We start from the raw sequence: 99,082 nt of genomic DNA on the forward strand, positions 1-99,082 counted from the left end.
TCGGGTGTCACACCGCAAATCTGATGTCGCCCAAACCGGCCTCTTCCCGGCTAAAGCCGGTCCTACTATCGGCGTGCACTTAGTGGGACCGGCTTCAGCCGGGAAGGCGTCGGTTGTCACACCGCAAATCTGATGGTGCTCAAACCGGCCTCTTCCCGGCTGAAGCCGGTCCCACTGACACACCGCGCGCACTTAGTGGGACCGGCTTTAGCCGGGAAGGCGTCGGTTGTCACACCGCAAATCTCATGTCGCTCAAACCGGCCTCTTCCCTGCTGAAGCCGGTCCCATTAGGGCATTCCGAATTCCGGCCTGCGTGCCCGCGCCTCTACTGCTGAATGCTATACCCCCGCCCTGCATAACAACTGGCCATCGCTTGACGGTACACACCGAGCACTTCCGGTGCTGGCTGATACGCTGCGCCTGCCGGGTCGAAATTGCTTTGCTGCACGGCGTAGCGGTAGCAGTCGTAGCGGTCCTGTTCGATTTCCTGTTGCGGCTTGCCCTCAGGCGGGTAGGCGACAACATCGTAGGGATTCGCTGCCTGCTGAACGGGCTGCGGCTGCTGAGGTGAATACACCGGCTCGACGTTCTGCGGCGGCTCGGCGACTACGTATTCCTGGGTGTTCTGCTCGTAGGTGTAATAGGTCCCGGCGGCGACGAAAAACAGCGCGCTGCCGAGCCAGACCTGTTGCGCGTAGTCGGGCAGGTAACGGACGCGAACGCCCCGTGGAGGCTGGACGACCACATAACGCGGGCCCTGTGGGCGATACCAGTAACCGCCTGAGTAGAAGTAATCCCCGCCGCGATAAGGCACCCGCGAGTAACCACCCGGCATGCGATCGATCTCGTAACCCGGCCGATAGCGCGGACCCGATCCCCAGCCGTCGCCATGACCACCGGGGCGGCCGGCCTGCCAGTTGCCGTTATCGGGACGACGGTCGCCGTCGCGCCAGCGGTTGTCTCGGGGCTGGTCGCGGTAGAAGCCCTGACGCGGCTCCTGGGTCTGAACCACCGTGTCCGGCCGTCCCTGAATCGGCAGACCGCCTTGACGGTCCTGCAACTGACGCTGCTGTTGTTGCTGCTCTTGCTGGCGTCGTTGCTGATCCTGCTGTTGCTGGCGTTGCTGCTGCTGCTGGCGCTGATCGTCACGCTGCTGATTGCGCTCGCGATCCTGCTGCTGGCGCTGCTGATTGGCGCGCTCCTGCTGGTTCTGCTGAATCTGGCGCTGTTGCTGCACCTGTTCCTGCTGGCGCTGCTGTTGTTGCTGATTCTGCTGTTGCTGGCGTTGTTGCTGCTGCTCACGCTGCTGGTTGTCGTTGAAGCCGCGCTGGTTCTCCTGCTGCTGGCGCTGCATCTCGAACCCACGTTGCTGCTGTTGGCGCTGCTGCTGCTCGTTACGCTGCTGTTGCTGCTGTTGATTATTGTCGTCGGCCAACACCTGAGCACTGATGCTCAAGGCCAAGAGACTGACACCTGCCAAACGCCAGATGCGCGTGTTCATGCTTTCCTCACTACGGCGCGGATACCTATGGGATAGGACTGCGAGTCGGGTGCGCCGTTCGCCGCACTCTATCAGCGTGGCAGATGAAACTATAGAAGCGCTTGCTGCGGTGCTGGCCAAAAGCCGGGCACAAAAAAAGAGGGCTCGATGGCCCTCTCTGGAATACTTCGTCCTGGCTCGACGCTTGTGGCATCGGCTCACCTCGCATCGTCTTCTGGACAGTGCGTAGCCCGGTGGCCTGATCAACCCTGTCGGGCTGGAGGCCGCGGCTGGCCTGATTCGGCGGGCCGCGCTGGACGCTGTGTCCGGGCAGTGATTCTGGTTAAAAGAATAGGCCTTGGCGGACGACAGAGGATTGCGAATATTGCTGGTGAAAACACCACTTGCGCAATAATTCACTTCAGATGAATAATCTTGCGCAATCCATTCAATAAAGGCGCTTATCGTGAGCAAGCTCGATAGATATGACTTGAGTATTTTGGCCGAACTGCAAAAGGACGCGCGCATCTCCAATCAGGAACTGGCCGAGCGGATTGGCCTGTCGCCTTCACCCTGCTCGCGCCGCGTCAAACAGCTGGAAGACGACGGTTATATCGTGGGTCAGGTCGCGCTGCTGGACCGCAAGAAACTAGGCCTTAGCCTGACGGCTTATGTGCTGATCGGCATGGATCGCCACACGCCCGACCGCTTCGAGAATTTCGAGCAGCACATCCGCAACCTGCCGCAGGTGCTGGAATGCAGCCTGGTGACCGGCATCGACGCCGATTACCAACTGAAGGTCGTCGTCCCGGACATGGATCACTATCAGAAATTTCTGCTCGGCCATCTGACCCGCATCGACGGCGTGACCAGCGTGCGCTCCAGCTTCGTGCTCAATCAGGTACTGGCGAGCACCGAACTGCCGCTGGTGCATTTGCGCGGCTGAAGCGCGTCCGCACAGGTACAGGTTTTTGTGAGAGCGACCGGGGTGCCGATCTACCCTGCTCGCGAAGAGGCCCGTTAAGACGCTGAATAACTGCCGGTAGAGATGACGCCTTCGCGAGCAAGCTCACTCCCACAATGGAACTCAGCAGCATTCTAATTCGGGTCTTGCCGCAGTTCTTCAATCAAAGCTTCGCCGGCACTTCCCGCCACTGCCCCTGGTCCAGCCCTTCTAGGCTCCAGTCGCCGATCCGCACGCGCACCAGTCGCAACGTCGGCAGGCCGACTGCCGCGGTCATTCTGCGCACCTGGCGGTTTCGGCCTTCCTTGATCACCAGTTCCAGCCAGCTCGTCGGCACGCTTTTGCGAAACCGCACCGGCGGGTTGCGCGGCCACAGCTCCGGTTCGTCCAGTTGCCGAGCCTGTGCGGGCAGCGTCGGGCCGTCGTTCAGTTCGACGCCGTTGCGCAGCTTCTGCAGTTGCTCTTCCGTCGGCTCACCCTCCACCTGCACCCAATAGGTTTTCGCCAGCTTGTGCTTGGGGTCGGCGATGCGCGCCTGCAATTGGCCGTCGTTGGTCAGCAGCAGCAAGCCCTCGCTGTCGCGGTCCAGGCGCCCGGCCGGGTAGATGCCGGGGATGTCGATGAAATCCTTGAGCGTCGCCCGGCCTTCGCCATCACTGAACTGGGTCAGCACGTCGAAGGGTTTGTTGAACAGAATCAACCGCGGTTGGGCGGGCGGTGCTTTGGCGACACGCAGGGGCGCGCCCGTGCGATCAGGCGAAGGACGGCGGGAATCGGGACGTTGGTGGCGGGGCATGGGAAACCGGTAAAAAAATGACAGAAACAGAAAGGGCCACTTTAGTGGCCCTTTCGTTGAACGCCTAGCGTCTTAACGGAACGGCGGCTCGTCGAAACTGCGCAGTTTGCGCGAATGCAGCGAGTTGAGCTGCGTGCGCATCAGGTCCAGCGCGGCGATGCCGATCTTCAAATGCTGGGTGACCGCCCGCTCATAAAACGCGTTGGCCGAACCCGGCAGTTTGATTTCGCTGTGCAGCGGTTTGTCCGAGACGCAGAGCAAGGTCCCGTAAGGCACCCGCAGGCGATAACCCTGAGCGGCGATGGTGCCGCTTTCCATGTCCACCGCCACGGCGCGGGACAGGTTGATCAGCGGCCGTTCCTGGGCCCAGCGCAGTTCCCAGTTGCGATCGTCGTAGGTCAGGACCGTGCCGGTGCGCAGACGCTTCTTCAGATCGTCGCCGCGCTCGCCGGTGACCTGAGCCGCCGACTCCTGCAGCGCCAGTTGCACCTCGGCCAGCGCCGGGATCGGAATGTTCGGCGGCAGCACGCGATCAAGAATACCGTCGCGGCGCATGTAGGCGTGGGCGAGCACGTAGTCGCCGATGGTCTGCGACTGACGCAGGCCGCCGCAGTGCCCGATCATCAGCCAGCAGTGGGGACGCAATACCGCGAGGTGGTCGGTAATGTTCTTGGCATTGGACGGGCCGACGCCAATGTTGACCAATGTCACGCCATGGCCGTCTTCGGCGATCAGGTGATAGGCCGGCATCTGGTAGCGGTGCCAGACCACACCGGAGACGATGGCCTGGGCTTCGCCGTAATCCATGCTCTTGTCGACGACGACGTTGCCCGGCAGGACCATCTTCACGAAGCGCGGGTCGTCGCGCAGTTTTTCCAGGCCATGCACGATGAACTGGTCGACGTAGCGGTGGTAGTTGGTCAGCAGGATCCACGGCTGAACATGGCGCCAGTCGCTGCCGGTGTAATGCACCAGACGGCGCAGCGAGAAATCCACACGGGCGGCGTCGAACAACGCGAGCGGCAGCGGATCGGTGTTGGCCCAGTCGTACAGACCGTCAGCGATGCCATCGGTGGCCGCCGACAAATCCGTGCTCGGGAAAACGCGGGCCAGGGTCGCAGCGGTGACGCCGGTACCGGCCAGCTCATCGCCCTGCTCGACCACGTAGGGGTAAGGGATGTTCTGCTCGCTGACGCCCACTTCCACCGTCACGGTGAAGTCGTTCATCAACGGCACAAGTTGTTCGAGCAAATATTTGCGGAACGCCGCCGGGTGGGTGACGGTGACACTGTAAGTCCCCGGCAACTGAACCTTGGCGTAGGCGCGGGTGGTCAGCGGCACTTCGCCCTGGCAGTGGTAGGTCAGGCGCAACTCGGGGTAGCGAAACGTCAGACGCTCGGCAGCAGTAGGTTCGACGCGGTCTTTCAGGTAGCGCTTGAGCGCCTGGCTCAAGGCGGTGGTTGCCCGTGCGTGCAGCTCAGCGAGCCGGTCAACGGCGTGTTCGGCAGTTTCTACGACAATGAAAGCTTCGGTCACGATGCATATCCTTCTTATCTTGCAAGCGCATATCTTGCCTGCAACAGATGACGAAGGCACGATTTGCCTGCGGCCGACGCGGCAATGGACGCGTTATACCTGCGGCGATGACCGCGCGACCAGCGCCTGAACATCCACCCCGCGCGGCAAGGCGCCGTAGACGCGCCCCGGCCGTTCCAGGCGCCCGGCAATAAACCCGTCGCTGACCACGGCATTGCCCGCTTCCAGCAGCAGTTTTGCCTGCAGCGCCACGGCGATGTCTTCGGTCAGTTGACGGGCGCGGTACTGGATGTCGCCGGTGTCCTGAAACGCCTCCTTCAAGCCATGAATATGCGCGGCCAGTCGCCTGTCGCCATGACCGTCGCCCAGCTCATCGAACAAAGCATCCAGCACGCCGGGCTCTTTGGACAGCGCGCGCAGGACGTCCAGGCACTGCACGTTGCCGGAACCTTCCCACGTCGAATTGACCGGCGCCTCACGGTAAAGGCGCGGCAGGATGCTGTCCTCGACATAGCCTGCACCGCCCATGCATTCCGCCGCTTCGTTGATCATTGCCGGCGCGCGCTTGCAGATCCAGTACTTGCCCACCGCCGTTACGAGTCGTGCGAAACGGGCTTCGTGACCGTCATCCAGACGCTCCAGCGAGCGTCCCATGCGCAAGGTCAGTGCGAGGGCCGCTTCGCTTTCCAGCGCCAGATCGGCGAGCACGTTTTGCATCAGCGGCTGCTCGCTCAGCACACGACCGCTGACGCTGCGGTGGGCGCAATGGTGCGCGGCCTGGGTCAGGGCCTGACGCATCAGCGCGCTGGAACCGGTCATGCAATCAAAGCGCGTCATCGCCACCATTTCGATGATGGTCGGCACGCCGCGCCCCTCCTCGCCCACCATCCAGGCCAGGGCGCCACGGAATTCCACTTCGCTGGAGGCGTTGGACCAGTTGCCCAGTTTGTTCTTCAGCCGCTGTATGTAGAACGCGTTGCGGGTGTCGTCCGGGCGATGGCGTGGCAGCAGGAAACAGGTCAGGCCCTTGTCGGTCTGCGCCAGGGTGAGAAAGGCGTCGCACATGGGCGCCGAACAAAACCATTTGTGCCCGACCAATTCATAGGCCTGACCCGGTCCAGGCTGGCCGACCGGAAACGCACGGGTGGTGTTGGCGCGCACGTCGGTGCCGCCCTGCTTCTCGGTCATCGCCATGCCGATAGTCACCCCGGCCTTGTGGGCGATGCCGACGTTACGCGGGTCGTAGTGGGTGGCGAGGATCTTCGGCAGCCAGGTCTCGGCCAGGTCCGGTTGAAGACGCAGGGCCGGCACGCTGGCGAAGGTCATCGTCAGCGGACACCCGCTGCCCGCTTCCGCCTGGGTGTGCAAATAGCTCATCGCCGCGCGGGCAACATGGGCGCCTTCGCGGGGGTCGGTCCACGGCAGCGACGGGATGCCGTGTTCGACCGCTGCCTGCATCAGTTGGTGATACGCCGGATGAAACTCCACCAGATCGATTCGATGGCCGTAGCGATCATGGCTGGCGAACACCGGTTTGTTCTGATTGGCGAGGAAACCCGCTTCCATCAATGGGCCACCGGCCAGTGCGCCATAGGCATCGATTCGGTCCCGTGCCCAACCCGCGCCGAAGCGCTGCGACCACTCTTGCAGCGGCAGGTCGATGCGGTACAGGTTAGTGCCGTCCAGAGAAGGCGGCTGATTGGTGACTTCGTGGGTCTCGGCGAACTGATGCAGATTGATGCGCTGGTCCATGAGGCGACTCCGGTCCGGGCAGCACGCGGCGGTCGTGCAGATGACCTAGTGAATCACGCACCCCGCACCGGCGACAGCGCCATAAAAGACGAAATCACGGCGGTTTTGCCTTGTCGATGGCTGGCATCAGAGTTGATGCACATCCCGCGGGATGCACGGCCCATGTAGGAGTGACCGGGGTGGCGCTCCTACACCGTTTGCGCGGCGATCTTCACATCCAGGCTCAAGCGGAACTGGCTGCCGTTGCCCGGCTCGGATTGGTGGCTCAGGCGCCCGCCCTGCAATTCAATCAACTGTCGGCAAATCGCCAGACCGATGCCCAGCCCGCCGTATTCCCGCGTCGTCGAGCCATCCACCTGGAAGAAGTTGGCGTACAGCGTTTCTTCATCAAGACGGCTGAAGCCGATGCCGGTGTCGATGACGTCAATCACCAGCCGCACCTGCTCGGCGTCTGGGCGCTGGCCATTGACGCGGATTCTGATCGAACCGGTCTTGGTGAACTTGATCGCATTGTCCAGCAGGCACTCCAGGCACTGGCGCAACTTGATGCCGTCACCGTGCAGGCTGTCCGGCAGCGTCTCGTCCAGTTCCACACTGAACGCCAGCGCCTTGCTGCGGGCCAGCGGTTCGAAGCCACTGCGCAGCTGAAACAGCACATGACGCAGGCTGAATGGCTCGTTGCGCACGGTGATGCGGCCCGCTTGCAGTTCAGTCAGCGTGAGAATGCCGTTGACGATACCCATCATGTTTTGCGCCGAGTCGGCGGCGGTCTGGCGATACAGCTCGATCTCGCTGTCGGCCACGTCCATCTGCATCAACTCCAGCGAACCGATCACGCCGTTCATGGGGGTGCGCAGTTCATGGGTCAGCGTGGCGAGAAACTCATCCTTCAACCGGTTGCTCACCGCCAATTGCTGATTGAGGGCTTCGAGCCCCTGCTGCGATTGCGCCATGATCTGCGCCTCGCGCTCACGCATGGCATTGATGCGGTCGGCCAGCGCCAGCGACAGCAACGCCACCTCGATTACCGAACCGATCTGGCTGGCGTACATGGTCCAGAAGTTGTTGGGCAGATGCCCGAGGAGCATGGTCGCGTTGACCACTCCGCCGATCAGGAACGCCGACCAGCCGATAATGAAATACCGCGCGACCCGCCGCCCCTTGAACCACGCCGCCAGCCCGATCAGCAGCACCACCGGCGTGAACAGCAAGACCAGCCCCGTCACCAGCCGCAGCGCTACGCCGTAATCCATGCTCAACGCGAGCGCCATGATCACCGCAGCGCAGACCATCATCACCAGAAGCGGCACATCCAGCCAGCGACCCAGGCTCGGCGTCTGCAGGAATTTACGGGTGAACTGGCTGGCAAACAGGATCGCGGCAGCAATCAGGAAAGTGGTCGAGGTATTGGCCCACCACGGGTTGTCGGGCCAGAAATACTCGATCGCCGCGCCATTGACCGACACCTGATACAGGCCGAAGAAGGTGATGTAGAGGATGTAATGCAGGTACGCGGTGTCGCGCACGCTCAGGTAGATGAACAGGTTGTAGACCAGCATCACCGCCAGCACGCCGTAAATCATGCCGAGGATGTACAGGCGCGACGGCTGCTCTTCTATATACGCGTGGCTGGCCCACAGATTGAGCGGCGCCTGCACCGAGCCGTGACTGGCGACGCGCAGGTAAACGGCTTTGGTCTCGTGGGCGTTCAGGTTGAGATCGAAGACGTAGTTGTTCTGTTTAATCTGCCGACTGGCAAATGGCAGCATGTCGCCGGTCTGCCAGACCAGACTGGGGCGCGCGTCGCCGTTGCCGAGGTACAGATCGACGTGGTCCATCGGCGGGTAGGCGAGTTCGAGCAACCAGTCGGCGGACGCCAGCGGGTTGCCCGGTCGATAGGTCAGACGCACCTTTAGCCAGAACGCCGAGCGCGAATACCCGGCGTTGAGCGACGGACCGGAAAGCGGTTTGAAGCGTGCGGCGCCCTCGGGGGACGAGACTTGCTGAATGGTTGCATCGCCGGTGGGGTCTTCGAACACCTGGGTGTCGCGCCCCAATGCCAGGGTGCGGGTGTTTTCATCGAAGTCCACGGCGCTGGCGAACACAGGAAACAGGCAGAACAGCGCAATCAGCACCAGGCGCATGGGTCACCGCCTTGGCACTGATGACGGGCGCGGGCCGCCGTGGGGACGTGGAACGGCTTCGCAATTTTGCGAGCGACCGCTGTATGGGTCGAAAGGGTCAGCGGGCAACGCACTTGCATTTACTCTTTTGGCGGAACAGATGAAGCGCCACAGGATAGCGATTGATAGCTCGATGACACCATCTAAATCTGTGCATTGGGTGAGACGGGTTCGTTCACATGCAGGACTGGCTTTGGCCAGATTGCCAAGCAGTACAGGCTGATCGCAATGCACCTGGTGGGACCGGCTTTAGCCGGGAAGGCGTCGGATGTCTCACCGCAAAATTGATGGCGTACGCACTAGCCCTTCCCGGCTAAAGCCGGTCCTACTCACAGCAGGCGTCCTGCCGCAAAAATGATTGTGTTTGCACCGGCCCCTTCCCGGCTGAAGCCGGTCCCACTGGCAAAAAGTTTAGTGGTAAGCTCGCGCACCATGAATATCTATAGCTCCCGCCCTGTTGTCCTCTGTCTCTCCGGTCACGACCCCAGTGGCGGCGCCGGTTTGCAGGCGGATATCGAAGCCCTGCTTGCTCAGGGTTGCCACGCCGCTCCCGCTGTCACCGCCCTGACCGTTCAGGACACCGTGAACGTCACTGACTTTCGCGTGCTGGACCGCGAGTGGGTGCTGGCGCAAGCCAATGCCGTGCTCAACGATTCCACCGTCGCGGCAGTGAAGCTGGGGATGTTGGGTTCGCTGGAGATGGTCGACACCGTCGTTGAACTGCTGGCCGCGCATCCGCATCTGCCCATGGTCTGCGATCCGGTGTTGCGTGCCGGTGGCGGCGGTCGGTTGGGCAAGGACGAAGTGGGTTACGCCATGCGCGAGCGTCTGTTGCCACTGGCCACCATCGCCACGCCAAACCTGCCGGAAGCGCGCATCCTCGCCGAACTGCCTGAAGGCACCGCCGATGAATGTGCCGAAAAGCTGCTGCCGTTCTGCGAGCACTTGCTGATCACCGGCGGTCATGGCGATGAGCACGAAGTTCACAACCGTCTGTACATCCGCGGCGGTCAGTCACGCACTTTCACCTGTCAGCGTTTGCCGGGTAGCTATCACGGCTCCGGCTGCACACTGGCCAGCGCCCTGGCGGGAAGACTGGCCCAGGGCCAGGACCTGATTGGCGCGGTACAAATGGCGCTGGACTACACTTGGCGCACGCTGCGCGATGCCGAACAGCTGGGCCGGGGACAATTCGTTCCGCGCCGCCTGCCGCTGGATTTCTGCTCGTAACGCCACGAAAAAGAGGCACCCTGATGAGATTACGTGGCTTGTATGCCGTGACCGACAGCCAGCTGTTGGCCGGCAAATTCCTGTCTTACGTCGAAGCCGCCCTCGATGGCGGCGTGACCCTGCTGCAATACCGCGACAAATCCGGCGACGAGACCCGCCGCCTGCGCGAGGCCTCGGCGCTGCTCAAGCTGTGCGAGCGCTACAAGACCCGTCTGATCATCAACGACGACGCCGAAGTGGCCGCGCGCCTGGGCGTCGGCGTGCACCTTGGGCAAACCGACGGCTCGCTGCCTGACGCCCGCGCCCTGCTCGGTCACAAAGCCATTGTCGGCGCGACCTGCCACGCACAGCTGGAACTGGCCGACAAGGCCAAGACCGACGGCGCTTCGTATGTCGCCTTCGGACGCTTCTTCAATTCCCAGACCAAACCCGGCGCACCGACCTGCAGCCTCGACCTGCTCAGCCAGGCACGCAAACGCATCAAGCTGCCCATTGCGGTGATCGGCGGCATCACCCTGGAAAACGCCGCGCCGCTGGTGGCCCACGGCGCCGATCTGCTGGCCGTCGTGCACGGGCTGTTCGGCGCTGAAACCACTCAGGAAGTTACTCGCCGCGCCCGGGCTTTCAACGATTTGTTCAAACCCGCCTGATTCTGCATCAGGCCGGTTACGCACTCATTCATTCCGATTCAAACAGAGACCTCATCATGTCCCGTTCTGAAACCCTGTTCGCCAACGCCCAGAAACACATCCCCGGCGGCGTCAACTCGCCGGTCCGCGCGTTCAAAAGCGTCGGTGGCACGCCGCTGTTCTTCAAACACGCGGTCGGCGCCTACGTCACCGATGAAGACGACAAGCGTTACGTCGATTACGTTGGCTCGTGGGGCCCGATGATTCTGGGCCACAGTCATCCGGACGTGCTGGATGCCGTGCGCAAGCAGCTGGAACACGGTCTGTCGTACGGCGCACCGACCGCGATGGAAACCGAGATGGCCGATCTGGTCTGCTCGATCGTGCCGTCGATGGAAATGGTGCGCATGGTCAGCTCCGGCACCGAAGCGACCATGAGCGCGATCCGTCTGGCCCGCGGTTTCACTGGCCGGGACAGCATCATCAAGTTCGAAGGCTGCTACCACGGCCACTCCGACAGCCTGCTGGTGAAAGCCGGTTCCGGCGCGCTGACCCTGGGCGTGCCGAGCTCGCCCGGCGTACCGGCGGCTTTCGCCAAGCACACGCTGACGCTGCCGTTCAACGACATCGACGCGGTCAAAACGATGCTCGCTGACGTCGGCCAGGAAGTGGCGTGCATCATCGTCGAGCCGGTGGCGGGCAACATGAACTGCGTGCCGCCTGCGCCGGGCTTCCTGCAAGGCCTGCGCGAGGCCTGCGACGAGCACGGCGTAGTGCTGATTTTCGACGAAGTGATGACCGGTTTCCGCGTCGCCCTCGGCGGGGCCCAAGCCTATTACGGCGTGAAGCCGGACCTGAGCACCTTCGGCAAGATCATCGGCGGCGGCATGCCGGTCGGCTGTTTCGGCGGCAAACGCGAAATCATGTCGCACATCGCGCCGCTGGGCCCGGTGTATCAGGCCGGCACGCTGTCGGGAAACCCGCTGGCAATGGCGGCGGGACTGACCACCCTGCGTCTGATCAGCCGCCCGGGTTTCCACGATGAGTTGAGTGCGTTCACCACGCGCCTGCTGGAAGGCCTGCAACAGCGCGCCGACGCCGCCGGCATCCCGTTCGTGACCACTCAGGCGGGCGGCATGTTCGGCCTGTACTTCAGCGACGCCAAAGAAATCGTCACCTTCCAGGACGTGATGACCAGCGATGCCAATCGCTTCAAACAGTTCTTCCACCTGATGCTGGAAGGCGGCGTGTACCTGGCGCCGAGCGCGTTCGAAGCCGGCTTTACCTCGATCGCCCACGGCGACGCAGAGTTGCAGCAGACGCTGGACGCGGCGGAAAAGGCATTCGCCCAACTGAAATGACGGGTAGACAGGGCGCAACGGATTGCGCCCGCGTCTCTACAGCCTGCTCAACCTCCCTGAATTCAGGCCAATCAAGCCCGCGCAGCAGAAAATCAGTAAAGACTTTGTAAGGTTGCCCTCGCTTATTTCATAATGCGCAGCCAGCACGTTTCGCTGGACGGGCATGCCCGCACCTTTTTCAGAGGTAAGTCGACTTCCATGAATCGCACCGGCCGCACCCTTGCATTGGGCTGCCTGTTGCTTCTTCATCCCCTGCTGGCTAATGCAGGTGGCAACTCGTTGTTGATCCCGGCGGTGGGTCGTTGCACCCTCAATACCCAGCCAGACAACCTGCCAGCAGCGTTGTCCGCTTGTCAGCAGGCGGCTCAGGATGGGGATGCGCAGGCGCAATACGAGTTGGGGGAGTTCTACTACGAGGGCAAAAGTGCGCCACGTGACTTGACCCAGGCACTCAATTACTTCGAAAAAGCTTCGTTGCAGGGGCATGCCCAGGCGCAGTACCAACTGGGCTTGATGTTCTTTCGTGGCGAAGGGGTGCAGGCCAACAACATTCAGGCGTATATCGTGCTGAAGATGGCGGCGGTCAACGGTTCGGAAGATGCGCTGGATCAGGCGGACGAAGTGTCCGCGCAAATGAAGCGCGAAGATCTCGACGTGGCCACCCAAGTGCTCGGGCAGATCTTCCGCAAATACCTGCTGGAGCTGCAGACCGCTGAAGGACGCACGCCATTTGCGCCCTTCCCTGCCGACAGCGACAAGCCTTGATCTGAATTACTTGTCCGGCATGGGCATCGGAAACGGCATGACGTTGCCGGTGTGACGCGCCTCGGTGATCTTCGCTGTGCCCATCCGCTCCACTTCATCGATCCGCACGATCGAGTGCATCGGCACGAAGCTGCGCACTACGCCATCGAACTGCGCCTTGAGCTTCTCTTCGCTGGGGTCGACCACGACGGTGGTGCGCTCGCCGAAGACGAACTCTTCCACTTCCAGAAAACCCCACAGATCACTCTGATAGATCTGTTTGGCGTACATCTCGAACACCTGTCCCTGGTTGAGAAAAATCACCTTGTAGATTGGAGCTTCGCGTTTGGTCATAACAGGCAGGCAGTGATCAGCGTTTTGAAAAGGGCGCGAACTATAGCATGCCGCTGGTTAGACGACGCTAGGAAGCCGGGGCTCGCATCCCTATAATGCGCGGTTCTTTGAATCACCTGATGAACCCCCGCATGGCCAAGAAGCTTTACATCGAAACCCACGGCTGCCAGATGAACGAGTACGACAGCTCGCGCATGGTCGATCTGCTGGGCGAACATCAAGCACTGGAAGTCACCGCACGGGCGGAAGACGCTGACGTCATCCTGCTCAACACCTGCTCGATTCGCGAGCGGGCGCAGGATCGGGTGTACTCGCAGCTTGGCCGCTGGCGCGAATTGAAGCTGGCAAATCCGGAAATGGTCATCGCCGTCGGTGGCTGCGTGGCGAGTCAGGAAGGCGCGGCCATCCGCGATCGCGCGCCGTACGTCGACGTGGTGTTCGGCCCGCAGACCCTGCACCGTCTGCCGGAAATGATCGACGCGGCGCGCATCACCCGCCTGCCCCAGGTCGACGTCTCGTTCCCTGAAATCGAAAAATTCGATCACCTGCCCGAGCCCCGTGTCGATGGCCCTAGCGCTTACGTGTCGGTGATGGAAGGCTGCAGCAAGTACTGCACGTTCTGCGTGGTGCCTTATACCCGTGGCGAAGAAGTCAGCCGGCCGTTCGACGACGTTATCAACGAGGTGCTTCATCTGGCCGAGAACGGCGTGCGTGAAGTGACCCTGCTGGGCCAGAACGTCAACGGCTATCGCGGCACCACCCACGACGGGCGCCTCGCTGACCTGGCCGAACTGATCCGCGTGGTCGCCGCCATCGACGGCATCGACCGCATTCGCTACACCACTTCGCACCCGCTGGAGTTCTCCGACAGCCTGATTCAGGCCCACGCCGAAGTCCCGGAACTGGTGAAGCATCTGCACCTGCCCGTGCAATCAGGTTCAGACCGGATTCTCGCGGCCATGAAACGCAATCACACGGTGCTCGAGTACAAGTCACGCCTGCGCAAGCTGCGCGCGGCGGTACCGGACATCTGCATCAGCTCCGACTTCATCGTCGGCTTCCCGGGCGAAACCGAGAAGGATCACCTGCAAACCATGAAGCTGGTGGAAGACGTCGGCATGGATTTCTCCTACTCCTTCGTCTACAGCGCACGTCCCGGCACACCCGCGGCCGATTTGCCCGACGACACGTCGGAAGAGGTGAAGAAGGAGCGCCTCAAGCAGCTGCAGGACCTGATCAACCGCCAGGGCCTGGACATCAGCCGCAAGATGGCCGGCACCGTGCAGCGCATTCTGGTCACCGATTATTCGAAGAAGGACCCCGGCGAACTGCAGGGCCGTACCGAGAACAACCGGATCGTCAATTTCCGCTGCGACAACCCCCGGCTGATCGGCCAGTTCGCCGACGTCTACATCGACAGCGCCCAACCCCACTCGCTGCGCGGGTCGTTGTTGCAATAAGCCAAAGCGTCCCAATCTAATCGCCACGCATGATGTTTATGCGCAGGCCCTCGCGCTGAATCTGCTGTCGGACAGCCGCCATACGTCGGCTGCACCGGCGCACGATTCAGCTCGCAGGCCCGGCGGGCTGTCTGTTATCGGCTGCCCCGCCGGGCGTCTGCGCAGCTCATTTATCCATTCGTGAGTGAACCCTTCCTGACACTGCCTGCAGGGGTTATCCTTCACGTCACTTCACATTGCCGTCGGGCGGCCCAAAACCACTTTGAACGCACCTATCGAACCACATCGCTTCAGCCTCGAACCTATCGAGGCTCACCGCTTCGCCAATCTGTGCGGGCAATTCGACGAGCATTTGCGCTTGATCGAACAGCGCCTGGACATCGAGATCCGCAATCGCGGAGGCCAGTTCGAGATGATCGGCGAGCGCAAACAAACCACCTCGGCAGAGAACCTGCTGCGCCGGCTGTACCGGGAAACGAAAGCGACCGAACTGTCACCGGACATGGTTCATCTGTTCCTGCAGGAATCCGGCGTTGAAGAGCTGGATAACCACCCTGCTGCCGAAGTCGGCGTCGCTCTGCGTACCAAGAAAGGCATGATTCGCCCCCGTGGCTTGAATCAGCAGCGGTACGTGAAGGAAATCCTCGCCAACGACATCAACTTCGGCATCGGTCCGGCCGGTACCGGCAAGACTTATCTAGCCGTGGCCGCTGCGGTTGATGCCCTTGAGCGCGAGACCATCCGCCGCATCCTGCTGGTGCGTCCTGCCGTAGAAGCGGGCGAAAAGCTCGGCTTCCTGCCCGGCGACCTGTCCCAGAAAATCGACCCGTACCTGCGCCCGCTGTATGACGCGCTGTACGAAATGCTCGGCTTCGAATACGTCGCCAAGTTGATCGAGAAGCAGGTGATCGAAGTCGCGCCGTTGGCGTACATGCGCGGTCGCACCCTTAATAACAGCTTCATCATTCTCGACGAGAGTCAGAACACCACCGTCGAGCAGATGAAAATGTTCCTGACCCGTATCGGCTTCGGCTCCACCGCCGTGATCACCGGTGACGTCACCCAGATCGACTTGCCCAAAGGCACGAAATCCGGGTTGAACCACGTCATCGACGTGCTCAAGGACGTGCCGGGCATCAGCTTCACCCACTTCAAGCCCAAGGACGTCGTGCGCCATCCGTTGGTGCAGCGCATCGTCGAAGCCTACGAGCGCTACGAGGAACGCAACGACAATCCGGCCGCTCCCCAGGGTTCACGGGACACTCGCAGCGATGCTTGAGCTGGATCTGCAACGTGCGAGTCAGGCCAGCGCCCCGAGCGAAGCCCAGTTCCGCCTCTGGTGTGAAATGGGCCTGCGCCAGCGTTCGGCTGACTCGGAACTGACCATTCGCCTCGTCGACGAAGCCGAAGGCCGAGAGCTGAACAACACGTGGCGGCACAAGGATTACGCCACCAACGTGTTGTCATTTCCCGCCGACGTCCCCGACGAGATGCTGGACATCCCGCTGCTGGGCGATCTGGTCATCTGCGTGCCTGTCGTCACCCGTGAAGCCGCTGAACAGGGCAAGTCATCGGACGCTCATTGGGCGCATCTGGTGATTCATGGCTGTCTGCATCTGTTGGGCTACGATCACATCGATGACGACGAAGCCGAAGAGATGGAAGCGCTGGAACGGGAGTTGCTTGCAGAGCTTGGCTATCCGGATCCATACGCCGACGACGAATCCGTCGACAGTCCGCATTCCGACACACCCCATTTAGAAACATCAGCCAAGGACCACGAGTAAGGGCTATGAGCGAAGACCGATCGAGCAACGGGCAAAAGTCATGGTTGGGCAAACTGACCCAGGCATTTGCCCATGAGCCGAAAAACCGCCAGGAGCTATTGGAGCTGCTGCGCGAAGCCCATCAGAACAAGCTGCTGGACAGTGAAGCGCTGGCCATTGTCGAAGGCGCCATTCAGGTCGCTGACCTGCAGGTCCGCGACATCATGGTGCCGCGCTCGCAGATGATCAGCATCAAGGCCAGCCAGACCCCACGCGAATTCCTGCCTGCCGTGATCGATTCGGCGCACTCGCGCTACCCGGTCATCGGAGAAAGCCACGATGACGTGCTGGGCGTCTTGCTCGCCAAGGACCTGCTGCCGCTGATTCTCAAGGAAGACGGTGGCAGCGGTGACGTGAAAAGCCTGCTGCGCCCGGCGACCTTCGTCCCTGAATCCAAGCGCCTGAACGTGCTGTTGCGGGAATTCCGCGCCAACCACAATCACATGGCCATCGTCATCGACGAATACGGCGGCGTGGCGGGTTTGGTGACCATCGAAGACGTGCTCGAGCAAATCGTCGGCGACATCGAAGACGAGCACGACGTCGAGGAAGACAGCTACATCAAGCCGCTGCCCAGTGGCGACTTCCTGGTCAAGGCGCTGACCCCGATCGAGAGCTTCAACGAGTTCTTCGACAGCGGGTTCTCAGATGACGAATTCGACACCGTCGGCGGTCTGGTGATGAATGCGTTCGGGCATCTGCCCAAGCGTAATGAAATCACCGAAATCGGCGCGTACCGTTTCCGCATCCTGAATGCCGACAGCCGTCGTATTCACTTGCTGCGCCTGAGCCCGATCAACCGCTCGTAACGCCCTACCCGTTTTAAGGAATGTAAATGCGCTGGATCACCCGCCCCGGCTGGCCCGGTAACCTGCTGGCCATGGTGGCCGGCGCGTTGATTACCCTGGCCCTGGCACCCTTCGATATCTGGCCACTGGCGATTGTCGCGCTGGTGGTTTTCTATCTGGGTCTGCGCGACCTCACACCCCGTCAGGCCCTCTGGCGCGGTTGGTCCTACGGATTTGGCCTGTTCGGCGGCGGCACCAGCTGGATTTACGTCAGCATCCACACCTATGGCGAGGCGCCGGTCTGGCTGGCGGCTTTCCTGATGGTGCTGTTCTGCGCGGCGGTGGCGTTTTTCTTCGCCCTGCCGGCATGGATCTGGGCCCGCTGGATCCGCCGCAACGAAGCCCCGCTGGCGGATTCACTGGCCTTCGCGGCCTTGTGGTTCGGCCAGGAAATGTTTCGCGGCTGGTTCCTCACCGGTTTCCCCTGGCTCTATTCCGGCTACAGCCAACTCGACGGTCCTCTCAAAGGGCTCGCGCCATTGGGCGGCATGTGGCTGATCTCCTTTGTGCTCGCGCTGACTGCAGCGCTGCTGTGCAATCTGCCCCGTTTGCGGACACGCGCGCCGAAATTGGCGGCTGGCATTGTGTTGCTGCTGGCGCCGTGGATTGCCGGGCTGGCGCTGAAGCATCACGCCTGGACCGAGCCTTCGGGCAAGCCGCTCACCGTTGCGGCCATGCAGGGCAACGTCGAGCAGAGCATGAAGTGGGACCCGGCGGCGCTCAACGCGCAACTCGCGCTGTACCGGGGCATGACCTTCACCTCGAAAAAAGCGGACCTGATCATCTGGCCGGAAACCGCCGTGCCGGTGCTCAAGGAGTCGGTCGAAGGTTATCTGTCGGTGATGGGCAAGTTTGCGGCCGAGCGCGATTCGGCGTTGATCACCGGGGTACCGCTGCGAGAAAAAGGCACCCATGGGGAATACCGTTACTACAACGCCATTACCGTAACAGGCGAAGGCGATGGCACTTACCTGAAGCAGAAGCTGGTGCCGTTTGGTGAGTACGTGCCATTGCAGGACCTGCTGCGTGGGCTGATTACGTTTTTCAACCTGCCGATGTCTGACTTTGCGCGCGGCCCATCCGGGCAGTCGTTGTTGCAAGCCAAGGGTTACGAGATCGCGCCTTTCATTTGTTACGAAGTGGTGTACCCGGAGTTCGCCGCCGGGCTCTCGGCGCAAAGCGATCTGCTGCTGACGGTGAGCAACGACACCTGGTTCGGCACCTCGATCGGCCCGCTGCAGCATTTGCAAATGGCGCAAATGCGCGCACTGGAAGCCGGGCGCTGGATGATCCGCGCCACCAACAACGGCGTCAGCGCGCTGATCAACCCGTTTGGCGAAATCACCACCACCGTGCCGCAGTTCGAGCGCGCTGTGATGTACGGCGAAGTCACCCCGATGCAAAACCTCACGCCCTACCTGCACTGGCGCTCATGGCCGTTGATCCTGCTGTCGCTGCTGCTGATCGGCTGGGCGTTCTTTGCAGGCAGGATGGCGAAGGCGGTGTGAGCCGGTTGCCGGCTCTCTGCGGTAGAGGTCCCGGCGTCCTGACACAGCGCCGTCGTGCAGCGAACGCAACCTTGTGGGAGTGAGCTTGATCACGAAGACGGCACATCAGCGCCGAAGATCTAGCGGCTGCCCCGGCCTCTTCGCGAGCAAGCTCGCTCCCACATGGACAGTGCCTACCGCAACGCCGTGGGTCCTCCACGACGCCAAGGCAATTCTGTCACCGGTAAAACAAGCGATAGCCTACCAGTCCCGCTGCTTCATTGATCAATTGCCCGTTCTGCCACACCGCCCTCGCCTCCGGCGTCCAGCCACCGAACGGGCGGGCGTTGTCCACGCTCAGGAATCCGACCGGCGCCGGAACCACGTCAAATCCGGCCTTCTCGAAACTCCAGACCGAACGCGGCATGTGCCAGGCCTGGGTGACTACGACCACGCGCTTGATGCCCTGGGGCAACAAGATCGCGGCGGTCATGTTGGCGTTTTCCCAGGTCGTGCGGCTTTCGCCTTCCTGCCAACGGACATTCACGCCAAAGTCGTCGCGCAGGGAGTCAGCCATGATCGCCGCCTCGCTTGGCGGCTCGCCGTAATGCAGCCCGCCCGTTGTGAGGATCGGCAGGCCCGACGCCTTCGACAAACGCGCGGCGTACCTCATGCGCTCCAGCGCAACGCCTGTCGGGATGTCAGTGCCCCAGCTCGGGTCATTGCGTTCACGGCCAGAGCCCAGAATCACGATCGCATCTGCACGTTGAGCCAGCGTGGCCCACTCGCTCTGGGGCAGCGGCGGAATGCTCTCGATGCCCTTCGCCGACCACTCCACCACAATGGGCAGACTCATCGCGGTCATGCCGCCAACGCCGATGACGAACAGCACCCGCGCCAACACCGGCCGGCGATTTTTCAACCACCAGGCGAGCACCAACAACAGCAGGAAAAGGCCCGGAGGCAGTAGCAGGTTTTTGATGAAATAACGAAAGGGCATCGGGCATCTCCAAAGATGCCCGAAGCCTAGAAGCAATGACGCTAAGCAGCAATGCTCGATTGGCCGGGGTCAGCCCCCCGCAGAAGTTAACGCTTGAAATGTTTGGTGGAACTGTAGCGACTCAACTTTGCCGACACCTTGACTCGGCGCTGATCCTTGAGCCAGATGACATTGGCTTGAGGATGCGGCGCTCGCATCGACTCGGAAGGCTCCCGTGAGGTGCTGGAACTTCCCCTCGTGATGATCGAAGAATCTTCTTTGATAACGATTTCGGTCCTGCCCAGATAAGCCTCGATCAACTGAAACTCGGCGTGGCTCAATCCACGCAACTCAAGCTCGGCGGGGGATTCGTTTCGAAGCCGCACCGCCGTTTTTGCTGTGTCCAGAGCCAGGCCCAGACGATCGATCAAACGGTCATACACATCAGGTTGCTCTACTTCATGCTGCAGCTCTGCCATCCGCTCACCTCACTGAAGACAAACACTTACCCCCGTCAGTAAGCTTAGCGCCACTGCAAAAACCGGCGCGGTGCCGCGACCAACGGCGGATGCCGCAGATGCCGAGTCTTGAGCACGCAATCAGGGTTTCCCTCGGCTTGGTAGCCTCATGTATGCTACGGCGCTTCCTGTAAATCCACTTCCGCCCAACCGGGCATGGATGCATCGCAATGCGGACGGCCTCGTCTGGCATGCGAAGGCTTCCTGATCCGGTCACGCCGAGAAGCGGTCAAGGGTCACTCATTTCAGCCAAAAGTAGCCATGCACGAACTCTACCAGCCCCGCGAAATCGAAGCCGCCGCCCAGACCTTCTGGGACGAGCAAAAGTCTTTTGAAGTCAGTGAACAGCCAGGCAAGGACACCTTCTACTGCCTGTCGATGTTCCCTTACCCCAGCGGCAAGCTACACATGGGTCACGTGCGCAACTACACCATCGGCGACGTGATCGCCCGCTACCAGCGCATGCAAGGCAAAAACGTGCTGCAGCCGATGGGCTGGGACGCGTTCGGCATGCCGGCGGAAAACGCTGCGATGAAGAACAACGTCGCCCCCGCCAAGTGGACCTACGAAAACATCGCCTACATGAAGAACCAGCTCAAGAGCCTGGGTCTGGCGATCGACTGGTCCCGCGAAATCACCACCTGCAAACCCGATTACTACCGCTGGGAACAATGGCTGTTCACTCGCCTGTTCGAAAAAGGCGTGATCTACCGCAAGAACGGCACCGTGAACTGGGACCCGGTCGACCAGACCGTTCTGGCCAACGAGCAAGTCATCGACGGGCGCGGCTGGCGTTCGGGCGCGGTGATCGAAAAACGCGAAATTCCGATGTACTACTTCAAGATCACCGCCTACGCGGATGAGCTGTTGGAGAGCCTCGACGAGTTGCCGGGCTGGCCTGAACAGGTCAAGACCATGCAGCGCAACTGGATCGGCAAATCCCGCGGCATGGAAGTGCAGTTCCCGTACGACCAGGCGTCGATCGGCGAAGCCGGCACCCTGAAAGTCTTCACCACCCGCCCCGACACCCTGATGGGCGCGACCTACGTGGCCGTTGCCGCCGAGCACCCGCTGGCGACCCTGGCTGCGCAGAACAATCCCGAGCTGCAAGCGTTCATTAACGAATGCAAAAGCGGCAGCGTCGCTGAAGCGGACGTCGCCACCCAGGAAAAGAAAGGCCTGCCGACCTCGCTGTTCGTCGAGCACCCGCTGACCGGCGAGAAGCTGCCCGTGTGGGTCGCCAACTACGTGCTGATGCATTACGGCGACGGCGCGGTTATGGCCGTTCCTGCACACGACGAACGCGATTTCGAGTTCGCGACCAAGTACAGCCTGCCGATTAAAGCCGTTGTGCGCACCAGCGCGGGCGATGAAACCCCTGCGCCCTGGCAGGACGCATACGGCGAGCACGGTCAGTTGATCAACTCCGGCGAGTTCGACGGCCTGGATTTCGCGGGTGCTTTCGACGCGATGGAAGCTGCGCTGCTGAAGAAAGAACTCGGCAAGTCACGCACCCAGTTCCGCCTGCGCGACTGGGGCATCAGCCGCCAGCGCTACTGGGGCTGCCCGATCCCGATCATCCACTGCGACACCTGTGGCGACGTGCCTGTCCCGGAAGATCAACTGCCGGTCAAGCTGCCTGAAGACGTGGTACCGGACGGCGCGGGCTCACCACTGGCGCGCATGCCCGATTTCTACGAGTGCAGCTGCCCGACCTGCGGCGCGCCGGCCAAGCGCGAAACCGACACCATGGACACCTTCGTCGAGTCCTCGTGGTACTTCGCCCGCTACGCCTCGCCTCACTACGAGGGCGGCATGGTCGACCCGAAGGCCGCGAATCACTGGCTGCCGGTTGATCAATACATCGGCGGTATCGAACACGCGATCCTGCACCTGCTGTACGCGCGCTTCTTCCACAAACTGATGCGCGACGAAGGCCTGGTCAGCTCCAACGAGCCGTTCAAGAACCTGCTCACCCAAGGCATGGTCGTGGCCGAGACGTTCTATCGTCTGGAAGCCAACGGCAGCAAAACCTGGTTCAACCCGGCGGACGTCGAGTTTGAACGCGACAGCAAGGCCAAGATTATCGGCGCCAAACTGATTGCCGATGGCCAGCCGGTTGAAATCGGCGGCATCGAAAAGATGGCGAAATCGAAGAACAACGGCGTCGATCCTCAGTCGATGATCGACCAGTACGGCGCCGACACTTGCCGCCTGTTCATGATGTTCGCCTCGCCACCTGACATGAGCCTGGAATGGTCTGACTCCGGCGTGGAAGGCTCGCACCGCTTCCTCAAGCGCGTCTGGCGCCTGGCTCAGGCCCACGTGACGGCAGGCGCTGCAAGCGCACTCGACAAGAGCGCGCTGAACGACGACCAGAAGGCCATTCGCCGTTCGATTCACCTGGCCATCAAGCAGGCCGGTCAGGACGTTGGGCAGCATCACAAATTCAACACCGCTATCGCTCAGGTGATGACGCTGATGAACGTGCTGGAAAAAGCGCCACAGGCTTCGGCTCAGGACCGCGCGCTGTTGCAGGAAGGTCTGGAGACGGTCGCGCTGTTGCTGGCGCCGATCACCCCGCACATCAGCCACGAGCTGTGGGCGGCACTGGGCCACTCCGACCCGATCATCGACGCCGGCTGGCCGGTGGTCGATGACTCGGCACTGGTGCAGGACACGTTGCAGCTGGTGATTCAGGTCAACGGCAAACTGCGTGGTCATATCGAGATGCCGGCCAGCGCCACCCGCGAGGAAGTCGAGGCGGCCGCACGGATCAACGAAAACGTGCTGCGCTTCATCGACGGCCTGACCATCCGCAAAGTGATCGTGGTGCCGGGCAAACTGGTAAACATCGTCGCCAGCTGACGCAATCATCGGGCGCCTGTCTGCAAGCGCCGCATCAATTTCAAGAACCCGGGATGCCGGGTTCTAACGGATTCAAGGGAGCAACAAGATGATCAAACGCAATCTGCTGGTAATGGGACTCGCGGTTCTGCTGAGCGCCTGCGGTTTCCAGCTGCGCGGCACCGGCACCAACGCCCTGTCGATCAAGGAACTGGACGTGAGCGCGCGCGATGCTTACGGCGACGTCGTCACCCAGCTGCGTCAGACCCTGACCAGCAGCGGCGTGCACGTCTACACCGGCGCGCAGTACAAGCTGTTCATTGCCCGTGAAGACGAAACCCAGCGCACCGCGAGCTACGCAGGTTCCGGCCGCTCCGCCGAATACGAGCTGACCACCGTGCTGAAGTACGAAATTCACGGCAGCAAAGACGTCCTGCTGCTTGATGACTCCGTGCAGTCGCAGAAAGTCTTCGTCCATGACGGCAACAACCTGATCGGCTCTGACCAGGAAGCCGCGCAGATCCGTAAGGAAATGCAAAGCGACCTTGTGCAAAAAGTGCTGGCCCGTCTGCAGCAACTGACACCTCAGCGCCTTGACGAGCTGCAAGCCAAAGCCGACGCCGCCGCCCGCGCCCAGGCTGATGCCGAAGCTGCAGCTCAACGCATTCGCGACGAGACGCCACAGCAGTCGCCTATCGAAATCCCGTCCAAGTGACGGCATCGGGGCCGGTTCGCCGGCCCTGATCTTTTCTGACCCATGAAACTCGCCCCCGCCCAGCTTTCCAAACACCTGCAAGGCACCCTTGCGCCCGTCTACATCGTCAGCGGCGATGACCCGCTGCAGTGTCAGGAGGCCTGCGACGCCATTCGTGCGGCTGCGCGCCAGCAGGGCTATGACGAACGTCAGGTGTTCAGCGCCGATTCGAGCTTCGACTGGGGCACCCTGCTCCAGGCGGGCGCGAGCATGTCGCTGTTCGCCGAGCGCCGACTGTTGGAGTTACGCCTGCCGTCCGGTAAACCCGGCGACAAAGGCGCCGCCGCGCTGCTGGAATACTGCGGCCGTCCCGCCGAAGACACGCTGCTGCTGATCAGCCTGCCCAAGCTCGACGGCTCGGCGCAGAAAACCAAATGGGGCAAGGCGCTGGTTGAAGGGCCACAAACCCAGTTCGTGCAGATCTGGCCGGTGGACGCCAGTCAGCTGCCGCAATGGATTCGTCAGCGCCTGTCACAAGCCGGCCTGGCAGCAACGCCGGACGCCATCGAACTGATCGCTGCGCGGGTGGAAGGCAACTTGCTGGCCGCGGCGCAGGAAATCGAAAAGCTCAAGCTGATGGCCGAGGAAGGCCAGATCACGGTCGAAACCGTGCAGGCGGCGGTGGCTGACAGCGCGCGCTTCGATGTTTTCGGTCTGACTGACGCCATCCTCAACGGCGAAGCGGCCCATGCACTGCGAATGCTCGAAGGCCTGCGTGGCGAAGGCGTCGAACCTCCGGTCATTCTCTGGGCGCTGTCCCGCGAGCTGCGTGTGCTGGCCAATTTGGCGTTGCAGTTCAGTCAGGGCATTCCGCTGGACAAAGCCTTCAGTCAGGCGCGCCCGCCCATCTGGGACAAGCGCAAGCCGTTGATGAGCAAGGCCCTGCAACGCCACTCCGCGCGACGCTGGGGTCAGCTGTTGATGGACGCGCAACACATCGACGCGCAAATCAAAGGACAGGCCCAAGGCTCGGTCTGGAGCAGCCTGAGTCGACTGACGCTGCTGATGGCGGGACAACGGCTGGCATTGCCGGCGGAATAATCTGTAACCTTTCGATAGCTCAGGTTTATTGGACAGCGGCGCCGAAGTGGCCGAATATCCCCGCTGCTCCACCCCACCACTTGAGCGAGAACGCCATGAGCAAAGCCAAAAAGCGGCCGAACAAGGCCAAATCCATCATCGCCCAGCCACTGTTCCGCAGCCGTCAGGAACAACCCGGCAAAGGCAAAGGCAGCTACCGCCGCGAAGCCTTCCAGTCTAAAAGCTGGGAGGCTTCTTCCGTTATGGCGGCGTGAAAACTTCAGGTTACTGACTGACGCCCCACCAACAGGGCCGGCATGTTAAGGTCTGCACCTTCCGGTTTAGCCCTGTGGACCCCAGAATGCCCCCAAGCTTTCCCCGTCGCTGGCACCTTCGCCAGTTGATCGCCGCCTCCAGCCTCTTCGCGCTGGTTGCCTGTGCCGAACAGCCTACCGCTGCCGTTGCCACCCCTCTCCAGTCCGCGCCCGCGGCCCAAGTCGTCAAAAACCTGCCCACGCCTTCAGGCGCTGTTGCGCAACCCGACGACGGAAACTTTGAAATCCAGCCCGCGATGAACTTCAGCGAGTGGCAGAGCCAGTTCCGTGCGCTGGCGCTGAACGCGGGTGTGCGGCCCGATGTGTTCGATAGCGCGTTTGCCGGCGTCACGCCGGACATGAGCGTGGTCAAGGCCGATCGCAGCCAGCCGGAGTTCAGCCGCCCGGTGTGGGAATACCTCGATGGCGCCATGTCGGCTGTACGAGTGCGCAAGGGTCAAGCCCTGCTCAACCAATACGCCGACGCGCTGAGCGCCATCGAGCAGCGTTATGGCGTCGATCGCCAGGCACTGGTCGCCGTGTGGGGCATGGAGAGCAGCTTCGGCCAGTTCCAGGGCACGCAATCGGTGATTCGCTCACTGGCGACGCTGGCCTATGAAGGCCGCCGACCGCAGTTTGCCCAGGACCAGCTGATCGCCGCGCTGCAGATCATCCAGCACGGCGATATCGATGCGCCGAGCATGCTGGGCTCGTGGGCCGGCGCCATGGGCCAGACGCAGTTCATACCGACGACCTACAACACCCACGCGGTGGATTTCGACGGCGACGGTCGCCGTGACATCTGGAACTCCCCCACTGACGCCCTTGCCTCCACCGCACATTACCTGCAAAGCTCGGGCTGGCAGAAAGGCCAGCCGTGGGGCTTTGAGGTGCAACTGGCTCAGGGTTTCGACTACGCGCTGGCCGACGCTTCAACCCGTAAATCCATCAGCGAATGGCAACAGCTGGGGCTGAAGCTGCCAAACGGTTCAGGGTTGCCGGCCAATTTGCTGCAACAGCAGGCGGCCTTGCTGTTGCCCGCCGGCTACAAAGGCCCAGCCTTTCTGGTGATGGACAACTTCCGCGCCATCCTCAAGTACAACAACTCGTCGTCCTATGCACTGGCCATCGGGTTGCTGTCCGAGCGGTTCAGTGGCGGCGGTTATGTGCAGGGCAGCTGGCCGCGGGGTGATCGTCCGCTGAGCCGCTCCGAGCGTATCGAGTTGCAGACGCTGCTCTCGGCCCGACAGTACGACGCAGGCGCCCCGGACGGGATCATCGGCGCCAACACGCGTAAGGCGATTCGCAGTGCGCAGCAATCCTTTGGCTGGCCGGCGGACGGGTACCCGACGCAAGAGCTGCTGCAGCAGTTGCGCCAGCCGTAGATTCCGGCACAGCTAAACGCAACGCAAAAAAACGGGCCGGATATTTCTATCCGGCCCGTTTTGCTTTCTGCATCAACGACGCTGTGATCAGCCCGCCGTGAGCAGCGACTTGACCAGCTTGGCTTGTTCGTCCGCGTGGTACGAGGACCGAACCAGCGGGCCAGAGGCGACGTTCTTGAAGCCCATCTTGTAACCTTCTTCGGCGAACCAGTCGAAGACGTCCGGGTGGACGAAGCGCTGGACCGGCAAATGGTTGCGCGACGGTTGCAGGTACTGACCCAGGGTCAGCATGTCGATGTTGTGCTCGCGCATGCGCTGCATGACTTCGATGACTTCTTCGTCGGTCTCGCCCAGCCCCAGCATCAGCCCGGACTTGGTCGGGACGTGAGGGACCATTTCCTTGAAGCGCTTGAGCAAGGTCAGCGACCACTGGTAATCCGAACCCGGGCGCGCAGCCTTGTACAGACGCGGCACGGTTTCCAGGTTGTGGTTGAACACGTCTGGCGGCGTCGCGGCGGTGATTTCCAGCGCGATGTCCATGCGGCCACGGTAATCCGGGACCAGGGTTTCCAGTTGCACGTTTGGTGACAGCAGGCGGATCTCGCGAATGCAGTCGGCAAAGTGCTGGGCACCGCCGTCGCGCAGGTCGTCCCGGTCAACGGAAGTGATCACGACGTACTTGAGTTTCAGGTCGGCGATGGCGACAGCCAGGTTCTTCGGCTCATCGGTGTCCAGCGCTTTCGGGCGGCCATGACCGACGTCGCAGAACGGGCAGCGACGGGTGCAGATGTCGCCCATGATCATGAAGGTCGCGGTGCCGCCGGAGAAGCACTCGCCCAGGTTCGGGCAAGACGCCTCTTCGCACACGCTGTGCAGCTTGTGCTTGCGCAGCAGCGCTTTGATGCGGTCGACTTCCGGCGAGACCGGGATGCGCACGCGAATCCAGTCCGGCTTCTTCGGCAGATCGACCGTCGGAATGATCTTCACCGGGATACGCGCGACTTTTTCCGCGCCGCGCAGCTTCACGCCGGCCTCCACTTTCGGACGCGCCACACGCTCGGGCGTGGTCACGCTCACCGTCGGGATCAGGGTCTGTACGGCATTCTCTGTATTCACGACAGTGTCAGCTGCCTCATACGCAGTAGTCATATCAATCGATTCCGCCCGTTAGGGTCGTCTGCTCAGCGTAGTCGAGGTGTTTGACGAGCTGCGCACGCAGCCGGGCACTAACCTCGGCAAATTCAATCGGACCTGCCTGTTCGCGCAGCTGGGTCATCGCCAGCCCCGCATACCCGCAGGGATTAATCCGTTTAAAAGGGTCCAGATCCATATCGACGTTCAACGCAAGGCCATGAAACGAACAGCCGTTGCGGATGCGCAGCCCCAGCGAGGCAATCTTGGCGCCGTCGACATAAACCCCCGGTGCATCGGGCTTGGCTGCGGCGTCTACGCCGTAACTGGCCAGCAGATCGATCAGGCTGCGCTCGATCCGGGTGACCAGTTCGCGAACACCGAAGCCCAGACGGCGTACGTCCAGCAGCAAGTAAGCGACCAGTTGGCCGGGGCCATGATAAGTCACTTGGCCGCCGCGATCGACCTGCACCACCGGGATATCCCCCGGCAGCAGCAAATGCTCGGGCTTGCCGGACTGGCCCTGGGTGAAGACGGGCGGATGCTGCACAAGCCAGACCTCGTCGGCGGTTTCGCGGTCGCGGCCGTCGGTGAAGCGTTTCATGGCCTGCCAGGTGGGCTCGTAGTCGGTCAGCCCGAGTTCACGAAAGCCCAGAACCGCGCCCATCACAGCACCATGTGCACGAAGCCGGTGGCCCGCAATTCGCTATTGATGTCGTACAGCTGGTCTTGACCAGTGGCGATGATGTGCAGCTGAACGGTGGTGTATTTACCGTTGCTGCTCTGGCGCTCCGCCAGGGTCTTCATGTCGACGGTGGCGTGCTTCTCGAGGATCTCGATGACCCTGTCTTTGAAGCCCACGCCCGTGTCGCCGATGATCTTGATGGGATAGTCGGCGCAGGGAAATTCGATTTTTGGCGCTTTTACTTCGGTATCTGTCATGGCAGTAACGGCCTCGTAAGCCGGAAAACGGACAGGCCCCCGGCGCGTTCGGCGACGGGGGCGTACGGAGCAACGGTCAGTTTTTGATCAATCGTTGATCAGTTGAACAGACCGTAGAAGAACAGGCGGATGCTATCCCACAGGCGGCGGAAGATACCACCTTCGTCGACGGCATCCAGGGCGATCAGGTTGGCGCTGTGCACGACCTTGTCGTCCAGTTTGACCTCAACCTTGCCGATAACGTCGCCTTTGGCGATCGGTGCAACCAGTTGCGGGTTCATGGTCATGCTGGCAGCCAGCTTCTTCAGCTCGCCTTTTGGCATTGTCATGGTCAGGTCTTCAGCCAGGCCGGCTTTGACTTGACGCTCTGTGCCTTTCCAGACCGGCGCCTGAGCCAGTTCGGTGCCCTTCTGATAGAAGGTCTGGGTTTCGAAGAAGCGGAAACCGTAGGTCAGCAGCTTCTGGGTCTCGGCAGCACGAGCTTGCTCGCTGTTGGTGCCGAACACCACCGCAATCAGACGCATGCCATCACGAACGGCCGAGGACACCATGCAGTAGCCGGCTTCTTCGGTGTGACCGGTTTTCAGACCGTCAACGGTCTTGTCACGCCACAGCAGCAGGTTGCGGTTCGGCTGTTTGATGCCGTTCCAGAAGAACTCTTTCTGCGAGTAGATCGCGTAGTGAGCCGGGTCTTCGTGGATGATCGCGCGCGCCAGCAGGGCCATGTCATGGGCCGTGGCGTAGTGATCAGGGTTCGGCAGGCCGGTCGGGTTCATGAAGTGGCTGTTGACCATGCCCAGGTCGGCAGCGGTCTTGTTCATCAGGTCGGCGAAGGCGTCTTCGCTGCCGGCGATGTGCTCGGAAAGCGCAACGCTGGCGTCGTTACCCGACTGAATGATGATGCCGTGCAGCAAGTCGCTGACGGTGACCTGGCTGCCCACCTTGATGAACATCCGCGAACCGCCGGTGCGCCAGGCGTTTTCGCTGACGGTGACAGGGTCGTTTTCGCCGATCTGGCCGCGACGGATTTCCAGCGTGGCGATGTAGGCGGTCATCAGCTTGGTCAGACTGGCCGGCGGCAGGCGCTGGTCGCCATTGTTTTCGACCAGAACGTTGCCGCTGTTGGCGTCCATCAGCACATAAGCCTTGGCAGCCAGTTGCGGTGGCGATGGCGTCATCTGTTCTGCCGCAAACACGGCAGGCGCGGTGAATAGCGGGATTAGCAGGCAAAGGCGTTTTGCAAAGCTGGTGATGTTCATCCGTCTCTCGAAAATGCTAATGGGCAAACATGCCCTTGCGGGCAAAGCGGGTGCCGGGCTACCCCGGCAAACGGGCTCACATTCTACAGAACGTGCCGTGAAAAGCTGCTGACAACGACACACCCGGTCGGCACGTCGTCGGTCAGGCAGCGAAACTCGCCTCCGTTTCCAGGGCGGGTATCGCTGATAAAAGCGTTACTGGTCCGACGTGACGACGCTTGGCGAGCCGAGGTTGGCCGACCTTACGCTGTTTTGCAGTTGCTGGGCTTCACCCGGCGTGTCGACCGGTCCCATCCGCACGCGATAGAGCGTCTGTTGATTGCGTGCGATCGAACTCACGAACACCGGCGCCCGGACCATCCCGCTCAATTTCGACCTCAGGAGTTCCGCAGCGTCCGGGTTGGCGAAGGCTCCCACTTGGAGAAACAGCCCAGACGCTTGTCCGGAAGCGTTTTTTTTTGCGTCGATCGGCACGGGCGTGACCGGGGCGGCATGTTGCTGCGGCGGCGGTGTCCATTGTTCGATCGTACCCGCTGATGCGGTAATCACCGGAGCGCCCGGTTGCGGCTGACGCGCCGGAGGACTGCTGCTCGCCACCTGCGGCTGATCCAGCATCAGCGGCGCCGGTTTGCCGCGCTGCGCCCAATACTGAGAAGGGTCGATGCCTTCGACTTTTACCCGTGCTGTGCCGGTCTCGGCATAACCCAGCTTTTTGGCTGCGGCGTAGGACAGGTCGATGATGCGGTCGGAATAGAACGGGCCGCGGTCGTTGACCCGCAGGATCACCGTGCGGTTGTTGTCCAGATTGGTCACGCGAACATAGCTGGGCAGCGGCAGGGTCTTGTGGGCCGCGCTCATGCCGTACAGGTCATAGACCTCGCCGTTGGCGGTGTTCTGGCCGTGGAATTTGGTGCCGTACCAGGACGCCGTTCCCGTCTGGGAATAGGTCTTGGAATCGCTGAGCGGGAAATAGGTCTTGCCGAGCACGGTGTATGGGTTGGCCTTATAGGGGCCGGTGTGCAGGGTCGGAATGGCGTCGGGGATGCGCGAAACGTCAACGTCCCACCAAGGCGCGCCGTCTTTGTGCGCCCTGTTGATGTCCAGCCCGGGCTGCGAACGAATGATGTTGCCCTGCTGCCGCTGCGTCGTGGTCGTCGGGCGGCTGGTCGAGCAACTGACGATCAGCAAAGTCAGCGCCGTGAAGGCCATCAGTTTCAATGGTTGTTGCATCGGCAGTGGCCGCATTACTTGACGTCCCGGGCTTGAACAAGCATTTCAGACAGCTGATGCACGGCCATGGCGTACATCACGCTGCGGTTGTATCGCGTGATTGCGTAAAAATTCTTCAGACCCATCCAGTATTCAGGGCCTTTGTCACCATCGAGGCGAAACGCCGTGACCGGCATGTCGTCGCGCAGCGCATCATGACTCGCCCAGCCCAACGCTCGCAACTCCCCAACGTTTTTCACCGGATCGATGCCGGGGCTCAAGCCCTCGTCAACACGATCACCGCGCACGTCCGCGCGGCTGACAACCGGCTGACCGGCCACCCAGCCGTGACGCTGGAAGTAGCTGGCCACGCTGCCGATTGCATCGTCCGGGTCGTTCCAGATATTGATGTGGCCGTCGCCGTCGAAATCCACTGCATAGGCGCGAAAGCTGCTCGGCATGAACTGGGGCAGACCCATGGCGCCGGCGTAGGAGCCCTTGAGCGTCAGCGGATCGACCTGCTGTTCGCGGGACAGAAGCAGGAATTCACGGAGCTCCTTGCGGAAGAAATCAGCGCGCTGGGGATAGTCGAACGCCAGCGTCGACAATGCGTCCATCACCCGGTAATTCCCGGTGTTGCGGCCGAAAAACGTCTCGACGCCGATAATCGAAACGATGACCTGAGCGGGCACGCCATACTCCTGCTCGGCGCGCGCCAGGGCGGCCTCGTGCTGACGCCAGAAGTCGACGCCCCGGGCAACGCGCGCGTCGGTGAGAAACATCGGGCGATAGTCCTTCCACGGTTTCACACGCTCGGCAGGCTTCGAAATGGCATCGAGAATCGCCTGCTTGCGCTGCACATCGCGGAACACATCGATCAGTTGCTCGCCCGCAAAACCGTAATCGCGGGTCATTTCGCTGACGAACTGGGCGACTTGAGGAGAGCCGTCATAGTCACCGGCAAGTGATTCCTGCACTGAGCCGAAGATGCCCATCAGACCGACCAGCGGCGCATATCGAGCAGCCCAGCCACGCACTACTTGCATTGAGTTCTTCACCTTAATCAAACCTGAGCGATCCACTTGCGATGCGTGTGGATCGACATCAAAACACCAAACGCTGACAGCAGCGTCACCAGCGAAGTTCCGCCGTAGCTAATGAAGGGCAACGGCACGCCTACGACCGGCAGCAGACCGCTGACCATACCGATATTGACGAAAACGTAAACAAAAAAGGTCATGGTCAGGCTGCCCGCGAGCAGCTTGCCGTAGAGCGTCTGCGCCTGGGCGGTGATCACCAGCCCGCGGCCGATCAGCAACAGGTAGATCAGCAGCAGCGCGCAAATCCCCACCAGCCCGAATTCTTCGCCAAGCACCGCAATGATGAAGTCGGTGTGGCTTTCCGGGAGGAAGTCCAGGTGCGACTGCGTGCCCATGAGCCAGCCTTTGCCGAACACGCCGCCCGAACCGATCGCTGCCTTGGACTGAATGATGTTCCAGCCGGTGCCGAGGGGATCGCTCTCCGGGTCGAGGAAGGTCAGGATCCGCTGCTTCTGGTAATCGTGCATGAAGAAGAACCACATGCCGACCGCCACCGGTACCGCGGCCGCCACCACGCTGATGATCCAGCGCCAGCGCAGGCCGGCCATGAACAGCACGAAGGTGCCGGACGCCAGAATCAGCAGCGAGGTGCCGAGGTCCGGCTGACGAACGATCAGAATGAACGGCAGACCAATCAACCCGAGGCTCACCGCGACGTGCTTGAGGTGCGGCGGCAGCGTGCGTTTGGACAAGTACCAGGCGATGGTCGCCGGCATGATGATCTTCATGAATTCCGAGGGCTGAAAGCGAATGACTCCGGGAATGTTGATCCAGCGCGTGGCGCCCATGGCGTTGTGGCCCATGACGTCCACCGCCACCAGCAGCAAAACGCCGATCACGTAGGCGGCCGGCACCCAGCGGGCCATGAACCTGGGTTCGAGCTGGGCGATGACGAACATCGACACCAGACCGATACCGAAGGATGTCGCCTGCTTGATCAGCAGGTCCCAGCTCTTGCCGCTGGCCGAATAAAGGACAAACAGGCTGCCCGCCGCCAGCGTCAGCAGCAGGATCAGCAATGGGCCGTCGACGTGAATTTTCTGCAGAAACGTGGCGCGACGGCGCATCACATCTTCGCTGGACAAGATGCGGTCGAAATTACTCTTCACGGGCCGCGGTCTCCGGAGGCTGTGCATTGCTGGCGTATTCGGGTTTCAGGTGGCCCTGTGGATCAAGCAGCCAGGCGTCCATGACCTGCCGCACGACGGGCGCGGCAACGCCCGACCCGGACTCGCCGTTTTCGATCATCACCGCGACGACAATCTTCGGGCTGTCGGCCGGCGCGAAGCCGACAAACAAAGCGTGGTCGCGGTGGCGTTCCTGGACTTTCGAGCGGTCGTATTTCTCGCCCTGCCGAATGGCCACGACCTGAGCCGTACCACTCTTGCCGGCGATTCGGTATTGGGCACCGATGGCGGCTTTGCGCGCGGTACCGCGAGCGCCGTGCATCACTTGCTGCATGCCGTGGTTGACCTTGGCCCAGTCCGACGGATCACGCAGGACGATGTCCGGCATCGGGTTCTCGTCCACCGGCTTCTGCCCTTCGACGGTTTTTGCCAAGTGCGGACGGTTCCACTTGCCCTTGTTCGCCACTAAGGCGGTGGCCTGGGCCAACTGCAACGGCGTGGCCTGCATGTAGCCCTGGCCGATCCCCAAAATGAGTGTTTCGCCCGGGAACCACGCCTGCCGCCGGGTCACGCGCTTCCAGTCACGGGACGGCATCAGGCCGGGGGATTCTTCGAACATGTCCAACGACACCTTCTGGCCGATGCCGAACTTGTTCAGGTACGCCGACAGCCGATCGATCCCGACCTTGTGGGCCAGATCGTAAAAGTAGGTGTCGTTGGAGCGCATGATCGCCGTGTCCAGATCCACCCAGCCATCGCCGGTGCGGTTCCAGTTACGGTATTTGTGATCGTAGTTCGGCAGCATGTAGTAGCCGGGGTCGAAAACCCGTGTGCTGGCCGTGACCACGCCGGTGTCGAGACCGGCAATCGCCACCGCCGGCTTGATGGTAGAACCCGGCGGGTACAGACCCCGCAGAATACGGTTGAACAGCGGGCGGTCAACCGAGTCGCGCAGCTCGGAATAGGCCTTGAAGCTGATGCCGGTGACGAACAGGTTCGGGTCGAAGCTCGGCTGACTGACCATCGCCAGTACCTCGCCGGTGTTCGGATCAAGGGCCACCACCGCGCCGCGACGCCCGGCCAACGCGGCTTCGGCGGCTTCCTGCAACTGGATGTCGAGGCTCAGGACGATGTCCTTGCCGGGCACCGGATCGGTCCGTTTGAGCACGCGCAGTACGCGGCCGCGGGCATTGGTTTCGACTTCTTCGTAACCGACCTGACCGTGCAGCTCGGGCTCGTAGAAACGCTCGATCCCGGTTTTGCCCATGTGGTGGGTGCCGCTGTAGTTCACGGGATCGAGGCTTTTCAGCTCTTTCTCGTTGATCCGGCCCATGTAACCCACCGAGTGGGCGAAGTGCTCGCCCTGTGGGTAGTGGCGAACCAGCTGCGCCACCACTTCAACCCCCGGCAGGCGGAACTGGTTAACGGCGATACGGGCGATCTGCTCTTCGGTGAGTTCGAACAGGATGGGCACCGGCTCAAACGGCCGGCGACCCTGCTTCATGCGCTTTTCGAAGATGATCCGGTCGTCAGGCGTCAACTCAAGGACCTGGACGATGGTGTCCAGCACCTGGGTCCAGTCACCCGAGCGTTCGCGGGTCATGCTCAGGCTGAAACTGGGCCGGTTGTCGGCAATCACCACGCCGTTACGGTCGTAGATCAGCCCGCGGCTCGGCGGGATCGGCTGCACGTGAACGCGATTGTTCTCGGACAGCGTCGAGTGGTACTCGTACTGGATGACCTGCAGGAAATACAGCCGCGCGACCAGCACGCAGATCAGCACGACGACCGCGACTGCGCCGACCACGACTCGGCTGCGCACCAGGCGTGCGTCCTTTTCGTGGTCTTTCAGGCGAATCGGCTGAGACATTTAGGGCAGGTTCACAGTGAGGGCAGCGGCGCTACTTGTGATAAGGGTGACCGGACAGCACGGTCCAGGCACGATAAATCTGCTCGCCGATGAGAATGCGCACCAGCGGGTGCGGCAACGTCAGCGGCGACAACGACCAACGCTGCTCGGCCCGTGCACAGACTTCCGGCGCCAGCCCTTCCGGACCGCCGACCATCAGGTTGACCGTGCGCGAATCCAGACGCCAGCGATCGAGCTCGCCCGCCAGTTGCTCGGTGCTCCAGGGCTTGCCATGCACTTCAAGCGTGACGATCCGCTCGCCCGGCTGCACTTTCGCCAGCATGGCCTCGCCTTCCTGACGGATGAGGCGTGCCACGTCGGCGTTCTTGCCACGGGTGTTGAGCGGAATTTCCACCAGTTCCAGCGCCAGTTCGGATGGCAGACGCTTGGCATATTCATGCCAACCCTCTTCCACCCACTTGGGCATGCGGGAACCAACGGCGATCAGACGCAGACGCACAACGAAGCCTTAGGCCTGGTCTTTGTTCAGCTTGTCGAAATGCTCGTGAGCGTTTTCCGGGCTGTGGTGTGCAGCGCTGGCCGAGCGGCTCTGCTCGGCACCGGCCCACAGACGCTCGAGGTCGTAGAACTGGCGAGCGGAGGCGGTCATCATGTGGACGATGGCGATGTCCAGGTCCAGCAGCACCCAGTCGCTGTCGCCCTTGCCTTCTTCGCCCAGCGGCTTGAGGCCCTGTTTTTTGACTTCTTCGCGGACCTTGTCGAGCATCGCGTTGATCTGGCGATTGGAAGTACCGGTCGCGATGACCATGTAGTCGGTGATGCTTTGTTTGTCACGAACGTCCAGCACCTGGATATCCTGGGCCTTGACGTCGTCCAGGGCAGCCCTGATCACTTCGATGATTGGGTTTACAGCGCGTTTGTCAGTCATAAAAAACTCTTTCAACTCGTATGTTTGGGCGTTTCTTCGCGCACTTGGCTGCGTAGCAACACACCTTCAGTTCGACGCACGGTACAGCCCGTGCGTATCGATATAGGCCAGTACCGCGTCTGGCACCAGAAAACGTACCGACTTACCGCTGGCCAGCAGTTGACGGATCTGGGTGGCAGACACCGAAAGCGGCGTCTGCCAGACGAACGTAATCTTTCCGCCGGGCCCTTTGAGGGCCTTCGGATCACTGACGGCACGTCCCGCGAGCAGGTTTCGCATCGCATCCGGGGACTCGCTGTCGGCGTCCGGGCGTTGCAGCACCACGATATGGCAGTGCTCCAGCAACTCTTCCCACCGATGCCAGGAAGGCAGCCCGCAAAAGGCGTCCCAACCCAGCAATAAAAATAGCTGGTCATCGGCGGCGAGTTCCGCGCGCATCGATTCCAGCGTGTCGATCGTGTAAGACGGCTTGTCGCGCATCAGCTCGCGATCATCCACCGTCAATGGCGGCACACCGGCCACCGCGCACTGGACCATCGCCAGACGGTCCTGCGCTGAAACGCTCGGCGTGTCGCGATGAGGCGGTCGGGCGCTGGGCGTCAGACGCAGCTCATCGAGTTTCAGCAGCTCGGCGACTTCCAGTGCGCCACGCAAATGGCCAATGTGCACCGGGTCGAACGTGCCGCCGAGTATGCCGATGCGCTGGGGCACCCGTGCAGTGTTCAGCGGAACCGCAATCGGATCGGCCACTGCCTGGGCGCCGCTCACTGAAGCCTGACCGACGTCGGCCAAGTCAGACCGGCCCCTGCCCGCGCAATTGTGTGCCATCGCCGACGACGATGTATTTCTCGCAGGTCAGGCCTTCGAGCCCCACGGGACCACGCGCGTGAATCTTGTCGGTCGAAATGCCGATTTCCGCACCCAGGCCGTATTCGAAACCGTCGGCAAAACTGGTGGGCGCGTTGACCATCACCGAACTCGAGTCGACTTCAGCCATGAAGCGGCGAGTCTGGGCTTGCGAGTCGGAGATGATGGCGTCGCTGTGATGCGAGCCGTAGTGATTGATGTGTTCGATGGCCTGATCCAGACCGGTCACGAGGCGGATCGAGAGGATCGGCGCCAGGTACTCGGTGTGCCAGTCTTCTTCAGTAGCCGGCAAAACGTCGATCAGGTCGCGGGTGCGCTCGCAGCCGCGCAGCTCGACGCCTTTTTCGCGGAACTGGGCGGCCATGGGCGGCAGGAAATCTGCGGCGATGGTTTGATCGACCAGCAGGGTTTCCATCGCGCCGCAGATGCCATACCGGTAGGTCTTGGCGTTGAAGCTGATGCGCTGGGCGGCGGCCAGGTCGGCGTGGGCACTGACGTAGACGTGGCAGATGCCGTCCAGGTGTTTGATGACCGGGACTTTGGCGTCGCGGCTGACGCGTTCGATCAGGCCTTTGCCGCCACGGGGAACGATGACGTCCACGTACTCGGGCATGGTGATCAGCGCACCCACGGCGGCGCGGTCGGTGGTTTCGACGACTTGTACGACGGCGGCAGGCAAGCCGGCTTCGTCAAGGCCGCGCTGGATGCAGGCGGCGATGGCGCGGTTGGAGTGAATAGCTTCGGAGCCGCCGCGCAGGATGGTGGCGTTGCCGGATTTGAGGCAGAGGCTGGCGGCGTCGATGGTTACGTTGGGGCGCGACTCGTAGATGATGCCGACGACGCCGAGTGGCACGCGCATTTTGCCGACCTGGATGCCGGACGGCTGGAAGTTCATGTCGCGCAGGGTGCCGATGGGGTCTGGCAGGCTGGCGACCTGACGCAGACCGGCGATCATGCTGTCGATGCGGGCCGGGGTCAGGGAGAGGCGTTCGAGCAGAGCGGGTTCGAGTCCATTGGCGCGGCCAGCAGCGAGGTCTTGTTCGTTGGCGGCGGTCAGCTCGGCACGGGAAGCGTCCAGCGCGGCAGCGGTGGCTGCGAGGGCGCGGTTCTTCTGTGCGGTGCTGGCACGGCCGATCACGCGGGAGGCTTCGCGGGCGGCGCGACCCAGGCGGGTCATGTAGTCAAGAACGGACTCAGTCATGGTCTCGGGGGTCTTGGCAAATGGGAAAGCGGCGGATTATAGCTGTCGGGCGTGCTGAACGACAGCGGCGACGGGCGGATGGTCGGAATAAGGGGATTTTGTTGTTCTCAATGCGGTGGTTTGGTTGCTCCTTCGTCGCAATACCCTCCCTCCGATCCCGCTGCGTGGGCCCTGCGTTCAGCCTGCACCCAAGTCGCGTTTGGCGGTGTCTGGAATTTTTGCGTACGAAGATCAAGATCAAAAGCGCGTTGAGGCAGATCAAAAGCTTCCCGGCTGAAGCCGGTCCTACGGGGAGCGGCGCTGGTCCCACTGGCGGGATGCGATGCTTTTTAGTGGGACCGGCTTCAGCCGGGAAGGCGCCCGTGTAGGCAATGGGATTTTTGATCTGCCCCCGGTGCGTGCCTAGCCATTCAGCTCCAATTAAGGCCGATGTTGATATGATCGCGGTCCATTCTCTGACTGCCGTTGTTTATGCCTGACCAATCGCCACGCGCCCTGCCGGACAGTTTCTTTCATCGCGATGCTCAGACGCTTGCCCGGGATTTGCTGGGCAAGGTGATCCGCCACAAGGTCGACGGGTTGTGGTTGTCGGCGCGGATTATTGAGACGGAGGCGTATTACGTGGCCGAGAAAGGCAGTCATGCGTCCCTCGGTTACACAGAAAAACGTAAGGCTTTGTTTCTGGAAGGCGGGCACATTTATATGTATTACGCCCGTGGCGGGGATTCGCTGAACTTCAGTGCGGAAGGTCCGGGCAATGCCGTTTTGATCAAATCGGCCTATCCGTGGGTCGATGCGGTGTCCGATGAGAACGCCCTTGCCCGCATGCTCCTCAACAATCCCGACGCCAGCGGAAACGTGCGCACGCCAGAGCGGCTGTGTGCCGGGCAGACGCTGCTGTGCAAGGCGCTGGGCCTGAAAGTGCCGATGTGGGACGCCAAACGCTTCGATGAAGAGCAACTCTTTGTCGAGGACGTGGGTCAGCGACCGCCGCGCATTATCCAAACGACACGCCTCGGCATCCCCGCCGGACGCGACGAGCACCTGATGTACCGGTTCGTTGACGCCGCCTATGCCCGCTTCTGCACACGGAACCCGGTCAGACGCGGGCAAGTCGAAGGACGCGACTATATTTTCATCGAGCAAGGAAACTGAACCCATGGGCGCGTGGCTCGACAGCATCACCTCCTGGCTAAGCGCCAATCCCTCCTGGCTCGGCGCGGCGATTTTCATCGTCGCGTTCATCGAGTGCCTGGCGATTGCCGGCATCGTCGTCCCCGGCACCGTTGTGCTGTTCGCCATCGCCGCACTGGCCGGCAGCGGCATACTCCCATTGAGTGAAGCGCTGTTGCTGGGTTTCCTCGGCGGGATATTGGGTGATCTGGTCTCGTACTTCCTCGGCCGGCGCTTTCATCAGAAGATTCGTCAATTGCCCGGCCTGCGCAATCACCCGGAATGGATCGGCGGCGCCGAGACCTACTTCCAGCGCTACGGCATCGCCAGCCTGCTGGTCGGCCGCTTCATCGGCCCGCTGCGCCCGATGCTGCCGATGGTGGCCGGGATGTGCGACATGCCGTTCGTGCGCTTTGCCGGTGTGAGCTTGATTGCCGCTGCCGGCTGGTCAGTGGCCTACATCCTGCCGGGCTGGGCGACCGGTGCGGCCATCCGCCTGCCGCTGCCGGAAAACTTCTGGCCCCAGGCTGCCGTGGTGGGCGGCGGGCTCGCGCTGCTGCTGGGCATCAGCGTGCAGAGCAGCCTTCGGCAAAAGCCCTACGCGACCAAGGTCATCGCCCTGACCTGCTTCGTGCTGCTGGGAAGTGTTTTTCTGGGCTGGCCATACCTGGCCGATTTCGATCAGGGCATCATGACGGTGGTCCAGGCCAGCCGGAGCGCTGCGGCCGAGAACTTCGTGGTGATGGTGACGGGCCTGGGGGATTTCCGCACGCAGTTCTGCGCAGCCGCCCTGCTGACCATCCTGCTGGTCGTCACGCGGCAATGGCGCCATGCGATCTTCGCGGTCGGTACCACCCTGGGCGCGGCGCTGATCAACCAGAGCATGAAATACACCTTCGCCCGCGCCCGGCCTGACGTACTGACGGAGGCCCTGGGGACCTACAGCATGCCGAGCGGACATGCATCGGCCTCGTTTGCGCTGTTCATGACGCTGGCGGTGCTTGCCGGTCGCGGTCAGCCGGTGCGGCTGCGCCTGACGTGGCTGCTGCTGGGCGGGATTCCGGCGCTGGCGATCGCGATGTCACGAGTCTATCTGGGCGTGCATTGGCCGACGGATGTCACGGCGGGGATGCTGCTGGCGTTTTTCACCTGCGCGGCGAGCCTTGCGTTCGTGCAGAACAAAAAGCCGTTGGAGGCCCTGCCGATTAAAGTCTGGTGGCTGGTGCTACCGGCAATGGTGGCGCTTTTCGGCGGGTTCGGCCTGCACTCGTTCCCCCACGGTTTGATCCGCTACCAATACTGAAACAGCTCAGGCGCGGCCTGCCGGAAGAACGATCCGGTCCGCGCCGCGCAAAACAACAGCATTCAGGCCTGCATGTCGCCCTGCATTTCGTCGAGCAGGTCCTGAATCGCATCGAGCCGTTGTTCGGCGTCTTCGATTTCCAGCAGCTCGATCTTGTCTTCCTCCGCGAACGGCAAGAGGTACGCCAGCTGATTGGCCAGCGAGTGCTGACCGCTCGCGGTGAGGCCCATGTTCAGCGCGGCCACCATCGGGTGCTCGGCCAGCGCGGCGAGTAACGCGACCAGGTCGTCGTCCTCCTCTTGCAGCGGTTGTTCCTCGGGATCGTCGAGCCACTCGACCTCGCCGATCAGCAGGTTGTCGCGCTGAGTACTGTAGTCCTTCACCCGAAAGCGTCGGGCGCCCACCACCCGAATGCCGAGCAGGCCGTTGTCCTGCTTCTGGAAATCGGTCACCCGCGCTTCGCAGCCGATCATCGAGAAACCGTCCGGCACGTCGCCCGTCTCACTGCCCTCGGTGATGCAGACCACGCCAAAGCCTTCGCCCTGCTTCATGCAGCGGCTAATCATGTCGAGGTAGCGCGCCTCGAATAGCTGCAAATCGAGCACGCACCCCGGGAACAGCACGGCATTCAGTGGAAACAGCGGCAGCGTAAACAACGGCAACGACATAAACCTATCCTCAAGCAACCAGAGACACCGCCAACGGCAGGAACAAGGCCGTGGCGACACCCATCAGACTCATCGCCAACGCCGCGAAGGCGCCGCATTCCTCACTTTCCTGCAGGGCCGCCGACGTACCCACCGCGTGGGCCGTCAGCCCGAGGGCCATGCCTCGCGCTTCCGGGCTGGTGACCTGCGCCAGCGTCAGCAGGCCGGGGCCGAATATGCCGCCGATCACCCCGGTTATCAACACAAAGACTGCGGCCAGCGCCGCCACACCGCCAATCTGCTCGGCGACCAGCATGGCGATCGGCGAGGTCACGGACTTGGGCGCCATGGTCATCAGGATCATGTGATCGGCGCCGAGCATCCAGCCCAGCCCGACGCACAGCCCGGTGGCCAGCACTCCGCCCACCACCAGCGTAGTCAATACCGGCCAGAACAGCTGCCGGATGCGCCGCAGGTTCAGATAAAGCGGCACGGCCAGCGCAACCGTTGCCGGGCCCAACAGAATGCTGAGGATTTCGGTGCTTTTGCGGTACTCAACGTAGGACAGCCCGCAGCTCACCAGTACGCCTATCACCACCAGCATCGAAATCAGCACCGGTTGCAAAAACACCCAGCGGGTTTTCTCGTAGCCGGCCAGCACCAGTTGATACGCGCCCAGCGTGATGGCGATACCGAACAAGGGGTGATGAATCACCGACAGCCAGGCGCCGTGCCAGTCCAGACTCATGATGGCTCCCGGCGATTGGCCTGACGGTCGATGAGTTTCTGCATCAGCCAGCCGGCGAAGGTCAGCGACACCATCAGGGAAATCACCAGCGAGCCGACGATCGCCCAGAAGTCCTCGGCGATCTGGTCGGCATACACCATCACACCCACGGCGGGCGGCACCAGCAGCAGCGGCAGGTATCGCAGCAGACTGCTGGCCGCCAGGCTGATGGGTTCACTGACTTCGCCGCGGGTCATGAGGTAGATCATCAACAGCACCAGCCCGATGATCGGGCCGGGCAGGATCGACAGAAACAGGTGATTGAGCGCGGTTCCGATCAGTTGGAACAGCACAAGCCAGGTCAGGCCTCTTAGCAACATAAAAAACTCCAGCAGATTCGCGGCGACATTATAGGCACGCCACCCGCGCTGCCTATGGGGTGGTATTCGCCAGTTGAGACCACGTTGACCCGCGCAGTGGCGCGTGCTGATCTTCAATGCCAAGCAATAACACCGCCGACGTCACCTCGTCGACTGCGGTTCAAACTGTAGGAGTGAGCTTGCTCGCGATCTGACGCGAAGCGGCAGCAAACCTGCGAGCGCGTTGTGTCAGGGGGGCCTGCCCGTGAAGATCCCGCGCAAAAACAATCACCCACAAGGAGAGTAGCGATGCCCCGTGTACCCGTTGCAGAACTCAAGAGCTATGAAGGCAAGGACCTGGGATGCTCCGAGTGGCTGACCATTGATCAGGCACGCATCAATCTGTTCGCCGAAGCCACCGGCGACTTCCAGTTCATCCACGTCGATCCGGTGAAAGCGGCGCAAACCCCGTTCGGATCGACCATCGCCCATGGCTTTCTGTCGCTGTCGCTGATGCCCAAGCTGATGGAGTCCTTGATGGTCGTGCCCGAAGGCATGCAGATGGCGATCAACTATGGCCTGGACAGCGTGCGATTCATTCAGCCGGTGAAGGTGAACTCGCGCGTTCGTCTAAAAGTCACGCTGGCGCAGGTCAGCGAAAAGAAGCCCGGCCAATGGTTGCTCAAAGCCACGGCAACGCTTGAAATCGAAGGCCTGGACAAGCCTGCGTTCATTGCTGAACCGCTTTCGCTGTGCTTCGTGTAAGCCCCGCCGTCCCTCCATAACGCTTGCGCAAACCTTCCTGAAACATGAAACAGTCGTAACAGACTGTTTCATGAGCGTTCCTCGCTGCGGCATACTCGCTGCGGCTGTGTGAGCGACTCGATACACGTACGCGATCAGATCACGCCGAAACATCTTATTTTCGGGATTTACCATGCGCGCGTTTGCTCCTTTGGCCCTGACCTTCCTTCTTACCGCTTGCGGCGATGGCGAATCGCTGTTGCCCCCGGACGCTCGCCTGCCCGACGGCGGACGCTATCGTGGCGACGTGATCAACGGCGTGCTGCAAGGCAAGGGCCGGATCGATTATCCCAATGGCAGCTGGTACGCTGGGGAATTCAAGAACGGTCAGTGGAACGGCCAGGGTGAGTGGCACGCCAGCAACGGCGACGTGTACAAGGGCGGTTTCCAGGACGGGCTTTTCCATGGCCAGGGCTCGCTGACGACCAGCGCCGGCAGCTACGTCGGCGGCTACAAGCTGGGGCGGCGCGACGGCGAAGGCACGCTGAAAGAGCACGGCATGAGTTATCGCGGCGAGTTCAAGGCCGACCTGTACGACGGCGCCGGTCATCTGGAACTGGATGACGGCAGCGAGTATCAGGGCCAGTTCGCCCACGGCAAACCCAACGGCGAGGGCCAGCGCAGCGATTCGGCGGGCAACCAGTTCAGCGGCAAGTTCGTCGACGGGCAGCTTGAAGGCACGGGCAATTTCAACAGCGCCGATGGCGATCAATACGTTGGCGGCTTTCACAACAATCAGCTCAACGGTCGCGGTCGCTACGAAAACGCCGATGGCGATGTCTGGTCGGGGCAGTTCAAGGATGGCGCGTTCACCGGCAAGGGCGAGTTGATCGGCGCCGACGGCACGCGCTACCAAGGCGACTTCAAAAACTGGCGCTTCGCAGGCTCGGGCAGCCTGAAGCTCCCCGACGGCAGCGTGTACATCGGGCAGTTCGAGAACGACAACTATCAAGGCAGCGGCGTGCTGACCACCGCGGAAGGCGAAGTCCAAAGCGGCACCTGGTCGAACGGCCAGCGGGTGCGCGACGCCGCCGGCAAGCTGCTGCCGGATCCGCTGGAAATCGGCTTGCTCGCCCAGGGTGCCCTCGTCGAAAAGGCCCTCGCCGCCGTGCCCGCCTCCACGCCGGCCATCGAGCTTTACAGCCTCGTCGTGGGTGGCGATGGCAAGCAGAGCGTTTTTCTGCGCGAGGCCGATTACGTCAACAAGCTGCTCGCGACGCGCTTCGGTGCTTCGGGTCAGATCACCTTGGTGAACCACCGCGATCACATGGCCGATCGACCGCTGGCCACCCGCGAGACCATCAGCCGCGCCGTGCAAACGCTGGCCAAGCGCAGCGGCCCGGAAGACTTGATCTTCATTTACCTGACCAGCCACGGCACCCATGAACACGAGCTGGTGCTGGATCAGCCGCGTCTGGAGCTGTCCGACCTGCCCGCCAACGAGATGGCCGGCGTGCTGGCACCGCTGAAGAATCGCGACAAGGTGGTGGTGATTTCTGCGTGCTACTCGGGCGGTTTCATTCCGGCGATCAAGGACGAGCGGACGATGGTGATTACCGCTTCACGTGAAGATCGAGTGTCGTTTGGCTGCTCTGAGGAGGCCGATTTCACCTACTTCGGCGAGGCGCTGTTCGGCAAGGCACTGGTGGAAACCGACGATCTGGTGCAAGCGTTCAATGAGGCAAAAGACATCGTCGCCCAGCGTGAGACGGACGAAAGCTTCGAAGCCTCCGAGCCTCAGATGTGGGCGCCGAAAGGTGTGGTCGCCCATTGGCGGCAGCTGCGCAAGAGCCAGGCGGAGCGGGCGTTGAATACCGTTCGACGCTGAGTGCTGAGGCCCAAAAGCGGGGTCGCTTGAACATTTCATGTGTTTTTGTGAAACCCTCCCGCTTCGCTCGCAGTCTGTTCCGGTACAGCGCCTATGCTTGTGGCGTATCAAGGGAGAAAGATTATGTACTTGACGCCTCAGCACATTTTGCTTGCCGGAGCTACCGGATTGACTGGCGAGCACTTGCTCGACCGCCTGCTTAACGAACCCACTGTCACCCGCCTCCTCGCCCCCAGCCGTCGTCCTCTGGCTGAACATCCACGGCTGGAAAACCCGGTCGGCGATCTCCAGAGTTTGTTGCCCACCCTCGAAGGCCCTGTGGATATCGCCTTTTGCTGCCTGGGCACAACCATCAAACAGGCCGGTTCCCAGGAAGCGTTTCGGGCCGTGGATCTGGATATGGTCGTCGCGTTCGGCAAACGTGCGCGCGAGCTGGGCGCGCGTCATCTGCTGGTGATCAGCGCGGTGAATGCCGATCCGAAATCGAGCATCTTTTACAGCCGCGTCAAAGGCGAGATGGAAGAAGCGCTGAAGCTTCAGGGCTGGCCACAACTGACCATCGTCCAGCCGTCGTTGTTGATTGGCGAGCGGCAGGATCAGCGGTTTGTGGAACAGCTGGCCGCGCCGATTGCCAAGCTGATTCCCGGCAAATACGGCGGCATCGAAGCCTGCAACCTCGCCCGCGCGTTGTGGCGCCTGGCGCTGGAAGAGCAGGAGGGGGTGCGGGTGGTTGAATCAGATGATTTGCGGCGGTTGGGGAAATGACTGAGCACTGCTCAATCTGACAGCAAAAACTGTGTAGGCGTGAGCTTGCTCACGAACGCGGTTTGACAGTCACTCTTACAGGACATAGACCGCCGCGAGCAAGCTCGCTACCACATGGAATGCATTCGGCCCGGACACCGCAGCATATTGTAGGAGTGAGCTTGCTCGCGAACGCGTTTTGACAGTCACCGCTTTAGGGCAGGTCATACCGCAATCGCGAGCAAGCTCACTCCTACAGGGATCGCCGTTCTGAGTTACATCCCGCCCGTAGCCTGAAACCCAACACCCAGCGCGGTCAGGATCGACAGCGGCAGCAGCAGCGTGTCGAGCAGCGCGCTGCCGGGCAGGTCGAGCATCGGGTATTCCGGCGCCTCGGTGCCGAAGCGATCCTTCTCGCAGCAGCCGCCTTCGATGGCGTACAGATCCAGTCGCGTCCCGGCGTACACGACCGGCGCGCCGGGCTGATTGGCATCGAGGGTGCGCACGGTCGAGCAGCCTGTGGTCAGCAACAGACCCAGCGCAATGACGACGAGCTTATTCATCAGCGCCAAAGTGATGCTCGCCCCAGCGCGGCAGCATGTCCTGGGGAATGTTGAGCAGATTGAGAATCCGCGCGACGACGAAATCCACCAGATCGTCGATCGTCTGCGGCTGGTGATAGAAACCGGGCGACGCCGGCAGAACCACCGCGCCCATGTTCGACAGCTTGAGCATGTTCTCCAGATGAATGCTGGAAAACGGCGCCTCGCGGGGCACCAGAATCAACTGCCGACGCTCCTTCAACGTCACGTCTGCGGCGCGCTCGATCAAGTTGTTGCAGGCGCCCGTGGCGATCGCCGACAACGTCCCGGTCGAACACGGCACCACGACCATCGCACTCGGCGAACCGGAACCGGACGCCACCGGCGACATCCAGTCTTCCTTGCCGTACACCCGAATCTGGCCCGCGGTCGCGCCGGTGTATTCGTTTAGGAACGCCTGCATCATCTGCGGCTTGGGCGGCAGGTTGACGTCGGTTTCCGTGGCCATGACCAATTGCGCGGCCTTGGAGATTAGGAAATGCACTTCGCGGTCTTCGCGCACCAGGCAGTCCAGCAGGCGCAGGCCGTATTGCGCGCCGGACGCGCCGGTCATCGCCAGGGTGATGCGTTCCGGGCCGCTCATTGCAGGGCCTCCGCAAGTTTGCCGTGCAGGCCGCCGAAGCCACCGTTGCTCATGATGACTACATGGGTGCCGGGCACAGCCTGATTTTTCACAAGCTCGATGATGCCGTCGAGGCTGTCGCAGACCAATGATGGAATGGTGCATTGCGCAGCGGTTGCCGCCAGATCCCAACCCAGATTGGCCGGCGCATACCAGACCACCTGATCGGCCTGGACCACGCTTTCCGGCAGACCGTCGCGGTGGGCGCCGAGCTTCATGGAGTTGGAACGCGGCTCGACGATGGCGATGATCGGCGCATCGCCGACCTTCTTGCGCAGACCGTCCAGCGTGGTGGCGATGGCGGTCGGGTGGTGGGCGAAGTCGTCGTAGATGATGATGCCGCGCACCTCGGCGACCTTTTCCATGCGCCGCTTTACGCTCTTGAACGCACTCAGCGCTTCAACGCCCTGCTGCGGCACGACGCCCACGTGGCGGGCGGCGGCGAGGGTCGCCAAGGCATTGGCGACGTTGTGCTGGCCGGTCATGCCCCAGTCGACGACGCCCTGGACCGCACCTTCAAACAGCACCTCGAATGTTGAGCCGTCATCGCTGAGCAGGTTCGCCTGCCATTGACCGCCCTCGCCCGTGGTTTGCACCGGCGTCCAGCAGCCCATTTGAATCACGCGCTCAAGCGCGGGCTCGGTGGTCGGGTGAATGACCAGGCCTTCGCTCGGAATGGTGCGCACGAGGTGGTGGAACTGCCGCTCGATGGCCGGGAGATCGGGGAAGATGTCGGCGTGATCGAATTCCAGGTTGTTGAGGATGGCGGTGCGCGGGCCGTAATGGACGAACTTGGAGCGCTTGTCGAAGAAGGCGCTGTCGTATTCATCCGCCTCGACGACGAAGAACGGCGTATCACCGAGACGCGCCGAGACATCGAAGTTCTGCGGTACGCCGCCGATCAGGAAGCCCGGTGCCATGCCGGCGTGTTCCAGCACCCAGGCGAGCATGCTGCTGGTGGTGGTTTTGCCATGGGTGCCTGCGACGGCCAGCACCCAGCGACCGCGAAGAACGTGATCGGCCAGCCACTGCGGCCCGGAAACGTAAGGCAGGCCCTTGTTCAGGACATATTCGACCGCGGGATTGCCGCGCGACATGGCGTTGCCGACCACCACCAGATCCGGTGCCGGTTCGAGGTGCGAGGGGTCGTAACCCTGCATCAACTGAATGCCCTGCGCTTCGAGCTGTGTGCTCATCGGCGGGTAGACGTTGGCATCGGAGCCCGTGACTTTATGGCCCAGATCCTTGGCGAGCACCGCCAGCGAACCCATGAACGTGCCGCAGATACCCAGAATATGAATGTGCATGACCGACCTCTTAGAACATGGGCCGCAGGTTAGCGTAGAAGGCAGTGGATGCGCACGGGGGAATTACCGAGAGCGAGTGAACGCCATGGTAGGACCGGCTTTAACCGGGACGGCGTCGGGCGCTACGCCGCAGAACTGATGGCGATCACACCGGCCTCTTCCCGGCTGAAGCCGGTCCCACTAAAAGACCGCGTGCACATTGCAGAATTGATGGTGCCCACACTGGCCTCTTCCCGGCTAAAGCCGGTCCTACTGGCTGAACGCGACGCCCTAGTTGGACCGGCTTTAGCCGGGAAGGCGTCAGGTGCCACGCCGTAGCATCGAGGGAACTCACACCGGCTTCATCCACCGAGGGTCCTTAGCGATTAATCCCATGCTTGCGCAGCTTTCTGTACAGCGTATTCCGGCTCACCCCCAGCTCCCGGGCGGCGTGGGTCATGTGCCAGCGCTGGGTTTCCAGGGTGGAGATGAGCGCTGCGCGTTCGGCGTCATCCAACGGCGAGTGGGCCTCATCGGGTATCGTCTGCACACTCCCCTGCCGAATCGCCACCGGCAGATCATCAAAAGCAACTCGCCCTTCATCACACAGCGCCGCCAGCGTACGCAGCACGTTGCGCATCTGCCGCACGTTGCCGGGCCAGTTGAAGTCAAGCAGCGCTTGCCTCGCCTCCGCTTCAATCACAATCGAAAGCCCGCCCGCCTCCTGCTTCAACAACAACTCCAGCAACTGCGCCCGATCACTCCGCTCTCTCAATGGCGGCAAAGCGATTTCCAGCCCGTTGAGCCGATAAAACAAATCCTCACGAAAGCTGCCGTCCTCCACCCGCTCCAGCAGATTCCGGTGGGTCGCACTGATCAGTCGTACATCCACTGCTTGCGGCTCGCCACCAATGGGCACCACCAGCCGGTCTTCCAGCACCCGCAGTAAACGGGTCTGCAAGGCCACCGGCATATCGCCGATCTCATCCAGAAACAACGTGCCGCCATCGGCCTGTTGCAACTTGCCGCGCATGCCTTCTTTACGCGCGCCGGTAAAGCTGCCGCCGCGATAACCGAACAGCTCGCTCTCGATCAGGCTTTCCGGAATGGCCGCGCAGTTCAGCGCCACGAATGGCTTGGCGGAGCGCTGACTCGCCTGATGCACTGCCTTGGCAAACGCCTCTTTGCCAGAGCCCGTTTCACCGTTGATCAGCAACGGCACGTCACGCTCGAATACCTTCAGCGCGCGACGGAAATCAGTTTGCAGCGACGCATCGCCCAGGCAGATATCACTCGAGGCGAGCGGCACCGCCAACTTGCTGACCATCGGCGTAGCAAGGCCCTTCGGCTGGGCGCGGGATTGCCCACGGAGCACGGCGAAGAATCCCCGCCCGTCCCGCGTGCGCAGCGGCCAACTGGCGGCGGCGTCCGGCGAAGCGCGGCTCAGCAGCTCGTCCAGCGAGCAGTCAAATAACGATTCCACGCCCTGCCCGACCAGTTCGTCACGGCTCAAGCCGAGCAGATTCAACGCGCTCTGGTTCAGCGCACTGACGCGACCTTCGCCTTCAAACGCCAGCAGCCCTTCGCTGAACAGACCAACCGCGCCGGCCTGAAGGTGAAAACGCAGCAGCCACTGGTCATTGAAATGGCGCAGGAAATAACTGCTTTCGATCATCTTCGCCGACAGATTCACCAGCGCCATGGTGTGAAACTGGCTCTGCCGGGACACGTCGTGACGGGCCGAAGAAACGTCCAGCACCGCAAGCAGATCGCCATGGGGATCGAACACCGGGCTCGCCGAACAGGTCAGCCCGGTGTGGCGCCCCCGAAAATGTTCGTCACGATGGATCGTCACCGACTGACGCTCGACCAGGCAGGTGCCGATGCCATTGGTGCCCTCCCGCGCCTCGCTCCAGTCGGCGCCCAGCCACAAACCGGCGCGCTCGAAAATCCGTCGATCGCCTGGCTCGGTCACGCAGTTGAGGATGATCCCGCGGGCATCGGTCAGCAGCACCGCGCTGCCGCCGGCAAGCTGACGGTGCAGGCTGTTCATCTCGTCGCCGGCGATGGTCAGCACCTGCTGCAACTGCTCGCGACTTTCCAGCACCCGCGCGTGCTCAAGCACGGTCGGCGCCATGGCTTGCGCGGGGTCGAGGTGATAGTCCTCCAGACACCGCAACCATGAACGGGCAATGGAAGGGTCGGTGGCAAGGTGATGGGGTGTTTTGCCCTGGGTAACGGTCAGCACTTGTTCGGCGTGGCGCGTCAGGTGATTGCTGTGCATTTTTATTCTTCATCCTGAGCCGGGGCTCTGCGGAGGATTTGCGACTCAGCATCCTCCTCGCCCGGATTCATTGCAATGCTGCGAAAGGCGGGGGCCACTGAGTTGTCACGCTAAGGGTACAAAGTGTCACTCGATCCGCCCCGCCGTTGATACGCCACTCGGCCGGCACCAGACGATCCATCCACAAAGTCCCCGTAAAACGGGCGTCAGACGGCAGTGGCCCGCGCTTTGCTCTACGCTCTAGCCATGCGACCGAGTCATACGCCGCAACGCGTTATCCCCAGACAATCACAAGAGCAAGGAGATATTCACCATGCGTTACGCCCACCCCGGTACTGAAGGCTCAATCGTCACCTTCAAGACCCAGTACGGCAATTACATCGGTGGCGAATTCGTGCCGCCGGTCAAAGGCCAATACTTTGAAAACACCTCGCCGATCACCGGAAAGCTGATCGCAACATTCCCTCGCTCCACCGCCGAAGACATCGATAAAGCCCTCGACGCCGCCCATGCCGCGGCCGATGCGTGGGGCAAAACCTCGGTGCAGGAACGCTCGCTGACCCTGCTGAAAATCGCTGACCGCATCGAACAGAACCTGGAATTGCTGGCGGTCACCGAGACCTGGGACAACGGCAAAGCCGTGCGCGAAACCCTCAACGCGGACATCCCCCTCGCCGTCGATCACTTCCGTTATTTCGCCGGCGTGCTGCGTGCCCAGGAGGGCTCCGCTGCGGAGATCGACGGCAACACCGTGGCGTATCACATTCACGAGCCGCTTGGCGTGGTCGGGCAGATCATCCCGTGGAACTTCCCACTGTTGATGGCCGCCTGGAAACTTGCGCCCGCCCTCGCCGCCGGTAACTGCATCGTCCTCAAGCCGGCCGAGCAAACGCCGCTGGGCATCACCGTGTTGATGGAACTGATCGGCGATCTGTTGCCGAAAGGCGTGCTCAACGTCGTGCAGGGTTATGGCCGCGAAGCGGGTGAAGCCCTGGCCAGCAGCAAACGCATCGCCAAGATCGCCTTCACCGGTTCGACGCCGGTGGGTTCGCACATCATGAAACTGGCGGCCGACAGCATCATCCCGTCCACCGTGGAACTGGGCGGCAAGTCGCCGAACATCTTCTTCGAAGACATCATGCAGGCCGAGCCGGAGTTCATCGACAAAGCCGCTGAAGGCGTAGTGCTGGCGTTCTTCAACCAGGGCGAAGTCTGCACCTGCCCGTCACGCTGCCTGGTTCAGGAGTCGATCTACCCGCAGTTCATGGAAGTGGTGATGAAGAAGGTGCTGAAGATCCAGCGCGGCGATCCGCTGGACACCGACACTATGGTCGGCGCCCAGGCGTCGCAGCAGCAATTCGACAAGATTCTCTCGTACCTCGAAATCGCCCAGGGCGAAGGCGCCGAATTGCTGACCGGCGGCAAGGTCGAGAAGCTCGAAGGCTCGCTGGCGACTGGTTATTACATCCAGCCGACGCTGCTCAAAGGCAACAACAAGATGCGCGTCTTCCAGGAAGAAATCTTCGGCCCGGTGGTGAGCGTGACCACTTTCAAGGACGAAGCGGAAGCCCTGGCCATTGCCAACGACACCGAGTTCGGCCTGGGTGCCGGCGTCTGGACCCGCGACATCAATCGCGCCTACCGTGTGGGCCGGGCGATCAAGGCCGGTCGCGTGTGGACCAACTGCTATCACTTATACCCGGCCCATGCGGCGTTCGGCGGTTACAAGAAATCCGGCGTCGGCCGCGAAACCCACAAGGTCGCGCTCGAGCACTATCAGCAGACGAAAAATCTGCTGGTGAGCTACGACATCAATCCGCTGGGCTTCTTTTGATTTAGCGTAATCGGGCGACAAGCAACGGCCTCTTCGGAGGCCGTTTTTTATTCGCGGATACAGGCGCGGCCGCGTGTCAGCGGACATCGCTGCTGCATGCCTTTATACTGCCGCGCACATTTCCCCTCTTCGCCCCGCACGACCCGGATCGGGTCTCAAAACCAGGTGCCTACATGGATTTCAATCCGCTTGATCTGATTCTTCACCTCGACGTTTACCTCGACCTGCTTGTGACCCAATACGGCACCTGGGTTTACGCGATTCTGTTCTTGGTGATCTTTTGCGAAACCGGCCTGGTAGTGATGCCTTTCCTGCCCGGCGATTCGCTGCTGTTTATTGCGGGCGCGGTCGCCGCCGGTGGCGGCATGGACCCGGTGTTGCTGGCCTGCCTGCTGATGGCAGCGGCGATTCTCGGTGACAGCACCAACTACATCATCGGCCGCACGGCCGGCGACAAGCTGTTCAGCAACCCGAATTCGAAAATCTTCCGTCGCGATTACCTGACCAAAACCCAGGAATTCTATGGTCGCCACGGCGGCAAAACCGTCACCCTCGCGCGCTTCCTGCCGATCATCCGCACCTTCGCCCCCTTCGTGGCCGGTCTTGGCCGCATGCCTTACCTGCGCTTTCTCGGGTTCAGCGTACTGGGCTCAGTGCTGTGGGTGGGCGGGCTGGTCACCTTGGGCTTCTTCTTCGGCAACATCCCGTTCATCAAGAAGAACCTGACGCTGCTGGTGTTGGCGATCATCCTGATCTCGCTGCTGCCGATGATCATCGGTCTGATCCGCAGCCGCGCAGGTCGCTCCGCCGAGGCGCGCTGAGCCCATGTGGTCGTTCCGGGAATGGCGCAAACGGCGCACGCTGGCCCGCCATCCGGTCGATCCGCAACTGTGGGAGCGCGTACGCCAGCGCCTGCCGATCCTCGACGGGCTGAGCGCCGAAGAAGACCGCTACCTGCTCGACAGCTGCGTGCTGTTTTTGCAAGCTAAACACCTGACGGCGCTGGAAGGCGTCGAAATGGATGACGAATCGCGGCTGTTTCTCGCTGCTCAGGCGCAGCTGCCGTTGCTCGCCCTGGGCGATCTGAACTGGTATCAGGGTTTTCACGAAATCATCCTTTACGGCGACGATTTCATCAGCCCGCAACGCCATCGCGATGCCAGCGGCATCGAACACGAATGGGACGGCGAGCACAGCGGAGAGGCGTGGTCCCAGGGCCCGGTGATTCTGGCCTGGCCGGGTGTGCTGACGAGCGGAGGATGGGAAGCCTACAACCTGGTGATCCACGAACTGGCGCACAAGCTGGACATGCTCAACGGCGAAGCGAACGGCCTGCCGCCGCTGCACCCCGACATGCGCGTCAGTGACTGGGCCAGCGCCATGCAGAGCGCATACGACGATCTCAATCGGCAACTCGACGCCGACCCGGACGCCGAGACCGCCATCGACCACTACGCTGCGGAAAACCCCGCTGAATTTTTCGCGGTCATCAGCGAATACTTCTTCAGCGCCCCGGATTTGCTCGTCGAGGCCTATCCCGCCGTCTACGGGCAACTGAAAGCGTTCTATCGGCAGGACCCGTTGGCGCGGTTGACGGCACTTCAGCACGACAACCCGGTCTATCAGGCTCAACACGACGCCTGAAGCCTGCCGTCACGCATGGCAACGCTCCGGGAATGTGCCTATAATCCGGGCCACTTTTTGGCGTTGCATGCCAGATTCTGAATGGTCAACCAAGGGGGCAAAGCCCAATGAGCTACAGCAAGATTCCGGCCGGTAAAGACCTGCCGAATGACATCTACGTCGCAATCGAGATCCCGGCCAACCACGCGCCGATCAAGTACGAAATCGACAAAGAAAGCGACTGCCTTTTCGTTGACCGTTTCATGGCCACCCCGATGTTCTACCCGGCCAACTACGGTTTTATCCCCAACACCCTGGCTGACGACGGCGACCCCCTCGACGTGCTGGTCGTGACGCCTTATCCGGTGGCTCCGGGTTCCGTGATCCGTGCCCGTCCGGTCGGCGTGCTGAACATGACCGACGACGGCGGCGGCGATGCCAAAGTCATCGCAGTCCCGCACGACAAGCTGTCCCAGCTGTACGTGGACGTGAAGGAATACACCGATCTGCCACCGCTGCTGATCCAGCAGATCGAGCACTTCTTCGCGAACTACAAAGACCTCGAAAAAGGCAAATGGGTGAAGATCGAAGGCTGGGCCGGCGCTGACGCCGCTCGCGAAGCGATCACCAAATCGGTAGCGGCCTACAAGGGCTGATCCGGTTGTGCCCCGCCGAAGCGCTCGCCGCTTCGACGGGGCCACGCTTTAGCTGCACGTCCCCGCCTCCTGCTTTTTGAACACCCCTCCCCCATACATCCCGCTTTTTTTCGCCCTCCGCCCTTACACGAATGTTTAAAACTCGCCTTCCACACACAGCGTGTTTAATTGCGCCGTTAGAATTTCTTATTTGAGCAACACCGCTTGATTCAAACTTCCCTGGCGACCGCTTTAGGCAGGCCTTTGCGTTCGCTAATGGCCTAAGACCGATAATGACATCGGCTTCAGCCATTGTTGATGCAAAAGAAAACAGTGAATGAATCGGCCTACAAAAACGGCCGAACGTTGTAATCCTTACATTCACGCCCAGGCATGACGGCGTGCTCATTTGAACACTTCGTTCATTTAAACGAGCTTCAACCCGCCGTAAACTTCGGCCCATGAATACATCAGGTGATCGACTGCGCGGCCTTTTGCGAGAGTGCCATCTCTCCGCGACGGACTTTGCCGCCAACCGAAAAGTTACGCCCCAACACGTGAACAACTGGTTCAAGCGCGGCATCCCCATGGCGCGTATTGAAGAAGTCGCTGAACTGCTGAGCGTCAACGCGCGTTGGCTGCGCAGCGGCGAGGGCCCGAAGCACCCCGGACAAGACCGCTCAATTGCCCAGCAGCCAGACACTCAACCGCCCCGGGCCGAGCGAAGCGCCCGCGAAGAACTGGAAATGCCGGTCTACACCGAGCTGGAGACGCAAAGCTCCGGCCGGACGGCGGTGGGCGAAATCCACAACCACAAAGTGCGCCTGTCCCGGCGTGTGCTTGAAACCATGGACGTGAAGCTGCACAACGCCATTTGCGTGGCGATGGTCGGCAACAGCATGGCGGACAAAATCCAGGACGGTTCGCTGATCGGCATTGATCGCGGGCGCGTGCAGATCATCGATGGCGAAATGTACGCCCTCGAACACGACGGCATGCTGCGGGTGAAATACCTGTATCGCCTGCCGGGCGGCGGTTTGCGCCTGCGCAGCCACAATTGCGCCGAATACCCGGACGAGATCTTCAGCCGAACAGGTTCAGGCTCAGCACATTCATATTCTGGGGTGGATCTTTTGGTGGTCGACCCTCAATAACCGCCGCCACCCGGCAACGTTGGGGCGAGGCGCGCAATGAGCGTGTTTCAGAACTGGGCAGATGCCAGCAACATGGGTATCCTGCACGCCTTCGTTTCAGCACCCGTCGGCCACACGCCGATGGGTGATCGACCTGGCACCGTCTCCGTGACCTGCCCGGTCTACCTGACAAGCGCCTCCTTGCAGCGCGCACTTTTGCGGACGGGTGCGGTTAGCCAAAAACTAATCAAACCCGTCACCGAGAAGCCGGCCACAAGCCGGCTTTTTAATTCTCCGAAATATTCGCTAAAGATTGCGCAATGATTTCGTTTTGATATCATCAGGTGACTACACTGGCATTCTGGATGAAGTCATAATGGTTAAAGTTGCGAAGGAACGTAAAGAAAAGCTTTCAATCTACCTAACAAAGAAGCCAATAGTAGATGATATCTTACTACTGAAAGTCGAGAATACCGAGCCATTCACAGAACTATTCATCGAAGGCTTCGACTCCTCGAGGCTTTATATAAAAAAAACTCCACCCGAGCATTCACCCCCCTGGACCAAACTTTTTACTGAACGGGAGGAAGTTAAAAAAAATGCTTTCGGATCGTCACAATCTATAGGTGCAGTACTTGTCGTCACTGTTAACTCTTCAAAATTCATCCTAGCATTCGGCACTGGCTTCCATTTAATTAATGATGACCATATTGAACGTGATTTCGGCTTACGCGTTACGTTGAACTCCGTAGAGCCAGCAAAACTTAGAAGCCTTGATAAAGCAAGCTACGACCATAATCCTCTTAACTATAGAACTCAAAGCACCAAGGAAGTCGACATATTTGACCTCCACATGAACTCAGAGTTAGAAATGCTTTATGCAGTCACTGGCGTGTCGTCAGTCGAAAAATTCGGTACCCAAATCACGGGCAGAGATGCACTAACGATCCTAACGGAATCGAACCTGGATGGGCTACCTGAAATACTTGAAGAAGCTATTCACAGATGGGAACAACCACTACCGGAAGATTTCGAATGGGTAGACAACATAAATAAAGTTCGAGACAACGAGGAAATTGAAATACTTGATCTTGAGTTAGATAGCAGATTCACAAAACATGACTACTCCGGCTTCTGGCTTGGTGAACCCGAAATTGTGGACTGGGAAAACCATGTTGGCTACTCCTTTGATTTGTATCCGAAGACTGAACGTCACGTAGTGTTGCATCTCGACGACTTGATAAATCACCTTAACCAAAAACACGCATCGCTGACAGTAGAAACCTTAAAGAGCTCCAGCGTGCATATAAACAGTCATGAATATCAGCCAATAAAAACATGGTCTGCGTATCGCTGCCTGTACGCTGAACTAAACTACGGCAAGGATAAGTTCGTACTTAGGAATGCTACCTGGTACAGGATAAATCCTACCTTCGTAGAGAAAATAGACCGCCAGCTTCAATCAATCAATACGTACAGACATACGCTGCCCACTTACAGCCACGATAGAGAAGAGGAATATAACTCCCACCTAGAGGCGAGTGATCCTACCATATGCTTACTAGACAAGAAAAACATACGAATCGGTGGTGCGTATGACAAACTAGAGTTCTGCGATGCAATAAAAGATGGCACAGATCTAATACACGTGAAGTATTACCGAAGCTCTAGCACACTTAGCCATTTATTCTCTCAAGGCTGCGTGTCAGCAGAAGCTTTTATCGTTGACGCAGACTTTCGACAAAAACTAAATACGAAACTCCCGCCATCGATAAAGCTACTGGATGCTGAAGCCCGGCCAAACCCTCAAAACTATACAGTCGTCTACGCAGTAGCCACGTCAAAAGCACTTCCAAGTGAGCTTCCATTTTTCTCAAAGGTCACTCTAAAAAACGCTATAAAGGTGTTACGAGGATTAAATTACGGCGTAGCTTTATGCGCCATTCCTGTTGACCCCCACCTCGCCCTAAAAAAGAAAATAAAACCGAAAAAAACTCTTTGACGTTTACCAAAATTTGAAATTCACATTACACCCAGAACATATGCCACTGTATAAACTCACATACCGCCCTGAATAGAACACATTACGCTGCGGCGGTTATCCATAAATCACCAAAAGCAGAGCTCGTCAAATAAACTCTAATGCATAGTGCATTCACTGATGGGAGCTGCTGTTGAAATCTTCTCTGGGACACATCCAATACAGATGCCGTAATTTGGCGATGAGCCTATGTAAAAAAAGCGATATTTACACCAGCTAACTAGGGTCGTAGGCTGATGGGGATCTCGTCGTAGCGAGAAGCGCTTTTTATGAACTGAGCCAGTCGGAGATAAATTATCACTACCTGACCTTACTGAATCCGCCACTGCCTAAATCCCCCTCATCAAACCTTTGAAAAAAGTTTTTCAATCGCTCTACCGTCCATCGCCACTTCGGGGTACTAGGACGGCATATGGTGTTCTGATTACCAAAGAATCCAACCTCGCGCACGGCTTGCGAAAGCGGGACCGTCTGCAGCCATTCAACGCCAACGAAGTATTCGCACCGTTCCAGGTCATCGAAAAACTCAACGTGGTAACTGCCGCGTGTCGCCGCGTCCAATACCGGGACGTCGACGCCATCCCTCGTGACTGTAAACGCGCTGGCCGGCGCAGCGGCAGCGATGACCCGGCATACGCCGACGTAACCTTGCTGCGGAACGTTCACCCAAACTCGGTCGCCTGGTGCAAGTACCCGCAGGGTTTTGCTGTACCAACTTCCGCCGCCCCCGGAGATGAACCCGAACTCGATCGCGTCATCCCACGACCGCGCCATTGATACCCCGTAGGAGCAATAAAACTCGCCATTCCACGGTTCGTTTTGCGATTCGCCCGTTGATGCTGCATTGACCTGAGTCTGCGCAGGATCGAGCAGCCACGACCGACTAAGCAGTTGACGCTCGCCAGCTTGAAAGATCTGAAAGCACAGGACGTTGATCGGGATGTCTCGCTCGCTTAGGTAGGAAACGATGCGCTCGCTGCTTGCGTCTAGTTCTGTGGCGACAATGATCAGCTGGTGGCTATTGTTCAGATCGCCTTCACCCAGCACGCGCCCAAACCGGTGGCGGAAATCGTCGCCCAAACTTCGGCCCGGCCGGAAACGTTTGTAGATCAGCTCGATTTCGTCGCTGCGTAGTTTTTCAATCCAAACCGCGTAATCAATCGCTTGAGCAACGACCTCACGGGGAGTGCGATCCCGCTTGAGCTCAATCAGAACCAACGCACCGTCGGGAGCGACTGCAAGTAGGTCGATTCTTCCGCCCATGCCGGTACTTTCCTGCCGTCCGATGAGCATCCACTCATCCGAGAGGATGTCTGGCGCATTCACGATCATGTCTTCGAGAAACTGCTCGCTTGGCAATCGGCTCGGTACGAGCTTGGTGGGTGCAGCATCAACGGTCCAAATATCCGTTTTGATTGGCAAAGTTAGATCCTTCTAAATAGAAAAAACGCTAGAGCCATGGAGATTGTCCAACAGGCTGTTGGACAAATCTTCATAGAACCTAAAAATTTGGACCTTCCCACCGAGCGGGGGTGACATAGGACCCAGCCCCCTAGCGGCAGGCTAGCCGATTTAACTTTACAACCAAGCCTCGCAAAGCGTTTCCGCCTGATTGAGGATCAACTGCGCCGCCTCCTCAGCTTGATCCGGCGGATATTTGTACTTACGCAAAATCCGTCGAACCAAGATACGAAGTTTGGCTTTTACACTTTCCCGACTGCTCCAATCAACACTGACGTTCGCCCGCAAACTGGCGGTCAGTTCGTGGGCAATTTTGGCCAGGATTTCGTCACCCAGCTCGCGAACCGAAGATTCGTTATTGGCCAATGCATCGTAAAACGCCAGCTCGTCATCATTGATCCCCAGTACGTCACCGCGCTTGCTTGCGGCAGCGAATTTCTTGGCCATCTCGATCAGTTCTTCGATGACCTGAGCCGTTTCGATTGAGCGGTTTTGATAGCGTTTGATTACATTGGCGAGCAGCTCTGAGAACTTCTTCTCCTGGGTCAGGTTAGTGCTGTAACGGCTCTTGATTTCGCCTTCGAGCAAACGCTCCAACAACTCTACTGCCAGATTCCTCTCTGGGAGGTTGCGCACCTCGCTTAGAAACGCGTCATCGAGCAGGCCGATATTGGGCTTGTCCAGACCCACCGCTTCGAAAATGTCTACCACGTCCCCCGAGACCACGGCGTTGCCGATGATTTGGCGGATGGCCAATTCGCGTTCTTCGTCGGTTTTCTTCTGCTGGCTAACTTCACGCTTGATCAAGATCACCTTGATCGCCTGGAAGAATGCCACTTCTTCGCGCACTGCCTTAGCCTCGTCCAAGGTGCAGCACAAGGTAAAGGCCTTGCTCATCGCGAGCGCGTTGTCAGCAAAGCGCTTCTTGCCATCCTCAAGGCCGAGAACATGGTTGGCTGCTCCAGCGAGCAGCTTATGGCCGCCGGCTAAAAAGTCGGTGTAATCGAAACCATGCAGCAGGCTGCGCAATACATCGAGCTTCTCTTCCAACACTGAATAGGCTTCGTGAGCATCCACCGTGGGCCGTCCTTTGCCCTTACTTCCGGTGTACTCCTTGAGTGCTGCTTTCAGCTCATTGGCGATGCCGATGTAATCCACCACCAGACCACCTTGCTTGTCCTTGAAGACACGGTTAACCCGGGCAATGGCTTGCATCAGGTTATGGCCTTTCATTGGCTTATCCACGTACAAAGTGTGGACGCAAGGTGCATCGAAGCCGGTCAACCACATGTCACGGACGATAACCAACTTGAGCGGATCGAGTGGATCCTTAAAGCGTTTTTCCAGGCGCTTTTTTTGCTGTCCGGAATAAATGTGCGGCCGCAATAAAGCCTTGTCCGAGGCACTGCCGGTCATAACGATCTTGATCGCGCCTTTTTCCGGGTCTTCGTCATGCCAGTCCGGACGGAGGGCGACGATTTCGTTGTACAAGTGCACGCAGATCTCGCGACTCATGGCCACCAGCATGGCTTTGCCGGGCATCAGGCCCATGCTCACCAAGCCTTGGTTACGCTCTTCAAAATGCGCGACAAGATCTACCGCAACGCTGTGAATCCGAGGTTCGGCCCCGACCACCTTTTCCAGCGCGGCCCAACGGCTTTTCAGGCGCGACTGCTGGTCCTCTTCCTCATCCTCAGCCAGCTCATCAACCTGTGCATCGATGGCCGGCAGCTCACTGTCCTTCAACGACAGTTTCGCCAGACGAGATTCGTAATAGATGGCGACGGTTGCGCCGTCTTCGGTGGCCTGCTGCATGTCATAGACATGGATGTATTCACCGAAGACCGAGCGGGTGTCGCGGTCTTCGCTGGACACTGGCGTGCCGGTGAACGCCACGAAGGTGGCATTGGGCAACGCGTTGCGTAAATGCTGGGCGTAGCCAACTTGATAACGAGTCGTGGTCTCTGCTGCCTGCCCAACTGGCGCCTTCAGTTCAGCGTTAAAGCCGTATTGAGTGCGATGGGCTTCGTCGGCGATGACGACGATGTTCGAGCGCAGGGACAACACCGGAAACTGGTCTTCATCCACCCCGGGCATGAACTTCTGGATCGTGGCAAAAACAATACCGCCACTGGGTCGATTGGCCAGTTTGCTGCGCAGGTCACCCCGTGACTCAACCTGAACGGGCTGCTCGCGCAGCAGATCCTGGGACAACGAGAACACTCCGAACAACTGCCCATCCAGGTCGTTCCGATCGGTAATCACCAAGATGGTTGGGTTTTCCATCGCCGCTTCTTGCATCACTCTGGCGGCGAAACACGTCATGGTGATGCTTTTGCCTGAACCCTGGGTGTGCCAAACCACCCCGCCCTTTTGGCTGCCGCCGGGACGCGAGGCGGTGACTACTTGCTGGATCGCAGCGCGCACGGCGTGGAATTGGTGGTAACCGGCGATCTTCTTCACTAGCCGCCCGTCATCCTCGAACAACACGAAGTAGCGCAGGTAGTCGAGCAGCATCTCGGGCGCCAATGCCCCGCGCACCAACGTTTCAAGCTCGTTGAACTGTCCCAATGGATCGAGAGTTTCGCCGTCGATGGTTCGCCAGCTCATGAAGCGCTCGGCGTCTGCGGACAACGAACCCATGCGAGCTTCGCTACCATCGGCGATTACGAGGATTTCGTTGTACTGGAACAGATCCGGGATCTGTTCCTTGTATGTCTGAATTTGATCGAAGGCTTTGCTCAGGTCGGCCTTCACATCGGCCGGGTTTTTCAGCTCCAGCAATACTAACGGCAGACCGTTGACGAACAAGATGATGTCCGGTCGCCGAGTGTGTTTCGGCCCCTGAATGCTGAACTGATTGATGGCCAGCCAGTCGTTGCCTTTTACCTCGACCCAGTCGATCAGGCGCACGAAGTCACCCCGGGTTTCGCCCTCCTTCTGGTACTGAACGGGTACGCCGCCGACCAGCAGGCGGTGGAACTGACGATTGGCCGACAGCTGTACCGGCATGCCTAACTCAAGCACTTGCTTAAGCGCATCTTCGCGCGCGGACAGTGGCACCTTGGGATTGAGCTTGTCGATGGCGTTGCGCAGCCGCTCGACCAAAACTACCTGACGGTAGTTGTGCCGCTCGGGGCTGTCACCGTCATGGGCAATGTTCGGCCCGTACAGGTGGGTGTAGCCCACCTCTGCCAGCCAGCTGAGGGTTTCCTGTTCCAACTGGTCTTCGGTCATTCCACTTCACTTCCTGTGTTCAGTTCACCGGCCAGCTCCGCCTCAATCTCGGCAATGCTCGGCAGACTGCGGCCCAATTTTTCGGGTAAATCGCGAAGTAGTTGGTACTCGGCGACACCGATAGGTTTGTCGATGCCCGACAACGCGTACTCGGCCACCAAGCGGTTCTGCTGTTTGCACAACAGTAGACCTATGGTGGGTTTGTCGTCCTCGGCTTTGATTTGCGCATCCACCGCCGCCAGATAGAAATTCAACTGACCTGCGTGCTCGGGCTTGAAGGCAGTCGCCTTCAGCTCTACGACTACATAGCATTTGAGTCGGGTGTGATAGAACAGCAGGTCGATGAAAAATTCATCACCACCAACTTCAAGGCGAAACTGGCGGCCGACGAAGGCAAAGCCGGCGCCAAGCTCCAGCAGGAAACGGGTGATGTGGCGGATCAGACCGGCTTCGATCTCACGCTCTTGAGCGTCATTACCCAGGCCCAGAAAATCGAACAGGTACGGATCCTTCAGAGTTTCCTGGGCCAAGGCCGAATCTGCAGCGGGCAGGCGGCTGACGAAGTTGGTGACCGCCGAGCCTTGGCGCTGCTGCAGTCGGCCCTTGATGTTCAGCTCCAGGGTGCTGCGAGACCAGCCCTGAAGGATGGTTTGTTCCGCATACCACTCGCGCTCGGCTGGACTGTCCAGCTTGGTCAGCACCGTTACTACGTGGAACCAAGGCAATTGGGCAGCAGGCTGCTGCCCAAATAAACCATCAGGGCAATGCTGAGCAAAAAACGCCATGTACTTGAGGTTGCGGCCGGAAAAACCTCGGATATCGGGAAAGGCTTCGGAAAGGTCGCGTGCCAAGCGGTCAATGACTTTCGCACCCCAACCGTTGTGTTGTTGACGTTGCCTAATTTCAACCCCTATCCGGTGATACAGCTGCACCAACTCGGCATTGACCGCCAGCGTAGCTCGCTGTCTGGCTTGAATGATGTCGCCCTTAAGCTGAGTCAGCCATTCGGCGTAGCCCTCTGGCAATGGGGGGATCTGTGACCTGCTCATGCACACGCATCCTCGATTATTTCCTCTGCTGCTGGCAGGCGCAGTTGGCCGGAGGTCAGGCGAGGCAGCATGGTGTCTCGGAGTTGGGTTAGTGTTTTGGCTTGTTTTTCATTAGAAAAAACCATCTGGTGAATCACTTCGGCAACATTATTGAATTCGTTTATTACCGACTCCGGAGGATTAACAACATGGACCCGTTTCAAATCGGCCACGGTTACATGACCAAGTCCCGTTGTCTGTTTGTTCCGCGCAAGTTCCGCAAATACTGGCTTGAGGTTCCTGAGCGTTTGGAGAACGAATGAGCGCTCACTAGGAATATGTGGTAAGACACGAAAAATGTGTTGATTCAGCAACGCCGGGGCATGCCCCCAAACGAAAGTGTCAATGGACGTATCCGGATTGCCTGACCACGAGAAAAGTATGTCCCCGGTCTTGATTAAATATTTATCCATCATGACAACGTCCGAGAAAGCCGTTTGCGAGGTAACTCCAGCTTTTAGCTCCGCAATCTTGATAATTGGAAGACCGCGACGCTCCGCATTCGGTTCAAATGCCTTGTAAGCTGCTCCGTTGATATAAGACGCCATATCGTAGATAGGCCGTGTAGCCCAACCTTTGGGTACCAATCCCAACTTGGACTCTTCAAAACTGTCGGAAAACAGCACGGCGGTAGCGGAGTCCATGCCTTCCGGCTCAACCCCCTCGGCCTTTGCCCGCACTGGGTCGAAGTCGACGAACCAAGATTTGAACAGCGTCTGGACGATGGCCTCCAAGGTGGAGTTGGTTTCATATAGCAGGGCGATTTGGTCGTCGATTGCTCCCAAAAAGCTGCCAATATCTCTCTGTTCCCGCAAAGAAGGTACAAGAATTGGATAATCTTTAATAAGCTTTCCATTCAAGTTTTGTTGCGCGCCGCCATTCTTGAGGTCCACCAACCTGTCATACTGAGATTTTAAATAGTAATAGACAAAACGATAATCGGCACGATCGCAGTCAATCACGAGATTACAGCAAGCTTGATTAGTCGTTAGCTCTATTTTATTTATCGCAACGCGTCCAGCTGTATCGCCGTTGCCATACATAGCCACGATCACTGAGTTCACTGGAACGAGCTTTGCGGAAGAGTTCTTCAACCCAAGCGCGGTTATGAAATTCTCAGTTTCGGTGACCTTAGTGTAGTTAACCTCCTTGGTTTTCAACCAAGGAATTGTACCTCCATCAAAGTACTCAGATATCGTCGACTTTGGAGTGCCTCCAGAGAAAACTTGTTTGCACACGTCCGCAATCGAAAGCTCTTGCCATTCAGAACTCATACCCTAGCCCCCCCAGTTTCTGGCGAATCAACTGATTGAGCTCAGCGCCTTTGGCCATCTGCTCGCTTAGCAACGCAGTAAGGTTCTGCATCTTGTCAGCAAAGGCTTCGTCGTCATCCTCGACCGCCTCGGCACCAACATAGCGACCTGGGGTCAGTACATGCCCATGTTCGGCGATTTCAGTGAGAGTCACGCTACGGCAGAAGCCGGGGATGTCGGTGTGTTCGACAATCTCACCTCCGGCCTCCAGCGGCACCCCGCGCCAATTGGCGACGGTTTGGGCAATGCGCTCGATGTCCCTATCAAGCAGCTCGATCTGCACCCGACTGACATTCGTACCCAGTTTACGCGCGTCGATAAACAGCACTTCACCGGGACGGGCGACTTTCTGTTTGGTCAAGAACCACAAGCAGGCCGGGATCTGGGTGTTGAAGAATAACTGGCCAGGCAACGCGACCATCACTTCCACCACATCGGCCTCGACCATGGCGCGGCGAATATCACCTTCAGTGCTTTGGTTGGAGCTCATCGAGCCATTGGCCAGGACGATACCGGCCCGGCCACTGGATTTGAGATGAAACAGCATGTGCTGCAGCCAAGCGTAGTTGGCATTAGCTTGCGGTGGAGTGCCGTATACCCAGCGCGGGTCGCCGTCTAGGCTGCCGTGCCACCAGTCGCTGATATTGAAAGGTGGGTTAGCTAGAACAAAGTCGGCGCGCAGATCGCTGTGCTGGTTGCGGATAAAAGTGTCGGCTGGCTCACGGCCGAGGTTGAAGTCGATGCCGCGAATGGCCAAGTTCATCGCCGCCAGGCGCCATGTGGTCGGATTGGACTCCTGACCGTAGATAGACACGTCACCTAGCTTGCCGCCGTGGGCTTCGATGAATTTTTCCGACTGCACAAACATGCCGCCTGAGCCACAGCAGGGGTCGTAAACTTTGCCGTGGTGAGGGTTGAGCACCGCAACCAGGGTCTTAACTATGCTAGCCGGGGTATAGAACTGCCCGCCTTTTTTGCCTTCGGCACTGGCGAACTGACCCAGGAAGTATTCATAGACTTGGCCGAGCAAGTCGCGAGCCTGATGGGCGTCGCTACCGAAACCTATAACAGAAATCAGATCGACCAGTTCGCCCAGCTTACCATCGGGGAGCTGAGCGCGGGCATAGCGCTTATCAAGGATGCTTTTAAGTGGCGGATTTTCTGCTTCGATGGCAGCCAGCGCCTCGTCGATGCGCTTGCCAATATCCACCTGCTTGGCATTGGCTCGGATGGACTCCCAGCGCGCTGCTTCGGGTACCCAGAAAACATTCACTTCTTTGTAGTAGTCGCGCTCTTCCAGCTCTTGAGCCAAGAATATGGGATCGTCGCTGCCCAAGTAGTAGTCATCGTTGGAATCGGCAAACCTTCGCTCCAGTTCGCCGCGACGACCGGAGAAGCTGTCGGAAATGTACTTGAGAAAAATCAGGCCGAGCACGATGTGCTTGTACTCGGCTGCGTCCATATTGGCGCGCAGTTTATCTGCGGTGGCCCACAACGTCTTTTCCAAATCCTGCAGGGTGCTGCTGGGCGTGATAACAGCCGCTTTACGCCCCCGCGTCTTTTTCAGCGGCTCGAGTTCTGGCGCTGCATCATTTTCAATTGGCGCAAAACGAGCACGAGCTTGATTGAGTGCCTGCTCAGCGAGAGTGTTGATGGCCTGCTGGGGACCTTTCAGATCCGACATGAAAATTTCCTAAATTCGACGCAGATTAATTGCGCGGTAAAAAATAAAAATCCGGGCGTAAAGGCGTGATCGGGGATTGGCGGCATGATAACCGGTTGATGGCTTTCGTCTGAGCCCCTAAGCGCTATCGACACCCTGATTGCTTGGGCTTATACGACCGTCTATGCAGATTGCCGGGCACATTAAGCCGTTGAGCCTTAGGTGCCAACACTGGACGTGCGCACAGGTAAATTATCCACTCAGATGTTGCTGACGCTTCTGGGTTGGGCAAGCGCCTGCAGGCCTGACATAGCGTTTTTACAAACAATTGGACGAGCAACCTGCCCCGATGATTGACACATCGGGGAATAGCAACTCCCTCCCTGCTAGGCTTATCTCGCCTCCAGCAACGCCTCAAAGTCTGCAGCCTGGATATCCGCAGAGCCGCTCAACATATCCCGTGCCAACGCCCTTCGCTTACTCAGCAACTCATCCAACGTCGCTTCAAACGTCGGCATCGATGCATCCCGAACCGTTGGGTAGTACACGTACACATCCTTCTCCTGCCCAATTCTGTAGGCCCGATCCGTCGCTTGATCTTCCTTGGCCGGGTTCCAGCAGCGAGTGAAATGGATCACGTGGTTGGCCGCCTGCACATTCACCCCAAACCCGACTGCAATCGTGGACAGAATGATGACTGCAAAGCCAGGCAACTCCTGGAATTGGTCGATCAGCTTCTGACGACTATTAGCGCTCTGGCTGCTGGTGCTGGTATCGCCATTGATCACGGTCGCCTTGAATCCGAAATGCTCCTGAATTGCGTGCTGCAACTCCCGCTGGATGTCACGCAACTCGGTAAAGACGATGACCTTGTCGCCGTTCCCGGCTTTTTTGATCGACTCAAGCGTCTGCATCAACCACTGCATCTTCGGCGAGTTGTCGCGCAGTCGCTTGTCGGGCTGAACGCTGTACGGATGGGCGCAAATCAGTTTGAGCTTGTGCAGCAGTCCCAGCATGCCGGAGGTCCTTTGATCGAGCTGCTCTTCGATCTGTTGCTTCTGGCTGTAGGCGGATATCTCAGACAGGTAAAGACTGCGCTGCAAGGCATGCATGTTCAATGAACGACAGGTCGTGTCCTCAATTTTAGCGGGCAGGTCTTTGGCAATATCTTGCTTGGTACGGCGCAACGTCTGCGGATCAATAAGCACTCGGAGGCGTTCCAGCGCGACTGTATCGCGCTCCAATGCCGCTTCGATCGGGCGCTGGTACTCGCGACCAAACTGGTTCAAGCCGCCCAGGAAACCTGGCTGAATAAAGTCGAACAGGCACCAAAGGTCTATCAGCGTGTTCTCGACCGGTGTACCGGTGCACGCCACTCGAAATCTTGCAGGAATGGCTTTGATCGCCTGCGTTACCAGAGCGGCAGGGTTTTTCAGCTTCTGCGCCTCGTCACACACGACGATCGACCACTGTTGACGGGCCAGTGAAAACTCCTGATCACGAAGGGTTTCGTACGTGGTCAAGACAATTCGGGCGCCGCCCATCCACCCCGGCCGCAGTAGATTCTTGATGCCCTTGGCTTTTAAGTCAGCGGGGATTTCATCCTTCTTGAATTTCACTTCGCTCAAGGCAGAGCCATAGAGTTTCAGCACGGTGAAGCTCTCGCTCCCAGTTATCAAGAAGCGACACCGGGGCGACGATCAGGGTCGGCTTATCGTCTGGGTATTGTTCGAGGTACCAGACCAGAAAGGTGAGTAACTGGATTGTTTTTCCAAGCCCCATGTCATCGGCCAGCAAGCAACCTGACACGTCTGAGGGGGACAAGCGGAACAAGTGCTGCAGCCAGGCAACGCCTTGGAGCTGGTGTTCACGCAAGACGACTTCGGGCTTGAGCAAATCGGGCAATTCAGGCGTCGCATCCAATGCGGCGCGCAAGGCTGCCTGACGGATCTGAACATAGGTGGGCTCGTCAATGTTGTGGCCGATTTGCAGCACGGCGCGGCCTACCTTTTCCTGCTGATGGACGAGACTGGTTTCGACGGGTGAAATCTTCTTCGACCATGCATCAAAGAGTTGCTCAGCGGCAGCAATCGAGAGCGGTGTTTCGGACTCTGGCAAGCAGACCGTGTCGTCACCAGCAGCGCGTGCTTCGTCCAGTCGCTGCTCAAAGGCATCGAATTGAGCGCGGTTGGAAGGATCCCAACGCCCCAGAATTTCCGCATCAATTCCCAGCGCCGCCACATCCTTCGGCAACCAGTTTTCAGTCGCCTCTTTGACGAGGAAAGGCGACGTGATTTTTTCCGCTTCTCCTATGCCGGTTACACGGTCGCCATAAAGCGATAGGTCAAGGACTGAGTCAAACTCAATGCCGGCCGCTTCGTTTTGCCACCGTTTGAGTAGATCGGTGATGCCCGCCAACTGGCGCAAATCAAAATCACTGAGCTCCAGCTCATGGCCCTGCCATAATCCGGCGGGCATGCCAGCAGCCAACTTCAGCTGCAACTCGTGCACGAACGGCGCGAGCTCATAAGGAGCGTTGAATTCAATTTCTATTAGCGGCCGCGGGGTTGGCGAAATCGGCTCGAGTGTGAGGTTAACCTGCTCGATGCGCAGTCCCGCTTCATCCAGTTTGGGTTCCAGATGAAAGCGATGAAAGAAGATCCCGGCATCTGCCATGTCCTCTTCGTAGCTGCCGGCGTCCAGCACCTGCGCGGCGCTGTCGCCGAGCGCGCTATATGGGTTGCGGACGAATGAAAGTGCTTCGTCGCCTGCGACCCGACGTCCGGGTAACGAGCGCACGTACTCCAGTACAGATTTGACCTCTGGCTCAATCAAGACGTGGGTCAACGATCCATCATCACCCGTCACCCGGTACCGATCCTGAACCTTATTTGAGCCGTCGAAACTCTCAAGCCAATTAGCCGGCTGTCCTTCGAAAGTAGGTTGCAACTCGATAACGGGCGTATTGCCTACTGTCGACTTTCGCGGGTTGAGGCGCAGGCTTTCAGGTTTGATAACGACGGTCTTGTCCAGGAAATCATCCATGCCGGCACCCGCTTTGCGCGCGAGCTTCCTGATGCTGGCCCAGCCAATTTGGTTGGTTACTTCACCCGGTTCATTTTGTTGAGCCAGATAAAGTTGTCGCACTGCACCAGTCAGTCTCCAGTACGGCTCAGTCAGAATTTCAGTCGTTCCGTGATGCTGAAGGACGGCGCCCGTACGCTGCACTTGGACATTCGCACCGGACTGCGGATCCCGCCACCCACTGATGGAGACTTTGAAGTCGTCGGATGCAAGGCTTCCTTGACTGCTCAATTGAGGGATGAGGGTTGTCTGTGGCGGTAACCCCAAAAGCGGAAGACTTGTTGAATGGTCTGGCTCATCAAGCAGCCTATAAAGCTCATCCCATGTCAGCAGCCAGCGATCGCTGAGCTGGGAAACAAACTCCTCCTCTTCCAACTGATCCAGATAGCTTGCCAGCGGCCAGGAGTCCGCGTTCTCGGCCAAGCTCAAGGGATAACAAATGCCCTGTTCTTCAACGGAGAAAACAGGTGCTGCATTTTCAGTAGCAGCGCTCGGCTGAAGGCCAATGCCTTTTAGGAAACGCTTGAGCATTATTGCCTCCAGAACCGAAGTGGCTGTTGGTTGACCGGCTTAAAGCCCAAGCGTTGGAGCGCCGCAACGGCGGCCAGATTATGTTCTTCAATCTGGACTAGAAACGCACCGCCACGCCCGCGCTGATCGAAGACTTTATATCGGACCGATTTCAAGGCTTCACGCACCTGGTCTTCGAGAGCTGCATGCCTGGATGGACCTGGCGTTCCGGAATGACTCTGTACACGAATACCCAGTTTCTCTAGGGCACTATCAAACTTGCTGAGCCAGCCCTCTATACGATCCGGGCGGCTAGGTGCAGGTGAGTGACGCATTCGATCCAGCGCACGGCCAGGCTGCTTCAGTTCTGTGGCCAACTCGAGCAGCGGCTTATCTGGATTGAAAGGAGAGTTGTCTGCTTGATAGACATAGCAAGCATTGCCAGTGCCGGAGAACTCCACAAAAAAGTAGTTCGCAATTTGCATGATGACTGCGTTGTTATGCCCGGGACCGCCTACAAGCCGACTGAGCCTACCTTTGTTTTTATCACGGAAATGAACGAAGTCCCGCCCACTGTCATGCCAGGCATCTGAGCCCATAACGATTCGGGTGTAACTCATCTGATTAGCGAAACGCAGCCAATAATGCAGGCGGGACTGGTCGACCTCTGCTTCACCCTTGAGTAGATTGAAGAAGTGCTCCAAATCCTCCTTCGCAAACCACGCCACGACCATCGCACAGACGTCTTTCTCAACATATTGCAGCCAGCTATTTTGCTTGGAACGGATCTGCGGACTGCCCCAATTGTCTAGCGCAACTTGTTTGAGCAACGACGATGGCTTTTCTCGATACGCAGCGATGTGATAACGCGATAAACACGCACTGAGGATGTCATTCATGTACCGAGGATGCTGGCGACCAATGTTTACCAGGTCGTCCAGACGCTTCGCGAACTCTTCGTCATCCAGCAGGAAAATCCGTGAGATCAATACGTTGAAGATTCTGCGCCACAGCCAACTGCTGTCAGGGATCTGGGCGATCGTCTGCAATGCGGATAGATCGCTAATTTCACCATTGAACATCTGATCGCCCAGCCTGGCGCCTGCTTGCTCGGAAAATAGCTCCTGATGCTGCTGGACGATTTGCACCCATTCCTTTTCGCGTTTCTGCTGACCTCTAACGCAATCAAAACCAAGCTGTACATCTTGGCGCAACAGACACCAATTGGGATTTTTGTCAGGCGTAGTGGCCTCGTAGCCGAAGTAGCTAAAGCACAACGCCAACCAATCGCGGCGACTCAGCTTTCGCTCTTCGATACGATGATTGATTTCTGTGTGCACTCGGTCAAAGAGCTGCGCATCGTCCAGTATGGGTCCGACTCGCTCGCTCTTGTCCGAAAGGCCGGCAAAAACCAGACGCCACTCTGAGGCGTTGAGCGGCAGCACGTTACGAAATTTGCTTATCGCAGCGCGGCGCTTCTCCTGAGGAGGCGGTAAAGCTTTTTCGGCGCGATCGAATCGTTCGTAAAGATCAATCACCGCAGCACCGAGACTAGGAAATCGCGCCAACGGTTCAGGCGCCGGCCCCGTGCGATGCTTGGAAAGACTCAGGTTAATAGCGGCGGAAAGCCTCGCGATCGGGCTGGTCATCGGTTCATCGCCAACTGACACTTTTCCATGTCGGTGTTGTTGAACACCGGTACTTCTGGCTTGAGGTTCTCTTCCTTCTCCTTCAAGCCGAAGAACTGCATGCGCAACTCCACCCGGCGACTTTCTTCCTTGGTGTCTTTCGCATTGTTAAACGACACGCCGCCTGCCAAAAATATTGATCGAATCTGCTGCTGATGCTCCGCCGACAGTCCCACCTGAAGCGGGCTTCTGCTATCGAGCAGGCTGCACATCACCCACTCGGATCGCTGGAGTGAAAGATGCAAGTTATAGAGGTAGGAGCCGTCCGTGTCTGTGGAACCCTCGATAACAAGCTGCTTGAACCACTTTCGGCCCTCTTCGCTGTTAGCAGCATCCAGTATCATCGGCACAACCTCTTGAAGGGCCGACTGACCATCATTGCTCAGCGCATACTGATTGTGCCCAAAGCGGCCCGCATCTCCGAAGCTGATCCGGTTATCTTTGCAGTCCACAATGATCGTCTTGCTTGCGGTCTTAGCCTTAAGGCTCAGATGCTCGCAAATCTGACTGATGTCCTTGCTACGCTGTTTCTCCCCTTGCTCGGCTTGGTTGATACGTTGGGTCACGGAGCTCAAGGCTGCCACCATGACCACAAGAAACAGGATCATCATTGCGGTCATCAGGTCAGCGAAGGAGATCCAAAACGGCTTTTCGCCTTCGTCCTTTGAACGGGCAGACGAAGGCATATGCTTACTAAACATCAACTAGCCTCCGTTATCGCCTGATTTTTTCCATAATTTCACCGAACTCCTCGAGGCTATCCTTCACCCCGTCTACACCGCCCGCGAGGCTAGTCACAGCTTTATGAAGCTCGTTATCCAGGCTGCCAAGAGTCTGTTTCAGGGCGCTTTCCATGCCGTTACCGAACTCTTTGAAGCCGCTACCCAACACACCGCTAATGTTTTCCAGGTATTCATATACTTCACGGTTAAGCGCTTGCATCCGCTCGCTTTGCAACTTCAGATCATGCAGATACTGGCTGCGACCGCTAGCCTCCCCTTGCGCACTGGCGACAACGCCTTCAATGACGGCAAGCGTTTTCGCTAGTGCTTCGCGGTTGTTTCGATAGTCCGCCACCACGGTACTCAGCTCACGAGATGCCTGTGCAAGCTCAGTACCTGCGCCTTGAACAGTACCCATCAGACCCGCAGTCGACTCACTGGCTCGTGTAACGCTTTGCCCCGCCGTTTCGAACCGTTCAGCTGCCGCTCGCATCTTGTCTGCTCCAAGCTGCATGCTCTGCAAGTGCTGCTCTGTCTGGGCGCTTAACGCTTTCACGGTGTCTTGTGCAGACTTCTGTTGCTCTGACACCGTTTGCAGCAGTGCCTTTACCTGCTCGTCAAGGCCGCCTACCAAGTCGCGTGTGCCTTGATGCAAATCAGCCTGCGCAGCACGGGTGGTTTGATCCATTTGTTGCTGGCCGCGCTCTAATTGCGTGAAGACTGCCGACAGTTGCTCACCGAGCACCTCAACGGAGCCCGCAATTTTCGCCATGGTTTCCTGTTGACCCTGGCCAACGTTCTGTTTTATCGATTCGACAAAGGTCTGGAGGTTCTCAGCCATCGCTTGCTGACGAGCCTCGCTTTGAGCGAACAGCTTTTCCATCTGCTCGGCCATTCGGGCGCCTGCCCCCTCGCCCTCACTGCCAATACGGGAAACTGACGCCTGTAGGCTGGCAAGCATCTCGTTCATCCCTGCTTGCATAGCGCTCTGGCCGGCCTGCATATCCGAAAGCAATTGAGCAATCATGATCGAGCTGTTTTGGGTTGATGACTCGCTCGCCGAACGCATGTCCTGGATCAGCGTCGAGAAGCCTTGCTGCATTGACTGCATGGCCGCAACGGACTGGCCCATCAGTTCATGCAGTCCATTGAACTGTTGACCGAACGTACCTTCCAGCTTGTTCATGAAAGCAACCAGAACATCTTGAAGCAAATTCTGCACTTGCCCTGATTGATCACCGCTTGCGGACTGAACGGCACCCGCGATGGCTTCGAGGGGAGACTTGAGACTGTTCTCGATCGCACTGCTTACCTGATCGGCGAGCAACTGCCCAGAATCACGGTATGTCGTCGACAACGTATCAGCGAGTTTGAGACTTTCTCGAACTTGGGTATCGACAAGGTTCTGCAGCATTTCGCGCAGATCTGTAACCAGACTGTCTTTGAGCTGGCGTGTCTGCACTGAGTTTTCAGCACTGGAGCGAACAAGCTCGGCGAGATACTCCTCGCCAACACCACTATCGAAAAGGCCGTCGATGGTTTCGTTGAGCCCTTCAAGCAGCTTGTAGCAGCGTCCAAGGCGCCACTTCTCCGTCAGCGTTACAGCAATGGAGGCCATGATCGAAATGAAGGAGCCGAAAAAAGCGAACAACACATCTTTCAATAGCTTATCGACGCTGGAGTTAACCAGCTCTGGCGTACTCGGGTCGAAGTGCTGAAGGCCGAGCATCAAGCCGAAGAAAGTCCCCACAATCCCGATACCGGTCAATATCCCTGGCAAGTGTTTGTAGAACTCAGTGCCAAGTGGGGTATCAACGACGCTCTGTGATGAGAAGAAGTGCGCGGCCCCCGCCGTAGCACGGGACCGAACCAAAACTTGCTCACCTTCGCGCACCTCGAATTGATCGTGCAGCGTTTCGGAATATTCGCGCCATAAGTGCTGCATTTGGCTGGGGCTGAATAATCGCTCAAGCTCAGCACGCCGAAGCGGGGCCGCAAGAGTCTTGGTGCCTTCCAGACTTTTGATCAGGCGTTTGAGCTGAGAAGTCAGCTTGAAAGATCTTAAAAAATACCGGGCGAAGTACCACAGGCACAAAACCGAAACCAGCCCGAACACAACGGTCGGTGCGATGAGCTGCTCAGCGGGAGCTGCCTGCCAAAGGTGCAACAGCACTGAAAAATCCACTCTTTCTGCCTCCATCTGCTTTTTTGGGGTTCGCCCTCCCCCGGAGACATCCACAGCGAATCGTCAACCTCGCGTCATTGAAGGCGATGATTAAGATGCGTACGGTGTGGTGAATGTGTCAGGGAACAACGAGTTCGGAAGCAGATGGGCCGCATCACTGCGATACATCATCAGCCCTCCTTGGTCATCTGCGAAGATAACATCTTTATGCCAGCACAGCTCGAGCGGTTTTGGTGAGATGCAGGAGCAGCGGAAAGATCGACACGCTTAACGGCCACTGCTGCAGTGGGCACGTCTTTAAGTAACCTCAATATCTCAGAAAACCATGCACTCGCCAGATCAAGCACGACGATCCCCCTCGATAAAACCCGGCCACAAGCTGCCGGATTTTATCCTCAATGGGCCTCAGGCCACGCCTGCTGCCACATCGTCAGTTTCAGCTGGTCCTATCGCCGGATTCAACACGAACAGATCACGAGCCACGTTCCCGACGGTATTCGTTGTCACCGAATCAAACGTTGCGCCGATCAGACCGCCCAGCAGCGGGACCGCTTTGCCCAGGTTCACGACACCGGTGCTGCCGAACTTGGTGAGTAGCCGGAAGCCCACAGCCTGATTGATCTTCGTCAGGGTCGTGCCGCTGATTTTGTTAATGGAGCTGATCGCCAGCTTGTTGGCAATCGAGATGCCTACATCTTTCAGGATGTCTTTAGCGGCATTACCGGCCAGGCATGTGTAGACCAAGGTTTTGACACGATCGTCGCGTGGGTCGTGGCCGCCTAGGTATGCCATCGCGGTGATCATGCGCAGCTGCACGTACATAACGCTGGCGATGTTCGCCGGGATGGTGACCGGCAAAGTAATGATGCCACCCAGCCCGGTCAGAAAGCCGGAGGTGGCGGCTTTGGTGTTTTGCCAGCGGATCAGCGAGTTCGCAGCGTCGATGGCCGTATCATTGTTCTTTCTGTACTCCGCAGCGAATTCCTCAGCCGACTCAGTGCCGGGGATGCCATCCATTGCTTTTTCGTAGGCCCACTCAAGAGCTTGGTTGAGTTTCGTGAGAGTCAATTCGCTAGCCATTTCCACCGCCTGTCCGTGTATGAGGTTGTCTGCATCAAATTGCTACCGAATTCATATCGACCAATGGATCCAATACTTTACAAGCTTGGATCCACAGCCTGCGTTTCGCTTTAAAACGGGGACTGGCGTCGACGAAGACCGCAGCCATTCAATCCCCCGGATAGCGCACCTCGATCTCGGTATCAAACTCCCCGCCATACCCGGAGTAATCCCTCGGTACCCGCTCAATATCCTCCGCCACCGTTTCAATCACCCCACGTAACTCAAGCGGCCCAAGCCATCGATCCGGAATCGCCTCAACACCATACTGAATACCGAGCAGATGCCCGGCGATAAGCCCTGTGCTGTCGCTGTCTCCGCTGTGATTAACGGCATTGATCACGCCGTCTTCGAACGATGTGGCAGTCAGTGCGCACCAGATGCCGATCGCCAGTGCTTCTTCTGCAATCCATCCGCCGCCAAGCTCGTCGATACGCTCGGGGCTCGGACGATATCCTTCGTAAAAAAAGAAAAGCACGCGCTCGACAAGCGCTCGTGTCTCTTCCATGCCGGGTATGTGGCCGTGCTCGACGAGGCTTTCGGTAATGGCGTGTTCGAGGCTGTCCTGCCGGTCAGCGATGCGCTGGAGAATATCGGCGAACAGTCCGGCCGCCATATACCCGGTTGGGTGGCCGTGGGTCAGACGCCCGGACTCAGCGGCATTGTCAAAAGCATTGCCAAAGAAGGCGCAGGGGGCGACACGCATGACAGCGCCGCAGCCTTTGCTATTGTTTTCGGCGAGAAAGCCCAGGCGCGAACTGGCCTTCAGCGCGCTGACACAAGTGTGGCCAGGTGCGCGGCGGGACCAAAAGGCCCGCTCCTGCACCAGCCAGCCGTCGAGGCTTACGGAGGTCGCAGGCGAGTAATCCTGGGTCATCAGCCAGCGTAACAAGGCATGGTGGATGACGCTGGGCACGTGGCAAATGCCGCGGGAACTCCCACGTACATAAGCGCGCAGCAGACCTTCAGCGGTGAAGAGCATCATTTGTGTGTCATCGGTGATGGCACCTACGCGACCATAAGCTGGCGCAAAATCGACGATGCCCTTCGATCCAAACATTGCGCGGATGGCGCACCATTCAAGAAACTCAACCGGTGCTCCCAGGGCATCCCCCACCGCACCGCCTAGCAGACAGCCTTTGATCCGTTCAATTCTGTTCATCTGTGCTTCCTTACGAGGCCGGCATCATGGTTTGCAGGAGGTCGAGCTTTCTCCTGAGTTGCTCAACATGGGCTTTTTCTGCCCGCAGAGCCGACCGCAGTTCTTTATTCTCCACCTCATGAATTTGCGCCCAGCGCATCGAGCTCTTGCAATCGACGATCAATTGCCAGATATCCTGAAGCCGCAGGCACTGCAAAATCAGAACCACTGCAATGGCGGCCATTAGCACCAGCACCCCGGTCGAAATTGCATCTGACGTTGTCATGTTCACCTCCTTATCGTGAGTTCGCTTCATGCCGAAGACGAGCGCAGGATATGTAGCGTTTCATTACACGTATAGAATGTAGACTTATACAGGTAAACAAATCACGCACATGGAGCGGGTATGAAACGCGCGCAGGACATCCAACAGGTTCGCTGGGATCTGGCACTTCGCTATCGGTTGATCGAGACGGTCGTGTGGTGGGAAGGCCGGCTGACCACGGGCCACCTGATTCAGAGCTTCGGCATTAGCCGTCAGCAGGCCTCGAAAGACATCAATACCTACATCAATGAACATGCGCCTAAAAATCTTACATATGACAAGCAGCTGAAGGGCTATGTACCCAGTAAACACTTCAAGCCGCTGTTCATCGACGACAGCGCAAGCGCCTATCTGCACCTGCTCAATCAGACGCACTCACGAGCGCCGCACGTAGAAGGACTGGCCCTGGCGTATGCACACACCATGGTTCTGGAAGTGCCGGATCGCACGATCCGCCCGGAAGTGCTGCGCCCGCTGCTCAAGGCTTGCCGTGAAAGCGAAGTGATTGCCGTTGAATATGTGTCGCTCGCCAACCCGGTCCCCGAGACCCGGTTGATCGCGCCCCATACGCTGGTCTACACAGGGATGCGTTGGCACGTGAGAGCGTATTGCGAGAAGAACCGCATGTACCGAGACTTCGTGCTGAGTCGGCTGCGCGGTCAACCGGAGTTTGAGCGCAGAACCGAGAACCTGATCGATGCAGACGAAGACTGGAACACTGAGGTGGCCGTCGTGATCGAACCCGACTCGCGCCTCAAGCCAGAACAAAAGGCGATCATTGAGGCTGATTTTGGGATGGAAGAAGGCGTGCTGACGATTCCGACAAGGCGCGCTCTGGTGAAGTATGTACTCCAGCGCTTTCAGATCGACCCGAAGAAGCTCGATCCTAAAGCAGCGGCGCAGCAGATCGTCGTGAAAAATCTCGATGAGCTGAAGCCTTGGCTTTATGAGTGATGTGACGGAATTGCGTCCTCGACGATTGGGTTGAGGTACGCGAGGGCTCAATTAACTCCTGTTTGCGCAAAATCCGTTGCACCGGAGCAGCCAACCGCTAAGGATTTCTTAGTAGTTCACCGTGAAGGAGCCGGGTATTCGCATGCATTGGCTGCAGATGGGCGTTCTACTGCTGCCTTATTTTCCCATACGAGCGTTCACGCACTGAGACTGGAACAGCAGCCTATATTTCTTAAGCTCAAACCACCGCAAATCCACAAATCAATTCCCAAGGGTTTTCGCACATGTCGCCATCAGCGACACGAGAACGGAACATGTCGCCAAAACCAGAATATAGCGACACGTTATTCCCACATGTTTACACGAGGCCATGCACCCGTTCACCGATGGCAATGGCCGCACCGGCCGCGTGCTCAACACTCTGTACATGATTCAAGAAGGTCTGCTGAATCTGCCAATTCTCTACCTCAGCCGCTACATCATCGCCCACCGAGCCGACTACTACCGCCTATTGATAAATGTCACCCGCGAACAAACCTGGGAGCCCTGGCTGCTGTACATGCTCAGTGCGGTGGAAGAAACGGCTCGCTGGACCACGGTCAAAGTTGCTGCCATCCGTAGCCTATCCGAGCACACCACCCAGTTCGTCCGCGATCAACTGCCAAAAACCTATTCCCGCGAGTTGGTGGACGTGATTTTCGAGCAGCCCTACTGCCGCATCAGCAACGTCGTCGACAAACAGATTGCCCAGCGTCAAGCCGCCTCCCGTTATCTCAAAGAGCTGGTCGCCATCGGCGTTCTGCAAGAGGTGCAGGTTGGCAAGGAAAAGCTCTTTATTCATCCAAAGCTGATGCAGCTACTGATTCGCGACAGCAACGACTTCAAGCCCTACGCCTGACCCTTTTCGACACCAAGCTGGGCAGCGAGATTGATGCCCACTTGGCCGGCCGAATCGCAAAGCAACGCTCATGACGCGTTAGAAGACGCCCGCGTAAAGTCGCCGAAACACTCGGGGGAGGACGCCCTCCTGCCCACTAGCGAGTTGAAGCCCAAGTATCGCGGCACCTAAGTCGGTAAAAGGTGATGCAAAAAAAGTTTTCTAGGGCTAGCCACCCGGATAACGTTTCCAAATCTCCTCATCAAACTCCCCGCCATACCCCGAATAATCCCTCGGCACCCGCTCGATATCCTCCGCCACCGCCTCAATCACCCCACGCAACTCGAGCGGCCCAAGCCAGCGATCCGGAATCGCCTCCACGCCGTATTGAATACCCAGCAGATGCCCGGCGATCAGCCCGGTGCTGTCACTGTCCCCACTGTGATTCACGGCATTGATCACGCCGTCTTCGAACGAGGTGGCAGTCAGTGCGCACCAGATGCCAATCGCCAAGGCTTCTTCCGCGATCCATCCGCCGCCCAATTCCTCGATCCGCTCAGGGGTTGGGCGGTGGCCTTCGTAGCTAAAGAACAGCACGCGCTCGACAAGCGCACGTGTTTCTTCCATGCCGGGTTTCTGGCCGTGCTCGGCCAGGCTCTTGGCAATGGCGTCATCCAGGCTGTCCTGGCGGTCGACGATGCGCTGGAGAATGTCGGCGAAAAGACCGCCTGCCAGGTAGCCCGTTGGGTGCCCGTGGGTCAGACGGCCGGATTCGGCGGCGTTGTCGAACGCGTTGGGGAAGAACGCGCACGGCGCGACACGCATGACGGCGCCACAGCCTTTGCTGTCGTTTTGGGCGAAAGAGCCAAATTCCGTACTGGCCTTCAATGCGCTAAGACAGGTGAGGCCGGGCGCGCGGCGGGACCACAACTCGCGTTCATGCACCAGCCAGCCGTCCAGGCTGACGTCAGTGGCCGGCGAGTAATCCTGGGTCATCAGCCAGCGCAGCAACGCATGGTGGATGACGCCGGGTACGTTGCAAATACCGCGGGAGATGCCGCGCACATAGGCGCGCAGCAAACCTTCAGCGGTGAAGAGCATCATTTGCGTGTCGTCGGTGATGGCGCCCACGCGGCCGTAAGCCGGGGCGAAGTCGACAATGCCACGCGCACCGAATGTCGCGTGGATGGCGTTCCATTTGAGAAATTCGACCGGCGCACCCAGCGCATCGCCCACCGCGCCGCCGAGCAGGCAGCCTTTGATCCGTTCAAGTCTGTTCATCTGTGCTTCCTTGCAGTAACTGCGTCATGGTTGTAGCCGTTTGAGCGTTTTTTGAGTGGAACGAGAGGATCATATGCTCGCAGGGCGGATCGGTGTTCCCTTGTACGCCCTCACCGCCCCATCTGCCTAACCCCAAGCATCACAATCACCGCCCCACACATCCGATCAATCGCCTTCTTTTTGCTGGCATACGCACCGGCAATCCTGGGCCGTGACAGCGCGGTCGCGATCAGCGCGTACCAAGCCGACGAAACGAGGCCGACCATCGCCAGCATAGCGGCAAAGGTTTCGACTTCCACATGGCTGGGTGCGGCAGCGGAAAAGATCGCGGCGTAAAACGCGACTGACTTTGGGTTGGCGATGTTGGTTGCGACGCCCTGTTTGAAGGCGCTTCGCAGGCTGGGCATCTGGCCGGCCCGGGCGTTGAGGGCGGGAGGTTTACCGGAGGCGAATATCAGGCGCATGCCGAACCAGACGAGGTAGCCCGCGCCGAGGCATTTGACGACGAACGCCAGCCACGGCAACAGCGAAAACACTGCGCCAATGCCCAGAATGGCGCACGTCGCCCAAAACAGGTTCACCACCACGATGCCCGCCACCAGCATAAGTGCGTGCCCCGTTGTCGCAGAAACCGCCTTGTGCGCGACCGCCACGAAGTTGGGGCCGGGGATGATCACGCCGGCGCAGTAGACCGAGAAGACAGCTGTTACCGCAGGCCAATTAACCATGAAGTGTTCCTCGTAGTCGGGAGCGGCGATCACGCCAGATGGGTCAGGTTGATCCCTCGAAAGGCACCCGCCAGTATTCGCAGGCTTTCGCGGGTGTGGGCATCCATGTGGCGCGAATACATCACCATCTCCACGTTCGGCAAGGGTGGCAGGTGAAAGCCCTCGCCCACATCAATCAGCCGCGACGACGCCAACCGCACCGGCAAGGGTGCGACACCGATGCCAGCGGCTGCGGCATAGAGCGCGGTCGCGACACCGCCGCCAATGAAGCTGTCTGACCACTCGATGCCGGCCTGAGAAAGCAGCCGGATCGCGTTGCTGCGTATCCCGCATGCATCGTCGACGGTGACGAGGGGCATGGGCTCGCCCCGCGTGCGCACCGACAAACTGGCGAACCAGCCGTAGCGATCTTCAAACAGCGGTTCCGCATCGCGGCGGTTTTTCTCGGAGCGAACGATAGCTACGTCGATTTCCTCACGATCGTATTCGGCCAACAGCTCAGACGACGCCCCTACCCTCACGCTGATGGCCAGGCCCGGATCGTAAGATTTTATTTTTTCCAGAACGCTCGGCAGTTCAGGCCCGGCGACATGGTCACTGATGCCCAGGCGCAACCTACGAGACGTACGAGCCACTTCAACCAGAGCAAGTTGCTGTGCGGCCAGCAGCGTGCGGGCGCGTGGCAGAAAAACTTCGCCGTCAGGGGAAAGCTGGATCGAACGTGGCGTGCGATTCAACAGACGCCGATTGAGCGCTCGTTCAAGTCGCGAAACCTTCAAGCTCACGGCAGCCTGCGTCAGCCCAAGGACTTCCGCAGCCTGGGTAAAGCTGCGCAAATCCGTGGTGAGCACGAAGGCTTCCACGGTTGAGAGATCGAGATGCTGTGTCATTAAGGATAATCGTTGGTTATGTCTGAAATAGGATAGCATAAATTTACAACGAGCCACGCACTCGTCACCCTTCGCAGCCAGTGGCCCAACTCCGGGCCTGAACAGGGAATTGGGTTGCGATGGGAAATGTGAAAGTGCTGGACCGGATACACAGCTGTACCGACAAAGCCAACCGCCACCGCTGGATCGTGCTCGCCGTTGGCGTGGCGGCGCAGGCGAGTTTTTCCATGGGCTTTCAGGGGATCCCCGCCACCGGCCCTCTTTTGCAGGATGCCTACCGTCTGACGCTGGATCAGTTAGGCTTGGTGCTCGGCGCGATCGCGCTGGGAATCGCGGCATCTGAGGTTGTCTGGGGCCTGCTGACCGATAAACTCGGTGACCGCTTCGTGTTGCTGACAGGCTTGCTCAGCACCAGCCTGATCTTCGCCTTGCTGGCGATGTTCGGTGCGCCGCGTGCGGACTCGATCCCTGGCGTGGTGTTGCTCGGTGCGGGGTTGCTCGCCCTCGGCATATTCGGCGGCAGCATCAATGGCTCAAGCGGCAAGGCCGTCATGACCTGGTTTCAGGACGGTGAGCGCGGCTTTGCCATGAGCATTCGTCAGACCGCCGTGCCGGTCGGCGGTGGCATCGGTGCGGCGATCCTGCCGTGGGTTGCGCTGCACATGGGGTTCATCAGCGTTTTCACCACGCTGGCGGTGACCAGCCTGCTCGCCGCCGGCGCCGCCTGGACTTGGCTGACGCTGGCGCCGGTCCAACCCGCGCCCAAAGTGAGTGGCAACGGGCCGGTGAGCAGCACGTTGCGCGACTGGAGCATCTGGCGGCTGTTCGTGGCCAGCGGCCTGTTGACGGTGCCGCAATTTGCCGTCCTGACCTTCTCGGCGATTTACCTGATCAACGAATACAAGTACGGCATCGCGATCACCTCAGCCGTGATTTTCGCGGTGCAGGTGATTGGCGCCATCGCTCGCGTGTGGAGCGGCCGCTGGACGGACAAACATAAGAATCGTCGCACCGTCGTGCGCGCCATCGCGGTACTGGCGGCGGTGGCGCTGCTGCTGTTGCAGCTCAATATCATGACGATCAACGTTCCGCTGCTCAGCGTGGCGCTGCTGATCGCTGCCGGTGTGTTCGGCTCGGCCTGGCACGGCGTGGCCTACACCGAAATCGCGGTCATGGCCGGCGCGTCGAGAGTGGGCACTGCACTGGGGATCGAAAACACCGCCGTGTTCGCGGCGGCCTTTGCGACGCCAGCGCTGATCCCCTGGTTATTGCGCGTTTGCTCCTGGCCGCAACTGTGGGGAGGCATTGCGGTGCTGTGCCTTATCGCTGCAGCGCTGGCGCCCAAGTCGGAGTCCTGACCCAGACAACTGGCCTTTATACGGGAGCGGCCTAAACCGCTCCCGTAGCCAATCCTTATTGGCGTTAGTTCAGCTTACCCCGCCAACACATGCCGCAAAAACAACGCCCCCGCCACCGACAAACCCTCCCTTGATCTCACGCAGACATTGAGCTCGCGGCTGGCCCATCCCTCTTCCAGCTGAACCACTTTCGCACCCTCCATTCGGTAAATCCCTACGCTGCCTTCGGGCATGATGCCGATGCCCACGCCTGCCTGAACCATCAGGCTCAGGGCGTCATAGCTGGCGACTTCCATGCGGATTCTCAGGGAGCGGCCGAGGTCGTTGGCGGCTTTGATCAGCTGGAAATTCAGGTGGGTGCCGCTGCGCAAGGCGACGTATCCGTGGTCGAGGGTGTCGCTGAAGCGCACTGACTTGCGGTCTGCCAGCGGGTGGTCGTTGGGCACGATCAAGACCAGGCGGTCGGTGCGGAACGGGAAGACTTCGATGTCGGCGCCATGGGGCAGGCGCGTGAAGATGCCGATCTCGGCGCGGTTTTCGGCGACGGCTTTGGTGATCGCCAAGCTTTGCTGCTCTTCGAGGACGATGTTGATCAGCGGGTAAAGCGCCATGAACGACTTGATCAAGCCGGGCATGAATTGGGTGATCGCGGAGATGTTCGAGAGCACGTGCACCGAGCCGCGCGTACCGTTGGAGTAGTCGCGCATCTGCAGGACGATGTCGTTGAGGTTGTTCAGCGCGCTGCGGGCCATGAACAACAGCGACAGCCCGGCGTCGGTCGGCGTGATGCCTTTGTTGGTGCGGTTGAGCAGCCGGGAATCGAGCTGCTCTTCCAGTTCGCTGAGCCGCTTGCTGACGGCCGCCGCGGCAATGTGTTCGCGCTTGGCGGCGGCAGCGATAGTGCCTTCTTCGACGACGCTGACGAAGAGGCGCAGCGAGACAGGGTCGAGTTTCATGTGGGGTACCGGGCGTGCTGGCCTGAGTGGCCGCCATAGTACCCCGTCAGACATCGCCTCAGAACGCGCCCGACAACAGATGGCCGGCGTTCGGAACCTGCGCTTTGAGGCCGAGGGTTTTGAGCATCTGATAGACAGTCGCCACGGACGCAGATAAAACCGGCTTATCCAGCCGATCCTGTACGACCTGGATGGCGGACAGCGATGGCATCTGCACGCAACACGACAGCACCACTCCATCAGCTTGCCCGATGTTGAGCCGGTCGGCGTGGGAAACCAGATCCATTGGGTCGAGGCGCCCGACTTGCAGGTTGTCGGAGACTTCCAGGCTGATGGCATCCACCACTTCGATGCCGGCCGCTTCGATGTAGTCGATGACCTGTTGGGTGAGTGGCTTCATGTAGGGCGTGATGATGGATATTTTCTTGTAGTCGAGCATAAGCAGGCTGTCGATCAACGCCCCGGCCGAGCTGAGCACGGGTGCGTCGGAAGCATTGCTGGCAACGGTTTTACTCAGACGATCCTGCGACACTCTATGGTAACCGGCGCCCTGGCACATGATTGCCACCAGGCAGGCGTACGCCATGACATCGACCCGGGCATCGCTCAATTCCAGAGCGCAGCGGTCGCTGTCGACGTCCATCTTTTTCAGCTCTTCGGGGCTGACTTTCATCATGCGCATGCGTGAGGAATGGAAGGTGAAGCGCTCGTCCGGGAACAGGGAGTACCGCGACGTGAGCATCGCCGGGATCTCGGTTTCCATGGTGGTGTTGGAGCTGGGGACGATCTGGCCAATCCGGAAATTTCTCACAGGGTCTTCTCCATTTCGCCGACGGCGAGGTCATGTGCAACCGATGCTAGGAGTGACCGTGAGCGGCGTATATCAGGCAATGGCGAGCCTGCCATCGCGGCTGGCGATGGCAGGTCCGACTTCCCGTCTACGCGTGAGAAAGCACCTCGCCTCGCGCAGGCGCTTCGGCCTTGTGATTGCCTAACATTGCCCGCGGGATGGACAGAATCAGTCCGGCGCTGATGAACAAACAGGCACCCAGCACGTAGGTGCCGTTGTTGATGTTGCCCGTGAGGTTCTCGGCCACGGCGGTGATCATCGAGCCGGTGAAACCCGACAGGTTGCCGATGGCGTTGATCATGCCGATTCCCGCAGCCGCCGCGACGCCGGACAGCACGGTGCCCGGCAGGGTCCAGTAGATCGGCATCAGGCTCAGCACGCCGGAGGCCGACACGCTCAAGAAGATGATCGACAACACCACGTTACTGGCGAAGTAGGCGCTGAGGATCAAGCCGATGCCGCCGATGATGGCCGGAATTGCGGCGTGCCAGCGGCGCTCGCCGGTCTTGTTGGAGTGCCGCGCGTTGAGGGTCATGGCGATCACGGCGATGCCATAGGGAATGGCCGTCAGCAGGCCAATGTCCATCGGGTTGGAGACGCCGGCGCTTTTGATGATCGACGGCATCCAGAACGCCAGCCCGTAGAAACCGGTGTTGAACGTCAGCAGGATCAGCACCAGCAGCCACACGCGTCCGTTGAAAAACACCTCGCGCAGACTGGTCGCCTTGCCTTTGCTGTCGGTCTCCAGGTTGGCCTTGAGCATGGCCTTTTCCTGGGGCGACAGCCATTTGGCCGCGTCGATGTTATTGGCCATGAACGCCAGCACCACAAAGGCCATTACCACCGAAGGCAGGCCTTCGATGATCAGCAGCCACTGCCAGCCGGCCATGCCGTTGACGCCCTGCATTCGGGTCATCAACCAGCCGGAAATCACACCGCCCAGCGTCAGACTGATCGGCATCGCCATCAGGAAACCGGCCATCACCCGGCTTTGACGACGGGTAGGAAACCAGTAGTTGAGGTAAAGGATGACGCCGGGAAAGAAGCCCGCCTCACAGATGCCGAGCAGAAAGCGCAGCACGTAGAACATGGTTTCCGATTCGATGTGGAAAAACTTCGCCAGCGGCACGGTAAACGCGACGGCCATGGATACGATGGCCCAGGTGAGCATGATCCGGGCGATCCAGAACCGCGCGCCGAAGCGATGCAGCAACAGGTTGCTAGGGACTTCGAAGAGGAAATAGCCCCAGAAGAACATGCTCGCGCCGAGGGCATAGATGGTGTTGCTGAATTGCAGATCGTTGAGCATGTCCAGCTTGGCGAAGCCGATGTTCACGCGGTCCAGATACGCCGCCATGTAACACAAGAGCAGGACGGGAAGGATGCGCAGAATGACTTTGCGGTAGGTGCGGTCTTCAAAGCTGGCGTGCCCGGGACCCGAGGACTCGGGCAGGCGCTGGGAAACGGTTTCCATGGTGGGACCTCCAGGCACTCGGAGGCGCCTGTATTGTTGTTATGTGAGGGTCGAAACACGGAGCGATGTTACTGACAGCGGCGTTGATTAGGATAATGACTTGTTTCCATTGATTGATAACGCTGCGTTATCGCTTACTGACGCGCCAGCTGCGCATTCGCCAGCAGAATTTCGGCAAATTCTGACGCCGCCCCGAGCAACGGCTCACCTCGGCGGGTGAGGATTCCGTAATCCTGGGGCGCCAGTTTCAGCGGCGTGTTCAGCACTTTCAGCAGGCCGGAATCCAGATGCGGCTGCGCCATGGAAGCCGGCAACATGGCGATCATCGGCCCCGCCTGCAGCACTTGCAGAAAGGTCTGCATCGAGATGGTGTCGATGGTGTTCTTCGGCACAGGAATTCCAGCTTTGGCGAACGCCTGCTCCATCCGGGCGCGAATCGGGGTGCCCAGCGGGTACAGAATCCACGGCCAGTTTCCGAGCGCCTGCAGCGGCGTCTGTGCCAGTTCGGTCAGCGGATGGCGACTGTTGACAACCATGCAGAACGGCTCCGGCGCCAACGCCTGAAAGTCGTACACCTGCTGCTGGTTTTCATTGGTATAGCGCGCCACCGCGAGGTCAAGCTTCTTGTCGTCGAGCATTTCCATCAGGTGGTCGCTGGTCTGCTCCACCACTTCGATCGACAGCAGCGGCCAACGCTGTTTCAACTGCACGATAGCTTCCGGCAGCACCACAGCAGTCGCCGCGAAGATCGCCCCCACTTTAAGAAAACCATGCCCGCCCTCGCGCAGGCTGCTGATCTGATCAACGAACTTGCTCGCGTCATTCAGGGCGATCTGTGCGTAGCGCACCACATGTTCGCCGAGGGCGGTGGGCGGCATGTTGCGCGGCAGGCGCTCGAATACATCAAAGCCCAGCAGCCGCTCGATCTCCCGCAGCATTTTGCTTACCGCCGGCTGGCTGAGGTTCATGTGCTGCGCCGCCGCGTGCATGTTGCGGGTGCGCGCCAGGGTTTCGATGAGCACCAGGTGCTTGAACTTGAGCCAGTTACAGACCGTGGAAAAGGAAATGTCTGACATGAGAAAGGCCTCGATGAGCGATAACCCAGTGTTATCGATTACTGAGCAGATGTCATTGGAGTTTATCGCCGGTGCTGATTAGGGTCTTTCGTAAATCATAAAAAAGCGTTGAGGACTTCACCATGCCCATCCATCTCACTCCCGAAAACACCCTCCCCGCCGACGGCCTCAATGGCACGTTGATTGGTCGCGCGTGGGTGCCCGGACACATTAGCGGCCCATCGCCTGTGGTGCTGCGCAACGACGGCGTGTTCGATCTTTCCTCGAGCTTCGCCACCTTGAGTGAGTTGCTGGAGCTGGAATCCCCTTTGGCCGCCGTGCGCGAAGCCCAGGGCACACGTGTCGCCAGCCTCGAAGAACTGCTGGCGAATTCGACCGCAACGCCTGATCCCAACAGGCCGTACCTGCTGGCGCCAGCGGACTTGCAAGTGATCAAGGCCGCAGGGGTGACCTTTGCCGCAAGCATGATCGAGCGGGTGATCGAAGAACAGGCGGCAGGCGATCCGGCCAAGGCGGAGAGCGTGCGCGCGATCGTGCAGAACGCCATCGGCGACAACCTGCGCAACATCAAGCCGGGCTCCGAACAGGCGAGCACACTCAAGGCGCTGCTGATCGAGCAAGGCATGTGGTCGCAGTACCTTGAAGTCGGCATCGGGCCGGACGCCGAGATTTTCACCAAAGCGCCCGTGCTGGCGGCGGTGGGCAGCGGCAGCCAAGTGGGTATTCATCCGAAATCGGAGTGGAACAACCCCGAGCCGGAAGTGGTGCTGGCGGTGAACAGTCGCGGGCAGATCCACGGCGCAACCCTGGGCAATGACGTCAACTTGCGCGACTTCGAAGGCCGCAGCGCGCTGCTGTTGAGCAAGGCCAAGGACAACAACGCCTCGTGCTCGATCGGCCCGTTCATTCGGCTGTTCGACGAAACCTTTTCCCTGGATGACGTGCGCAACTGCGTGGTCGACCTGCAGGTAAAAGGCGATGACGGTTACGTGATGAAAGGCTCAAGCTCGATGTCGCAGATCAGCCGCGATCCGGCCGACATCGCCGGCCAGGCGCTCAACGCCAACCATCAATACCCGGACGGCTTCCTGCTGTTTCTCGGCACCCTCTTCGCCCCGACCGCCGATCGCGACCATGCCGGCGGCGGTTTTACCCACAAGCTGGGCGATCAGGTCAGTATCAGCAGCAGCCTGTTCGGCGGCCTGCACAATGAGGTGACCCACAGCAGCGACGCGGCGCCGTGGACGTTCGGCGTCGGCGCGTTGATACGCAATCTCGCCGTGCGCGGTTTGTTGTAACGCTGAACACCTTACGCAGCACACCTAATTCCAAGAGAGACCCGAACCATGTCCGACACGCCGAAACGCCCCCTTCGCAGCCAGCAATGGTTCGATGATCCGGAACACGCCGACATGACGGCGCTGTACGTCGAGCGCTACATGAACTACGGCCTGACCCGCGAGGAGCTGCAATCGGGCCGACCGATCATCGGCATTGCTCAGACGGGTTCTGATCTGGCGCCCTGCAACCGTCATCACCTGGAACTCGCCCAGCGGGTCAAGGCCGGGATTCGTGATGCAGGCGGGATTCCGATGGAGTTTCCGGTGCATCCGATGGCCGAACAGACGCGCCGGCCGACCGCTGCCCTGGACCGTAACCTGGCGTACCTCGGGCTGGTGGAAATTCTCCACGGCTACCCGCTGGATGGCGTTGTCCTCACCACCGGCTGCGACAAAACCACCCCGGCCTGCCTGATGGCAGCGGCGACCACCGACCTGCCGGCCATCGTGTTGTCCGGCGGGCCGATGCTTGACGGTCGGCACAAGGGCGAGCTGATCGGCTCCGGCACGGTGCTCTGGCATGCGCGCAATCTGCTGTCGGCCGGTGAGATCAATTACGAAGGCTTCATGGAAATGACCACCGCCGCGTCGCCGTCGGTGGGCCACTGCAACACCATGGGCACCGCGCTTTCGATGAACGCGCTGGCCGAGGCGCTGGGCATGTCGCTGCCGGGTTGCGCGAGCATTCCGGCGGCGTACCGCGAGCGCGGGCAGATGGCCTACATGACCGGCAAGCGGATCTGCGATCTGGTCCGCGAAGACGTGCGCCCCTCGCAGATCATGACCCGCGAGGCATTTGAAAACGCGATCGCGGTGGCGTCGGCGCTGGGGGCTTCAAGCAACTGCCCGCCGCACTTGATCGCCATCGCCCGGCACATGGGCGTCGAGTTGAGTCTCGACGACTGGCAGCGCATCGGCGAAGACGTGCCGTTGCTGGTCAATTGCATGCCGGCCGGGAAGTACCTGGGGGAAGGCTTTCACCGCGCAGGCGGCGTGCCAGCGGTGATGCACGAGCTGCAGAAGGCCGGCAAGCTGCACGAAGAATGCGGCACGGTCTCCGGCAAAACCATCGGCGACATCGTGCGCAACGCCGTCGCCCACGACGCTGACGTGATCCGTCCGTATGAAGATCCGCTCAAACACCGCGCCGGTTTTATCGTGCTGAGCGGCAATTTTTTCGACAGCGCGATCATGAAGATGTCGGTGGTCGGCGAGGCCTTCCGCAAGACCTATCTGTCCGAGCCGGGCGCGGAGAACAGCTTCGAGGCGCGAGCGATCGTGTTCGAGGGCCCGGAGGACTACCACGCGCGTATCAACGACCCTTCGCTGGAAATCGACGAGCGCTGCATTCTGGTGATCCGCGGCGCCGGCACAGTCGGTTATCCCGGCAGCGCCGAAGTGGTGAACATGGCGCCGCCGTCTGCGCTGATCAAGCAGGGCATCGATTCGCTGCCGTGCCTGGGCGATGGCCGGCAGAGCGGGACCTCGGCCAGTCCCTCGATCCTCAATATGTCGCCCGAAGCGGCGGTGGGCGGTGGCCTTGCGTTGCTGAAAACCAACGACCGGCTGCGCGTGGATTTGAATAACCGCAGCGTCAACGTGCTGGTCAGCGACGAGGAGATGGCCGCGCGCCGCGCGCTGTTCGAGCCGAAAATGCCCGCCTCGCAAACCCCGTGGCAGGAGCTGTATCGGCAGTTGGTGGGGCAGCTGTCCACCGGCGGATGTCTGGAGCCAGCGACCTTGCATTTGCGGGTCATCGCACGAAGCGGAGAGCCGCGGCATTCCCATTAACGCCGCAGATGTATCGCCTGGCATATAACTTGTGGGAGGGAGCTTGCTCCCGAAGGCGTCCGTACATCCACCAAATCTTCAGCGGTTGAAATGCCGTCTTCGTGAGCAAGCTCACTCCCACATATTCTGCGTTCGCTCAAGTTGGTGGCGCACCGCAGGATCCACTACAGACCTTGATTGTTCCCACGCTCTGCGTGGGAACGCATTTCTGGACGCTCCGCGTCCGCCGTCAGATGACGCAGAGCGTCAGGGGCGGCATTACCACGCGGAGCGTAGGAACGATCACAACTCATACTCACAACAACGCCGGCAACCCCTTCTCCATTCCGGCAAAGCGGTTTTTCAACAGCGAATGCAACTGCTGCACCGCCGGGGAAAACTGTTTGCGGTGCGGGCAGACGAGGTTGAGCGGGGTCGGTTCGCCCGGGTAATCCGGCAGCAACAGTTCCAGCCGTCCAGCGTGCACGTCCTCGCAGACATCCAGCCACGACTTGTACGCCACACCCTGCCCCGCCACCGCCCAGCGCCTCACCAGATCTGCGTCATCGGTAAGCAACGGGCCTGACACCGAAAACACCCGGCCACCGAGCCGCCATTTGTCGTACACCCGGCCCGCCAGCGTAAACAGCAAACACTCGTGTCGCATCAGGTCATCGGACACCATAGGCCGGCCCTTGCGCGCCAGGTACTCCGGCGATGCCACCAACACCCGGCGATTCCATGGCGCCAGCGCCAACGCGATGTAGTTCGCGTCTTCGATCACGCCGTAGCGAATGGCGACGTCCACCGGATCACGAAACAGATCGGCCACTTGATCGGATATAAACAGGCGCAGATTCAGCGCCGGGTGCTGACTGCGAAAATCCGTCAGCCACGGCAGCAGCATGTTTCGCCCCAGATCCGAAGGCGCCGCCACTTGCAGCGTGCCTTGCAGCTCAGCGCTTTCCCGCTGCAGCTTTTCCCGGCCATCCCTTAACGCATCGAGCACCGTCTGGGCGGTCGGCAGGTACTGCTCACCTTCAGCGGTGAGACGCAAGCTGCGCGTCGAGCGGGCAAACAGGCGGATATCCAGCTCGCGTTCGAGGCGCTTGATGGCCGCCGCGACTTGCCCCGGCAACAGATCCACCTCCCGCGCGGCATTGGAAAAACTGCCCAAAGCGGCGGTGCGAACGAACAGAGTCAGGTCGTCGATGCGGATCATTTTCACTCCAGCGGTGAAAGTGTTGCCGAATTCTGCGGGTTTTTCTGCCTGACGAACAAGAACAAGATGGGTCCAACGTTTCAATACGCCTCTGTCATCCCATTTAGAGAGATCGCCATGAAAGCCGTCGCCTTCACCCAACACGGTCTGCCCATCGAAGACCCCAATGCGCTGCTCGACATGGACCTGCCCAAGCCAACGCCCGGCTCTCGGGATTTGCTGGTCGAAGTCAAAGCGATTTCGGTGAACCCGGTCGACACAAAAATCCGCGCCGGCTCTGCGGCCACCGACCCCAAAGTGGTCGGCTGGGACGCGGTCGGCGTGGTTCGCGAAACGGGCAGCGACGTCACGCTGTTCAAAGCCGGGGACGAAGTGTTCTACGCCGGTTCCATCGCACGTCCCGGCAGCTACAGCGAATTCCACCTTGTGGATGAGCGCATCGTCGGGCACAAACCCAAGACACTCGACAACGCCCACGCCGCCGCGCTGCCGCTGACCTCGATCACCGCCTGGGAATTGCTGTTTGACCGTCTGGGCGTTGAAGAAGGCGGCGGCGAAGGTGACAGCCTGCTGATCGTCGGTGCCGGTGGCGGCGTCGGTTCGATTCTGGTGCAACTGGCCCGCCAACTGACCAAGCTGACCGTGATCGGCACGGCGTCCCGTCCGGAAACCCGCGAGTGGGTCGAAAGCCTGGGCGCCCACCACGTCATCGATCACAGCCAGCCGCTGGTCGAGCAGCTGAACCAGATCGGCGTCGGCCAGGTGAGCCATGTCGCCAGCCTGACCCACACCGATTCGTACTTCACGCAGCTGATCGAGGCCCTCAAACCACAAGGCCAGTTGGCGCTGATCGATGACCCGAAATCCCTGGACGTCGTGCCGATGAAACGCAAGGCGCTGTCGCTGCACTGGGAACTGATGTTCACCCGCTCGCTCTACGAGACGCCGGACATGATTGCCCAGCATGAACTGCTCAATCGGGTCGCCGACCTGATCGATCAGGGGGTACTGAAGACCACCCTCGGTGAGCATTTCGGCGCGATCAATGCCGAAAACCTGCGCCGTGCCCACGCCGTGATCGAAAGCGGCAAGGCCAAGGGCAAGATCGTTCTCGAAGGTTTCTGAACCTGTTTCCATTATTTGAATGGCCTGCTGCGGCAGGCCGGGAGTCGTTTGTGTCCATGAAACAGAACATGATGGTGTCGGCGCTGGCCCTGTCAGTCGCTTTGATCAGCCAGACCGGCATCGCCGCCACGATCGCGACCACCGCGCTACCCGCCAATGCACCGGCGGAAAAAACCATCGGTCAGCTTGAGCAGGTGTTCAGCTTCCACGACGCCATGCCCACCGGCGTGACCGTGACGGAAACCGGGCGCATTTTCGTCAACTTCCCGCACTGGGGCGACGACGTGCCGTTTACCGTGGGTGAGATTCGTGACGGCAAAGTCGTCGCCTACCCCGATGCCGCCATCAACAAGGAAGACCCCAAAAACCCGGCCACAGGGCTGATCAGTGTGCAGAGCGTGGTCGCCGACGGTCAGGGCCGCGTCTGGTTACTGGACACCGCCGCACCGAATTTCGCCGCGCCAAAAGCCGGCGGCGCCAAGCTGGTGGCGGTTGATCTGGCCAGTAACAAGGTGGTCAAAACCCTGGTCTTCCCGGCAAACGTCATCCTGCCGAGCACCTACGTCAATGACATGCGCTTTGATTTCCGCAGCGGCAAGGAAGGCACGGTTTACGTGACGGATTCGTCGGTCTCCGGGCCTGGCGCGATCATTGTCATGGACATCGCCAGCGGCAAGGCGACCCGTCGCTTGAGCGGCGCAAAATCCACTTCGGCCGATCCTGACTTCAAACCGGTCGTCGAAGGCCAAACCGCACTGGTCAGCAAAGGCCCAGACGGCAAGCCAAAAACCATGGCCGTTGCGTCTGATGGCATCGCCCTGTCCCCTGACGGCAAGACACTGTATTTCAGCGCGCTTTCCAGTCGCCACCTGTATGCAGTGCCTACCGGGATGCTGCGTGATGCAAGTGTGAGCGAGGCGCAACTGAACGCTGCGGTCAAAGATCTCGGCGAAAAAGGCGCGTCGGACGGTCTGGAAGCCGATGCCAACGGCGCGGTCTACGCCGGCGACTACGAACACAATGGCATCCGCAAACGCCTGGCCGACGGCAGCTGGCAGACCATTGTTCACGATCCTCGCGTGCTGTGGCCGGACACCTTGTCGGTCGGGCCGGATGGCTACCTGTATTTCACCGCCAACCAGCTGCAGCGCCAGGCCGGTTTCCACGATGGCAAGGATCTGCGCGAAAAACCCTACAGCCTGCTGCGGGTGAAGATCGACGCCGCGCCTGCACCGACACGTTGATTCCGTTTTCCAATTCCGGAGATCCACCATGCAACTGACCGCACTGGCAAAATCGCGCTACACCACGAAAGCCTACGACGCCTCACGCAAGATCCCGCAGGAGACGATCCACGAGTTGCTGGAGCAACTGCGTCACAGCCCGTCATCGGTGAACTCGCAGCCATGGCACTTCATCGTCGCCTCCGATGAGCAGGGCAAAGCGCGCGTGGCCAAGTCGGCGGAGGGTAGTTTTGCCTATAACGAAGCGAAGATGCTCAATGCCTCTCACGTCGTAGTGCTCTGCACCCGCACTGAAATGCCGGAATCGCACCTGCACGCCGTACTGGCCCAAGAAGCGGCTGACGGGCGCTTCGCCAACGACGAGGCCAAAGCCGGTCAGGACAAAACCCGTCGTGGCTACGTGGACATGCACAAATTCGATCAGAAGGACCTGCAGCACTGGATGGAAAAGCAGACCTATCTGGCGCTGGGCACCTTGCTGTTGGGCGCGGCATCGTTGGGTCTGGACGCGACGCCGATGGAAGGCTTCGACTTCAAGAAGCTCGACGAAGAATTGGGCCTGCGCGACAAGGGTTTCACCAGCCTGGTCGTGGTCAGCCTGGGCTACCGCAGCGATAGCGATTTCAACGCCAAACTGCCGAAATCGCGCCTGCCGGCTGATACGGTGTTTACCTTTCTGTAATTCAAATCAACACACCTGCAGGGGTGAGCTTGCTTTGGGCCGCATCCGGACGAAGACGGTCGTTCAGCCGCTGAAGATTTATCGGATGTCCCGGCCTATTCGCGAGCAAGCTCGCTCCCACAGGTCCATCATCTGCGGCCAACATCCGCGAGGCAGATGCAATTCTTGTGGGAGCGAGCTTGCTCGCGAAGAAGGTATTTCAGCCGCTGATTATTTAGCGGATGTTCGGGCCTCTTCGCGAGCAAGCTCGACTCCCACAGTTAGTCCGCCGGTAGTGACATCTTCGGTGTTTGACGGGAGTGCGGCAGCAGCGAGCCCTCATCTGCACCCCCTTCTCATTTGCCCCGATGCGTGCGCTCTGCTAGTGTCGCGCCGGTTTAACGTCTACCGGGATAGCCGCCATGGCCCGCAAGAAAGCAGCACTGGATTTCGAACAGTCCCTCACGGATTTGCAAACGCTCGTCGAGCGTCTGGAGAACGGTGAGCTGTCGCTGGAAGACTCACTGACCGCCTTCGAGCAAGGCATCCGCCTGACCCGCGAGTGCCAGAGCGCGCTGGCCCAGGCCGAGCAGAAAGTACAGGTTCTGCTGGAACGCGACGGCGAACTGGCCGAAGAGCCATTTGACGCGGAACAGCCGGAATGATCGCGGCGTATCAGGCACTCAGCCAGGCTCGCGTCAATGCGGCGCTGGAGACGCTGTTCGATGCGCCCGCCCCTGAATTGACCCGCCTTTACGCCGCCATGCGCTACAGCGTCACCAATGGCGGCAAACGCGTGCGCCCGCTGCTGGTTTACGCCGCCTGCGAAGCCTTGGGCGGCAACGCCGAGCACGCCAACGGCGCGGCCTGCGCCGTCGAGCTCATCCACGCGTACTCGCTGGTGCACGACGACCTGCCAGCCATGGACGACGACGATTTACGTCGCGGCCTGCCCACCACCCACAAAGCCTTTGACGAAGCCTGCGCGATCCTCGCCGGCGACGGTCTACAGACCCTTGCTTTCAGCGTGCTGAGCGATAACCCACTCACCCCGCAGAACGCCGACACCCGGCTGAAGATGGTCGCCACCCTCGCCCGAGCCTCCGGCCCTGCCGGTATGGTCGGCGGGCAGGCTATCGATCTGGGCTCGGTCGGGCTCAAGCTCGACCAGAAGGCGCTGGAATTCATGCACCGGCACAAGACCGGCGCACTGATCGAAGCCAGCGTCAGGCTCGGCGCTCTGGCCAGCGGCAACGCAACCCAGGTTCAACTCGATTCGCTGCAGATTTACGCCCGCGCCATCGGTCTGGCTTTTCAGGTCCAGGACGACATTCTGGACGTCGAAAGCGATACCGCCACGCTGGGCAAACGCCAGGGCGCCGATATTGCCCGGGACAAGCCGACCTACCCCGCGCTGCTGGGTCTGGAAGAAGCCAAACATTACGCACTTGAATTGCGCGATCAGGCCCTTGTGGCGCTGCGACCGTTCGATGAGGCCGCCGAGCCGTTGCGGGCCCTGGCGCGTTATATCGTCGAACGCCGCAACTAGTCGAAGCCCGCAACGAGTCGAACCCCGCAACCAAGCGCAGGTCATAGGACTTATCGGGCGTGAGCGGCCTTGCTGCCGCTGCCCTATTTCGCCGGCAATCGTTTCTCCTGAACATCGCGTTGCTGCACATCGTGCGCAGCCGGTAATGCATCAGGTAAACTGCCGCCTCTTTTACTTATAACGATTCGCCTGATGCCCACGACGTTCAAAGAGATTCCCCGCGAGCGCCCGTCCACGCCGCTGCTCGACAAGGCAGCGACGCCGGACGGCCTGCGCCGCTTAGGTGAAGCAGAGCTTGAAGCCCTGGCTGATGAACTGCGCCTGGAGCTGCTCTACACCGTTGGCCAGACCGGCGGCCACTTCGGCGCCGGCCTCGGCGTCATCGAACTGACCGTGGCCTTGCACTACGTCTTCGATACCCCCGACGACCGGCTGGTCTGGGACGTCGGTCATCAGGCGTACCCGCACAAGATCCTCACGGGTCGTCGCGAGCAGATGTCGACCCTGCGCCAGAAAGGCGGCGTGGCGGCATTCCCGCGTCGCAGCGAGAGCGAATACGACACCTTTGGCGTCGGTCACTCCAGCACCTCCATCAGCGCCGCGCTGGGCATGGCGATCGCCTCCCGGCTGCAAGGCAGTGAGCGCAAGTCCATCGCCGTGATCGGCGACGGCGCACTGACCGCCGGCATGGCCTTCGAAGCGCTGAACCACGCGCCCGAAGTCAGCGCCGACATGCTGGTGATCCTCAACGACAACGACATGTCGATCTCGCGCAACGTCGGCGGGCTGTCGAACTACCTGGCGAAAATCCTCTCAAGCCGCACGTACACGAGCATGCGCGAAGGCAGCAAGAAAGTGCTGTCGCGTCTGCCCGGCGCGTGGGAAATCGCCCGTCGTACCGAGGAATACGCCAAAGGCATGCTGGTGCCCGGCACGCTGTTCGAAGAACTCGGCTGGAACTACATCGGCCCGATCGATGGTCACGACCTGCCTATCCTGATCGCCACCCTGCGCAACATGCGCGACCTCAAGGGTCCGCAGTTCCTGCACGTGGTCACCAAGAAAGGCAAAGGCTTCGCACCGGCCGAGGTCGACCCGATCGGTTATCACGCGATCACCAAGCTTGATCCACTCAACGCACCGGTCGTGCCCAAGAAAGCCGGCGGTCCCAAGTATTCGGGCGTGTTCGGCCAGTGGCTGTGCGACATGGCCGAAGCGGACGAGCGTCTGGTGGGCATCACGCCTGCCATGAAAGAAGGCTCGGATCTGGTTGCGTTCAGCGAACGTTTCCCGGAGCGCTATTTCGACGTTGCCATCGCCGAGCAGCACGCGGTGACGCTGGCAGCGGGCATGGCCTGCGAAGGCGCCAAGCCGGTCGTGGCGATTTACTCGACGTTCCTGCAGCGTGGTTACGACCAGCTGATTCATGACGTCGCGGTGCAGAATCTGGACGTGCTGTTTGCCATCGACCGCGCCGGTCTGGTGGGCGAAGACGGCCCGACGCACGCTGGCAGTTTCGATCTGTCGTACCTGCGTTGCATCCCCGGCATGCTGGTCATGACGCCGAGCGATGAAAACGAGCTGCGCAAGATGCTCACCACCGGTCACCTGTTCAAAGGCCCCGCCGCCGTGCGTTACCCGCGCGGCAACGGCCCCAATGCCGTGATCGAGAGCAGTCTCGAACCGCTGGAAATCGGCAAAGGCGTGGTTCGTCGTCAAGGCAGCAAAGTCGCGATGCTGGTGTTCGGCGTGCAGTTGACCGAAGCGCTGATCGTGGCGGAAAAGCTCGACGCGACCGTGGTCGACATGCGTTTCGTCAAACCGCTGGACGAGGCACTGGTGCGCGAAATGGCCGGCAGCCACGACTTGCTCGTGACGATCGAAGAAAACGCCATCATGGGCGGTGCCGGTGCGGCGGTCAGCGAGTTCCTGGCGCGAGAGAACATTCTCAAGTCGGTGCTGCACTTGGGCCTGCCGGATGTGTACGTCGAGCACGCCAAACCGGCGCAGATGCTGGCGGAGTGCGGGCTGGATGCTGCCGGGATCGAAGCGTCGATCAACCAGCGCCTGCTGAAGATGTAGACAGTTACAGGCGTAAGCGGGATGGCCGAGCGACCGGGTCATTCCGCAAACTTGTGAGAGTGAGCTTGCTCACGAAAACGTTCGTGCCTTCGACACATCTTCATCGCCTGACACTCAGCATTCGCGAGCAAGCTCGCTCCCACAGTTAATTTTTCAGCAGGTCCATCTATGGCATTGTCCGGGTGATCGGAGGCGTGAGACTGTCCTGCTGTGGTTGTACACCGCAATCAGCCGACAAACGCGAATCCTGTGAGAGTGAGCTTGCTCACGAAAACGTTTGTGCCTTCGACACATCTTCATCGCCTGACACTCAGCATTCGCGAGCAAGCTCGCTCCCACAGTTAATTTTTCAGCAGGTCCATC

The 99,082-nt window shown here is 59.9% G+C and carries 83 protein-coding genes and 3 pseudogenes; 39 read left to right on the plus strand and 47 right to left on the minus strand.

The annotated features are described in order from the left end of the window. Nucleotides 1–325 precede the first annotated feature (325 nt). Nucleotides 326–1,060, minus strand: coding sequence for a DUF6515 family protein (locus AC07RO_RS21860; RefSeq protein WP_192173742.1), 735 nt, complete (start codon nt 1,058–1,060; stop codon nt 326–328). Between AC07RO_RS21860 and AC07RO_RS21865 the strand changes: the two genes are divergently transcribed. Both AC07RO_RS21865 and AC07RO_RS21870 read left to right on the plus strand, forming a co-directional pair. Next, nucleotides 1,046–1,537 carry a hypothetical protein gene (locus AC07RO_RS21865; RefSeq protein WP_495087072.1) on the plus strand — a complete coding sequence of 164 codons (492 nt, stop codon included), beginning with the start codon at nt 1,046–1,048 and terminating at the stop codon, nt 1,535–1,537. The two genes, AC07RO_RS21860 and AC07RO_RS21865, sit on opposite strands and share 15 nt — an antisense overlap. 409 nt (nt 1,538–1,946) lie before the next feature. Beyond that, nucleotides 1,947–2,426, plus strand: coding sequence for an Lrp/AsnC family transcriptional regulator (locus AC07RO_RS21870; protein WP_074893299.1), 480 nt, complete (start codon nt 1,947–1,949; stop codon nt 2,424–2,426). 181 nt (nt 2,427–2,607) lie between these two features. Here AC07RO_RS21870 and AC07RO_RS21875 read toward each other — a convergent pair whose 3' ends face one another. The 4 genes from AC07RO_RS21875 to AC07RO_RS21890 form a co-directional block, all read right to left on the minus strand. Then, nucleotides 2,608–3,240 carry an rRNA large subunit pseudouridine synthase E gene (locus AC07RO_RS21875; protein ID WP_495087073.1) on the minus strand — a complete coding sequence of 211 codons (633 nt, stop codon included), beginning with the start codon at nt 3,238–3,240 and terminating at the stop codon, nt 2,608–2,610. 72 nt (nt 3,241–3,312) lie between these two features. Beyond that, the gene (gene amn, locus AC07RO_RS21880) at nt 3,313–4,776 is read right to left on the minus strand and encodes an AMP nucleosidase (protein ID WP_065988354.1); all 1,464 of its coding nucleotides are present in this window, start codon (nt 4,774–4,776) and stop codon (nt 3,313–3,315) included. A 93-nt stretch (nt 4,777–4,869) separates the two neighbouring features. Beyond that, nucleotides 4,870–6,516: an acyl-CoA dehydrogenase family protein gene (locus AC07RO_RS21885; protein ID WP_495087124.1), complete on the minus strand. Its 1,647-nt coding sequence runs from the start codon at nt 6,514–6,516 to the stop codon at nt 4,870–4,872. A 200-nt stretch (nt 6,517–6,716) separates the two neighbouring features. Next, nucleotides 6,717–8,672, minus strand: a complete 1,956-nt coding sequence (locus tag AC07RO_RS21890; protein ID WP_495087074.1) for a sensor histidine kinase — start codon at nt 8,670–8,672, stop codon at nt 6,717–6,719. A 471-nt stretch (nt 8,673–9,143) separates the two neighbouring features. Here AC07RO_RS21890 and AC07RO_RS21895 point away from each other — a divergent pair, with 471 nt between their 5' ends. The 4 genes from AC07RO_RS21895 to AC07RO_RS21910 all read left to right on the plus strand — a co-directional run bounded on the left by AC07RO_RS21895 (nt 9,144) and on the right by AC07RO_RS21910 (nt 12,696). Further along, complete coding sequence (locus AC07RO_RS21895; RefSeq protein ID WP_192173744.1) at nt 9,144–9,941, plus strand: hydroxymethylpyrimidine/phosphomethylpyrimidine kinase; 798 nt, start codon at nt 9,144–9,146, stop codon at nt 9,939–9,941. Nucleotides 9,942–9,964: 23 nt separating this feature from the next. Then, the gene (gene thiE / locus AC07RO_RS21900) at nt 9,965–10,591 is read left to right on the plus strand and encodes a thiamine phosphate synthase (RefSeq protein ID WP_074892695.1); all 627 of its coding nucleotides are present in this window, start codon (nt 9,965–9,967) and stop codon (nt 10,589–10,591) included. A 56-nt stretch (nt 10,592–10,647) separates the two neighbouring features. Next, the gene (gene hemL, locus AC07RO_RS21905) at nt 10,648–11,931 is read left to right on the plus strand and encodes a glutamate-1-semialdehyde 2,1-aminomutase (protein ID WP_346631222.1); all 1,284 of its coding nucleotides are present in this window, start codon (nt 10,648–10,650) and stop codon (nt 11,929–11,931) included. A gap of 198 nt (nt 11,932–12,129) precedes the next feature. Further along, nucleotides 12,130–12,696, plus strand: coding sequence for a tetratricopeptide repeat protein (locus AC07RO_RS21910; protein ID WP_282367220.1), 567 nt, complete (start codon nt 12,130–12,132; stop codon nt 12,694–12,696). Nucleotides 12,697–12,702: 6 nt separating this feature from the next. Here the strand turns inward: AC07RO_RS21910 and AC07RO_RS21915 are convergent, their stop codons facing one another. After that, entirely contained in the window at nt 12,703–13,029 is a 327-nt protein-coding gene (locus tag AC07RO_RS21915; protein ID WP_065988358.1) for a DUF1820 family protein, read from the minus strand. Nucleotides 13,030–13,160: 131 nt separating this feature from the next. Between AC07RO_RS21915 and miaB the strand changes: the two genes are divergently transcribed. From miaB to lnt, 5 genes are all read left to right on the plus strand, one after another. Beyond that, entirely contained in the window at nt 13,161–14,489 is a 1,329-nt protein-coding gene (miaB, locus tag AC07RO_RS21920; RefSeq protein ID WP_282367219.1) for a tRNA (N6-isopentenyl adenosine(37)-C2)-methylthiotransferase MiaB, read from the plus strand. A 262-nt stretch (nt 14,490–14,751) separates the two neighbouring features. Then, on the plus strand, nt 14,752–15,768 hold the full coding sequence (locus AC07RO_RS21925) for a PhoH family protein (RefSeq protein WP_346631220.1): 1,017 nt from the start codon (nt 14,752–14,754) through the stop codon (nt 15,766–15,768). Then, nucleotides 15,761–16,276, plus strand: a complete 516-nt coding sequence (gene ybeY, locus AC07RO_RS21930) for an rRNA maturation RNase YbeY (RefSeq protein WP_192173750.1) — start codon at nt 15,761–15,763, stop codon at nt 16,274–16,276. Before AC07RO_RS21925 ends, ybeY begins: the two co-directional genes overlap by 8 nt. 5 nt (nt 16,277–16,281) lie before the next feature. Continuing rightward, nucleotides 16,282–17,124, plus strand: coding sequence for a CorC family transporter (locus tag AC07RO_RS21935; RefSeq protein ID WP_037018000.1), 843 nt, complete (start codon nt 16,282–16,284; stop codon nt 17,122–17,124). 26 nt (nt 17,125–17,150) lie between these two features. Next, nucleotides 17,151–18,671 carry an apolipoprotein N-acyltransferase gene (gene lnt, locus AC07RO_RS21940; RefSeq protein ID WP_495087075.1) on the plus strand — a complete coding sequence of 507 codons (1,521 nt, stop codon included), beginning with the start codon at nt 17,151–17,153 and terminating at the stop codon, nt 18,669–18,671. 217 nt (nt 18,672–18,888) lie between these two features. Here lnt and AC07RO_RS21945 read toward each other — a convergent pair whose 3' ends face one another. Together AC07RO_RS21945 and AC07RO_RS21950 are read right to left on the minus strand one after the other, a co-directional pair. Beyond that, nucleotides 18,889–19,650: a YdcF family protein gene (locus AC07RO_RS21945; RefSeq protein ID WP_495087076.1), complete on the minus strand. Its 762-nt coding sequence runs from the start codon at nt 19,648–19,650 to the stop codon at nt 18,889–18,891. Between the two features lie 86 nt (nt 19,651–19,736). After that, nucleotides 19,737–20,108: a hypothetical protein gene (locus AC07RO_RS21950; protein ID WP_192173753.1), complete on the minus strand. Its 372-nt coding sequence runs from the start codon at nt 20,106–20,108 to the stop codon at nt 19,737–19,739. A 300-nt stretch (nt 20,109–20,408) separates the two neighbouring features. On the opposite strand from AC07RO_RS21950, the gene leuS reads away from it, so the two are divergent. From leuS to AC07RO_RS21975, 5 genes are all read left to right on the plus strand, one after another. Beyond that, nucleotides 20,409–23,015 carry a leucine--tRNA ligase gene (leuS, locus tag AC07RO_RS21955; RefSeq protein ID WP_495087077.1) on the plus strand — a complete coding sequence of 869 codons (2,607 nt, stop codon included), beginning with the start codon at nt 20,409–20,411 and terminating at the stop codon, nt 23,013–23,015. An 88-nt stretch (nt 23,016–23,103) separates the two neighbouring features. Then, the gene (locus AC07RO_RS21960; protein WP_346627664.1) at nt 23,104–23,709 is read left to right on the plus strand and encodes an LPS-assembly lipoprotein LptE; all 606 of its coding nucleotides are present in this window, start codon (nt 23,104–23,106) and stop codon (nt 23,707–23,709) included. 42 nt (nt 23,710–23,751) lie between these two features. Further along, complete coding sequence (gene holA / locus AC07RO_RS21965) at nt 23,752–24,789, plus strand: DNA polymerase III subunit delta (RefSeq protein WP_346627663.1); 1,038 nt, start codon at nt 23,752–23,754, stop codon at nt 24,787–24,789. 95 nt (nt 24,790–24,884) lie between these two features. Beyond that, nucleotides 24,885–25,043, plus strand: coding sequence for an alternative ribosome rescue factor ArfA (arfA, locus tag AC07RO_RS21970; RefSeq protein WP_037017982.1), 159 nt, complete (start codon nt 24,885–24,887; stop codon nt 25,041–25,043). Nucleotides 25,044–25,129: 86 nt separating this feature from the next. Continuing rightward, nucleotides 25,130–26,467 (plus strand): lytic murein transglycosylase, encoded by a 1,338-nt coding sequence (locus tag AC07RO_RS21975; RefSeq protein ID WP_495087078.1) that lies wholly within the window; start codon nt 25,130–25,132, stop codon nt 26,465–26,467. A gap of 87 nt (nt 26,468–26,554) precedes the next feature. On the opposite strand, the gene lipA is transcribed toward AC07RO_RS21975, so the two are convergent. The 12 genes from lipA to AC07RO_RS22035 all read right to left on the minus strand — a co-directional run bounded on the left by lipA (nt 26,555) and on the right by AC07RO_RS22035 (nt 38,101). Beyond that, nucleotides 26,555–27,616, minus strand: coding sequence for a lipoyl synthase (lipA, locus tag AC07RO_RS21980; protein ID WP_244655991.1), 1,062 nt, complete (start codon nt 27,614–27,616; stop codon nt 26,555–26,557). A 1-nt stretch (nt 27,617) separates the two neighbouring features. After that, complete coding sequence (lipB, locus tag AC07RO_RS21985) at nt 27,618–28,265, minus strand: lipoyl(octanoyl) transferase LipB (protein ID WP_346631213.1); 648 nt, start codon at nt 28,263–28,265, stop codon at nt 27,618–27,620. Beyond that, nucleotides 28,265–28,540, minus strand: coding sequence for a DUF493 domain-containing protein (locus AC07RO_RS21990; protein ID WP_074892711.1), 276 nt, complete (start codon nt 28,538–28,540; stop codon nt 28,265–28,267). Before AC07RO_RS21990 ends, lipB begins: the two co-directional genes overlap by 1 nt. 98 nt (nt 28,541–28,638) lie before the next feature. Further along, on the minus strand, nt 28,639–29,799 hold the full coding sequence (locus AC07RO_RS21995) for a D-alanyl-D-alanine carboxypeptidase family protein (RefSeq protein WP_282367192.1): 1,161 nt from the start codon (nt 29,797–29,799) through the stop codon (nt 28,639–28,641). Nucleotides 29,800–29,994: 195 nt separating this feature from the next. Further along, nucleotides 29,995–31,044: a septal ring lytic transglycosylase RlpA family protein gene (locus AC07RO_RS22000; RefSeq protein ID WP_282367190.1), complete on the minus strand. Its 1,050-nt coding sequence runs from the start codon at nt 31,042–31,044 to the stop codon at nt 29,995–29,997. After that, nucleotides 31,044–32,054 (minus strand): lytic murein transglycosylase B, encoded by a 1,011-nt coding sequence (mltB, locus tag AC07RO_RS22005; protein ID WP_192173761.1) that lies wholly within the window; start codon nt 32,052–32,054, stop codon nt 31,044–31,046. Before mltB ends, AC07RO_RS22000 begins: the two co-directional genes overlap by 1 nt. A 17-nt stretch (nt 32,055–32,071) precedes the next feature. Continuing rightward, nucleotides 32,072–33,175, minus strand: a complete 1,104-nt coding sequence (gene rodA / locus AC07RO_RS22010; protein WP_163022102.1) for a rod shape-determining protein RodA — start codon at nt 33,173–33,175, stop codon at nt 32,072–32,074. A gap of 31 nt (nt 33,176–33,206) precedes the next feature. Beyond that, on the minus strand, nt 33,207–35,105 hold the full coding sequence (gene mrdA, locus AC07RO_RS22015) for a penicillin-binding protein 2 (RefSeq protein ID WP_282367186.1): 1,899 nt from the start codon (nt 35,103–35,105) through the stop codon (nt 33,207–33,209). Nucleotides 35,106–35,136: 31 nt separating this feature from the next. Next, nucleotides 35,137–35,604 (minus strand): 23S rRNA (pseudouridine(1915)-N(3))-methyltransferase RlmH, encoded by a 468-nt coding sequence (rlmH, locus tag AC07RO_RS22020; RefSeq protein ID WP_037017961.1) that lies wholly within the window; start codon nt 35,602–35,604, stop codon nt 35,137–35,139. Nucleotides 35,605–35,613: 9 nt separating this feature from the next. Continuing rightward, nucleotides 35,614–36,033, minus strand: a complete 420-nt coding sequence (rsfS, locus tag AC07RO_RS22025) for a ribosome silencing factor (RefSeq protein WP_346627660.1) — start codon at nt 36,031–36,033, stop codon at nt 35,614–35,616. Nucleotides 36,034–36,099: 66 nt separating this feature from the next. Then, nucleotides 36,100–36,744 carry a nicotinate-nucleotide adenylyltransferase gene (gene nadD / locus AC07RO_RS22030; RefSeq protein ID WP_495087125.1) on the minus strand — a complete coding sequence of 215 codons (645 nt, stop codon included), beginning with the start codon at nt 36,742–36,744 and terminating at the stop codon, nt 36,100–36,102. A gap of 82 nt (nt 36,745–36,826) precedes the next feature. Then, nucleotides 36,827–38,101: a glutamate-5-semialdehyde dehydrogenase gene (locus AC07RO_RS22035; protein WP_423573172.1), complete on the minus strand. Its 1,275-nt coding sequence runs from the start codon at nt 38,099–38,101 to the stop codon at nt 36,827–36,829. Nucleotides 38,102–38,572: 471 nt separating this feature from the next. Here AC07RO_RS22035 and AC07RO_RS22040 point away from each other — a divergent pair, with 471 nt between their 5' ends. Together AC07RO_RS22040 and AC07RO_RS22045 are read left to right on the plus strand one after the other, a co-directional pair. After that, nucleotides 38,573–39,256, plus strand: coding sequence for a DNA-3-methyladenine glycosylase (locus tag AC07RO_RS22040; protein ID WP_463584103.1), 684 nt, complete (start codon nt 38,573–38,575; stop codon nt 39,254–39,256). A gap of 4 nt (nt 39,257–39,260) precedes the next feature. Then, nucleotides 39,261–40,577: a bifunctional DedA family/phosphatase PAP2 family protein gene (locus tag AC07RO_RS22045; RefSeq protein ID WP_192173766.1), complete on the plus strand. Its 1,317-nt coding sequence runs from the start codon at nt 39,261–39,263 to the stop codon at nt 40,575–40,577. A gap of 62 nt (nt 40,578–40,639) precedes the next feature. Here the strand turns inward: AC07RO_RS22045 and AC07RO_RS22050 are convergent, their stop codons facing one another. The 3 genes from AC07RO_RS22050 to AC07RO_RS22060 are packed head-to-tail and all read right to left on the minus strand — an operon-like array spanning nt 40,640 to nt 42,331. Next, nucleotides 40,640–41,245 (minus strand): LON peptidase substrate-binding domain-containing protein, encoded by a 606-nt coding sequence (locus AC07RO_RS22050; protein WP_192173767.1) that lies wholly within the window; start codon nt 41,243–41,245, stop codon nt 40,640–40,642. A gap of 10 nt (nt 41,246–41,255) precedes the next feature. Continuing rightward, nucleotides 41,256–41,966, minus strand: coding sequence for an LrgB family protein (locus AC07RO_RS22055; protein ID WP_282372962.1), 711 nt, complete (start codon nt 41,964–41,966; stop codon nt 41,256–41,258). A 2-nt stretch (nt 41,967–41,968) separates the two neighbouring features. After that, complete coding sequence (locus tag AC07RO_RS22060; RefSeq protein ID WP_065988384.1) at nt 41,969–42,331, minus strand: CidA/LrgA family protein; 363 nt, start codon at nt 42,329–42,331, stop codon at nt 41,969–41,971. A 288-nt stretch (nt 42,332–42,619) separates the two neighbouring features. On the opposite strand from AC07RO_RS22060, the gene AC07RO_RS22065 reads away from it, so the two are divergent. From AC07RO_RS22065 to AC07RO_RS22075, 3 genes are all read left to right on the plus strand, one after another. Next, nucleotides 42,620–43,075: a MaoC family dehydratase gene (locus tag AC07RO_RS22065; protein ID WP_495087079.1), complete on the plus strand. Its 456-nt coding sequence runs from the start codon at nt 42,620–42,622 to the stop codon at nt 43,073–43,075. 172 nt (nt 43,076–43,247) lie between these two features. Continuing rightward, nucleotides 43,248–44,942, plus strand: a complete 1,695-nt coding sequence (locus tag AC07RO_RS22070; RefSeq protein ID WP_346631205.1) for a C13 family peptidase — start codon at nt 43,248–43,250, stop codon at nt 44,940–44,942. Between the two features lie 123 nt (nt 44,943–45,065). Beyond that, nucleotides 45,066–45,707, plus strand: a complete 642-nt coding sequence (locus tag AC07RO_RS22075; protein ID WP_192173770.1) for an oxidoreductase — start codon at nt 45,066–45,068, stop codon at nt 45,705–45,707. A 254-nt stretch (nt 45,708–45,961) separates the two neighbouring features. On the opposite strand, the gene AC07RO_RS22080 is transcribed toward AC07RO_RS22075, so the two are convergent. The 4 genes from AC07RO_RS22080 to AC07RO_RS22095 form a co-directional block, all read right to left on the minus strand. Then, complete coding sequence (locus tag AC07RO_RS22080; protein WP_495087080.1) at nt 45,962–46,249, minus strand: YceK/YidQ family lipoprotein; 288 nt, start codon at nt 46,247–46,249, stop codon at nt 45,962–45,964. Continuing rightward, nucleotides 46,242–46,871 (minus strand): flavin prenyltransferase UbiX, encoded by a 630-nt coding sequence (gene ubiX, locus AC07RO_RS22085; protein ID WP_495087081.1) that lies wholly within the window; start codon nt 46,869–46,871, stop codon nt 46,242–46,244. The genes AC07RO_RS22080 and ubiX overlap by 8 nt, the downstream gene beginning before the upstream one ends. Further along, nucleotides 46,868–48,217, minus strand: a complete 1,350-nt coding sequence (mpl, locus tag AC07RO_RS22090) for a UDP-N-acetylmuramate:L-alanyl-gamma-D-glutamyl-meso-diaminopimelate ligase (protein WP_192173771.1) — start codon at nt 48,215–48,217, stop codon at nt 46,868–46,870. The genes ubiX and mpl overlap by 4 nt, the downstream gene beginning before the upstream one ends. A gap of 358 nt (nt 48,218–48,575) precedes the next feature. Next, nucleotides 48,576–50,480 (minus strand): sigma-54-dependent Fis family transcriptional regulator, encoded by a 1,905-nt coding sequence (locus AC07RO_RS22095; RefSeq protein WP_495087082.1) that lies wholly within the window; start codon nt 50,478–50,480, stop codon nt 48,576–48,578. A 313-nt stretch (nt 50,481–50,793) separates the two neighbouring features. Here AC07RO_RS22095 and exaC point away from each other — a divergent pair, with 313 nt between their 5' ends. The 7 genes and pseudogenes from exaC to AC07RO_RS22130 all read left to right on the plus strand — a co-directional run bounded on the left by exaC (nt 50,794) and on the right by AC07RO_RS22130 (nt 57,707). Beyond that, nucleotides 50,794–52,314 (plus strand): acetaldehyde dehydrogenase ExaC, encoded by a 1,521-nt coding sequence (exaC, locus tag AC07RO_RS22100; RefSeq protein WP_192173773.1) that lies wholly within the window; start codon nt 50,794–50,796, stop codon nt 52,312–52,314. A gap of 173 nt (nt 52,315–52,487) precedes the next feature. Further along, the gene (locus AC07RO_RS22105) at nt 52,488–53,135 is read left to right on the plus strand and encodes a DedA family protein (protein WP_065988392.1); all 648 of its coding nucleotides are present in this window, start codon (nt 52,488–52,490) and stop codon (nt 53,133–53,135) included. Nucleotides 53,136–53,139: 4 nt separating this feature from the next. After that, complete coding sequence (locus AC07RO_RS22110) at nt 53,140–53,958, plus strand: M90 family metallopeptidase (protein ID WP_495087083.1); 819 nt, start codon at nt 53,140–53,142, stop codon at nt 53,956–53,958. A 107-nt stretch (nt 53,959–54,065) separates the two neighbouring features. Continuing rightward, a complete protein-coding gene (ppa, locus tag AC07RO_RS22115) occupies nt 54,066–54,593 on the plus strand; it encodes an inorganic diphosphatase (RefSeq protein WP_062384817.1) in 528 nt (175 codons plus the stop codon). 440 nt (nt 54,594–55,033) lie between these two features. Further along, nucleotides 55,034–55,766: pseudogene (locus AC07RO_RS22120) on the plus strand (LexA family transcriptional regulator). After that, nucleotides 55,763–56,029 carry a hypothetical protein gene (locus AC07RO_RS22125; protein WP_495087084.1) on the plus strand — a complete coding sequence of 89 codons (267 nt, stop codon included), beginning with the start codon at nt 55,763–55,765 and terminating at the stop codon, nt 56,027–56,029. The pseudogene AC07RO_RS22120 and the gene AC07RO_RS22125 overlap by 4 nt, the downstream one beginning before the upstream one ends. Before the next feature lie 52 nt (nt 56,030–56,081). Further along, a complete protein-coding gene (locus AC07RO_RS22130) occupies nt 56,082–57,707 on the plus strand; it encodes a TIGR04141 family sporadically distributed protein (RefSeq protein ID WP_495087085.1) in 1,626 nt (541 codons plus the stop codon). Between the two features lie 339 nt (nt 57,708–58,046). Here AC07RO_RS22130 and AC07RO_RS22135 read toward each other — a convergent pair whose 3' ends face one another. From AC07RO_RS22135 to AC07RO_RS22190, 12 genes and pseudogenes are all read right to left on the minus strand, one after another. Further along, nucleotides 58,047–59,168, minus strand: a complete 1,122-nt coding sequence (locus AC07RO_RS22135) for an endonuclease NucS domain-containing protein (protein ID WP_495087086.1) — start codon at nt 59,166–59,168, stop codon at nt 58,047–58,049. 156 nt (nt 59,169–59,324) lie between these two features. Beyond that, a complete protein-coding gene (locus AC07RO_RS22140; protein ID WP_495087087.1) occupies nt 59,325–62,444 on the minus strand; it encodes a type I restriction endonuclease subunit R in 3,120 nt (1,039 codons plus the stop codon). Further along, the gene (locus AC07RO_RS22145) at nt 62,441–63,493 is read right to left on the minus strand and encodes a PDDEXK nuclease domain-containing protein (protein WP_495087088.1); all 1,053 of its coding nucleotides are present in this window, start codon (nt 63,491–63,493) and stop codon (nt 62,441–62,443) included. The genes AC07RO_RS22140 and AC07RO_RS22145 overlap by 4 nt, the downstream gene beginning before the upstream one ends. Next, a complete protein-coding gene (locus tag AC07RO_RS22150) occupies nt 63,490–64,806 on the minus strand; it encodes a restriction endonuclease subunit S (RefSeq protein ID WP_495087089.1) in 1,317 nt (438 codons plus the stop codon). The genes AC07RO_RS22145 and AC07RO_RS22150 overlap by 4 nt, the downstream gene beginning before the upstream one ends. Further along, nucleotides 64,796–66,529 (minus strand): class I SAM-dependent DNA methyltransferase, encoded by a 1,734-nt coding sequence (locus tag AC07RO_RS22155; protein ID WP_495087090.1) that lies wholly within the window; start codon nt 66,527–66,529, stop codon nt 64,796–64,798. Before AC07RO_RS22155 ends, AC07RO_RS22150 begins: the two co-directional genes overlap by 11 nt. Nucleotides 66,530–66,900: 371 nt before the next feature. Continuing rightward, a pseudogene (zorD, locus tag AC07RO_RS22160) lies at nt 66,901–70,123 on the minus strand (type I Zorya anti-phage system protein ZorD). After that, on the minus strand, nt 70,123–71,751 hold the full coding sequence (gene zorC / locus AC07RO_RS22165) for a type I Zorya anti-phage system protein ZorC (protein WP_495087091.1): 1,629 nt from the start codon (nt 71,749–71,751) through the stop codon (nt 70,123–70,125). Before zorC ends, zorD begins: the two are co-directional and overlap by 1 nt. Then, nucleotides 71,748–72,491 carry a type I Zorya anti-phage system protein ZorB1 gene (gene zorB1, locus AC07RO_RS22170; RefSeq protein WP_495087092.1) on the minus strand — a complete coding sequence of 248 codons (744 nt, stop codon included), beginning with the start codon at nt 72,489–72,491 and terminating at the stop codon, nt 71,748–71,750. The genes zorC and zorB1 overlap by 4 nt, the downstream gene beginning before the upstream one ends. 13 nt (nt 72,492–72,504) lie before the next feature. Further along, nucleotides 72,505–74,697, minus strand: a complete 2,193-nt coding sequence (zorA1, locus tag AC07RO_RS22175; protein WP_495087093.1) for a type I Zorya anti-phage system protein ZorA1 — start codon at nt 74,695–74,697, stop codon at nt 72,505–72,507. A gap of 405 nt (nt 74,698–75,102) precedes the next feature. Next, nucleotides 75,103–75,777, minus strand: a complete 675-nt coding sequence (locus AC07RO_RS22180; RefSeq protein ID WP_495087094.1) for an EcsC family protein — start codon at nt 75,775–75,777, stop codon at nt 75,103–75,105. Nucleotides 75,778–75,925: 148 nt separating this feature from the next. Then, nucleotides 75,926–76,978, minus strand: coding sequence for an ADP-ribosylglycohydrolase family protein (locus AC07RO_RS22185; protein ID WP_495087095.1), 1,053 nt, complete (start codon nt 76,976–76,978; stop codon nt 75,926–75,928). 10 nt (nt 76,979–76,988) lie between these two features. Then, entirely contained in the window at nt 76,989–77,243 is a 255-nt protein-coding gene (locus AC07RO_RS22190) for a hypothetical protein (RefSeq protein WP_495087096.1), read from the minus strand. 120 nt (nt 77,244–77,363) lie between these two features. Here AC07RO_RS22190 and AC07RO_RS22195 point away from each other — a divergent pair, with 120 nt between their 5' ends. Continuing rightward, nucleotides 77,364–78,236, plus strand: a complete 873-nt coding sequence (locus tag AC07RO_RS22195; RefSeq protein WP_205486607.1) for a BrxR family helix-turn-helix transcriptional regulator — start codon at nt 77,364–77,366, stop codon at nt 78,234–78,236. A gap of 364 nt (nt 78,237–78,600) precedes the next feature. Further along, a pseudogene (locus AC07RO_RS22200) lies at nt 78,601–79,134 on the plus strand (Fic family protein); the annotation flags it as partial. A 207-nt stretch (nt 79,135–79,341) separates the two neighbouring features. Here the strand turns inward: AC07RO_RS22200 and AC07RO_RS22205 are convergent. The 3 genes from AC07RO_RS22205 to AC07RO_RS22215 form a co-directional block, all read right to left on the minus strand. Beyond that, entirely contained in the window at nt 79,342–80,394 is a 1,053-nt protein-coding gene (locus AC07RO_RS22205) for an ADP-ribosylglycohydrolase family protein (RefSeq protein ID WP_495087097.1), read from the minus strand. Nucleotides 80,395–80,504: 110 nt separating this feature from the next. Beyond that, nucleotides 80,505–81,122: a LysE family translocator gene (locus AC07RO_RS22210; protein WP_495087126.1), complete on the minus strand. Its 618-nt coding sequence runs from the start codon at nt 81,120–81,122 to the stop codon at nt 80,505–80,507. Nucleotides 81,123–81,151: 29 nt separating this feature from the next. Beyond that, nucleotides 81,152–82,051 (minus strand): LysR family transcriptional regulator, encoded by a 900-nt coding sequence (locus AC07RO_RS22215; RefSeq protein WP_495087098.1) that lies wholly within the window; start codon nt 82,049–82,051, stop codon nt 81,152–81,154. Nucleotides 82,052–82,131: 80 nt separating this feature from the next. On the opposite strand from AC07RO_RS22215, the gene AC07RO_RS22220 reads away from it, so the two are divergent. Next, a complete protein-coding gene (locus AC07RO_RS22220; protein WP_495087099.1) occupies nt 82,132–83,370 on the plus strand; it encodes an MFS transporter in 1,239 nt (412 codons plus the stop codon). A gap of 74 nt (nt 83,371–83,444) precedes the next feature. Here AC07RO_RS22220 and AC07RO_RS22225 read toward each other — a convergent pair whose 3' ends face one another. The 4 genes from AC07RO_RS22225 to AC07RO_RS22240 all read right to left on the minus strand — a co-directional run bounded on the left by AC07RO_RS22225 (nt 83,445) and on the right by AC07RO_RS22240 (nt 87,726). Further along, the gene (locus AC07RO_RS22225; RefSeq protein ID WP_495087100.1) at nt 83,445–84,326 is read right to left on the minus strand and encodes a LysR family transcriptional regulator; all 882 of its coding nucleotides are present in this window, start codon (nt 84,324–84,326) and stop codon (nt 83,445–83,447) included. Between the two features lie 58 nt (nt 84,327–84,384). Next, nucleotides 84,385–85,137, minus strand: a complete 753-nt coding sequence (locus AC07RO_RS22230) for a maleate cis-trans isomerase family protein (protein WP_495087101.1) — start codon at nt 85,135–85,137, stop codon at nt 84,385–84,387. 127 nt (nt 85,138–85,264) lie between these two features. Next, on the minus strand, nt 85,265–86,650 hold the full coding sequence (locus AC07RO_RS22235; protein WP_192173786.1) for an MFS transporter: 1,386 nt from the start codon (nt 86,648–86,650) through the stop codon (nt 85,265–85,267). A gap of 134 nt (nt 86,651–86,784) precedes the next feature. After that, a complete protein-coding gene (locus AC07RO_RS22240; RefSeq protein ID WP_192173787.1) occupies nt 86,785–87,726 on the minus strand; it encodes a LysR family transcriptional regulator in 942 nt (313 codons plus the stop codon). Between the two features lie 122 nt (nt 87,727–87,848). On the opposite strand from AC07RO_RS22240, the gene AC07RO_RS22245 reads away from it, so the two are divergent. After that, on the plus strand, nt 87,849–89,024 hold the full coding sequence (locus tag AC07RO_RS22245; RefSeq protein ID WP_495087102.1) for a fumarylacetoacetate hydrolase family protein: 1,176 nt from the start codon (nt 87,849–87,851) through the stop codon (nt 89,022–89,024). 48 nt (nt 89,025–89,072) lie between these two features. Next, complete coding sequence (locus AC07RO_RS22250) at nt 89,073–90,857, plus strand: IlvD/Edd family dehydratase (RefSeq protein ID WP_423573142.1); 1,785 nt, start codon at nt 89,073–89,075, stop codon at nt 90,855–90,857. A 295-nt stretch (nt 90,858–91,152) separates the two neighbouring features. On the opposite strand, the gene AC07RO_RS22255 is transcribed toward AC07RO_RS22250, so the two are convergent. After that, a complete protein-coding gene (locus AC07RO_RS22255) occupies nt 91,153–92,058 on the minus strand; it encodes a LysR family transcriptional regulator (protein WP_346631181.1) in 906 nt (301 codons plus the stop codon). A 117-nt stretch (nt 92,059–92,175) separates the two neighbouring features. Here AC07RO_RS22255 and AC07RO_RS22260 point away from each other — a divergent pair, with 117 nt between their 5' ends. From AC07RO_RS22260 to dxs, 6 genes are all read left to right on the plus strand, one after another. Continuing rightward, the gene (locus AC07RO_RS22260) at nt 92,176–93,183 is read left to right on the plus strand and encodes a zinc-binding alcohol dehydrogenase family protein (RefSeq protein WP_346627633.1); all 1,008 of its coding nucleotides are present in this window, start codon (nt 92,176–92,178) and stop codon (nt 93,181–93,183) included. A 56-nt stretch (nt 93,184–93,239) separates the two neighbouring features. Beyond that, the gene (locus AC07RO_RS22265; RefSeq protein ID WP_495087103.1) at nt 93,240–94,427 is read left to right on the plus strand and encodes an L-dopachrome tautomerase-related protein; all 1,188 of its coding nucleotides are present in this window, start codon (nt 93,240–93,242) and stop codon (nt 94,425–94,427) included. Between the two features lie 28 nt (nt 94,428–94,455). Beyond that, on the plus strand, nt 94,456–95,109 hold the full coding sequence (nfsB, locus tag AC07RO_RS22270) for an oxygen-insensitive NAD(P)H nitroreductase (RefSeq protein ID WP_495087104.1): 654 nt from the start codon (nt 94,456–94,458) through the stop codon (nt 95,107–95,109). Nucleotides 95,110–95,510: 401 nt separating this feature from the next. Next, nucleotides 95,511–95,753: an exodeoxyribonuclease VII small subunit gene (locus AC07RO_RS22275; protein WP_062384761.1), complete on the plus strand. Its 243-nt coding sequence runs from the start codon at nt 95,511–95,513 to the stop codon at nt 95,751–95,753. Then, nucleotides 95,750–96,637, plus strand: a complete 888-nt coding sequence (gene ispA, locus AC07RO_RS22280; protein WP_192173793.1) for a (2E,6E)-farnesyl diphosphate synthase — start codon at nt 95,750–95,752, stop codon at nt 96,635–96,637. The genes AC07RO_RS22275 and ispA overlap by 4 nt, the downstream gene beginning before the upstream one ends. Before the next feature lie 192 nt (nt 96,638–96,829). After that, complete coding sequence (gene dxs / locus AC07RO_RS22285; RefSeq protein ID WP_495087105.1) at nt 96,830–98,719, plus strand: 1-deoxy-D-xylulose-5-phosphate synthase; 1,890 nt, start codon at nt 96,830–96,832, stop codon at nt 98,717–98,719. Nucleotides 98,720–99,082 lie beyond the last annotated feature (363 nt).

This window comes from Pseudomonas sp. GW821-FHT07F05 (genome assembly GCF_059418765.1).

Bases quoted from the DNA above. Each gene is read 5' to 3' on its own strand.
- AC07RO_RS21995 (WP_282367192.1), bottom strand. From the start codon at position 29,799: ATGAACATCACCAGCTTTGCAAAACGCCTTTGCCTGCTAATCCCGCTA.
- rodA (WP_163022102.1), bottom strand. From the start codon at position 33,175: ATGCGCCGTCGCGCCACGTTTCTGCAGAAAATTCACGTCGACGGCCCA.
- AC07RO_RS21890 (WP_495087074.1), bottom strand. From the start codon at position 8,672: ATGCGCCTGGTGCTGATTGCGCTGTTCTGCCTGTTTCCTGTGTTCGCC.
- AC07RO_RS22195 (WP_205486607.1), top strand. From the start codon at position 77,364: ATGAAACGCGCGCAGGACATCCAACAGGTTCGCTGGGATCTGGCACTT.
- AC07RO_RS21975 (WP_495087078.1), top strand. From the start codon at position 25,130: ATGCCCCCAAGCTTTCCCCGTCGCTGGCACCTTCGCCAGTTGATCGCC.
- dxs (WP_495087105.1), top strand. From the start codon at position 96,830: ATGCCCACGACGTTCAAAGAGATTCCCCGCGAGCGCCCGTCCACGCCG.
- AC07RO_RS21875 (WP_495087073.1), bottom strand. From the start codon at position 3,240: ATGCCCCGCCACCAACGTCCCGATTCCCGCCGTCCTTCGCCTGATCGC.
- AC07RO_RS22185 (WP_495087095.1), bottom strand. From the start codon at position 76,978: ATGAACAGAATTGAACGGATCAAAGGCTGTCTGCTAGGCGGTGCGGTG.
- AC07RO_RS22040 (WP_463584103.1), top strand. From the start codon at position 38,573: ATGCCTGACCAATCGCCACGCGCCCTGCCGGACAGTTTCTTTCATCGC.
- AC07RO_RS22075 (WP_192173770.1), top strand. From the start codon at position 45,066: ATGTACTTGACGCCTCAGCACATTTTGCTTGCCGGAGCTACCGGATTG.
- AC07RO_RS21895 (WP_192173744.1), top strand. From the start codon at position 9,144: ATGAATATCTATAGCTCCCGCCCTGTTGTCCTCTGTCTCTCCGGTCAC.
- lnt (WP_495087075.1), top strand. From the start codon at position 17,151: ATGCGCTGGATCACCCGCCCCGGCTGGCCCGGTAACCTGCTGGCCATG.
- AC07RO_RS22110 (WP_495087083.1), top strand. From the start codon at position 53,140: ATGTGGTCGTTCCGGGAATGGCGCAAACGGCGCACGCTGGCCCGCCAT.
- AC07RO_RS22065 (WP_495087079.1), top strand. From the start codon at position 42,620: ATGCCCCGTGTACCCGTTGCAGAACTCAAGAGCTATGAAGGCAAGGAC.
- holA (WP_346627663.1), top strand. From the start codon at position 23,752: ATGAAACTCGCCCCCGCCCAGCTTTCCAAACACCTGCAAGGCACCCTT.
- exaC (WP_192173773.1), top strand. From the start codon at position 50,794: ATGCGTTACGCCCACCCCGGTACTGAAGGCTCAATCGTCACCTTCAAG.
- ppa (WP_062384817.1), top strand. From the start codon at position 54,066: ATGAGCTACAGCAAGATTCCGGCCGGTAAAGACCTGCCGAATGACATC.
- AC07RO_RS22260 (WP_346627633.1), top strand. From the start codon at position 92,176: ATGAAAGCCGTCGCCTTCACCCAACACGGTCTGCCCATCGAAGACCCC.
- AC07RO_RS22265 (WP_495087103.1), top strand. From the start codon at position 93,240: ATGAAACAGAACATGATGGTGTCGGCGCTGGCCCTGTCAGTCGCTTTG.
- AC07RO_RS22240 (WP_192173787.1), bottom strand. From the start codon at position 87,726: ATGTCAGACATTTCCTTTTCCACGGTCTGTAACTGGCTCAAGTTCAAG.
- hemL (WP_346631222.1), top strand. From the start codon at position 10,648: ATGTCCCGTTCTGAAACCCTGTTCGCCAACGCCCAGAAACACATCCCC.
- AC07RO_RS21935 (WP_037018000.1), top strand. From the start codon at position 16,282: ATGAGCGAAGACCGATCGAGCAACGGGCAAAAGTCATGGTTGGGCAAA.
- lipB (WP_346631213.1), bottom strand. From the start codon at position 28,265: ATGGGCGCGGTTCTGGGCTTTCGTGAACTCGGGCTGACCGACTACGAG.
- lipA (WP_244655991.1), bottom strand. From the start codon at position 27,616: ATGACTACTGCGTATGAGGCAGCTGACACTGTCGTGAATACAGAGAAT.
- rsfS (WP_346627660.1), bottom strand. From the start codon at position 36,033: ATGACTGACAAACGCGCTGTAAACCCAATCATCGAAGTGATCAGGGCT.
- AC07RO_RS22180 (WP_495087094.1), bottom strand. From the start codon at position 75,777: ATGGCTAGCGAATTGACTCTCACGAAACTCAACCAAGCTCTTGAGTGG.
- AC07RO_RS21990 (WP_074892711.1), bottom strand. From the start codon at position 28,540: ATGACAGATACCGAAGTAAAAGCGCCAAAAATCGAATTTCCCTGCGCC.
- AC07RO_RS21960 (WP_346627664.1), top strand. From the start codon at position 23,104: ATGATCAAACGCAATCTGCTGGTAATGGGACTCGCGGTTCTGCTGAGC.
- AC07RO_RS22140 (WP_495087087.1), bottom strand. From the start codon at position 62,444: ATGACCGAAGACCAGTTGGAACAGGAAACCCTCAGCTGGCTGGCAGAG.
- leuS (WP_495087077.1), top strand. From the start codon at position 20,409: ATGCACGAACTCTACCAGCCCCGCGAAATCGAAGCCGCCGCCCAGACC.
- AC07RO_RS22225 (WP_495087100.1), bottom strand. From the start codon at position 84,326: ATGAAACTCGACCCTGTCTCGCTGCGCCTCTTCGTCAGCGTCGTCGAA.
- zorB1 (WP_495087092.1), bottom strand. From the start codon at position 72,491: ATGTTTAGTAAGCATATGCCTTCGTCTGCCCGTTCAAAGGACGAAGGC.
- AC07RO_RS22190 (WP_495087096.1), bottom strand. From the start codon at position 77,243: ATGACAACGTCAGATGCAATTTCGACCGGGGTGCTGGTGCTAATGGCC.
- AC07RO_RS21950 (WP_192173753.1), bottom strand. From the start codon at position 20,108: ATGGCAGAGCTGCAGCATGAAGTAGAGCAACCTGATGTGTATGACCGT.
- AC07RO_RS22210 (WP_495087126.1), bottom strand. From the start codon at position 81,122: ATGGTTAATTGGCCTGCGGTAACAGCTGTCTTCTCGGTCTACTGCGCC.
- miaB (WP_282367219.1), top strand. From the start codon at position 13,161: ATGGCCAAGAAGCTTTACATCGAAACCCACGGCTGCCAGATGAACGAG.
- nfsB (WP_495087104.1), top strand. From the start codon at position 94,456: ATGCAACTGACCGCACTGGCAAAATCGCGCTACACCACGAAAGCCTAC.
- AC07RO_RS22050 (WP_192173767.1), bottom strand. From the start codon at position 41,245: ATGTCGTTGCCGTTGTTTACGCTGCCGCTGTTTCCACTGAATGCCGTG.
- AC07RO_RS22000 (WP_282367190.1), bottom strand. From the start codon at position 31,044: ATGCGGCCACTGCCGATGCAACAACCATTGAAACTGATGGCCTTCACG.
- AC07RO_RS22220 (WP_495087099.1), top strand. From the start codon at position 82,132: ATGGGAAATGTGAAAGTGCTGGACCGGATACACAGCTGTACCGACAAA.
- AC07RO_RS21915 (WP_065988358.1), bottom strand. From the start codon at position 13,029: ATGACCAAACGCGAAGCTCCAATCTACAAGGTGATTTTTCTCAACCAG.
- AC07RO_RS22045 (WP_192173766.1), top strand. From the start codon at position 39,261: ATGGGCGCGTGGCTCGACAGCATCACCTCCTGGCTAAGCGCCAATCCC.
- AC07RO_RS22245 (WP_495087102.1), top strand. From the start codon at position 87,849: ATGCCCATCCATCTCACTCCCGAAAACACCCTCCCCGCCGACGGCCTC.
- AC07RO_RS22145 (WP_495087088.1), bottom strand. From the start codon at position 63,493: ATGAGCAGGTCACAGATCCCCCCATTGCCAGAGGGCTACGCCGAATGG.
- AC07RO_RS22275 (WP_062384761.1), top strand. From the start codon at position 95,511: ATGGCCCGCAAGAAAGCAGCACTGGATTTCGAACAGTCCCTCACGGAT.
- AC07RO_RS22205 (WP_495087097.1), bottom strand. From the start codon at position 80,394: ATGAACAGACTTGAACGGATCAAAGGCTGCCTGCTCGGCGGCGCGGTG.
- ispA (WP_192173793.1), top strand. From the start codon at position 95,750: ATGATCGCGGCGTATCAGGCACTCAGCCAGGCTCGCGTCAATGCGGCG.
- AC07RO_RS22070 (WP_346631205.1), top strand. From the start codon at position 43,248: ATGCGCGCGTTTGCTCCTTTGGCCCTGACCTTCCTTCTTACCGCTTGC.
- mrdA (WP_282367186.1), bottom strand. From the start codon at position 35,105: ATGTCTCAGCCGATTCGCCTGAAAGACCACGAAAAGGACGCACGCCTG.
- AC07RO_RS22095 (WP_495087082.1), bottom strand. From the start codon at position 50,480: ATGCACAGCAATCACCTGACGCGCCACGCCGAACAAGTGCTGACCGTT.
- AC07RO_RS22125 (WP_495087084.1), top strand. From the start codon at position 55,763: ATGAGCGTGTTTCAGAACTGGGCAGATGCCAGCAACATGGGTATCCTG.
- AC07RO_RS21910 (WP_282367220.1), top strand. From the start codon at position 12,130: ATGAATCGCACCGGCCGCACCCTTGCATTGGGCTGCCTGTTGCTTCTT.
- AC07RO_RS22250 (WP_423573142.1), top strand. From the start codon at position 89,073: ATGTCCGACACGCCGAAACGCCCCCTTCGCAGCCAGCAATGGTTCGAT.
- AC07RO_RS22235 (WP_192173786.1), bottom strand. From the start codon at position 86,650: ATGGAAACCGTTTCCCAGCGCCTGCCCGAGTCCTCGGGTCCCGGGCAC.
- thiE (WP_074892695.1), top strand. From the start codon at position 9,965: ATGAGATTACGTGGCTTGTATGCCGTGACCGACAGCCAGCTGTTGGCC.
- AC07RO_RS21945 (WP_495087076.1), bottom strand. From the start codon at position 19,650: ATGCCCTTTCGTTATTTCATCAAAAACCTGCTACTGCCTCCGGGCCTT.
- AC07RO_RS22150 (WP_495087089.1), bottom strand. From the start codon at position 64,806: ATGAGTTCTGAATGGCAAGAGCTTTCGATTGCGGACGTGTGCAAACAA.
- mpl (WP_192173771.1), bottom strand. From the start codon at position 48,217: ATGCACATTCATATTCTGGGTATCTGCGGCACGTTCATGGGTTCGCTG.
- AC07RO_RS22255 (WP_346631181.1), bottom strand. From the start codon at position 92,058: ATGATCCGCATCGACGACCTGACTCTGTTCGTTCGCACCGCCGCTTTG.
- AC07RO_RS22215 (WP_495087098.1), bottom strand. From the start codon at position 82,051: ATGCTATCCTATTTCAGACATAACCAACGATTATCCTTAATGACACAG.
- mltB (WP_192173761.1), bottom strand. From the start codon at position 32,054: ATGCAAGTAGTGCGTGGCTGGGCTGCTCGATATGCGCCGCTGGTCGGT.
- AC07RO_RS22155 (WP_495087090.1), bottom strand. From the start codon at position 66,529: ATGTCGGATCTGAAAGGTCCCCAGCAGGCCATCAACACTCTCGCTGAG.
- AC07RO_RS22130 (WP_495087085.1), top strand. From the start codon at position 56,082: ATGGTTAAAGTTGCGAAGGAACGTAAAGAAAAGCTTTCAATCTACCTA.
- arfA (WP_037017982.1), top strand. From the start codon at position 24,885: ATGAGCAAAGCCAAAAAGCGGCCGAACAAGGCCAAATCCATCATCGCC.
- zorC (WP_495087091.1), bottom strand. From the start codon at position 71,751: ATGACCAGCCCGATCGCGAGGCTTTCCGCCGCTATTAACCTGAGTCTT.
- AC07RO_RS22035 (WP_423573172.1), bottom strand. From the start codon at position 38,101: ATGACTGAGTCCGTTCTTGACTACATGACCCGCCTGGGTCGCGCCGCC.
- ybeY (WP_192173750.1), top strand. From the start codon at position 15,761: ATGCTTGAGCTGGATCTGCAACGTGCGAGTCAGGCCAGCGCCCCGAGC.
- AC07RO_RS22060 (WP_065988384.1), bottom strand. From the start codon at position 42,331: ATGTTGCTAAGAGGCCTGACCTGGCTTGTGCTGTTCCAACTGATCGGA.
- AC07RO_RS22105 (WP_065988392.1), top strand. From the start codon at position 52,488: ATGGATTTCAATCCGCTTGATCTGATTCTTCACCTCGACGTTTACCTC.
- ubiX (WP_495087081.1), bottom strand. From the start codon at position 46,871: ATGAGCGGCCCGGAACGCATCACCCTGGCGATGACCGGCGCGTCCGGC.
- AC07RO_RS22080 (WP_495087080.1), bottom strand. From the start codon at position 46,249: ATGAATAAGCTCGTCGTCATTGCGCTGGGTCTGTTGCTGACCACAGGC.